Here is a 112,380-nt window from a genome sequence, read left to right as displayed (position 1 = left end):
TCTGGAGCGGCAAGGACATCAACCTGCGCAAGAGCGTGCCGTTCATCGTGGTGATCGCGGTGGTGCTCGGCTTCGCGCTGGTGTCGACCTACCCGGCCGGCGTGCTGTTTGCGCTGTTCCTGCTGTACGCCGCTTCGGGCTACGTGATTCTCGCCTGGCGCTGGCTGCGGCGTCGCCGTGCCAACGCCGCGGCGCAGGAAAACAAACCACCCAGCGAGGAATAAGCCTCAGGCCTGCGGCGGGCGCTGACGCGACGGCGCGGTGTTGCGGGCGTACATGATGACGCTGAGGAACAAGGCGGCCGACAGCAGCGCTTCGATCATCGCCAGCACGCCGCCCAAGCCCGGATCCCACGCGCGCATCACGCCCTCGGTGAAATACAGCAGCACCAGCATCGACAGCCACTGGTAGGTGTACCGGCGCCCCTTCAGCACCCCGAACACCGCCGCGAGCAGCGGCAACACCTTGAGCATCATCCACGAGCCACCGGGACGCAGCGGCGCGAGCCAGGCCTCCCAAACCACGCACAACACGATCAAGGCAATCAGCAGGACGCTGGAAATCAGGTTCAGGCTTCGAGGAGTCATGATTCTCAGGAAAGTTTGACGGCCAGTTCGGCCACGCGACGACCCAGCGCCACAGCCAGTCGCTTCTCTTCGTCGGTCAGGCGCGAACTGCCGTCCGACCCGGCCACATGGCTGGCACCGTATGGCGTGCCGCCACTGCGCGTGGAATGAAGATCGGATTCGCTGTACGGAATGCCCACCACCACCGCGCCGTGGTGCAGCAGTGGCAGCATCATGGTGAGCAAGGTGGCTTCCTGGCCGCCGTGCAGGCTGCCGGAAGATGTGAATACCGCAGCCGGCTTGCCCTGCAGCGCCCCGTTCACCCAAGCTCCCGCCAAGCCGTCGATGAAGTACTTCATCGGCGCGGCCATGTTGCCGAAACGCGTCGGGCTACCCATCACGATGCCGGCGCACTCTTCAAGGTCCGCTGGCTCGACATAAGGCGGCCCCTCGGCCGGCACCTCGTCTTCCACCGCCTCACTCACGGCCGACACCTTGGGCACCGTTCGCACGCGCGCAGCCACACCCGGAACCGCCTGCACACCACGAGCGACTTCTTCGGCCAGCGCACGCACGGAACCGCGGTGGCTGTAATACAGGACGAGAATTTCCTTCATCGGCGGACCATCCACTGCAACGGGCGCAATTATACGACAGCCCCCGCCCGCTCCGACCTCGAAAAGCCCGACCGACCTTGCTTGCCGCGAGCTAATCGGCTATATTCACGCGTTTTCCGAATTCACCTGCAGGAAATTCCCATGGTCGTCATTCGTCTTGCCCGTGGTGGCGCCAAGAAGCGCCCCTTTTTCAATATCGTCGCTGCCGACAAGCGTGACCGTCGTGACGGCCGCTTCATCGAGCGCGTGGGTTACTACAACCCGGTCGCTTCCGGCAACGCCCAAAACCTCGTGATCAACGCCGAGCGCCTTGAGCACTGGATCCAGAACGGCGCCAAGGTTTCCGACACGGTTGCCCGCCTGGTCAAGCAGTCCGCCAAAGCGGCTGCCTGAGTCAGTCACGGCTGACTGACTCGCCATGATCGTACTGGGGCGCATTGTCGCCCCTTTCGGCATCAAGGGCTGGGTTCGTATCGCCCCTTTCGGAGATGACCCCGAAAGCTGGGGCGAAATGTCGCAGTGGTGGATCAGCCGCGACGACGGCGCAGCAGACGATGCTTGGCAGGCGGTGGAAATCACCGAATGTCGCGCACACGGCACCGGGCTCATCGCAGCACTGCGCGAAGTCCCCGACCGCAACGCCGCCGAGGCTGTTAAAGGCTGGTTCGTCGGCGCGCCGCGCGAAGCCCTGCCCGAGCCTGGCGACGAAGAGTATTACTGGGCCGATCTCATCGGCCTGTCCGTCCTCAACAAAGACGGCGAAGCGCTCGGCGAAGTGGCCGGGCTGATGAGCACCGGCGCGCATGACGTTCTGCGCGCGGTGGATGGTGACACCGAACGGCTGATTCCCTTCGTCGCGGCCTACGTGCTCGACGTCGACGCTGCAGCCCGCCGCATCACTGTCGATTGGCAGAAAGACTGGTAAGCGTGACCGGCACCACCCTGCTCCGACGTTTCGATGTCGTGACGCTGTTTCCCGAGATGTTCTCTGCCCTCACCGGCAGCGGCATCACGCGACGCGCACAGGATCGTGGCCTTTACGCACTGGGCTTTCACAGCCCGCGGGACTTTGCGAACGATGCTCACCGTACGGTGGACGACCGGCCTTACGGCGGTGGTCCCGGCATGGTGATGATGCCCGAGCCGCTGGAGCAATCCATCGCCGCAGCAAAGGCAGCCCAGATTCAAGCCACGGGCCACGTCGGCCGCGTGATCTATCTCTCCCCGCAAGGGAGCAGACTGAATCACGCCAAGGTGGTGGAACTGGCCGCGCAACCCGGCGCGATCTTGCTGTGTGGGCGCTATGAAGGTGTCGACCAGCGAGTCCTCGACCGCTGCGTGGATGAAGAGATATCGCTCGGAGACTTCGTGCTCTCGGGCGGCGAACTGGCAGCGATGGTGCTGCTGGACGCCATCATCCGGCAATTGCCGGGTGCTTTGAACGACGAGGATTCGGCTCAGGAAGACTCGTTCGTAGACGGACTGCTCGACTGTCCGCACTACACGCGACCGGAAGTGCATGACGGTCAGCGAGTGCCGGACGTGCTGCTGTCAGGCAACCACGCCGCCATCCGGCGCTGGCGCCTGAAGCAATCGCTGGGGCGGACCTGGCTGCTGCGCCCCGATTTGCTGGAGGCGCGCACACTAAGCCGCGAAGAATCGAAACTGCTTGATGAATTCAGGCAGGAACACGGGAGCAAGGGCTGACGCCTGAGCAACCACCGAGAAGGGTCTGAAACGGCCCGGTAAAAAGCGCCCGCATCAGGTCACACTGCTCTGCCGGCAAGCGCCCTTCGGGGCCACACAACAAACGGAGTTGAACCATGGATCTGATCCAGAAACTCGAGCAAGAAGAAATCGCTCGCCTGACCGAAGGCAAAACCATCCCGGCTTTCGGCCCGGGTGACACCCTGATCGTTCAGGTGAAGGTCAAGGAAGGCACGCGCGAGCGTCTGCAGGCTTACGAAGGCGTTGTCATTTCCAAGCGCAATCGTGGCCTCAACTCGAACTTCATCGTGCGCAAGATTTCGTCGGGTGAAGGCGTGGAGCGTACGTTCCAGACCTACTCGCCGCTGATCGCCAGCATCGAAGTGAAGCGCCGCGGTGACGTCCGTCGCGCCAAGCTGTACTACCTGCGTCAGCGTTCGGGCAAGTCGGCACGTATCAAAGAGAAGCTGAACTACAAGGGCGCCTGATCGCCACTGCTTCAGGCACCTTAGGGCGCCTCGGACAGAAAAAAAGGACTTCCCTCGGGAAGTCCTTTTTGTTTGCTACGCCGCCTGTGAAAGCAACACCCTTCTACCTCAAAGCTGCGATGTGCCCTTACCAGCCTGCGGAACCGCCCCGCAGCTGACAGGCGCCCTCAGAGGCGCGCTCAGCGCCTCTCCACGCGAAACAGCATGATGCCCGCAGCGAACAGGAAGACGCCCGGTGGCGTGATCGCCGCCAGCACCGGCGGCCAAGCGTTGATCATGCCCAGATTGCCGAACAAGCCGTTGAGCATGTAGAAGCCCACACCCAGCATCACACCGAGGAAGACCTTGACGCTGACCGCGCTCATGCGGTCATGGCCCAGCGCGAACGGCAGCGCCAGCGCCATCATCACCAGCGAAGCAAACGGATAGGTCAGCTTGCGCCACATCGAGATCTCGAAGCGGCGCGTGTCCTGGCGGTTGTCCTGCAGGTGGGAAATGTACGTGAACAAAGTGCGCAAGGCCATGCGGTCGGGCGACACCAGCAGCACGCTCAGCACATCCGGCGTGAGTTGCGACGGCCACACCATCGACTCTTGCTGCGAGAGTTGCACGCTGTCGCCAAGCAGGCGGGTTTGCGTGACTTCGCTGAGCGTCCATGAGCCGCTGGCGCCGTCATAGCGACCGCTCTGCGCAAGGGTTACGGACTGCAGCTCGCGCTCGCCGTCGAAGTCGTAGATGCGCACGCCGTGAATCGAGCCATCCGGGAAGATCGTCGCCACGTTAACGAAGTCATCCTGATCCTTGACCCACAGACCGGACTCGAGTTGATTCGACACGGCCGAACCAGTGGCAGCCAGGCGCCATTGCTGCGCGGCGCGCTCGGATGGCGGCGCAATGAATTCGCCGAAGATGAAAGCCGCCACGACGAACACCGAGCCGATGGCTGCAAGCGTGCGCAGCATGCTGCCGGTGGACATGCCCGAAGCACGCATTACGGTGATTTCGGAGTGTCGCGCCAGCGTCGTCAGCGCGTACAAGGTACCGATCAGCACGACCACCGGCAGCAACTCATAGACGCGCCCCGGCAGCAGCAGCACGACATACACGGCCGCCTCGACCACGCCGTATCCGCCGCGACCGATGTCTTCGAGCTCATTCACGAAATCGAAGAACAGGAACAAACCGAGAAAAGCGGCCAGCAGGATGCCCGTTCCGGCGAATATCTCGCGGGCGAGGTGACGGGTGAGGATCGACAACTTCATGCCCTCGCCCTCCAGAACGGCGACAGCGAGAGGCGCTTGTAGAACAGCAAGGCGAGCATGCCGAGCATGATCAGGTGAGGCAGCAGTGTGGCCAACCAGAAACTGAGCTTGCCTTGCGCCACCCAGGCATCTCCGATGCTGATGGCGTTGCTGTACACGAGGTAGGCCAGCACGGCCACGATGAGATTCATGCCCCGCCCTGCACGCGGATTGACGAACGACAACGGAATCGCCAGGAAAGCCAGCAGCAGGGCCGCCAACGGCGCGTTGATGCGAGACGACAACTCACCCAGGGTGCGCGGCGTGCGCTCCTGCAGCAGCTCGATGGTGGGCGTGGTGCGCATGCGCGCGGTCGGTGCTGCCATGCGACGCTGGTCGATCAGCACGCGATAGGCTTCGAACTCCATCACCTGATAATCAGCCGCCCCCGGCGCGCCGTCGTAGCGCTTGCCGTTTTCCAGCACCAGAAAGCGGTCACCGTTGGCATCGGATTCGATCTGCCCCTCTTCCGACACGATGATGCTGGCGCGGCCGTCCTGCATTGAGCTGACGAACACGTTGCGCAGCTTGCCGCCTTCCGCGCCGCCGCTCTCAACGAAAAACACCCGCTGCCCCCCCGGAGACTCGCGAAACACGCCGGGCATCACCCGGGTGGTGTCATCACGATTCTCCAGGCTGGCGCGGAATTCCTCGCTCTTCTGGTCCGCCCAGGGCGTGATGAACAGGGTCAGCGCCGCGATCACCACCGACATCGGCACGGCAAAGCGCATCACCGGCGCAATGAAGGCTGTCAGCGGCAGGCCTGACGAAAACCACACCACCATTTCGCTGTCGCGGTAATAGCGCGACATCGTGATCAGCACCGACACGAACAGCGTCAGCGAGAGAATGACCGGCAAACGGGCGAGCGAACCGAAGGCAATCAGCCCCATGACGGCGTCGGCCGGCACCCGCCCACCCGCCGCCTGCCCGAGCATGCGGATCAGGACGACACTGGTGAGAATCGCGAACAGGGCCACGAACAGGGCCACCGCCGTAGTGCGAAACTCTTTCAGGATGGCGTTACGGAAGATCATCGTGCCGGGCGCTCACTCAATCGAAGCCATGAGCACCGCCCGATGCGGCGAAACGTGACGACATCACCCGCAGCAGGGGATTTCGCGGACATGCCGGTTTTGACGGCCTCGCACTGCGCAGCCATAATCAGCCGCATCATCAACGAGGAATGCTCAAGGAGAACAGCGGTGGAATTTACCATAAAGACCGGCAACCCGGCGAAGCTCACCAGCGGTGCAATCGTGGTGGGGCGATATGCCGATCGGGACATGCCGGACACCGCGTACGCCACATTGGACAAGGCCTCCGGCGGCAAGCTCGAAGTGCTCGCCGCCCGTGGCGACCTCGAAGAGCGCGCCGGCTCGCTGCTGATGGTGCCTGGCATCGACGGCTGCAGTGCGGCGCGCATTCTCATCGTGAGCCTCGGCAAGCAAGACGACTTCAACGACAAGGCCTGGCGCGACGCCGTTGCGGCGGCCGCCAAATGGCTGTCCAACGGGCCGGCCGGCGACGCTCTGGTCACTCTGGCCGATGAGCTGCCGAAGGGCCGCGACCTCGGCTGGGGCTTGCTCAACGCTGCGCGCATCCTGGGCGATGCAACCTACCGCTACGACACCACACGCAGCAAGTCCGGCAACGAGCGCACGCGCGGCGCCAGCAAAGTCACCATGCTGACCGCACACAAGGTAAGCGCCGCCATGAAGACGGCGCTCGCCCAGGGCGCAGCGATTGCCGAAGGCATGGCGCTCACACGCGAACTGGGCAACCTGCCAGCCAACATCTGCACGCCGACGCATCTGGCCGAAACGGCCCAGGCGCTGGGCCACGAGTTCAAGTTCAAGGTCGATGTGCTAGAGCGCAAGGACATGGAGAAGCTCGGCATGAATTCGCTGCTGTCGGTCGCGCGCGGCTCGCATCAGCCCCCGAAATTCATCGTCATGCACTACAAGGGCGGCAAGGCCAAGGACAAGCCGGTGGTGCTGGTCGGCAAGGGCATCACCTTCGACACCGGCGGCATTTCGCTCAAGCCGGCAGCCGAAATGGACGAGATGAAGTACGACATGTGCGGCGCTGCCAGCGTCATCGGCACCTTCAAGGCGCTGGCGCGCATGGAGCTGCCGATCAACGTCGTCGGCATCGTGCCCACCACCGAGAACATGCCTGGCGGTGGCGCCACCAAGCCGGGCGACGTGGTGACGTCGATGAGCGGCCAGACCATCGAGATTCTCAACACCGACGCCGAAGGCCGTCTGGTGCTGTGCGACGCCCTCACCTACGCCGAGCGTTTCAAACCGGCTGCGGTGGTGGATGTGGCCACCCTCACCGGCGCGGTCATCATCGCACTCGGCAAGATCCCCAGCGGCCTGATGGCCAACGATGACGATCTGGCCGACGAACTGCTGAATTGCGGTCAGCGCGCGGGCGACCGCGCGTGGCGCCTGCCGATCTGGGACGAGTACCAGGATCTGCTCAAGAGCAACTTCGCCGACATGGGCAACATCGGCGGCCGCGGCGCCGGCTCGATCACCGCCGCCTGCTTCCTCGCGCGCTACACCAAGAGCTACAAGTGGGCGCACCTCGACATCGCGGGCACGGCCTGGGTGTCAGGTGAGGCGAAGGGCGCCACCGGCCGGCCCGTGCCCTTGCTGACCGAATTCCTCATCGGTCGCGCCAAGGGCTGAGGGGGGCGGATGACACGGGTCCAGTTCTATCACAACACTGAAGACCCGCTGGCGCTGGCCTGCGAGCTCATCGCGCGTGCGCAGCAGGGCGGCCGCAAGATTGCCCTGCGCCTGCCCGACGCTGCCAGCGCACGCCGCGCTGACCAACTGCTGTGGAGTTTCGACCCGCTGGCCTTCGTACCGCACGTGGCGGCCGGCAGCCCGCTTGCCGCCGAGACGCCGGTGATACTTTCCGATGCAGGCACGCCGACCGAATGGCCGCACGCCGATCTGCTGTTCAATCTGGCCTCAGACGTGCCACCGGGCTATGCGGACTTCCGCATGCTGGTTGAGATCATCGGCAAGGACGAAGCGCTGCGTGCGCCCGCCCGCAGCCGCTGGATGACCTACAAGCAGCAAGGGCACGAGTTGCAGGCCTTTGACTCCGAACTGCGCAAGGCCCTGTGATGGCAGACGATTTCGATGACGACCGCGACCTGCGTGAAGCCGACGCGCTGCTGCGCAAGGCCGATGCACTGTTGTCGCGCGGCCGGGTAGCCAGTGAGGTCGCTGCGCCCGCCGTCGGCCTGAGCTTCGAGGACGACGACCTGCCGCTTGTCACCGAAATCATCTCCGAGACGGCCCTGCCCCCTCGCAGCGCAGCGGCCGAAGCGCCTGCCGCCGCGTCACCAAGCGCTGCCCCGCAGCAGCCTCACGGCGAAGTGCAGATCGCTGAGCAGCTCATCGACCTCGACACCATGCTGCAACGCGAGATCGAAACCTGGCTCGGGCGTGAACTGCCGGAAATCGTCGGGCGCGAGCTCGATGCCCTGCGTTCGCGCATTCGCGCCGAAGTGCTTGGGCAATTGCGCGCCACGCTGCTGCCGAAGCTCTCCGAGGAAATCGCGCAGCGCTTGACCCGCAAGACGCAGATCACCCGTCCCGGCCCTTGAAGGTCGCTGCGTGCGATGCACGCAATGCCACCCAGCCCTCTTCCTTGAACAGAAACTGACGGCGCTTGAGCTGCTCCAGATCATGGCCGGCGCCCATGCCGGCCGTCAGTCGCGGGCGCATCTTTTCGAGATCGATCAGGGCCACGACGAATTCACGCTCGCCGTCACGACGTGCCATCACATGCTTGTCGTACAGGCTGCTGTGTTGCAGGCGGGCTCCATGCAGCTTGCCGAGCATGCTGCCGGTGGCCACGGCAAGCCATGAACGGGCATCACCATCGAGATCCTGCCAGCCCGTGAGGTCACGAAACCCGGTGAGCTCCTCGGTGACCAGCACCGCCTCGACACCCTCGGAAGTCCGCCGCACGGCATGAAACACCGGCGCGGGGGCGGTGATGCCCAGATCGCGCAGACGGTGCAGGTAATGCCACTCGCGGCTGGCGGTGGGCCAGCCCAGCGGATGCGACCAGGTGCGGCAGAGGTGGTTGAGCTGGCGTTTGACGCACAGCGTGCGGCCATCCACCTGCGCCCGCATCATGCCGCTCCACCCGTTGCGACGGTGGTTGGGCTCTTCGACCCAGGCGCCATCAATGTTCCACCAACGCTCGAACTCCGCTTCACTCATTCCCTGCCCCGCTTCTTGGATGGGGCGATGCTAGCAGAGCCGGCGCTTCATCGGCAGAGCGTCATCCAGCCGACACGGGGGTCCGTTATAATCGGAACTTTTTTCCGGCTCCCGACCCATCATGGAACTCGCCAAAAGCTTCGAACCCACCGCGATTGAATCCCGCTGGTATCCTGAGTGGGAGTCCCGCGGTTATTTCGACGCCGGGCTCGACACCTCGAAGTCCAATTCCTTCTGCATTCTGCTGCCGCCGCCCAACGTCACCGGCACGCTGCACATGGGGCATGGCTTCAACCAGACGCTGATGGACAGCCTCACGCGCTATCACCGCATGCGTGGCGACAACACGCTGTGGCAGCCGGGCACCGACCACGCCGGCATCGCCACGCAGATCGTCGTCGAGCGCCAGCTCGATGCGCAGGGCATCAGCCGTCACGACCTCGGCCGCGAGAAGTTTCTCGAGAAGGTCTGGGAGTGGAAGGAATACTCCGGCGGCACCATCACGCGTCAGATGCGCCGCCTTGGCACCAGCCCGGACTGGAAGCGCGAGCGCTTCACGATGGACGAAGGCCTGTCGAAGACCGTCACCGAAACCTTCGTGCGCCTGTACAACGAGGGCCTGATCTACCGTGGCAAGCGTCTCGTTAACTGGGATCCGGTGCTGGGCACCGCGGTGTCCGACCTCGAAGTGGTATCGGAAGAAGAAGACGGCAAGCTGTACCACATCCTCTACCCCTTCTCCGACGGCCTGATCGACGGGCTCGCCGGCCTGACGGTGGCCACCACCCGCCCCGAGACCATGCTGGGCGACGTGGCGGTGATGGTGCACCCGGAAGACGAGCGCTACGCCCACCTCATCGGCAAGACCGTGCGCCTGCCGATCGCGGGCCGCGACATCCCGATCATCGGGGACGACTACGTTGATCGCGAATTCGGCACCGGCTGTGTGAAGGTCACGCCGGCGCACGACTTCAACGATTATGCCGTGGGACAGCGCCACAAACTCGACATGATCGTCATCCTGACACTGGGCGCCGCCATTCCCGCTCAGGCCGAGGTGTTCGACACGCAGGGCCAGCCGAAGGGCACGCTGGCGATGCCCGCCGGCATCGCCGGGCTTGACCGCGTGCCGGCGCGCGAGAAGGTGGTGGCTGATCTGGAAGCTGCCGGCGCGCTGATCGAGGTCAAGGCCCACAAGCTGATGGTGCCGCGCGGCGACCGCACCAACGTGGTCATCGAGCCGATGCTCACCGATCAGTGGTTCGTCGCCATGAGCAAACCCGGTACGGACGGCAAGAGCATCACCCAGAAGGCGCTCGACGTGGTCGCCTCGGGGGAGATCAAGTTCTATCCCGAAAACTGGGTGAACACCTACAACCAGTGGCTCAACAACATCCAGGACTGGTGCATTTCGCGTCAGCTGTGGTGGGGTCACCAGATTCCGGCCTGGTACGCGCTCGAAGGCGACACGCGCCGCGTGTGGGTGGCGCACGACCTCGACGAGGCCGCCGCACTGGCTGAGCGAGACGGCTACCGCGGCGAGCTGGCACGCGACGAAGACGTGCTCGACACGTGGTACTCATCGGCGCTGTGGCCGTTCTCGACGCTGGACTGGACGCCCGAATGGCCCGCCAAGTCCAACGACGCGCTGGACCTTTACCTGCCTTCGACGGTGCTGGTCACCGGCTTCGACATCATCTTCTTCTGGGTGGCGCGCATGGTCATGATGACCACGCACATCACCGGCAAGATTCCGTTCAAGCACGTGTACGTGCACGGCCTGATCCGCGACGCGGAAGGCCAGAAGATGTCGAAATCCAAAGGCAACGTGCTCGACCCCATCGACCTGATCGACGGCATCTCGCTAGACGACCTGGTGGCCAAGCGCACCACCGGCCTGATGAACCCCAAACAGGCGGCCAGCATCGAGAAGAAAACGCGCAAGGAATTCCCCGACGGCATCCAAGCCTTCGGCACCGATGCGCTGCGCTTCACCTACGCCAGCCTAGCCAGCCCGGGCCGCGACATCAAGTTCGACCTGTCGCGCTGCGAGGGCTATCGCAACTTCTGCAACAAGCTGTGGAACGCCACGCGCTTCGTGCTGATGAACTGCGAAGGGCAGGATTGCGGCTTCGACCCGCACACCGCCGAGCAATGCGTGCCGGGCGGCTACCTCGACTTCTCCTTCGTCGACCGATGGATCGTCTCGCAACTGCAGCGCACGGAAGCTGAAGTCGAAAAGCATTTCGCCGAATACCGCTTCGACCTCGCCGCCAAAGCGGTGTACGAGTTCGTATGGGACGAGTACTGCGACTGGTATCTGGAACTGGCCAAAGCACAGATCCAGCAGGGAGACGAAGCACAGCAGCGCGCCACGCGCCGCACCCTGCTGCGCGTGCTCGAAACCGTGCTGCGTCTGGCCCACCCGCTGATCCCGTTCATCACCGAAGAGCTGTGGCAGACGGTCGCCCCGATGGCCGGTCGCAAGAAGACCGACAGCATCATGCAGGCGCCCTACCCGGTCGCCGACGCTGCGCGCATCGATGAAGAGTGCGAGGCACGCATGACGGCGTTGAAGGCCATGATCAACGCCTGCCGTAACCTGCGTGGCGAGATGAACGTGTCGCCGGCACAGAAGCTGCCGCTGATCATCGCCGGCAAAGCTGCATCCGCAGAAGACTTCGTGCCCTACCTGTCGGCGCTGGCGCGCCTCTCAGAAGTCGAGCTGACCACCGACATCCCGGCGGACGCACTGGCGCCGGTGGCCGTGGTCGGCGAGCACCGCCTGATGCTCAAGGTGGAGATCGACATCGCCGCCGAACGCGAGCGCCTTGGTAAGGAGATCACCCGCATCGAGGGCGAGATCGCCAAAGCCAACGGCAAACTCGGCAACGCCAGCTTCGTCGAGCGCGCACCGGCGGCCGTGGTGGCGCAGGAACGTGAGCGCCTGGCCGGCTTCGAGGCAACGCTGAATCAGTTGCGCCCGCAACTCGAACGACTCGACGCACGCTGAAACGACGCCACAAAGCCCCGGACGCACCTTTGAGGTGCTGCCGGGGCTTTGTTTTTGTGATCGAGGCGCTTTCAACTGGCAGAGATAAAAATGCCTTTCTTTTCTGAAGTTATGCGGACTTGATCCGTTAACAGAACAAATGCCGGATATCACGGCCGGATGAACCCAAAAATGTGGAGAACGTCATGTCCTTGTCCGTGCGAACACGACTCATCGCGCTAGCCGTGGTTGCCTGTGTTGGCCTCATCGTGGTCGGCCTGCTGGGCGTCATGCAACTGCGCAATTTCAACCAAACCATGGAAAGCGGCCTCGGGCAGGTACGCAGCGGCGTCAGCGCACTGGTCGCAGTCGGCCGCGCCGATTCGGCCTTCAAGACACAGGTACAGGAGTGGAAGAACATCCTGATCCGAGGCAACGATCAGGCTCTCTTCGAGCGCTACGTCAAAGGCTTCGAAAAGCAGGAGGCCATCGTGCGCGAGAACCTTGCGCTGGTTGAGCCGTATCTGCGGGCAACCGATCCGGCATCGGCAACGGTCGCAAAACTGCTTGGCGACCACACGACGCTCGGCGAGCGCTACCGCACCGCGCTGCGCGACTTCGACGTACTCGACCCCGAAGCCGGCAAGAAGGTCGACGTAGCAGTACGCGGCATGGACCGCGATTTCAGCCAAGGTCTTGATCAGCTCGTCGATGCGATCCAGCAAGCCGAAGCTGCGCGAATGGAAACGCAAGTTGCATCCTCTGAAATTGCGTATCTATCTTCACGAAACGGCATTCTTGGCACGCTGCTGGTCGGGGCCATAATCGTCGGGCTCTTGGCCTGGGTGATCATCCGTCGCATCGACCGCGCGCTGAGCAACTTTGCCGGCACCATGGCATCGGTTTGCCGCGATTGGGACCTTCGATTGCGCGCAGACACGCGCGGGGGAGACGAGATCGCCGCCATCGCACAAGGCCTCAACGCCATGCTGGAGCAATTCCAGAACCTCGTGCGCGAAATCAATCAGCACGCTGCACAGGTTCAGCAGACCAGCGCCGAAGTCGCTTCGGCCGTGGCGCAGATCAACGAGCATGTCGGGACGCTGAATGACTCCACATCCACGTCGGCTGCATCTGTAGAAGAGCTGACGGTCAGCATCAATCATGTGCGCGACAACGCCGAGCAAACCTTGCGCATTTCCGAGACCTCGGCCCATGCAGCCAGCGAGGGTGGTCAAGTCGTGCGACGCACCGCCGATGGCATGGTGCAGACAGCGGACTCAGTACGCGCCGCGGCCGAAGCGGTAAAGCGTCTCGGCCAGCAATCCGACGCCATCGGCGGGATCGTCAGGGTCATCCACGAGGTGGCCGAACAGACCAACCTGCTGGCCCTCAATGCGGCCATCGAAGCGGCACGCGCCGGCGAACAGGGTCGCGGCTTTGCCGTCGTGGCGGACGAGGTCCGCAAGCTGGCCGAGCGCTCAGCGCAAGCCGCAAGAGAGATCACCGACAACATCGGCGCCATGCAACATTCAGCCGTAGCCGCCGTCAGTGACATGGATCATGTGGTCGACAAGGTGGCCGATGACTCCGAACTTGCGCGTGCCGCCGGCGAGGCGATAGACCGTATCGAACACGGGTCTCGCCAGGTGGTCAGCGTTGCGCAAGAAATTGCCAACGCACTGCGCGAACAAGCTCAGGCCAGTGACACGCTGGCCAGCCAGATCGAAGCGATTGCCCGCTCCAGTGACGAAAATGCCGCTGCCCTGACGGAAACGTCGTCGGCCGTGAAAACACTCGAGACCATGGCGAGCCGCATGCACCTGGCAGTGGCCCGCTTCTCGTGCTGAGCTAAGCCCTGAAAAAAGGCCATCCCGCGGGATGGCCTTTTTGCTGTTCTGCACTGCAGCTTACTTGCGGCGCAGGAAAAACTCGAACTCGCGTTCGGGCGTTTCGTTCTGGCCCAGCAACTCGTTGCCGGTCTGACGTGCAAACGCCTGGAAATCCTTCACCGAACCGGGGTCAGTCGCCAGCACGCGGACTGTTTGACCGCTTTCGACTTCAGCGAGGGCCTTCTTGGCGCGCAGGATGGGCAACGGACAGTTCAGACCGCGCGCATCTACATCCTTGTGAAACTCCATTCCGTCGTACTCCTCTCTGCGGGACGGCGCAGTATAAACGCAGGCCGGCACGAGGAAAACCTGTCAACGATCACGCCGTTCGGCGCGGCGCACGGCATCTTCCGCCTTGATTTCACGCATGCGTGCGTCGATGGCCGATTGCTCGTAGAAATCCTTGCTGTCTGCGCGCCGTGCCAACTCGAGCTGCTCGATGGCCGCCGGCAATGCCCCACGCAGCACATACACCTCGGCCAGCGCGCGGTGATAGGCGGTGCGATTGCCGGCGCGCTCTTCGGTGCGCGCCAGGCGCTCCCACAAGCGCGGATCGGTGCGATCGTTCGAGACCGCCGTGCGGGCCAACTCGACCGCCCGCTGAGTATGGCCGGCGGCAAATTCGGCGTCGATGCGCGCGTAGCGCAGGGCACGGCTCTGCGGATGGCGCAACACCGCCGGCTCGAGCACTTCGAGGGCGCCCCGGGCATCGCGTGCTGCCAGCTTCAACTCGGCAGTGAGCAGCGTCACGAAGCTGGTGTCGCGCCCCTCTTCGCTGATTTCGGCGAGTGTGCTGATAGCCGCATCGATGCGATTGGCGCGCATCTGAGCACGCGCCAGACCGTACCTAGACACGTCATCGGGGCGCTCTGCCACGCGAGCCTCGAACTCGCGTACGGCTTCCGCCGGGGACGAGGCAATGGCGCGCAGCTTGGCCTTCACGAAAGCGAAGTCAGGCGAATCGACGACTTGTCGGTAACGCATCTGCGCCACGCGGTTCTCCATGTCGGCAAAACGCTCTTGCGTCATGGGGTGGGTGCGCAGGTAGCCCGGCAGGTTGCTTTCATACACGCGCGTGGCCCGCTGCAGACGGGTGAAGAAAACCGGCATGCCGCGCGGATCGAAACCGGCGCGCTCGAGCAACTGCAGTCCCATGCGGTCGGCCTCGCGCTCAAAGGCACGCGAATAGCCCAATTGCTGTTGAATGGCGCCCGCCTGACCCGACACGATGGCCGCTTCGGCCATTTGCGGGCTGCTGCTGGCCGCCAAAGCGCCCAGCAACAAGGACCCCAGCACCAGCGCCATCGAACGCCCCTGTGTGCCGAACAGCTGTGCGATGTGACGCTGCGTGACGTGGGCGATCTCGTGCCCCATCACCGAGGCGAATTCCGACTCGGTCTCGGCGGTCAGCAACAGCCCGGTATGGATGCCGATGTAGCCACCGGGCAGAGCGAACGCGTTGATCTGCGGGTTGTTGATGACGAAGAACTCGAACGGGCGGTCGGGCTGATAGCTCACCTCGACCATGCGCCGACCGATCGAACCGACGTAATCCTCGACTTCTACGTCGTCGAGATAGGCCGCGTCCTGCCAGCGGATGTCGCGCATGATGGACTCGCCGATGCGCTGCTCGTCATAGGCGGAAAGATCGGCAGAGCCGACATCCCCCAGATCAGGGAGATCAAAGGCATGCGCTGGCGAGGCCGCGAGCACGCCAGCCAGCAGGAGGGCGGAAAGTCGTTTCATCACGGATGCTATGATAGCGCCCCGCACACTTCGTTCCGGCACTGCACGCGCATGACTCAGCAACTTACCCATTTCGACAGCGAAGGTCAGGCCCACATGGTGGATGTTGGCGGCAAGGATGAAACGCGTCGCGTTGCCATTGCCACCGGCGCCATCAGCATGCTGCCTGCCACATTCGAAATGGTGCGCGACGGCACCGCCAAGAAGGGCGACGTGCTGGGCATCGCGCGCATCGCCGCCATCCAGGGCAGCAAGCGCACCAGCGAACTGATTCCGCTGTGCCATCCGATTCCGCTCACCCGCGTGTCGGTCGAGTTCGACCTCACCTCGCAGGCTGACACGGTGATCGTCACCGTCACCGCCGAAACCGTCGGCCGCACCGGCGTCGAGATGGAAGCACTCACGGCCGCCAGCGTTGCCCTGCTCACCATTTACGACATGTGCAAGGCGGTAGACCGCGGCATGACGATGAGCGGCATACGCCTGCTGGAAAAACTGGGTGGCAAATCAGGGCACTGGATCGCCTGATACTCGCACTCGCAGAGAAGTCGTAGCAAACCCGTAGCATCAGCGCCCCGCTCAATCGGGGGCGCATCTCTTGCCATCACGTCTTGCACGTGCCTCGGCAGCCGAATCATTGACGACAGGAGGGGGCCTCGTGGACCCGACGGACGACAACGCAAACGGCGACGGTAGTGCTCTGAAGCGCCCCCGCATCCTCATCAACCCACCGGTGTTCATCCTCTCCGGCCTGATCGTTCTGCTGTTCGTCGGGTTCACGGTACTCGTGCCGGACACGGCAGAAGCCGTGTTCGGTTCGGTGCGCGACTGGACGATCGACTCTGCCGGCTGGCTGTACGTGCTGGCCGTGGCTGGTTTTCTGGTGTTCGTCGTGGCACTCGCCACGTCGTCTCTGGGCACCATCAAGCTCGGCCGCGACCATACGGCGCCGGACTACAGCTACACCTCGTGGTTCGCGATGCTGTTCTCGGCCGGCATGGGCATCGGCCTGATGTTCTTCGGGGTGGCCGAACCGATCATGCACTACGCCACCCCACCGGTGGGCGACGCCGAAACGGTAGAGGCGGCGCGGCAAGCCATGCGCATCACCTTCTTCCATTGGGGCATTCATGCCTGGGCGATCTACGCCGTGGTGGCCTTGTCGCTGGCGTACTTCGCCTTCCGCCATGATCTGCCGCTGACGATCCGATCTGCGCTTTACCCGCTGATCGGTGACCGCATCTACGGCCCGATCGGCCATGCGGTGGACATCTTCGCGGTGGTCGGCACCATCTTCGGGGTGGCCACCTCGCTGGGCTTCGGTGTCATCCAGGTGAATGCCGGCTTGAATTACCTGTTCGACGTCCCCGTCGCCACGACCACTCAGGTGGTGTTGATCGCCATCATCACGGCCATCGCAACGCTTTCCGTGGGGCTTGGCCTGGACGGCGGCATCCGGCGTGTGTCCGAACTGAACATGGTGTTGGCGGCAGCGCTGGTGATTTTCGTTCTTATCGCCGGGCCGACGGTGTTCCTGCTGCAGACCTTCGTGCAGAACACCGGCATGTACCTGTCCAATCTGTTCAGCATGACCTTCAACCTTTACGCTTATCAGCCCACCGGCTGGATCGGCGGCTGGACGCTGTTCTATTGGGCATGGTGGATTGCATGGTCGCCGTTCGTGGGCATGTTCATCGCGCGTGTCTCGCGCGGGCGCACCATCCGCGAGTTCGTCGTCGGCGTGCTGTTCGTTCCGGTCGGCTTCACCTTCATCTGGATGACGGTGTTCGGCAACACGGCGCTGCACATGGTGATGGTGGATGGCTTGAGCAGTCTCACCCAGGCCGTCGCAGCGGACACCTCCGTGGCGCTGTTCCAGTTCTTCGAGAACATGCCGTTCGCATCGATCACGTCATTGATCGCCACCACACTGGTCATCACCTTTTTCGTGACATCCTCCGACTCCGGTTCGTTGGTCGTCGACATGCTGACCAACGGCGGGCACGACAACTCGCCCCTTTGGCAGCGCGTGTTCTGGGCGGTGATCGAGGGTGTGGTGGCGGCCGCATTGCTGCTGGCCGGCGGGCTGGGGGCCCTGCAGACCGCAACGATTGCGGCGGCCCTGCCGTTCACGCTGGTGATGATTCTGATCTGCATCGGCCTGCTGCGCGCGCTGCGCACCGATCACGTCAAGCGCCTGCGCCTGCGAGATGCGCGCATTCGCTCGGTGGGCGGGGACGCCACGCGTGAATGGAAGCAGCGTCTGCGTACCCTGGTGCATCAGCCACGACGCAACGAGGTGCGCAGCTTCATGGCAGGCATCGCCCACCCCGCCCTGCTGGAGGTCGCCGAGGAGCTGCGCAGCCATGGCATCGACGCACATGTCGCAGAGGAGGAAGGCCCGCCGGTCAAACGTACCTGGGTGGAAGTGCGCCATGGTGAAGAGATCGATTTCTTCTACTCGATCCACCTCACCGCCTACGACCCGCCCAGCTTCGTGATGAACGACATCCGCCCGGAACGGCAAGCCAAGCTGCGCTACTTCCGAGCCGAGGTGCATTTGCGCGAGGGCGGACAGGACTACGACGTGATGGGCTGGCGCAAGGAGGACATCATCAGCGATGTGCTCGACCAGTACGAGCGCCACATGCACTTTCTTGACGCCGTTCGCTAAGAGGGCCGGATGAAACACGCACGACACTTCTTTCTGGCGGCCACCGGCGGCTTAGCACTCTCCTCTGCCGCAGCAGAGACCGAACCCGGCTGGGAATGGGACGCCTACGCCTCGCTGCGCACCCAGTTCGAACACGTGACGCCGGGCAACCGCGACTTCATGAGCCGCTACACCGGCATGCGCGACGCCTATTCGCGCTTCGGCGGCCGGCTGGGCTACCGGCTGGACGGCGGCACGCGACTGTTTGCCGAAATCGAGGTGCCCTTCGACTCGGCCAACTTCCGCCTGCGCGACCCGTATGACCAGGGCGGCTTCGGGCGTGACGAGGCCGAGCCGCTGCGCATTGCCCGCTTCGTTGCCGAAGGCAGCTTGGGCAGCCTTTCGCTGGGGCAGCAGTGGATGCCGTACTACAACGCCATCGCGGCGCCGTTGGATTGGTTCAGCAGCTACTACAGTGGCTTCGCCACCTACACCACGCCACGCGTACGCAACACCGTGGCATGGAGCAGCCCGCGCGTGAGCGGCTTCGGCGTAGCCGGCTCGTGGTCGGCGCCGCACGGCAACAAGCAATCCACCGCGCGCATCGACGACCGCCGCATCCAGGCCACCGCAAGCTGGGAGGGCGGCCCTTGGACGTTGGCTGTGGGCATGGACGACCGGGGCAATCCCGACGGCTATCGCGACCGGCTGTATGGTCTTTCGACGACATGGACGCAGAACGCTTGGTACTTCGCCTTCAAATACGAGCGGACGGACACCAACGCACCGGCCTCCTTCTACGGTGACGACCAACAAGCCGTCAATTTGCTGGGCGCCTACACCGCCGGACGCAACACCTGGAAGCTGATGCTGGCACGCGTGGAGGGCTACGGTGAGAACACGATTCACGTTGGCGTAGACCACCGCATGAGCGATCAACTCACGCTCTTCGCCGAGTTCTACCGCGAAGGCGCCACTTCCGGCATCACCGCTCGCAGGGAGGGGCTTGATCGCTACGATGCGGCCACCCGCGGTGGCCGCGCGGTTGTAGCCGGTGTGCGTTACGACTTCTGATCCACCGGTGTCACGGCCAGACCGTCGGCATCGGTGGCAATCATGTCATCGTGTTCGGTCATCTTCCACGGCAGCACGCCCGGCGAGATATGCAGGAAGTGCAGATACTTCTCGAACTGGTCGAGGATGTCATCGATGAGCTCCTGCGTCGTGCTGCCGTACATCTCGTAAGCCAGACCGCCGCTGCGCAGAAAGACCTCTGCGCGGTAATACTGCTCGTCACTTGGGTCGTGCATGCGGTGAGCGTAGGCAAACTGCGGCTTGGGATAGGCGCGCATACGTATCTCGTAGATGTAATCGATATCGGATTCCTTCACCACCTCGATGTAGGCGCGCTGGTTGGCCGCGTCATGACACACCTCGGCCGGCCAGCCACGCTCGCGCAGCTCGGCGCCGACGATCTGCATCGCCTCATAAGCCCGCCCTGACACAAAGCCTTCGACCTCGGCCCGCGAGGGGAAACTGATCAACTCCGACAAGCGCCTTTTCCAGCCACCCGGCCCACTGTGGCGGGCACCCTGCATGTGGGCTTGCTGGCTCACCGCACGGTGACCTTCGATCGCCAGCGCACGCCACATGCCGACCGCGGCGATCAACATGATGATGGCGAACGGCAAGGCACTGGCGATGCTCATGGTCTGCAGCGCCGACAACCCCCCGGCCATCAACAGCGCCGCGGCCAACACACCCTGCAGCGAAGCCCAGAACACGCGCTGCCACACTGGCGAGCGCGCCGCGCCGCCCGATGCCAGCGCATCAATGACCAGCGCACCCGAATCTGACGACGTGATGAAGAACGTCATGATCAGCATCACCGTGATGAACGATACGATGGCGGTCAGCGGCAGCAACTCGAACAGTTTGAACAGCGCGATCGCGTTGTCAGCCTGCACCTCGTCGATCAAGGTGGTGTAACCCTCGACCATGATCAGATGCAGCGCGGTGTCACCGAAGATCGAAAACCACAGGAAGGTGAACATCGTCGGCACGAACATCACGCCCACCACGAATTCGCGAATGGTGCGGCCGCGGCTGATGCGCGCGATGAACAGGCCCACGAACGGCGCCCAGGAAATCGTCCAGCCGAAGATGAACAGCGTCCAGTTGCCGATCCAGTCCGAGCGTGAATACGCCTGCAGGTTGAAGGTGCGCTCGATGATGTTGTTCAGATAGCTGCCTGTGTTCTGCAAGAAGGCCTCAAGGATGAAGATGCTCGGCCCGACGGCAAACACGAACACCATCAACCCGCAGGCAAGCACCATATTGAGCAGCGACAAGCGCTTGATGCCCTTGTCTAGGCCGGCCGCCACCGAAAGCACCGTCAGCACGGTGATGACCGCGATCGAGATGATCTGCACCGTGGTGCTGACCGGAATGAACGGCCAGAGATAGTTCATGCCGGCATTGATCTGCGCCACCGACAGCCCCAACGTGGTGGCGATGCCGAACAGCGTGCCGAGAATGGCGAAAACGTCGACGGTGTGGCCAATAGGGCCATGCACGCGCTCGCCGATCAGCGGATACAAGGCCGAGCGCATCGACAACGGCAGACCGTGGCGGAAAGCGAAATACGCCAGCACCAGCCCGGTCAGGCCGTAAATGGCCCAGATGTGAAAGCCCCAGTGAAAGAAGGCGATCTGCATCGCCTGCTTGGCCGAATCGACCGTCTGCGCGGCGCCGGCGGGGGGTGAAGCATAGTGCAGCACAGGCTCCGCCACACCGAAGAACAACAAGGCAATGCCGTAGCCAGCGGAAAACAACATCGCGAACCAGGCCGGGAAGCTGTACTGCGGCTCGCTGTGATCCGGGCCGAGCCGGATGTTGCCCCATTTGGAAATCGCCACGCCGCTGATGAAGACCAGAAACAACGCCACCGACAGCATGTAAAACCAACCGAAGCTGCGGGTGATCCAGCCCAGCGTGGCGCTGAATGCCTCGCCGGCCAGCTCGGGGTCGCTCATGGTGCCGATCACCAGCAGCGCCGCCACCACCACAGCCGGCAGAAAAACCGGCATCAACAGGGTCGAGTTCTTCAGCAGCGCCCCACCGTTTTCACGAGTTTTCATGCTCCTTCTCCGGGGCGCCGGCCCCTGGGCAACGCGACCCATGGTAAGCGCTAGACGGCCCACGGCCAAACCCGGTGTCCTGAGCGGGCGCGCGGTTTGAGGAATTCTTGACCTTTGCACGACAGGTGCTTGATGCCGTGCGCCATAGGCTTGACGCGTTGAAATCTCGACGGAAGAGCCATGCCGGACACCAGCACACAGGTCAACCTGCCGTTCTCGGACAAGTACAGCCACGAGCACTCACTCAACTACTTTCACAAACACCAGGACGGCCTCTCCCGCCGTCTGTCGAGCTGGCGTGACATGCAGGTCGCGCGCAAGGCGCTGCGCATTGCCGGCGAGCCCAGACTGGTACTTGATCTGCCCTGCGGTGCCGGCCGCTTCTGGCCGATGCTGGCCGAACACCCGGAGCGCGAGATCATCGGCGCAGACAACTCGCCCGGCATGCTGGAGGTGGCTCGCGCGATGCAGCCGCCGCATCTTGTCGAACGCATCCAGACCATGCAGACCTCGGCCTTTGCCATCGATCTGCCCGACCGCTCGGTCGACAGCGTGTTCTGCATGCGCCTGCTGCACCACATCGGCGAAGCCGAGCACCGCATGACGATGCTGCGCGAAATGCATCGCGTCACCCGCGACAGCGTCATCCTTTCGATGTGGGTAGACGGCAACTACAAGGCCTGGCGCCGCAAGAAGCTCGAAGAACGCCGCGCGCGCAGCGGCAAGGAGTGCTTCCAGAACCGCTTCGTGATTCCGGCCGTCACCGCGGAGGCCGAGTTCGCGCAGGCCGGTTTCGATGTTCAGGCCCGTCTCGACTTCCTTCCCGGCTATGCCATGTGGCGCACCTATGTGCTGCAAAAAAGGGCCACATGAACACCCTGACCATAAATACCCCGCCCGATACCCAACGCCGGGCTAGCTCATGGCGTTTCTTTGCCTGGGCCGGGCCGTACGCACCCATCCTGGCGCTCTACGTGATCGGGCTCGTCATCCTGTCAAGCTCGCGCATCGCGCTGATGCTGTGGCAGCACGAACGCGTCGCCGAGGCCGGCATCTGGCCCACCATGCTGATCCAGGGTGTGCGCACCGACATCATCCAACTCGGGCTGCTGGCCGCCATACCGCTGCTGGTGTTGCCGCTGCTGTCGTTGCAGCGCACGTGGCGCATCTGGCAGATCTTCAGCCGTGGCTGGGTAATTGGCGCCATCGCGCTGCTGGTGTTCCTTGAAGTCGCGACGCCGCCCTTCATTCAGGAATACGGCGTTCGCCCCAACCGCTTCCTGCTCGAATACCTGAAGTACCCGCGCGAAGTGGCCTCCATGCTGTGGGGCGGCTACAAGCTGGAGGTCTTCGCCGGCCTGCTCGTCACCGGGCTACTGACGTGGATCACCAGCCGGCTGCTGGCTCCGTGGAGCCGCCAGACGCCGCACTGGCCGTGGTGGGCGGTGCTGCTGGTGTGGCCCATCGTGGTGTTCCTGGTGGCCCTGGGCATCCGCTCCACCCTTGACCATCGTCCGGCCAACCCGGCGCTGTTCGCGCTCACGCCCGACACCATGGTCAACAGCCTGATTCTCAACTCGGGCTGGTCGGTGGCCTACGAGGCCTATCGCATGAAGGACGAAGCGCGCTCAAGCGAGATCTACGGTGAAATGGACAGCGGTGAAATCGTCTCCATCGTGCGCGAGGCGGCCGACAGTTTCGGCGGCCCGCCACGGCAATGGCTGTCGGACGAGATTCCCACGCTCAACGCGCTGGTACCGTCACGTCAGCGCGACAAGCCGCTCAACCTCGTCATCGTGTTGCAGGAGAGCCTTGGCGCCACCTTCGTTGAATCGCTCGGCGGCGTGCCGGTCACGCCCGAACTGGAAAAGCTCAAGCACGAGGGCTGGTGGTTCGAGCAGCTCTACGCCACCGGCACGCGTTCGATCCGCGGCATCGAAGCCGTCACCACCGGCTTTCTGCCGACGCCGGCACAGGCCGTGGTCAAACTCTCGCTGGCGCAGCAGAAATTCTACTCGCTGGCCGAAACGCTGCGCCGCCAGGGCTTTCACACCGAATTCATCTACGGTGGTGAGTCGCACTTCGACAACATGCGCAGCTTCTTCAAGGGCAACGGCTTCCTGTCGATGGTCGATCAGAACGACTACGTGAACCCGGTGTTCAAGGGCAGTTGGGGCGTGTCGGACGAAGACCTGTTCAACAAGGCACACGAGCGTTTCAGCGCGCATCACGAGAATGGCAAGCCCTTTTTCGGGCTGGTGTTCACCTCGTCGAATCACTCGCCCTTCGAGTTCCCCGACGGGCGCATCGAGTTGTATGACGCAGAGAAAGGCACTGACAACAACGCCGTGAAGTACGCCGACTACGCGATGGGCCGCTTCTTCGAGCAGGCCAAAGCCAGTCCGTACTGGAAGGACACGCTGTTTCTGGTGGTGGCCGACCACGACATTCGCGTGCGGGGCAACGCACTGATTCCGGTCGAGCGCTTTCACATTCCGGGGCTGATCCTCGGGGCCGACATCGAGCCGCGCCGCCTCAAGACAGTGGCCAGCCAGATCGACCTCGGGCCGACCGTGCTGTCACTGATGGGCATCACCACCGAGCAGCCGATGCTCGGGCGTGATCTGTCGTCCGAGCCCGAAGGCCACCCCGGCCGCGCCATGATGCAGTACGAGCAGAACTTCGGCTTCATGCAAGGGCACGAGGTGACGGTGCTGCGCGCCGACAAGGCTCCGGCGGTCGCGCAGTACGACCCGGTTGCCAAACAGCTCGGCGCCTCGCACGACGTCGGCGAAGACGACCCGCGCGCCAAGCATGCGCTGGCGCACTCGCTGCTGCCCTCGTGGCTGTATCGCGAGCAGCGCTACCGCTTGCCGGAAGAAGCCGCGAACTGATTCACCCGGCGGACGGTCCATCGGCGAACGCCAACCGGACCGTCCGCATGCCCTCCCGCCGCACCGCCCTGCTCCCCGCTCTGTTCGCCTGCAGCACCGCCTTTGCGAACGAGGCCACCCGCCTGCCCGAAGTGGTCGTGACCGGCACCCCGGATGAGCAGGACAGTTTCGACGCACCGCTGGCCATCGACCGCATCGACGTCCAGCGCCACTTGCGCGGCCGGCCCGGCATCGACGTCTCCGAGGTGCTCACCCGCGTGCCGGGCCTGCATGTCGCCAACCGCCACAACTACGCGCAGGATCTTCAGCTGTCGATTCGCGGTTTCGGCGCACGCTCGGCCTTTGGCGTGCGCGGCGTCAAGCTGGTGGCCGACGGCATCCCTGCCACCAACCCCGACGGCCAGGGCCAGCTCGCCACCTTCGACCTGGAAAGCGCCGAGCGCATCGAAGTGCTGCGCGGGCCGTTCGCCACGCTGTACGGCAATCATTCCGGCGGTGTTGTGCAGCTTTTCTCGGCTCCGGGTGACGGCGCTCCGTCCGTCGGCGCCGGCTTCACGGCGGGCAGTTGGGGCACCACGCGCACGCGCATCAGCGCCGACGGCGAGCGCGACGGCTTCGCCTGGCGCACCAACGCCTCGCGCTTCGATTCCGACGGCTTCCGCCGCTACAGCGCCGTGCAGCGTGACCAGGCCTTTGCGCGGCTGGACTTCACCGGCGACCCCGACGACCGCACAATCACGCTGACCGCCAGCAGCCTGCGCCAGCCCTTCACCGAAGACCCGCAAGGTCTTTCGTGGGACACCTACCGGCGCGACCCACGCACGGTGGAAAGCCCGGCGCGCGACTTCCGCACCCGCAAATCCATCGACCACACCCAGGCCGGGCTGCGCATGGAGCAACGCTTCGGCGCCGACACCCTCATGGTCCAAGGCTATGCCGGGCGCCGCTCGGTGGTGCAGTTTCTTTCCATCCCGATCGCCGCGCAGGCTGACGCGCGCAGCGCTGGCGGCGTGGTCGATTTCGACCGCGATTTCCACGGCGCCGGGGTGCGCTGGAGCCGCCGCAGCGGGTTGGCCGGCGGAGAGTTGACGGTATCGAGCGGGCTGGACTTCGACCGCTCGGTGGACGACCGACGCGGCTTCGAGAACTTCATCGGCGGCACCACCGGCGTAAGGGGCGATTTGCGCCGCGACGAGCGCAACATCGTGACCAGCACCGACCCCTACGTACAGGCAGTGTGGGAGCGCGGGGACTGGCAGTGGTCTGCCGGCGTGCGGCACAGCACGGTGAAGTTTCGCGTCGAGGACGATTACATCGTCGGCGCCAACGGCGACGACAGCGGCAGCGTCACCTACCGCCGCGCCACACCGGCCGTGGCCGTGCTGTGGAAGGCGCACCCGGCGCTCAATGTGTACGCCAGCGCCGGCACCGGCTTCGAGACGCCGACGCTCGGCGAGTTGTCGTATTCGGGCGCCGGCGGGGGCTTCAACTTCGATCTCGAGCCGGCCATCAGCCGACAGTTCGAAGTCGGCGCAAAAGCCCTGCTCGGCGCCTCAACACGCGTCAATGCGGCGCTGTTTGCGGTGCGCACACGTAATGAAGTGGTCGTAGCCGAATCCGCTGGCGGGCGCACCAGCTATGTCAACGCTGCACGCACACGCCGGCACGGGCTTGAACTGGCACTGGAGTCGGAACTTGCGCCGCGATTCGATCTGAGCGGCGCGCTTACTTGGATGCAGGCCGAATACGCCAGCAGCTTCAGCGCAGGCGGTGCAAACGTGCCGTCGGGCAACCGTTTGCCGGGCGTGCCGCGCCTGACAGCCTCCATGGAACTGGCCTGGGAGGCGCGACCGGGCGTCACGCTGTCGGCCGAGGCCCTGCATCGCGGCGACATGGCGGTGGATGATCGGAACACCGGCCGCAAGGCGCCGGCACACACCCTGCTCAACCTTGCCTTGGCCTCGGAGCAACAGCGCGGACCGTGGACCTTCGAACAGATGCTGCGACTCGACAACGTGTTCGACCGGCACTATGTCTCATCGGTGATCGTCGGCCAGGCGCAGGGGCGCTATTACGAGCCGGGGCCGACGCGCAACTGGTTTGCCGGGGCGAGCCTGCGTTACGGCTTCTGAAGCTTGTTCGCGACCAAGGGCAGATCAAAGCGGTGCCAGTTCGGCACGCCGCCGGAGAACGCAAACGGCACCTCGCCCTCAATCAGCGGACGCAGGTAGGCAAGCGCCGCGGGCGTGACGTGCATGCCATCTTCCCGGATGTAGTCGGCCGGCACCAGCCGCTCGCGGTTGCCGACATCGTGCGCAGCCACCGGCACCACGTCCCAGCGATACGGTTTGTCCGAGGTTCGGCGAATGGCCGGCATCATGCCGTCCCGCCCGGCCAGCGCATAGTCCACCGCAGCCACACCCACGGCACGCGCCTGCGCCACATCCACTGCCGAAACCAGATGCCCGGCCGCGCGCTGAAGATAATCGGGAATCGACCAGTGCTGCTTGAAGCCGAACTCCGAGCTGATCAGCCGCCCGATGGTCTGGCCTGCCCCACCCAGCTGAACGTAGCCCTTGTTGTCGACATGCTGCTCCATCACGCGCGAACCGTCCGACCACGAAACGCCCTCGGACACCGTCACCGCGCAGTAACCGATGCGCGCGACGGTGCGCTCGACCTCGGCGAGCAAACGCGCGCGATCCACCGGCGCCTCGGGCATCAGGATGATGTGCGGCGGGTCGTCCGCGCCACGCCGTGCCAGTGCCGTAGCCGCAGCCAGCCAACCGGCATTGCGGCCCATCACCTCCATCACGAAGGCGCGGCCCACCCGGCTCGCCATGGCACGCAGGTCCATGCCGGCTTCGAGCATCGACGTGGCGACATACTTCGCCGCCGAGCCGAAGCCGGGGCAGCAATCCGTGCCGACGATGTCGTTATCCACCGTTTTCGGCAGACCCACGGTCGTCAGCGGAAAGCCGCGGCGCCTGGCCTCGCGCGAGATCTGCGCCACGGTGTGCATCGACCCGTTGCCACCGTTGTAGAGCAGCCAGCCGATGTCGTGTGCGGCCAGCACCTCGAACAGGCGGTCGTACTGCGCCGGATCATCCTCGGGCTCGGGCAGATCGAGCCGGCACGACCCAAACGCGCCGCCGGGCGTGCGCCCGAGTTGCTCGACCTGCCCCGCCGTCAGCCCGCTGGTGTCGTACAAGGCCTCTTCGAGCAGCCCGACCAGCCCGTGCCGGGCGGCCAGCACACGGCCCACTTGCCCGCTCAGACGCGCCGCGGAGATGGCCCCGGCGGCACTGGCGTTGATGACGGCGGTGACACCACCGGACTGGGCGTACAACAGATTCTTCATCGGAGGATCATCAGCAAAGAAAACGGCAGGGCAACAGCACCCTGCCGATCAGGATAACGGCCATAGGCGCGCCACGCGCGCTGCTGGCCGCAAGAGGCTTATTTCAGCGCGTCGAAAGCGCGCCTGGTGATCTCGTCCACCGCGCCGATGCCGGCGATCTTGCGCACCTTGGGCGCAGCCGGGTCACCGGATGCCTGCCACGTGCTGTAGTACTCGACCAAGGGCTTGGTCTGCGCGTGATAGACCTCGAGGCGCTTCTTGACGGTTTCCTCGCGGTCGTCGTCACGCTGGATCAGGTCTTCGCCGGTGGCGTCGTCCTTGCCCTCGACCTTCGGCGGGTTGTATTTGACGTGATAGGTGCGACCCGACGCCGGGTGCACGCGGCGGCCGCTCATGCGCTCGACGATCTCGGCGTCATCCACTTCGATGACCAGCACGAAATCCAGCGCCACCTTGGCTTCCTTCATGGCGTCGGCCTGCGGGATGGTGCGCGGGAAACCGTCGAACATGTAGCCGTTGGTGCAGTCGTTATGCATCAGGCGATCCTGCACGAGGCCGATGATGATGTCGTCCGACACCAGACCACCCGAATCCATGACCTTCTTGGCCTCCAGCCCCAGCGGCGTGCCTTCGCGCACTGCGGCGCGCAGCATGTCGCCGGTGGAAATCTGCGGAATGCCGAAGCGTTCCTTGATGTAGCCAGCCTGCGTGCCTTTGCCGGCGCCCGGCGGTCCGAGAAGAATCAGTCGCATACAACCTCCAGTGTTGCGCGGTCCGCCTCTTGCGGCCGCCTTGTAGTGTCGCGGGCCGCTGAATGCGGCCCGCAGATCATTGTTCCTGCGCGAAAACCGCGCGTACCCGCAGCAGATCTTCGGGCGTATCGACGCCGGCAGCCGGCGCCTCGCTCACCACGCGCACCGCGATGCGGTGCCCGTGCCACATTGCGCGCAGCTGCTCGAGCGCTTCCCACTGCTCCAGCGGCGACGGTGCGAGCTGCGCATAACGCCGCAGAAAACCGGCGCGGTAGGCGTAGATGCCGACGTGACGCAACACCGGCACACCGGCCGGCAGCGCGTCGCGGGTGCGCGCAAGATCGTCACGTGCCCACGGAATCGGCGCGCGCGAAAAATACAGTGCATGACCCTGCGCATCGCACACGACCTTGACCACGTTCGGGTTGAAGAAGCTTTCGACATCGTGAATCGCATGGGCCGCCGTCGAGATCGAGGCCTCGGGTGACTCGGCCAGGGCCTGCGCCACCAGTCGGATCAACGCCGGGTCGATCAAGGGCTCGTCACCCTGCACATTGACGATGATGTCCTCGTCGGCCCAGCCACGCTGCTCGACCACCTCGGCGAGGCGGTCGGTGCCGCTGGCGTGGTCGGCACGCGTCATCACCGCCTGCGCACCGGCGGCCTGCACGCTGGCCAGCACCTGCGCGTCGTCGGTGGCCACCAGCACTTCATCGGCGCCCGAGGCAATGCCGCGCTCGAGCACGCGCACGATCATCGGCTTGCCACAGATGTCGGCCAAGGGCTTGCCCGGCAGACGCGTCGACGCGAAGCGTGCCGGAATGACCACGCGGAAAGCGGTCATGCGCCGCGCTTCCTCACGGCGTCGACCTCTTCGGCGGTCATCGCGCGCGCTTCGTCTTCGAGCATCACCGGAATGCCGTCACGGATGGGGAAGGCCAGTCGGTCGGCCTTGCACACGAGTTCTTGCTCCTCGCGCAGAATGTCCAGCGGCCCCTTGCACAGCGGGCACACGAGGATGTCAAGCAGGCGGGATTCCATGCGTCAGCTTCTCCACGATGCGTTGCGACGCGGTCGCGTCGATGCTTGCGCGAACCGGCAACACCCAAGTGTCGGCCGGCGCGAATGCCGCGCATTTTACCGCATCCTTGGCGGTGAGGATTTTCGGCGCAGCTTCGGCAAACGCCAGATCGCTCGCGACATAGGCGTGATGATCGGGAAAGGCGTGCGGAATCACCTGCAGACCGGCCTCGGCCAATTGCTCGAAGAAGCGCTGTGGGCGCCCGATGCCGGCCACCGCATGCACGCGCTGCCCGGAAAGCGCGGCCAGCGGACGACGCTCCGAACCATCGATACGTTCGAGCATTTCGCCCAGCAGGCGCATGTTGGCCACCGGCGCGTCGCCGGCTGCCGCACGCAAGCTCGGCGGCAACTCGCCATGCGCGATCACCAGATCAGCTTCGGCCAACCGCTCGACGCCTTCGCGCAACGGCCCGGCGGGCAGACGCCAGCCGTTGCCCATGACCTGCGCATCGACCACGATGATCTCGATGTCGCGCTGCAGCGCGTAATGCTGCAGGCCGTCATCGCTGACCAGCACATCGACTTCCGGGTGCGCCGCCAGCAACGCGCGACCCGCTGCGGGACGATCGCGCCCCACCGCCAGCGGGCAGCCGGTGAGTCGCGCCAGCAGCACCGGCTCGTCGCCGAACACGGCGGCGTCACCGTCCGGCGGCACCACGCTCACCGATGCAACGGTGCCGCCATAGCCGCGGCTGACGATGCCGGGGCGAAAGCCCGCCGCACGCAAGACATCCACCAGCCACGCCACCACAGGGGTCTTGCCGCTGCCGCCCACCGCGATGTTGCCGACGACGATGACCGGCACCGGCAGGCGTTCGCTGCGCAGCGTGCCGACGCGATAAAGCACGCGCCGGCTTGCGGCCAGCGAGCGGAACAACAAGGAAAGCGGTTGGAGCAGCACAGCAACGGCCCCACGACCACTCCAGTGGCGCGGCGGGCGGGCGCTCATGAGCGCGTTGAAGACGCGCTCGGGCTCACTGCTCGGGCGTCTGGATGGCGAAGGTGATCTGCGGCAGGCCGGCACGCTGGGCAGCCTGCATGACGTCCACCACACTCTGGTGCGACGAGCGGGCGTCGGCGTTGATGACTACGATGGGATTCTGCTCACCGGCCGGCACCGCCTGACCCAGCGCACGCGCAATCGACACCACGTCGCGCCCGCCCACGGCCCGGCCGTCCACCAGCACGTTGCCGTCAGGGCTGATCGCCACGGTGATTTCCTGCGGTCGCACTTCTGCAGGCTCGCCATCGCCCGTCGGCAGGGTGATCTGCATGCCCGATACGCGCGTGAACGTGGTCGTCACCATCAGAAAGATGATGATCACCAGCACCACGTCGATCAGCGGGATGAGGCTGACCTCGGGTTGTTCATGCTGCACGCCGCGCTGGAAATTCATGGTGTCGCTCCGTCAGCGTGCGCGTTCGCCGTGCACGACTTCCACGAGACGAATGGCCTGCTGCTCCATCTCGATCACGAAGGTATCGACCAGCGCACGGAAATGCCGCCAGAAAATCGTCGCGGGGATGGCAATGATGAGACCGAAGCCGGTCGTGTTGAGCGCGATCGAAATGCCCTGCGCAAGCTGCTGCGGATTGGCGCCGCTGGTGCCCTGCGAGGCGAAGATGTCGATCATGCCGATGATGGTGCCGAACAGGCCGAGCAGCGGGCTGACCGCGGCGATTGTACCCAGCGTGGTCATGTAGCGGCCGAGGTCATGCGCGACGGCGCGGCCGGTTTCTTCGATGGCCTCCTTCATGATCTCGCGCGAGCTGTTCACATTGCGCAGCCCCGCCGCCAACACGCGTCCGAGCGGCGAATGCGCCGCCACCCGGTCCGCCATGCCGACACTGGCACCATTGCGGGCCAGATCGTCGAGCACCTTGTCGAGCAGATCGGGCGGCACCACCTTGGCGCGACGCAGGGTGATGGAACGCTCGATGATGAGCGCCACCGCAATGATGGACGTGAACAACAGCGGCCAGATCGGCCAGCCGGATGCCTCGATGATCGCGATCACGCGCGCATGCTCCCGAATCGGAAAGCGGCCACTCTAGCGCCCGGCCCCATGAACGGCAAGGGCATAGGTCTCATGCCCCGACCGGAGCGCGGCGCCATTGCCACCAGTTGAAGCCCATCACCAGCACCATCGTCGCGAAGCCGAGCACCTCGACGGTGAAGTTGGGCCAGAAGATCGCCACCAGCGCCGGCACGATCACGGTGCGAGAGAGCATGTCCATCGGCGCAAACAGATAGCCCTCCAGCGCCGCCGCGAAAGCAGCCAGTGCGGTGAAGGCGATGATCACGTTCCACACGATGATCTGCCACGGCCCGCCCATGATGATTTCGGGGTTGAACACCATGAAGCACGGAATCAGGTACAGCCCCTTGGCGAACTTCCAGGCCTGCACGCTGGTGGCCATCGGCTTGCCTCCCGCGATGGCCGCGCCGGCAAACGCTGCCAGCGCCACCGGCGGCGTCACGTTGGAATCCTGCGAATACCAGAACACCACCAGATGCGCGATCAGCAGCGGGATGCCGAACTCGCTGGTGAGCGCCGGCCCGACCAGCACGATCAGCACGATGTAGGCCGCCGTCACCGGCAGCCCCATGCCCAGAATCAGACTGGCGATGATGACCATCAGCAGCGCCAACACGATGTTGCCACCCGAAAACGCCATCATCATCGACGAGAACTTGAGCCCCAGCCCGGTCAGCCCGACCACACCGACAATGATGCCGGCAACCGCGCAGGCCATGCTCACCGCCACGGCATTGCGCGCGCCCAGGGACAGGGCATGGATCAACACCTGGCCGCCCCGCACGACCATGCCGGCAAACGCTGCGGAGGAAATGCCCTGCCCTCGCCGCGCGCGATCGGCAAAGAACCACACCAACTGACGCACTGCGGCAACCACGGCTACCGAAACCACGGCGTAAAAACCCACCCGCATCGGCGAAGTATGCAGGGCCAACAGGTAGATCAGCACTGCCAGCGGCACCAGGAAGTGCCAGCCATCACGCATCACCTGACGCACCGAAGGCAGTTCGGAGGCTGCCATGCCCTTCATGCCCTGCTTGATGGCGATGAGGTGCACGAACAGATACACCGTGGCGAAATACATGATCGCCGGCAGGATGCTGACCTTGACGATCTCGATATACGGCACGCGGGTGTACTCGGCCATCAGAAAGGCGCCCGCCCCCATCAGCGGCGGCATGATCTGCCCGCCGGTGCTGGCCGCAGCCTCGACGCCGCCGGCCTGCTCGCGCGTGTAGCCCAGCCGCTTCATCAGCGGAATCGTGAAAGCCCCCGTGGTGACCACGTTGGCAATCGAGCTGCCCGAGATCGACCCCATGCCGGCCGATGCGATCACCGCCGCCTTGGCCGGGCCGCCGCGCTGGCGCCCCGTCGCGGCGTACGCCAGATCGATGAAGAAGCGCCCCGCACCGGTCACCTCCAGAAAGGCGCCGAACAGCACGAAGACGAAGATGAAGGTGGCCGCCACCCCCAACGGCAGACCGAAGAGGCCCTCCTGCCCGAGGTACAGCTGACCGATGACGCGGTCGAGGTTGTAACCCCGGTGCGCCAGGATGCCCGGCAGCCATTCGCCCAGCCACGGCAACTCCCCCCGCGGCCCGGCAAACGCGTAAAGCACAGCAACGATGCCGATGACTGTCAGCCCCAGCCCGACGGCGCGGCGACTGGCCTCGAGCACCGTCACCACCGCCACGCAGCCCACCACGATGTCGGTGGTGTTCCAGAAACCCGCGCGGTTGATGATCGCGTCGAGGTTGAGCGTGATGTAGGCCCCCGTGAGCACTGCGCAGGCGAAAAAAACCACGTCGATCAGCCCGCCCAGAACCCCGCGCGGACTCAGGTCGCGCCGACCGGAAGCGGGAAACATCAGAAAGGCCAGCATCATGATGGCAGCAAGGTGAATGCTGCGCTGGTAGAACAAGCCCAGCGTCTGAATACCCGCGGTGTAAAGCTGGAACAGCGACAACGCCACTGCAACGATGGTGATCAACCACAGCAGCGGCCGCGGCTGAGCCAAGCCACCGGCAAAATTCTTGAGGGCCGACTGCGGCTCTTCATTCATCTGAAATACTCCACCTGATCCGATGCCGGGGCCTGCATGTACAACACCACTTTACGGCCGGCATGGGTCGCACTCAGCGAGTGCACGCGCCCGCCGACGTCAATACGGTGATCAACCGCCTTGGACCCCACCCGCAAAGCCAGCCGGTTGTCGGGCAAAGCCTGATCGATCTGTTCGATTCGGTAGCCGCCAGCGCCATCCGAGCGCTGCACGCCTCGCCCCTGAATGTGCCCGAGGCCGGCCGCGAAATCCGGCTGATGGCTGTCGGTCAGCACCAGCTCGGGCGGACGCCATGCAAAACAATCGCGCACGGTGAAACCCGCCACCGAATGATTCCACAACAGACACCAGCGCTGCCCTGGCGCCAGCGGAAAACGGGCAACCGGCTGGCCGGCATCGTCGTCCACTTGAAGCACGGCGGGCCCCGCCTGAGCGAGGCCCGCGCTGAACAACACCAGGGCGCAGACATGTTTCAGCACCGCGCCCTGCCCTTTACGGCTTGAGGTTATCCGGAACCTTGTGGCCAGCGGCCTCGTAGTAACGGATGGCGCCGGGGTGCAGCGGGATCGGCGAAGAGCCCAGGCTGAACTCGATCGTCGTATCGTTGGCTGCCGGGTGGATGGCGATCAGGTCATCAATGCGCTCGAAGATCTCCTTGGTGACTGCGTTGGCCAGTTCGTCCGGCATGTCGGCGCTGACCACCAGCACGTTGGGGATGCCGATGGTGGCTACGTCGTCCACCTTGTCATAGGTGCCTTTGCGCAGCGTGTAGGCAGCGAACACCGGCTCGACCTTGCGGGCATTGGCGATTTCATCCGGCGTCAGCGACAGCAGCTTGATGTCGCGCGTGGCCGCGAGGTTGAGGATGGAGCTGGTCGGCGGACCGACACTCCAGAAACCCACGTCGATCTGGCCGTCACGCAGGGCATCAGCGGTTTCATTGAAGTTCAGACGCTGGACGTTCATGTCCTCGTACTGGATGCCGTTGGCTTCGAGCAGGGCCTTGGCATTGACCTCCGTGCCACTGCCGGGCGCGCCCACCGACACTCGCTTGCCCTTGAGGTCTTGCAGCGACTTGATGTCGGAGTTGCCCAGCGTGACGATCTGGACTGCGTTCGGATACACCGCCGCGATGGCACGCACCGGCAGCTTGCGACCATCGAACCGCCCCGTACCGTGGTATGCCTGATAGGCGGTGTCGGCCAGCGAGAACGCAATATCAGAATCCCCACGGGCGATCAGCCCCATGTTTTCAACCGAAGCCCCCGTCACCTCTGCAACCGCCTTGTAGCCGGGAATGTGCTTGTTGATCAGCTCGGCAATGCCGCCGCCAAGCGGGTAATACACCCCGCCGGTGCCCCCGGTAGCGATCGAAAGCTGGTTTTGTGCCGCGGCAAGCGGCGCAACCAGCGCGAGCGCCGAAGCGCAGAGTAAGCGTCCGAATTTCATGGGTGGTTCTCCTCTCAGGTGGGGATGTGGCTCATCCCGTCTATGCGTCTTCCCTCTCCCGTAGCCCGCCTGCACCGCTGCGCGATGACGCCGTCGGGCACTCGGGAACCGTAGCATACGCACAGCGCAGCCAAATCAGTGATATCCGCAGATCATTTGCATACCCCCGGCGATATCCACAAAAGCTGTGGACAACTATGTGGAGTACCTGCGGACGAATTGAAAAATCCCGCTTCGATCAAGCCTTTGGCTACTTCGCCTCAAGTTTGCGCAAACATTCTTTCCCCATGAAAAACAAATACTTAATTTTATTCCATTGTTCCAAAAGGTTTTTTTGCCCGCTTGACGCCTCCGTCGCGGTGCGCGCAGCCCGCTAGAATGCCGCCATGCCCGAGTTTGACGACCCTCTTGCCGCCCTCAGCGACACGCCCCTGAGCGTCAGCGCCCTCAACCGCCTCGCCCGCGGCATCCTCGAACGCGGCCTGCCGCTGATGCGTGTGGCCGGCGAGGTGTCCAATCTCGCCCGCCCGGGCTCCGGCCACCTGTACTTCACACTGAAAGACGAGAACGCCCAGGTGCGCTGCACGATGTGGCGTACGCGCGCCCAGACCCTGCCCTTTCGCCTCGAAAACGGCATGCGCGTGGAGGCACGAGCTGCAGTCACGCTGTATGAGCCGCGCGGTGACTTTCAGCTATCGGTAGAGGGGCTTCGGGCCGACGGCACCGGCAATCTGTTCGAGGCCTTTCTCAAACTCAAGCACAAGCTGGAAACCGAGGGGCTGTTCGACGCCGCGCTCAAACGCACACTGCCGCGCTACCCGCGGCGTATCGGGGTTGTCACGTCACCTGCGGCCGCCGCCTGGCAGGATGTGCTGGCTGCACTCGCACGCCGAGCGCCCGGCATCGAGGTCGTGCTGTATCCGGCGCAGGTGCAAGGCGAGGCCGCGCCAGCTCAATTGACGCAGGCCGTCGAGACGGCGTCACGCCGCGCCACGAGCGACGGCATCGAGGCACTGTTGCTGGTGCGCGGCGGCGGCAGCATCGAAGATTTGTGGGCCTTCAACAGCGAAGCACTGGCACGCAGCATCCGGCAGTGCGCCGTGCCGGTCATCAGCGGCGTCGGCCACGAGACCGATTTCACCATCGCCGACTTTGCGGCCGACCTACGCGCCACCACGCCGACAATGGCGGCCGAGCTGGTCAGCGCGGGCTATCACGCTGCCGCGAGCGAGATCGAATCACTGCAGCGCGCACTGCAGCGACAGCTCGACAGCCGTCTGGAAACCGCAGCCCAACGGCTCGACCGCAGCGCCTTGCGGCTGGTACATCCGCGCGAGCGGCTCGCGCGTGCGGGCGAACATTTGGAACGGCTTGCACAGTCACTGGGCGGCGCATTGCGCCATCGCGTCGAGCGCGAGCACGCCCGCACGGCCTCGCTCGAACTGCGCCTGCGCGTCGCGCGGCCGCGCCTGAGCGATATCGAACGCCAGCACCACCGGCTTGCCGAGCGCCTGCACGACGCCGCCACGCGCATTCTCACACCCCGTTACGATCGACTTGACGCCCTGGCGGCACAGCTCGAATCGCTCTCGCCCGCATCCACACTGGCGCGCGGCTTCAGCATCACGCGCGACGCCCAAGGCCGCATCGTGCGCTCTGCCTCGGCTGTAGCGCAGGGCGAAACCGTATCGATCGAAGTAGCCGACGGGCACCTTCACGCCGAGGTACTCGACGCCGGGCCCGACGCGCCATCGACACCGCCCGGCGCGGGATTGTCTTGACGCCGTTTTCCCCACTAGAATGGTCGGGTTTTCGTCCCGACGAAATCCTTCAGGAACAACCACAGGAGAGACTCATGGAACACACGCTTCCGCCCCTTCCGTACGCCAAGAATGCACTCGCTCCGCACGTCTCGGAAGAGACGCTGGAGTTTCACTACGGCAAGCACCATCAGACCTACGTGACCAACCTGAACAAGCTGATCGAAGGCACCGAATACGCCAACCTCGAACTCGAAGCCATCATCAAGAAGGCTCCGGCCGGCGGCGTCTACAACAACTCCGCGCAGATCTGGAACCACACCTTCTTCTGGAACAGCATGAAGCCGAACGGCGGCGGCGAGCCGACCGGTGCTCTGGCTGACGCCATCAAGGCCAAGTGGGGCTCCTTCGAAGACTTCAAGAAAGCCTTCGCTGCTTCGGCCGCCGGCAACTTCGGTTCGGGCTGGACGTGGCTGGTCAAGAAGGCCGACGGTTCGGTCGACATCGTCAACATGGGCGCCGCCGGCACCCCGCTGACCACCGCCGACAAAGCGCTGCTCTGTATCGACGTGTGGGAACACGCCTACTACATCGACTACCGCAACAAGCGCCCGGATTTCATCTCGGCCTTCCTGAACCACCTCGCCAACTGGGATTTCGCTGCGCAGAACTTCGCCAGCTGATCACCCACGCGATCAGGACGAATGGCCCCGCAAGGGGCCATTTTCATTTTCCCATGCTCGATATCCTGTATCAGGACGACCACCTCGTTGCCGTGCACAAGCCTTCGGGGCTGCTGGTGCATCGCTCGATGCTCGATCGCCACGAAACACGCTTTGCCCTGCAGATGGTGCGCGACCAGACCGGGCGCCACGTGCACACCGTGCACCGTCTCGACAAGGGCACGTCTGGGGTGCTGCTGTTCGCCTTCCAGCGCGAAACCGCTGCAGCCCTGGCCAGTGCTTTCGAGCTGCGTGACGTGGACAAGCGCTATCTCGCCATCGTGCGAGGCCACCCACCCGAATCGGGCACCATCGATCACCCGCTGCAGCGCAAGGACGAAGAAGCCGGCTCGGAGCGCAGCGACGGCCCGGTGCAGGAAGCGGTGACACGCTTCACCCGCCTCGAATGCTTCGAGCTGCCGGTATGCGTCGACCGCTATCCGACCAGCCGCTACGCCCTGCTCGAACTTCGCCCGGAGACCGGCCGGCGCCATCAGTTGCGCCGTCACATGAAACACATTTCTCACCCCATCATCGGCGACACCACATGGGGCAAAGGCCGTCACAACCGCATGCTGGCCGAGCGCTACGGCATCGCCCGCCAGCTGTTGGCGTGCGTCGGCCTGAGCTTCCGGCATCCGGCGAGCGGGCAGCTCGTCTCGATTGAATGCCCCCTCGACGCCGATTTCCTACACATCTTGAGCGGACTGCGCAGCGACTCGCCCCTATGAGCTGTCATGGAATCGCGGCACAATGACCGTCCGATCCATTGCAGACCCATCGATTCATGAATCCGCTGCTCCAGATCAAAGAACACGGCCAGCAAGCCTGGCTCGATAACCTGTCGCGCACCCTGCTCAACGACGGCCATCTGGCCCGCTTGATCATGGACGACGGTCTTTCCGGCGTGACGACCAACCCGGCGATCTTCCACAAGGCCATCTCGGATGGCCGTTATTACGAAGACGATCTCGAGCGGCTGCGTTCGCAGCCGCTGTCGGCTGAAGAACGTTATGAGCAGCTCGTCATCCCGGATGTGCAACGCGCATGCGACCTGCTGCTGCCGACCTGGCGTGAGACCAATGGCAACGCCGGCTACGTGAGCCTGGAGGTGTCGCCGTCGCTTGCGCACGACGCCGACGGCACCCTGGCTGCGGGCGAGCGGCTCCACGCCGCTGTGGCACGCCCGAATCTGTTGATCAAGGTGCCGGCCACGCGAGCCGGGCTGGAAGCCATCGAAAACCTGGTTGCGCGCGGCATCAGTGTCAATGTCACGCTGATGTTCTCGCTCGACCATGTGGACGAAGTGGCTGCGGCCTACGAAAGCGGCATTCGCCGCTTCATCGCCATCGGAGGCGACCCGCGTGGCGTGATGTCGGTGGCAAGTCTGTTCCTGTCGCGCGTAGATGCGCGCGTCGACAAACGCCTGGAAATCCTGGGCGGCGAGGCCCTCAAGCTGCGTGGCCGCACCGCCGTGTCGCTCGCCAAGATGGCGTATCAACGCTATCGCGAACGCTTCCACGGTGCCGGCTTTGCCGATTGCATCGCACACGGGGCTCGTCCGCAATACATGCTGTGGGCCAGCACGAGCACCAAGAACCCCGAATACCACGATCTGCTCTACGTCGAGCCGCTTATCGGACCGGAAACGGTCAATACCCTGCCCGACGCCACCTTGGCCGCTCTGCGCGACCACGGCCGCGTGGCCAACAATCTGGAGCAGGACATCGACGCAGCAGAAGCCCACTTCCGCGCGCTCTCGGCAAACGGCATCGAAATGACCGAAGTCGGTGAAGAGCTGCAGGAAGAAGGCTTGCGCCAGTTCGACGTCGCCTTTGCTGAACTGCTAAAGCTGACGGCCTGACACGCTCTCGCCGGCAGCGCGAAATGCAGAACGGGGCCTTTGAGGCCCCGTTCTGCATTTCCAGCACCGGATCAGTTCGGATCGGTGGGCGCCGCCAACTGTTTGACCGCTTTCGAAGGCTGTTGGGCCACCAGCAACTTACGCGACACGCCGCGCTGCTCCCCGGCGCTGCCCAACAACTCCTTCATGTCGAGGATCAGCACGATCTGGCCGTTGGCCAAGGTCGTGACACCGGCCACGCCTTTCGGACGGAAATCGTCGAGCGACTTGATCACTGCGTCTTCACGCCCTGCAAAGGTGTCGACCGCCAGGATGAAAGACAACTCTGCCGTATGCATCAGCACGCCGTACTGAGGCGAGCTCTTCAGCGGCCAGCCGAGCAGCCCAGCCAGCGGCAACACGGGCAGCACTTCACCCCGAATGACCATCGTGGCACGGCCACCAACTTCGCGGATGTCATCGCCCGCGATCGGCAGTATCTCGCGCACCATCGACAGCGGCACGGCAAACGGCTGCTCGCCCAGGCGCACCAGCAAGACCGGCAGGATGGCCAGCGTCAGCGGCAGACTGATGACGAAGGTGGTGCCTTTGGCCGGCTGCGACGTGATGTCAATGCTGCCGTTGAGCTTCTGGATGTTGGTACGCACCACGTCCATGCCGACACCGCGGCCGGAAACGTCGGTAAGCGCCGAGGCCGTCGAGAAACCGGGCAGGAAGACCAGGTTGTAGCTCTGGCGCTCGTCCATCGAATTGGCTTCTTCGTCGGTGATCAGCCCTTTCTCGAGGGCTTTGGCGCGCAGGCGCTCGGCGCTCATGCCCCGTCCGTCGTCGGCCACGACGATGACGATGTGGTCACCTTCTTGGCGCGCCTCGAGACGCACGATGGATTTGGCCGGCTTGCCGTTGGCACGACGTTCGGCCGGATCCTCCACGCCATGATCAACCGCGTTTCGGATCAAGTGGATGATGGGATCGCCCAGATCCTCGATCATGGTCTTGTCGATTTCGGTCTCTTCCCCGACCAACTCGAGTTCGACATCCTTGCCGAGGTTACGAGCAAGGTCGCGGGCGATGCGCGGGTACTTCTGGAACAGACGCCCGATCGGCTGCATGCGGGTCTTCATGACCGCGTTCTGCAGGTCGGAAACCAGCAGATCGAGCTGGCTCACCGCCAGATCGAGCGCATGCAGCGTTTCATTGTCGGTACGCCCGCTGAGAATGTCGCTGCGCAAGGCATTCAGCCGGTTCTTGGTCAAACCGATTTCGCCCGACAGGTTGAGCACCTGGTCGAGGCGCGCGGTATCCACGCGAATCGACGTATCGCGCTGCCGCTCGGCCTCGCGCCGGCCTGCGGGGGCCCCGCCGCTCGGGCGGTCGCCAGCCCGTCGGCCTTGCGCCGCCTTGATGACTTCGTCCGCAGGCTCCTGCTCCTCCGACACCGTCACTGCGTGCTCACCGCCGGTCGCTGCAGCGTGGAGCAGCTCCCAGTCAGGCTCGCCGGAGGCTGATTTTTCTGCCGTGGGCGCTTTCACGGGCTGTGGTGCCGACGGGGCTTTCGCGCTGAGCTTGTCGTCGATGGCTAGGCTCAGACGCTCCATCAGCGCAGGATCGGCCGCCGCCGGCTGCACGCTCTGCCCGAGTTGGCCGAACATGTCTCGAATGGTGCCGGTCGCCTCGAGAATCGCGTCCATGATCTCGGGGTTGAGTTCGATCTCGCCGTTGCGCAGCTTGTCGAACAGGTTCTCGGTCAAATGACACAAGGCCACCAACTCGGTGGCATTGAGAAACCCCGCGCCGCCTTTGATGGTGTGAAAGCCCCGAAAAATGTCATTGAGCAGGCCTTTGTCGTCGGGCGCACGCTCCAGATCCACCAGCTTGTTGTCGACGCCCGACAGCAGGTCGCCTGCCTCGACCAGAAAGTCCTGCAACAGGTCTTCCATTCCCGCGAAGTCACTCATGATCTTCTCGCTTCATCTGGGCGCTCAAGCACTTCAGTGCCCAGCGCGTTGCCTGGTTTGACGACATCAGAATCCAAGGCTGTCGAGCAGATCATCGACCTGCTCCTGGGTGTTGACCACATCGCTGCGCGTCTTGTCGATGACCGGGCCGTTCTTGAGGCCTTCCTGACCGGCCGAGCGCTTGTCTTCCGGCATGGTCTCGATCAGCAGCTGAAGCAACTGCGTCTCCAGCGCCTGCGCCAGATCGACCACTTTCTTGATGACCTGACCGGTGAGATCCTGGAAATCCTGCGCCATCATGATTTCCATTAACTGCGCATTGGTCGCCTCACTGGTGCTGCGCACGTCACCCAGGAAACTGCGCGTCTCGCCGGCCAGCGCCTTGAAGTCGTCGACCGACAGTTCATTCGCGAACAACTGATTCCAGCGCTGTTCGAGCAGCTCGGCATCGCTCTGCATCTTGTCCTGCAGCGGCTTGACCAGGTCGGTGGCGTTGAGCACGCGCGACGCCGCCTGCTCGGTCATGTGGGCAATGTAGCTCAGGCGTTGGCGGGCATCGGGAATGCCTTGCACGGCATCCGTCAGGGATTCACTGTCCAGGCCGAGCGCATGCAGCGTGTCGTGCACCTGCCGTGTCATCTGCCCGATGCGGTTGAACACGGCCGGCTCGGCAGAGGCCTCATCAGCGCTCGCAGCCGTCACGCCGACAACGTCTTTGACGCTGCTCTCGAAGGTTGCGGACACCTCGTCGAACAGGGCCTGCAGGCTTTCGTCATCACCGCCAGCGCTTGCCGCTGCTGCGGGCTTGGCCGGGGCAGCCGGCTCTTCGGCATGCACTTCGGTGGCAATGCTGTCGAACAAGGCCTGCAGATCGTCGCTGTCGCCGCTGTCGTCGGTTTTGTGTTTCTTGGTCATTCTTTCCGGCTCCCCTACCGTGTGCTTCAAGCCCGCCTGCAAAGCAGGCTCACTGGCCCATCCGCTCGAAGATCTTCTGCAGCTTCTCGGACATGGTGGCCGCAGTGAATGGCTTGACGATGTAGCCGCTGGCGCCCGCCTGGGCCGCTGCGATGATGTTTTCCTTCTTGGCCTCGGCCGTGATCATCAGCACCGGAAGGTGCTTCAGCGCAGGGCTTTTGCGAATGCTCTGCAGCAACGTCAGCCCATCCATGTTGGGCATGTTCCAGTCCGTGACGACGAAATCGAAACCGCCGCCTTCGAGCTTCTGCAAGGCCACCTGCCCGTCTTCGGCTTCATCCACATTGGTGTAGCCAAGCTCCTTGAGCAGGTTGCGCACGATGCGTCGCATGGTTGAAAAATCGTCCACGACGAGGAACTTCATCTTGGGGTCAGACATTCATTTCTCCGTTAACTCGGCTGGCCACGGCGCTCAATGCCCTCTGACAAGCAGGGGGCGCAAGGTATCGGCCAGCGCGTCCGCATCGAATTTTGCCACGTAGCTATCCACCCCGACCTGCTTGCCCATCGCACGATTGGCCTGCGACGACAGCGAAGAGTGCATGACTACGGGAATCCCCTCGAAACGGTTGTCGGTCTTGATGCGGCGCGTCAGCACGTAACCGTCCATCTCCGGCATCTCGGCGTCGACGAGAATCACATCGACCTCGTCGCCCACATGGCGGCCCACCTGCTGCGCATGAGCGGCCATGTTGTCCAGACGATTCCACGCTTCGAGACCGTTCACCGCGTGCTTGTGTTTAACCCCGAGCTTGTCGAGCACTTCGGTGATCTTGCGGCGCGCAACGGCCGAATCGTCCACGAAGAAGACGTTGCGCTCATGACCACCGTGAATCGGCGCGATGGCGCCGACCACCGCCTCACCGAAGGTATTGGCGAGCACGGTCTCGACATCGACGATCGACACCAGTGGGCCACCCGGCAGCTCGGTGATGGCCGTGATGTAACTGTTGGTCGAACTGGACATGTTGTCAGGAGCGCGCACGCGATCCCACTCGACCCGCACGATGCGATCCACCTCGCTGACCAGAAAGCCCAGCGTGCGCTTGCTGTACTCGGTCACCATCATCGAGCCACCCAGCTCACCACCCGGCTCGGCCAGCCCCATGATCTTGGCGAGCGAGAGCACCGGGATGACGTTGCCTCGCAGCGAGATCAGCCCCTCGACGCCCGGCGGCATGTTCGGAGCCGGCGTGATGAATGGCGTGGCCGAGACTTCACGCACTTTAAAGACGTTGATGCCGAAGGTTTCGCCAGTGCCGAGCGAAAACAGCAGGATCTCCATGCGGTTGGAGCCAGCCAGACTGGTGCGGGCATCCACGCTGTCGAGCAGGCCGCTTGCCACGGAAGTGTTCTCAGACATGATCGCTCCTCATTTCAGCCCGGGACGATTCTCGGCAATCATTCGCCGTAGCGTCGCAGCGAGCCGCTGGGGCTCGAATTTGGAAACGTACTCGTCGACCCCGACCGATTTACCCAGCGTCTGGTTCGAATTTCCCGAAAGGGATGAATGCATGACAACCGGGATGCCCGCGAAGCGGCTGTCGGATTTGATGGTCTTGGTGAGGATGTAGCCATCCATCTCGGGCATTTCGACGTCGGTCAGGATCACGCTGACCAGATCGCGCACGCTGCGCCCGGAAGACTGGGCGTGAGCTGCGATTTTCTGCAGCTCCTCGACCGCGCGGCGGCCGTTAATGGCGCTGATGTACTGGATACCGAGCACATTCAGCGTGCGCTCGATCTGCCCCCGGGCCACCGCCGAATCGTCTGCGAAAACCACCAGACGCGTGTCGTCGACCGGCTCAATGCCATTGAACAGGATGGCTTCGTCGTAATGCGCCGTCTCGGACAGCACCTTCTCGACGTCGAGCATCATCACTAGGCGGTTATCGGGCAATTCAGTGATGGCCGTGACCAGCCCGCCCATCTTCGCAGTAAGCATTTCCGGGGGCACGCGCATCTGCGACCAATCGAGCCGCAGGATGGTATCCACCGCCTCGACCAGAAAGCCCTGCGTATGACCGTTGTATTCGGTGACGATCATGATGCCGCGCGGCGTCTCAGTGCTGATTCCGACGTATTTGGCGAGATCGACGACCGGCACCAGCATGCCGCGCAGGCTGACCATACCCTCGACACAATCCGGCATTTCGGGCGCTGCGGTGATCTCAGGCGTGCGCATGACTTCACGCACCTTGAAGACGTTGATACCGAACGTCTCCTTGCGCCCCGTGCGCGAATCATGGCCCAGAGTGAACAGCAGGATCTCGAGCTTGTTCGTGCCGGCCAGACGCGTGCGCGCCTCGATATTGCTGAACAGGTTTGACATTTCACTCTCCGCGCAAAGCGGCCTCATTCGACGGTGCGGCGGCCCTGCATGCCATGCAGGCAAGGCCCCGACCAGGTATCTGACTACTTAACGGATGGCTGGTCCGTTTTCTTTAGGGCTTTGTCCACTCCACAGCAAACCGGCCTGCCGCACGGTGTGCGATGCGATATCCGCCAGTGGCAGCACCTCATGCGCAGCCCCCAGCGACACCGCCTCACGCGGCATGCCGTACACCACGCACGAGGCCTCGTCCTGCGCAATCGTCCAGGCTCCGGAGCGATGCATCTGCAGCAGGCCGTCGGCACCATCCTTGCCCATGCCGGTAAGCAACACGCCGATGGCCGACCCGCCCAACTCACGCGCAGCCGAACGGAACAGCACGTCGACCGAGGGGCGATGGCGATTCACCGGGTCGCTGCGCTCCAGCACGCACACCAGGCGACCACCCGACGAACGCACGGACAGATGCGAGTGCCCCGGGGCGATGTAAGCCGTACCGCGGCACACGCGCTCGCCATCCTCGGCCTCTTTGACGTGCATGGCGCAGACACTGTCGAGCCGGCGCGCAAACGTGCCGGTGAACATCTCGGGCATGTGCTGCACGATGAGTACGGGCAGCATGTCGGCCGGGAAACCTTGCAGAACGACCTTGACGGCCTCGGTCCCGCCGGTGGAGGCCCCGATGCACACGTGGGTGCGGGGATGAAAACGCGCAGACGGCATGTCACGCCACCGGCGTATACACGGTTCGCCCGACCAGCTTGAACAGGTCGGCTGCGTGCTGAAAGCTCTCGGAATGCCCCGCGTACAGCGAACCTTCAAGGCCGAGCAGCGGCGCGAAGCGTTTGAGAATGGCGTACTGCGTGGGCTTGTCGAAATAAATCATGACGTTGCGACAGAAGATGGCGTCCAGCGGCCCCCGCACCCCCCAGTTCGCCTCCAGCAGGTTGATGGGCCGGAACGTCACCAAACGCTGCAGCTCGGGTTTGATGCGAACGCAGCCATTGGGCTCGCGAATGAAGTACTGCTGCAGGCGCGAGGGCGACATGCGTGCCACGCGCTCTTCCTCATAGACGCCGCGGCGAGCCGTCTCGAGCACTTCGGTGTTCACGTCACTGGCAAGAATGCTCACCTTCGGGCTCAGCGTCTTGAAGGCCTCGCAGGCCGCGATGGCCAGTGAATAGGGCTCTTCGCCGGTGGAAGCCGCACAACACCAGATGCTGATCTGACGCGACGGCCCGATGGCGCGCATCTGCTCGATCAGGATGTCGAAGTGATGCGCTTCACGAAAGAACGATGTGAGGTTGGTGGTCAGCGAATTGACGAAAGCCTCCCACTCCTTGCGGTCACGCTCGAGGCGCGAAAGGTAGCCCGCGAAGGTGGTTTCGCCGCAAATGCGCAAACGGCGGGTCAGGCGGCTATACACCATGTCCTGCTTGGCGGGCGACAGCGCGATGCCGACATGCTCGTGAATCAACTTGCGGATGCGCTCGAAATCATCGGGCGAAAAGGCGAATTCGCGAGACCCGGACCCGGGCACATGCGCAGAGGACGTCCGCGCTGAAAACGGCTGCGTCACTTCAGCACCCGAACCGCCCCGCCGCTCTCCGATACTCATGCTCGCTTCCTTGGTGCTACTGGGATCAAGATCACATTGCCCGTTGAATGTCGTCGAGCATTTCGCCCGGCACCGGTTCCGAACCCACGTCGACGCCGGGGCGCTGCTGTGTGCCGAGCACGGCGTCCTCGGTGCGTTTGTTCATCACGACAATCGCGATCCGTCGGTTCGAAGGATCAAGCGGGTCGTCTGCATTGAAGTGAATCGTGTCGGCCTGCCCCACCACTCTCAACACCTTGGCCGGGTCGAGCCCCCCCATCACCATTTCGCGGCGCGATGCATTGGCGCGGTTGGCAGACAGTTCCCAGTTCGAGAAGCCGCGATCGCCGCCGGCGAAAGGCTTGGAATCGGTATGCCCGGAAAGACTCAGACGGTTCGGCAAATCATTGAGGGCCCGGCCGATGGCGCGCAGCAATTCGCGCGTGTGTGGGCGCAATTCGGCGCTCGACAGATCGAACATCGGGCGATTCTGCTCATCCACAAGCTGGATACGCAGCCCCTCTGCGGTGATGTCGATGAGGATCTGATGACGGAATGCACGCAGGTTGGGGTTCGCTTCGATCAGTGCCTCGATGCGCCCTTTCATGTTGAGCAGCCGCGCGCGCTCGCGCGCTTCCTCCTCTTCCGACGGCATCTCGCGCGATTCGCGCGGCATGGTGGCATCGAGCGGAATCTGGCGGCGCTGCGGCTCGACATCCCCGCGCCGCACCTCGCCGATGGAACGGGTCAGATCCTGACCACCGCCGGGAATGATGCTCGAACTGTTGCCAGCCCCGGTGCCGCCTTGCTGCGAGACCACCGAAGGGTTCTGGAAGAACTCCGATATCCCTTTCAGATCCTCTTCCGCCGTGGAGCCCAACAGCCACAGCAGCAGGAAGAACGCCATCATCGCCGTCACGAAGTCGGCATAAGCGATTTTCCAGGCACCCCCGTGATGTCCGCCGTGGCCTTTATTGACCTTGCGGACGATGATCGGCTGCTGGGTATCGTCGCTCATGGCTCAACCCGCAGCGAAAACATCAGGGAATCCGTGCCTGCGCACCGCATAGTCATTATTTCTTGCGGTTCTTGATGTCTTCCTCGAGCTCAAGGAAGCTCGGGCGGTCGGTCGAATACAGCACCTTGCGGCCGAACTCCACCGCCACCTGAGGTGCATAACCATTCATGCTGGCAAGCAACACCACCTTGATGCACTGATAAATCTTCGCGCCGTCTTCGGCGCGCTGGGTCAGTTGCGAGGCGATCGGCTGCACGAATCCATATGAGAGCAGGATCCCGAGAAAGGTGCCGACCAACGCGCCACCCAGCATCTTGCCGAGCACTGCAGGCGGCTCACCCACCGAGCCCATGACGTTGACCACCCCCATCACCGCCACGACGATACCGAACGCCGGCAGGGCATCACCCACCTTCGACATGACATCGGCAGGCGCCAACGCCTCATGGTGGTGGGTTTCGATTTCGACATCCATCAGGGCTTCGATCTCGAAGGCATTGAGGTTGCCGCCCACCATCATGCGCAGGTAATCGGTGAGGAAATCGACCGCATGGTGATCGGCCATCACATCGGGGTATTTAGAGAACAGGCTGCTGCTGTCCGGGTTCTCGATGTCCGCCTCGATGGCCATCAGGCCTTCCTTGCGCACCTTGGCGAGAATTTCGTACATCAACGCCAGCAGGTTCATGTACAGCGTCTTGTTGTAACGCTGACCTTTAAGCACCGTAGGCAAAGCCTTGAGCGTGGCCTTCATGATGCGACCCGAGTTGCCGCCCACGAAACCACCGATCATCAGCCCGATGATCGCGACATACTCAAGCGGCACCCACAAGGCCATCAGGCTGCCGTGAACGGCGTATGTGCCTATCGACGACAGCAGGACGATTACATATCCGACAAGTAGGAGCACCAGTACACCTCGACCGCGATGATCTCAAGCAAGCCCAGGCTCATGCGTCGAGCCGGAACGGTATCTTAAAGTAACGGTAGGTCCCTGGGAAACTTGACCAAAAAGCCGCACAAAAAAATGCCGCCTGACGGCGGCCTGTCTTCCAAAAGGCATCCTGCGCTCAATCTGCCAACACGGCACGACCACGTACGGCGCGAGCGTTCACGCTGACCTTGCCCTGACGCTTGCCCTTGCCGGCGCGCGACGGCATGTTGCACAGCCCGCACGTGTAATCGTGCACCGGGTCGTATGCATGCGCGACGAACTTTCCGCCGCAGCAGGTGCATACCGCTGACTGCAGCATGTCGGCATCGAAGAAACGCACCAGCGTCCAGGCGCGGGTGATACTCAGAACGGGTTCGAGCGAGGCGGCATCGATGTGATCCAGGTACAGGTGGTACGCCTTGATCACGGCGTCGAGCGAGCTGAGGCCGGGACGTTGCGCGAAATACCCGTGGAACGCCATGAACAGCGAGCCATGCACGTTCGGTTGCCAAGCCATGAACCAGTCGGTCGAGAACGGCAGCATGCCCTTGGGAGGCGACATGCCACGCACTTCCTTGTAGATCTTGAGCAGGCGCTCGCGGCTCAGACTGGTTTCGGCCTCGAGCATCTGCATGCGGGCACCCAGGCTCACCATCTCGACAGCGCGGCGAACGTCGTCAGCCTCGGCAATCACGCTCTTGTTCTTCATTTCCGCTTCCTCAAGACAACTCTTCCGGCGGTTTGCCTGCTGCAACGATGGCGGCATGAATGCTCGAACTCGCGGCATCGCGCCCCTCGCCCGCAAGCAAACCCGTGAGCAGCACATCATCGAAACGAAGCGCGGCCAACACCATCTGACAACTTGCCATGCGCACCAAGCGTGCGGCCGACAGACCCGACAGCACGTCGGCCACCGCATCGCCGATGCCGAGACGGAACATCGCGGTCTCGCGATCTTCCTTCAACATCTTCTGGGCAAGCATGAGATGCGCGAGATTGAGTTCCCGGATCTCTTCCTGGTAGTCGCTTCGCTTCAAGTCCGTAGGCACGTGTAATGCGTATGGCTTGAACTTAAATAGATTTCTTACAAAACACAACCCGATACAACTCGGCCTGACAAAAAAACCACATGCATTGAATGGTCAGGCCGACCTTTTTCACGCTTGCTGTACGGCATGGATGGCATTGCGCCCACCCTGCTTCGATATGTAGGCGCCCTGGTCCGCCAATTTGATCAACGCTGCGGCGCCATCAACGTCCGCCCGCGCCTCTGCCGCCCCGATACTGACGCTCAGCGGGGTGAGCACGCCGGCAAAGTCCAGTGGCGCTTCCCGCACCGCACGTCGAGCTCGCTCCGCTCCGGCCACGACCGATGCCAGATCGGCACCCGGACAAATCACCAGAAATTCGTCCCCGCCGATACGGCAGATCACGTCCTGCACCCGCAGCGCCTTGCGTAGCGTATGCGCAACATGTGTCAAAGCCGCATCACCGGCGTCGTGCCCGAAGCGGTCGTTGATTTCCTTGAGGTAATCCACGTCGACCGCCAGGCATGAAAGAGGCCGACCGTTGCGATCGGCCACCGCCCACTCCTGCTGCAAGCGGTCAATCGCGTACCGACGATTGCGAAAACCCGTCAACGGGTCGGTCAGCGCCATGTCGTGCAAACGACGATTGGAGATCGCGAGCTGCGCGGCAAACCCGTGCAATTCAAGGCGGTCGTGCTCCAGCTCGCGCTGCAGGCGCACCTCACGCAAGCCTGCACGCAAACGTGCTTGCAGCAGCCGAGACGCAGCATCCATCGGCACGGCATCGTCACCACCCGCCTCGAGCAACAGAATCATGGCCTCGTCGCTGCGATCAGCAATGCGCAGCAGCAAATGCATGACCCGCCCGGCGCTGGTGCGGCGCAAGGCAGCGACGAGTTCGAGCAGATCAGCAGAGGCACTCACGCAACCGAGCACCATCATGTGTGGTTGCAGTTCGAGCGCGAAATCGAGCGCGTCCGCGATATCGCCACTCTCGACTACTGCACACTCTTCCTCGGCGAGAAGCTCCGCCACTTGATTTCTTTGCCTGGCGTCCTGGTCGACCACCAACACCAACGGCCTGTCTGGCATTTCGGGCACGGCGAGCCGTTCGCGCTTGCGTGCCGAGGGCTGCGACAGCGCCGGGCGTACATCGACCAGCGGGGCGGCCTCCGGAGGGCTCACTTCGGGGAAGGTACGCGAAACACCTGGCTGCAACTCCAACAGATCGAGCCATTCGCACCACAGCACAAACATGCGAGTGGCGTCGGCCAGCATCTCGTCGCGCTGAATGCCGTGCGCCTCGCCGTTGAGCTGCAGCTGTTCCAGCAGATGACGCCGTTGCGAATCGTCGGCCATGCAGAAATGCTCGAAGCCTTTGGCCAACAACGCCGACTCCAGCAACCGTGACCGACGACTGCCCGGCTCGAAGCCAGCCTGATCGGGGCAGTCCATGAAGCGCACGATCAGGGCAAATATGCTCGGCACACCCCAGTGCTCGACCATTTCCGCGCCGAGCTCCCCATGACTGATGGCGAACGCGCCTTTTTCGGCCTGCAACAAGCTGGAAACGCGTTCGTCGGCCGACTGAAGCAGCGCGGCATACTCTTCCGGGTATACGGTTGCCAAGGCCAGCTCACCCACGCGAATCAGCAAACCCAGGCTGAAAGCCTCGTCACTGCCCAATGCACGCGTGTGCCCGACGACAGCTTGCATGCCGAGAGCCATCGCCACCGATGAAGCCCAATAACGGTTGTAATCGAACGCCCGGCACTGCCCCTCACGGTGCTCGGACAGCAGCGAGAACCCGGTCGCCAAGGCGCGCACGGCAGGCACGCCCAGCACCATCAGCGCCTCCGCCACCGACATGACCGGACGCCTCCCGGCGTGCAGCATGCCATTGGCCGCTTTCAGCACACGCCCCACGAAGGCCGGATCACCACTGATTGCGCGGGCCAGCTCGGGGATGGAGACCTCGTCCTGACCGGTGAGTTGAATCACTCGAGTGGCTACACCACGAGGAGACGGCAAGCGCCCCGAGGCATGCAGCAACTCGAACGCGGTCTTGCCATCCTCAGCACCTACTAGATTTTCACCGGACTCCATACCTTCCAACCCCCGCGACTGCTGCATGTACCACGTACGACCACGTATGGTCAGATTATCCTAAGCACTGAGTCCTGCGCGCAAATACCGCTTGCGACGGGCTAAAATCGATGCCGACTGCACGAAACCGGAACACGATGAATTTTTGCTCTCACTGCGGCGCTAACGTCGACCTGCGCATCCCGCCCGGCGACAACGCCCCCAGACACGTATGCGGCGATTGCGGCACGATTCACTACCTCAACCCCAAGCTGGTCGTAGGCACGGTGACCGAGTGGGAAGATCGCGTGTTGCTTTGCCGACGCGCCATCGAACCGCGTCACGGCTACTGGACGCTTCCCGGCGGCTTCATGGAAAACGGCGAAAGCACGCTCGAAGGAGCGGTGCGCGAGACACGCGAGGAGGCGTGCGCCGAGGTTGAAGTGCATGGTTTGTTCACGCTGCTGAACATTCCCCACATCAATCAGGTGCACCTCATCTACCGCGCACGCCTGCTCGTGCCGGAATTTGCGCCGGGAGAAGAGTCGCTCGACGTGGCGCTGTTCGCGGAACATGAAATCCCCTGGAACGAGTTGGCCTTCCGCACCAACGAAGTAACACTGCGCCACTATTTCGAAGACCGCCGCGCAGGCCGCTTCGAACTGCATTGCAGCGACCTGAGGCCGAGCGGCGGCTGACGTTCAGGCCTGCACCAGACCTGCACGCAGCAAACGCTCGAAATCCGCTGCCGGCAAGGCAGGCGCAAACAGGAAACCCTGCATCTGCGCACACCCCGCACGCAGCAGCACGTCGAGCTGTTCTTCGGTTTCGACCCCCTCGGCAATCACGCGCAGACGCAGATTACGCGCCAACCCGATGATGGCATCGACAATCGCCGCGTCGTCGGCATCGACGACTACATCACGCACGAAGCTCTGATCGATCTTCAAGGCATCGATCGGCAAGCGCTTGAGGTAGGAGAGCGACGAATAGCCGGTGCCGAAATCATCGATCGCCACGCGCACGCCCATGCGACGCACTTCGTCCAGCACCGCGATGTTGCGCTCGGCAGCATCCAGCATGAGGCGCTCGGTCAGCTCCAGTTCAAGGCTCTCCGGGGGGATGCCGTATTGGGCGATCACCTCCTGCAAGGACTGCACGAAGCGCGGCAAGCGAAACTGATGTGCCGAGATGTTCACCGCCACGGTGAGGGGCGGCAGGCCGGCATCGAGCCATTCACGCACTTGCGCACAGGCCTGCTGCAACACCCAGTGTCCTATCGGCAGGATCAAGCCGCTCTCCTCCGCAACCGGAATGAAACGCCCCGGCGACACCAACGTGCCGTCCTGATCACGCCAGCGCAACAAAGCTTCGGCACCGACAATGCGGCGTGTGGCACCGTCGAACTGGGGCTGGTAGTAGAGCTCGAAGGCGTCGGCCTCCAGCGCGTTGCGCAAGGCACTTTCGAGCAACATGCACTCGAACGCACGGTCGTTCATATCACTGCGGAAGTAATGGTAGGCATTCCGGCCACTTTCCTTGCTGTGGTACATCGCCGAATCGGCATTGCGCATCAGCGTCGAAATATCACTGCCATCCTCGGGGTACAGGCTGATGCCCACGCTGGCGGTGACCAGCAACTCGCGCCCGGCCAGCTGACACGGTTCGGCCAGCGCAGCGAGCACTTTCTCGGCGACTCGGGCGGCATCCTGAGGATCTGCGATCTGCGAAAGCAGCAGGGTGAACTCATCCCCGCCGGGGCGGCTGACGGTGTCGCTCTCCCGCACGCAGCCGGCAATGCGGCGCGCCACCACCGCCAGCAATTGATCACCCACATGGTGACCCAGCGTGTCATTGATGTTCTTGAAGCGATCCAGGTCGATGAACATCAACGCAAAGCGCGTTTCGTCACGCCTACTCCGCGCCAGCACCTGATTGGCCCGGTCGTTGAACAGCACGCGGTTGGGCAGACCGGTCAATGAATCGTGCTCGGCCAGATGGCGGATGCGCTCTTCGTTGAGCTTCTGTTCGCTGATGTCTTCGATCAGCATCACCGGCCCCTTCTCGGGGTGCTTCGGATCGAGCAGACGCACATAAACGTTCGCCCAGAACCATTGCCCGCGCCCGTCGACGAAGCGCTGCTCGAAGCGCAGCACGCGCTCACCGGTCATGCCTTCGTCGATCCGCTCGCACAAATCGACGAAGGCAGCATGATCTTCGCAGTGTCGCTCCAGCGTACGCCCGACCGCGCTGTCGGCGTGCGTGCCGAACATGCGCTCGAACGCCGGATTGATCAGCAGCACACGATGCTCGCGCAGCATGAGGATGGCGATCGGGCTGGCGTCGAGGACGGACTGCAACTCTTCAGCGCGCCCGACGCTCTCGGCCCGCGAACGCGACAACTCGTCGAACAGGCGATAGAAATCCCCCGCCACTTCGCCGACCTCGTCGTTACCGACCGGCAAGGCATGCACCCGTGAGGGATCGCTGCGCAGCGCCACCACGTTGTCACGCAACACGAACAGCGGCCGCAGGAAGCCGCGCATCACGAACCACACAACCAGCCCCACCAGCACTGAAGCGCCGAGCAGCAGCAACATGGCGATGCGGTGGGTGCGCGAGATTGGCGCGAACGCCTCTTCCACCGGCAGCACCACACCGGCCACCCAATCAAGTGGCGCGACGGTGCGGAAGCTCATCTGCATCTGACGCCCGGAGGCGTCTACACCCTGTGCCGTACCCTGCCACCCGGCCAAGGCCTGGTCATACACTGGCATAGCGCCCGGTTCGGCGTAACTGACGAGCATCAGACGAGAGTTGTCGCCGATGATGGTGGTGCGCTCGCGCGTGGTCAGCACGAATTGACCGTACTGCTCGGAATAGCTGCGATTGACCCCGCCGAGAAAGGCCGGACTGAGGATGTCCAATGTGCCCGAAACGATGGCGATCAGATTGCCCAGCGAATCGAACACCGGCACCGACATGGCCAGCAGGGGCTGGCCGGTCACCACGCCCACGAACGGCCGTGACACGACCGGAGCGCCGGTCTCGACGACTCGCTTCAAATGCTCAAGGGAGGAAACATCGGCACCGATGCGGCCCTGACGCGCCGGATTGTCGGCCAGCACCTTGAGCGACGGGCTGACCACGATCAGCGCCTCGAACAAGGCCAGCGCACCCTGATTGTCGTGCAGGTAATTACGCAGGCGGTCGGGGTGATGAACGTGCTGGAAATTGATGCCCGAGCCGATGCGCTTGAGCATGTCGAGACTGACCTCGACCCGCCCGGAAACCTCGGCGGCAAAACGCGAGACAACGGCGTATTGCTGCTCGGCAATGGTCTTCTGCAGCGAGTGGCGCACCAGATAATCCTGGATGGCCACACCTGCACCGAACACCACCAGCAACAAGCCGGCCACGGCGAGCGAAGATTTGGTTTTCAGATTCACCGACTTGGCCCACCACGAAGACCCGTTTGCCTAGGTTTATAAAACCCGGCAAACCGTCGCACATCGGTGATAACCGCAAGCAACGACACTCAGTTGCGCGTGTTGCGGTCGTGCTGCGACAGCAGCGGCAAGGCGCGCTGCAGGTAGTACCCCATCGACCACAAGGTCAATGCCGCGGCGACGTAGATCAGCACGTCACCAAGTAGCTCCACCGGCAGGCCGAAGAGGGGCTCGTGATACAGCAGCAGCGGAATGGCCGTCATCTGGGCGGCCGTCTTGAACTTCCCGACGGTTGCCACCGCCACGCTGGCCGACTGGCCGATGCGGGCCATCCATTCGCGCAACGCGGAGATGGTGATCTCGCGCCCGATGATGATCACCGCCACCACGGCATCCACGCGCCCCAACTGCACCAGCAGGATCAGCGCAGCGGCCACCATCAGTTTGTCGGCCACCGGGTCAAGGAAGGCGCCGAACACCGAGGTCTGGCCCAGCGTGCGCGCAAGATAACCGTCGAACCAGTCGGTGATTGCCGCCACCACGAACAGCACCGTGGCGATCAGATTCATCTGCATGTCGGTCAGCCAGCTCGCAGGCAGATAGAACACGCCGACGAACAGCGGGATCACCGCTATTCGCATCAAGGTCAACGTGTTGGGGATGTTCAATTGCATTGGGAGCCGTCGGGGTCGGGGAAACTTCAGCGCAACGCGGAGTATATCTGCTCAGCCAGCTTGCGGCTGACACCGTCGACGCGGCACAGATCTTCCACCGTGGCCGCACGCACGCCATCGAGCCCACCGAAAGCCTCGATCAGTTTGCGCCGCCGCGTCGGGCCGACCCCCGGAATATCGTCCAGCCGCGAGCCGACACGCGCCTTGGCGCGGCGTGCGCGATGACCGGTGATGGCGAAGCGGTGCGCCTCGTCGCGGATTTCCTGAATCAGGTGCAGCGCCGGGGCATCGGCACGCAGATTGAGCGGGCCGCGGCCATCGGAAAAAATCAGCGTTTCCAGGCCAGGCTTGCGCCCCTCCCCTTTAGCGACGCCGACCATCGCCACCGATTCCAGCCCGATGTCGGCCAGCACACCGAAGGCGGCACTGACCTGCCCCTTGCCGCCGTCGATGAGGATCAGATCGGGCATGACGCCGTCGCCCTCGACGATCTTGCCGTAACGCCGCTCCAGCACCTGGCGCATCGCCGCAAAGTCGTCCCCGCCGGTGATGCCGGCGATGTTGTAGCGGCGGTACTCGGAATTCTTCATCGCACCATCGACACACACCACGCACGAAGCCACCGTGGCCTCGCCCATGGTGTGGCTGATGTCGAAGCATTCGATGCGCGCCGGCGGCTCGGGCAAGGCCAGAGCCTCGCGCAAAGCTTCCAGACGGGCGCCGACACGGCCGGCATCCTGCAGCCGCACGCGAATCGCCAGTCCGGCGTTCGAACGCGCCATGTCGATCCAGGCCTTCTCCGCGGCCGAGCGCGGAGCTACCACGCCGGCAGGTTTGTCGCTGACTTCGCTCAAGGCTGCGCGCACGCCCTCGACGCCCTGCACCACCACGATGCGCGTCGGCATCGGGTGCTCGCGATAATGCTGCTCGACGAAAGCCACCAGCGCATCATCCGCGCCGCAGCCGACCGCGCTGCTGGGGAACAGCGGGCGATCGCCCAGGTGACGGCCGCCGCGCACCATGGCGAGGTTGAGACACACCAGCCCGGCCTCCTCTACGGCCACGAGGATATCCACGTCTTCGTCCCGCCCGCTGTCTACGAACTGGCGATGCAGCACCGCCTGCAGGGCGCGAATCTGATCGCGACAGGCGGCTGCTTCTTCATAGGCCAGCCGCTCGGCCGCGGCACTCATGCGCGCGCCGAGGTCGTCGATGACTTCATTGGCGCGGCCATCCAGAAAGCGCGCCGCGAGCTTCACGTCGTTGGCATAGTCCTCGGCACTGATCAGATCGACGCACGGCGCGGTGCAACGCTTGATCTGGTGCAGCAGACAGGGGCGCGAGCGGTTCTGGAACACCGCGTTTTCGCAGGTGCGCAGACGGAAAATCTTCTGCAGCAGATGAATGCTCTCGCGCGCCGCGCCGCCGTTCGGAAACGGCCCGAAGTAGCGCGCGCCCTTGGCAAAGCCACCGCGGTGGTAGGCCAACCGCGGAAATGCATCGCCGGTGAGGCTGATGTAGGGGTAGCTCTTGTCGTCGCGGAACAGGATGTTGTAGCGCGGGGCGAGCTTCTTGATGAGGTTGTTTTCGAGGATCAGCGCCTCGGCCTCGGAACGCGTCGGCGTGATGTCCACACGCACGATCTGCGCCACCATCATGGCAATGCGCGGGCTAGGCTGCGTGCGCTGAAAGTAATTGGCGACGCGCTTCTTGAGGTTCTTGGCCTTGCCGACGTAAAGCACCTTCTCGTCAACGCCGATCATGCGATAGACGCCCGGCTCATCCGGAACCGTCTTCAGAAAGGCGCGCGCGTTGAAGGGAGCCGTTTCACTCACGACGGCAATCAGCCCGCCTTGGGAGCCAACGCAGCCAGCGTGGCACGGGCCGCGTGATACGGCTCGGCCAGCTCCAGCGCCAGGGCATCGGCAAAACGCGGTTGCGCTGCCAGCGCAGCGATGCGTGCCGAGGTCGCGGGCGACACCTCGGGCTGCCAGCGGGCCAGCAGATCGTCCGCCAGATCAGGGCGGTTGCACACCAGCACCATGTCGCAGCCAGCGCCGAATGCCGCACTGGCGCGCGCCACGATATCGCCCACCACGGTCGCGCCTTCCATCGTCAGGTCGTCACTGAAGATGACGCCGTCGAAACCGAGCTTGCCGCGCAGCACTTCGCCCAGCCAGAACGGCGAGAAGCCCGCCGGTTGCGGGTCGATGTTGCGGAAGATCACGTGCGCCGGCATCACGCCCGACAGCTGGCGACCCAAGCGGTGACGATAGGGGGCGATGTCTTCGGCCCACACCTCGTCGAAACTCCGCTCATCCACCGGAATCTCGACATGGGAATCGGCCTCGACAAAGCCGTGCCCCGGAAAATGCTTGCCGACGCAGCCCATGCCGGCGTCGCGCATGCCGGCAATCAGCGCGGATGCCAGCGACGCCACCGCTTGCGGATCGCGGTGGAAGGCGCGGTCGCCAATCACCCGGCTGCCGCCGTAATCGAGATCCAGCACCGGTGTGAAGCTCAGATCAACGCCGTGCGCGAGCAACTCGGCCGCCAGCACGAAGCCGGCTGCGCGCGCGGCATCGAGTGCCGCGACGTGATCCTCGTCCCACTTGGCGCCAAGCGTGCGCATGGCCGGCAGATGCGTAAACCCGTTGGTGCGGAAGCGCTGCACGCGGCCGCCTTCGTGGTCCACGGCCACGATCAAGGCCGGATCGCGCACGGCGTGAATCTCGGCGGTGAGCGCAGAAAGCGTTTCGGCGTCACGGAAATTGCGCGCGAACAGGATCACGCCCCCCACCAGCGGATGACGCAGGCGCTCACGTTCGGCGTCGGTCAACTCGCAACCGGCCACATCCACGAACACCGGGCCACGAGGAAGTCTGCTCACGGGATGACTCATGCGTTCAACCTTGGCGCTCGAGCACGACGAAGGCCACGACGTAGTCGGTCTCGTCGGTCAGGGTCAGATGTGCGGACAAGCCCTCGCTCTGCATGTGGGCGGCCAGTTCAGGCGAATAACGAAAGAACGGCTTACCGCGCGCGTCGTGATCGACGATCACCGCATGCAGCGTCGCCGGCGCCGCCACGCCCGTACCGAGCGCCTTGCCGAAGGCTTCCTTGGCGGCAAAGCGTTTGGCCAGAAAACGCTCCGGGTCGTTGCGCCGCGCAAATGCGGCACGCTCGTCAGGCGCCAGAATGCGATTGGCAAAACGCTCGCCGTACTTTCCGAGCACCGCGCCCATGCGCGGGATGCGAACGATGTCCGCGCCGATACCGTGGATCATCGTGCGCCCTCCTCGCCCAGTGCGGCGGCCTCGCGCATCAAACGCTTCATTTCGCGCACCGCCTCGCGCAAGCCGACGAACACCGAACGGCTGACAATGGCGTGACCGATGTGCAACTCACGCACGCCTGCCAGGCGCGCCACGGGCTGCACGTTGTAATAGTTCAGCGCGTGGCCGGCATTGAAACGCATGCCCAGCGCGCGGACGGTTTCGCCCGCGACACGCAGTTTTTCGAGCTCGGCCAGCACCGCCGGCGCATCCGCATCGCGGCCGGCATCATGGAAGGTGTGCGCATACGGCCCGGTATGCACCTCACACACCTTGGCGCCGATGCGCGCAGCCGCATCGATCTGTTCGGGAATGGCGTCGATGAACACACTGGTGACGATGCCCGCCTCGGCCAACCGCGCCACCACATCACGCAGGCGCGCCTCGTCGGCAAGCACATCCAGCCCGCCCTCGGTGGTCACTTCCTGACGCCCCTCCGGCACCAGCATGGCCATGTGCGGTTTGAGTTCGCAGGCGAAGCCGACCATCGCGTCGGTGGCAGCCATCTCGAGATTGAGCTTGATCTGGGTGAGTTCAGCCAGACGGCGCACGTCTGCGTCCTGGATGTGACGCCGATCCTCGCGCAGATGCACCGTGATGCCATCGGCACCGCCAAGATGGGCTTCGACCGCTGCCCACTGCGGGTCGGGCTCCCAGGTGCGGCGCGCCTGACGCAAGGTCGCCACGTGGTCGATATTGACGCCGAGTTCGATCACAGCTCCTGCAACTCCTTGAATACGCGGCGCGACTGCAGGGCGCGTCCGCCGAGATGATGGTTGATCAGCATACGCAGCAACGCCTTGCCTTCGCTCAGGGTCTGCGCATCGCTGAAATCGTCGTCCGCCAGCGCCAGCAGGCTGCGGCCGCTGATTTCCAGCCCTTGCGTGCCTGGCAAGGCCGGCACGGGACCACGTTCGATTATATAGAGGTAGCGCTGATCGCCCCTGATCGGTGCCCCGCCATCGGCCTCATGCTCGAGCGCCACACCGTAGCCCAGCTCGCGCAGCAAGGCCAGTTCAAAGCGGCGCAGCACCGGCGCCGGCGCAGCCTTGGCAGACAGCGCCGCAACGGCTTCGACGTAGGCACCGAACAAACCGGGGTGAGGGTCTTCACGAGCAGACAGATGCACTACAAGCTCGTTGAGATAGTAGCCGCACAACAAGGCGTGACCGCCAAGCAAGGGCTGAAAGCCGTGCCACTCGGCACGAATCAAGGTCTTCACCTCGCCCGCGCCGGACCAATCCGCCGTCAGAGGCTGAAAGCCCATCAACACGCTGCGCAGGGCTGAATGCGGGCGCCGGGCACCCTTGGCCACCACCGCCACGCGACCATGATCACGCGACAGCAATTCAACGACGAGGCTGGTCTCACGCCATGGCCGCGTGTGCAGAACGTAGGCCGGCTGCTGATCGACGCGCTGCTTCGGACTCACGGCGTATCCCGCCGCTCACTCGTAACCGAGACTCTTGAGGGCGCGCTCGTCGTCGGCCCAGCCGCTCTTCACCTTGACCCACACTTCGAGATAGACGCGGCCGTCGAACAGCTTCTCGAGCTCGACGCGCGCCTCGCTGGAAATGCGCTTGAGCTGCTCGCCGCCCTTGCCGATGACCATGCCCTTGTGGCTGTCGCGATCCACCACGATGGCGGCGAAGATGCGACGCAGGTTGCCCTCGGTCTCGAACTTCTCGATCTCGACGGCGATACCGTACGGCAATTCGTCGCCGAGCAGGCGGAACAGCTTTTCACGCAAGAATTCGGAAGCCAGAAAGCGCTCGCTGCGGTCGGTAATGTCGTCTTCCTCGAAAACCGGCGCCCCTTCCGGCAGCAGCTTCTGGGCCGTGGAAACAAGGCTGTCGACGTTCTTGCCACGTTCGGCCGAGAGCGGAACGATGGCGGTGAAGTCGCGCAGCTCGCTCATCTGCTGAATGAAGGGCAGCAAGCGCGCCTTGTCGTTGAGGCGGTCGATCTTGTTGATGATCAGCAAGACCTGCGCATCGTCCGGCAGCAGCTCGAGCACCTTGCGGTCATCATCGCCGAAGCGCCCGGCCTCGATCACGAAGAACACCGCATCGACGTCGGCCAGCGCCTGCGTGACGCTGCGGTTCATCGTGCGGTTGAGGGCATTGCGGTGGCGCGTCTGGAAACCCGGGGTATCGACGAAGATGAACTGCGCGTGCTCGTCGGTGCGGATGCCGGTGACGCGGTGGCGCGTGGTCTGCGCCTTGCGCGACACGATGCTGATCTTCTGCCCGATGAGTTGGTTCAGCAGGGTGGACTTGCCGACGTTGGGTCGCCCGACGATGGCAATGAAGCCCGTGCGAAACGGCTCGTTATCTGAATGGGTATCGCTCATCGTTCTCTCAGGGCGGCCAGCGCGCGCTCGGCAGCCTGTTGTTCCGCTGCTCGCCGGCTGCTGCCTCGGCCGGTGGCCGAGACATTCAGTGCCTGGATGGTGCAACTCACCTCGAATTCCTGCAGATGGGCTTCGCCGAGCACGCGGGTGGTTTCATAAACGGGCAGTGCCAGCTTGCGCGCCTGCAGGTGTTCCTGCAAGGCGGTTTTCGGGTCTTTGAGGGCGGTGGCTGGGTCGATTGCCGCGATTGCAGGGGCGTAGAGACGGTCGATTACCGTGCGGGCCACTTCAAACCCGGCATCCAGAAAAACCGCCGCAAAGATCGCTTCGAGCGCGTCAGCCAGAATCGACGGCCGGCGAAACCCGCCGCTTTTCATCTCACCCTCGCCCAGGCGCAGCGCCTCGCCAAGGTCGAGTTCCAGCGCCACCCGATGCAAGCCCTCCTGACGCACCAGCGATGCACGCAAACGCGACAGCTCACCCTCACGCAGTTCGCCGAAACGCGCGCACAGGGCCACTGCGATCACGCAGTTCAGCACGCTGTCGCCGAGGAACTCCAGACGCTCGTTGTTGGGCTGACCGAAACTGCGATGGGTCAGCGCCTGCTCGAGCAACGCCGGGCTTGAAAACGTGTGCCCCAGCTTGCGCTGGAGCTTTTGCAACTCCGGGCGCACTCAGCGCCCCGAGGACACGGAGAACTCGAACAGCAGGCTTACGTTGCCGGCAATCGGCACCTTTCGTTCGTAAGCGGTTTCAATCACCGCATTGGGGCCGGAGCCAGCAATGCGCAGATCAGCGCCGGTGATGCTCACAATATCGTCGGTGTAGGCGAAGCGGTCGAAAGCGCGCCGCGCATCGGTGGCCGTGGCGCCACCGACCATATCTGCGGACAACTGCCCGACCACCCGCTTGATGGCCAGATACTCGTTAAACACCGGCACGCTGCGCAGGGCGATGAAAAGCACGAAGGCCAGCAGGCCGCCGACGATGATCGTGCCAATCAGCGACAGACCGCGCTGGGAGCGAGCGGTGGAAAGGGAATGCCTCGACATCAATGAAACCCTCCTATGCGCTTCATGTCGCCGAAATTGAACCAGATGAAGAAGGCTCGACCGACGATGTTCTCGTCGGGCACGAAGCCCCACACGCGGCTGTCGCTGCTGGCGTCACGGTTATCACCCATCACGAAGTAATGGCCGGCCGGCACGGTGCAGCGCACTCCGGCCGTAGTATAGGTACAGTGATCGCGATACGGAAAATCCATGACATGCGAGATATGCGCCGGCACGTCGCGCTCGATCAGCACCGCATGCGCAGTATCTCCGAGAGTTTCTTCAAACATCGGAGAAAACAGCATGCGCTCGGGGTGCAGGTAATCACCGCTCTGCGTCATGCTGACGGCCTCACCATTGATGGTCAGGCGCTTGTCGATGTATTCCACACGGTCACCCGGCAACCCCACCACGCGCTTGATGTAATCCAGCGAAGGATCGCGCGGGTAGCGGAAGACCATCACATCGCCACGCTCCGGGTCATTGAGCGACAGCACCTTCTTGTTGATGACCGGCAGGCGGATGCCGTAGGTGAATTTGTTCACCAGAATGAAATCGCCGATCAGCAGGGTCGGGATCATCGAGCCCGAGGGGATCTTGAACGGCTCGACGATGAACGAGCGCAGCGTGAAAACGATGAGGATGACCGGGAAGAAGCTCGCCCCGTATTCCACCCACACCGGGTTCGGGTCGCCCTTGTTGCGGCGCTTGCGCGCGTAGAAGCGATCCACCGCCCACAACAGGCCGGACAACACGAGCAACGCAAAAAGGATCAATGCGAAATTCACGGCAACTCCATCAGCGGCTGGAACGGGTGCGAACGCCGGAGCGCTCTCATTTGCCTTCGTCGGTGCGCAGCACGGCGAGGAAGGCCTCTTGCGGGATTTCCACGTTGCCCACCTGTTTCATGCGCTTCTTGCCTTCCTTCTGCTTCTCGAGCAGCTTCTTTTTGCGCGTGATGTCGCCGCCGTAGCACTTGGCGAGCACGTTCTTGCGCAGGGCCTTGATGGTCTCGCGCGCAATGATGTTCGAGCCGATGGCTGCCTGCACCGCGACATCGAACATCTGGCGCGGGATCAGGCCACGCAGCTTGGTGGCCAGCTCCCGGCCGCGATATTGCGCACTGGCGCGGTGCACGATGACCGACAAGGCATCGACCTTCTCGCCACCCACCATAAGGTCGAGCTTGACCAGGTCGGCGGGGCGATACTCCTTGAACTCGTAGTCGAGCGAGGCATAACCACGCGAGACCGACTTCAGACGATCAAAGAAATCCATCACCACTTCGTTCATCGGCATGTCGTAGATCAACTGCACCTGACGGCCGAGATAGCGCATGTCTACCTGCATGCCGCGCTTCTGGTTGCACAGCGTGATCACCGGGCCGACGTATTCCTGCGGCAGGAAGATGGTGGCGGTGATGATGGGTTCGCGAATCTCGGCGTACTTGCCGGTTTCAGGCAGCTTCGAGGGGTTCTCGATGTGGAGGATCTCGCCGCTGTTCATCACCACCTCGTACACCACCGTCGGAGCGGTGGTGATGAGATCCATGTCGAACTCGCGTTCGAGACGCTCCTGCACGATGTCCATGTGCAGCAGGCCGAGGAAACCGCAGCGGAAGCCGAAGCCCAGCGCCTGCGAAACCTCCGGCTCGTATTGCAACGCCGCGTCGTTCAGCTTGAGCTTCTCGAGGGAGTCGCGCAGCTGGTCGTACTCCGAGGACTCCACCGGATACAGCCCGGCGAACACCTGCGGCTTGATTTCCTTGAACCCAGGCAAGGGCTTGGGCGCCGGACGTTGGGCGTTGGTGATGGTGTCCCCCACCTTCGCCGCTGCGAGTTCCTTGATACCGGCGATGACGAAGCCCACCTCACCCGCCGACAGCTTCTCGCGCGCCACCGAGCGCGGCGTGAACACACCCACTTGATCACACGGATACTGCGCGCCGTTGGACATCAGCAGGATGCGGTCTTTCGGCCGCAGTTCGCCGTCGATGACGCGCACCAGCATCACCACGCCCACGTAGTTGTCGAACCACGAATCGATGATCAGCGCCTTCAGCGGCGCTTCGGGGTCGCCCACCGGCGGCGGCATGCGCGCGATCACGGCCTCAAGCACCTCTTCGATGCCGACGCCGGTCTTGGCGGAGCACAGAATGGCCTCAGAAGCATCGACGCCGATGACATCCTCGATCTCGCCGCGAGCGTTCTCGGGGTCGGCTGCCGGCAGATCGATCTTGTTCAGCACCGGAACCACCTCGACGCCCAGCTCGATCGCGGTGTAGCAGTTCGCGACGGTCTGCGCCTCGACGCCCTGCGAGGCATCGACCACCAGCAATGCGCCTTCGCACGCCGACAGCGAACGACTGACTTCGTACGAGAAGTCGACGTGCCCCGGTGTATCGATGAGGTTCAGGTTGTAGATCTGCCCATCCTTGGCGCGGTAATGCAGCGCTGCGGTTTGGGCCTTGATGGTGATACCGCGCTCACGTTCGAGGTCCATGGAGTCCAGGACCTGCTCTTCCATTTCGCGGTCGGACAAACCTCCGCAAAATTGGATGAGGCGATCAGCCAGCGTGGATTTGCCGTGATCGATGTGGGCGATGATCGAGAAGTTGCGAATATGCTGCATGAGTCAACAAAAAAGGGTGCCAAACGACACCCGTAGCGGTTGGACGACCAGACGCCTGATTCTAGCCGAAATCACGTGCATGAGCACGGATTGCAGCCTCATCGAGATGGTAATGGCACAGTTCGTGCCCACTGGCCAACACCACCGGCACCAATTCGTCCCACTTTGCTTCCAGCGCCGGATCGGCATCGACATCCAGCACTTCGACCGCCCACCCCAATTCGGCGGCCAGCGGTTCAAGCTCTGCAAGCAGATCGTGACACAGATGACACCATTCACGACTCAGCACGGTGAATCGGCGCGAAACGCTCACTTGCCCGCCCGCAGACTGACAAACGAGGTTCCCGAGGCACGTTCGACCAACAAGGTGAGCACCTGCCCCTCACTCAGCTTCGCAACGATCTGCTGAAACTGGACCACGGAATCCAGCGGCGTCTGGCGCCCGCCGGCCACCACCGCGAGAATGACATCGCCGGGCCGCAACTCGGAGCGCGCAGCCGGCCCTTGAACACGGTCCACCAGCAATCCGTGAGGCACATCGTCGTCACGCCGCTGCGCTTCGGTCGGCTCGGACAGCACCAACCCGAGTCGGTCGTGCGGGGTCGGCTCCGCGGCTGGTTTGGCGACCGGATTTGGGTCAACCCACTCTCCCACCGTCAAACGCAGATCCACCGGCTTGCCGTCGCGATACAAGCTCACCGCCACGGAACTGCCAGGACGGCGCTCCGCAACGATCAGCGGCAGACTTGTGGAACCCTGCACCGCACGCCCGTCAAAACGCACGATCACGTCGCCAAGCTTGATTCCCGCTCGGTCCGCCGGGCTGCCCGGCTCGACCCCGCTCACCAGCGCTCCGTCGGCCGAAGGCAGGGCAAAACTCTCGGCCAGGGCACGCGTCACTTCTTGCACGGCGACACCGATGCGTCCCCGGCGTACGCGCCCTTCCTTGCGCAACTGGCTGAAGATATCCATCGCGACATCGATGGGAATGGCAAACGACAGCCCCATGAAGCCGCCAGTTTCACTGTAGATTTGGGAATTGACGCCGATCACCTCACCGCGCAGATTGAACAGCGGCCCGCCGGAGTTACCCGGGTTGATGGCGACATCGGTCTGAATGAAGGGCACGAAGTTTTCGTCAGGCAGCGCTCGCCCCTTGGCGCTCACGATGCCGGCGGTGACCGAATGCTCGAAGCCGAATGGCGAACCGATCGCCAGCACCCACTCACCGACCTTGAGACGATTCGGGTTACCCAGACGCGCGATGGGCAGGCCCTTCGCTTCAATGCGAATCACGGCGATATCGCTGCGCGGATCGGCCCCCACCACGGTTGCGTTGAACTCGCGCTTGTCCACCAGCCGGACGATGATCTCCTCGGCGCCGGCAATTACGTGCGCGTTGGTCAGGATGTAACCGTCCTGGCTGATGATGAAACCGGAGCCGAGCGAACGATCATCCTCGCTGCTATCGGGCTCGTCCGGGAGCTCCGGCATGAAGCGCCGCAGCAGCTCTTTCCAGTCGTCGGCTTCCTCCGCGCCGGGAATCGTGGGCAGCTTCGCCAGTGGCGCCACAGGAGTCTGAGTGGTGCTGATATTCACCACCGCCGCGCCCTGGGATTCGACGATCGCTGTGAAATCAGGGAGATTCGCTGCAAAGGTGGCGCTCGAACCGGGCAGAACCCAGACCACCAACAAACAGGCACACAGGCCATCACGCAAAAACTTCATCGAATCTCGCCGAAATCATGGGCGCACACCGCCGCCGGGCGTGCCATTTCGATACGCAGCGCGCCGCGCCAACGGCGACTGCGATGCAGAACACGGTTGAGCATGACGGCCAGAGCCAGCCCCGTGACGGCCCCGCCCACGGCATACAGATCAGCAGCGGCACCCGGAGCAAGCCACTGCCCGACCGCAGCTCCCACAATCAGCAGAACAGCCCCAAGCCCATAACTGATCATGGCGCTGCGCAGCGAAGCACCGTCACGCATCTGCAACGCGACCTCGTCACCGATGGCCACACCAAGTGTGTCAGGAAGAGAAAACTCGGAAGCCGGCGGCCGAACGGCGTACGCCAACTTGATCGACCGGCAACCGCCGGGCTCGTCACAACGGCCGCATCCTTCCTGACGGTCGATGACTTTCACGCGCGCATGGCCGTCTGCCACATCGACCACCACGGCACGCGCCTCGATCATTTCGCCTGCATCTCCAAGGCGTCGCCTAGGCGCTGCAATGCCTGCATGGGCACTTCGCCCAAAGCAGTCAGCAAATGCCCGGAGACCTCACGGCGATATACGTTGATGGCGCCGTTCTCGACCGGTCCGGTAGCGCCGCTACCTTCGTGAGCGACCGGCTCGATGAACACCGAGATCGAAGCAAGCCCATCGCTATACACCATGTGGAGCACATCACGCTGCTCCGGCCCAAGCGGCCGGCGCATTACGGTTTCGAGCGCATACCCTGGCAGAGGTTCGGACAACGACCAGCCACTGTTGCCGGCATCCACCGCAGAGCCATGCGCGGACACCACGTTCCAACCCGCGTCCTTGCGGAAGGTCGGGCGGGACGTGTCAGCCGTCACTTCGTCACCGATGCGCACCGAGCTGAACATGAACTGCTCGATGGTGGCGCCAGACTCATCCACCATGCGGGCCTTGAGGAGCAAACCGCTCTCGAGGTCGGCCCACAACATGTGACCGAAGCGCAGATCATCACGCGGCTCGAGCACTACCATCTGCGCCTCGACGCCTGCCACGCGGGACACGCGACCGGTACGTACTTCATAGTTTTCGGTAACGCGGCTCAGCGCCGTCGGCAAACGCGCCGGGAACGAACGCTGACTGCCGGAACGATCGGCAATCACAGTCTTGCGCTCGGGGAACACGCACCACACTTCGTTGTTGTTGCGAATCACCTGGCGCGGGCTGCCGTCGAGCACCTCGAGACGCTCGTACTCACCCGTCGAATCCACGACGTGCGTGATGCGCGAAGTCTCTGCAATCGGGCCCGACTGATAGATGAAGGTGCCCGAGTAGTTGAGCTCGCTGGCAGCCGAGGAGATGCGCGCAAGCCACGACAGCGGATCATTGGCCTCGCGTGCGAGAACAGGTTGCGTGACCGTCAGCGCGATGGTCAGCGCAGCGGCAAAACCCTTCATCAACGCTGCTCTCCGGGCCTGTCGGAAACGGTTCGTACATAATGCACGACACCCGGAATCGGTCCGCCGCTCATGGCCTGGTGTGCAAACATGTAATGACGATGAGCGTCATCAACCGCCGTGCTTGCACCCACCGACTGCACCGCAGCCAGTTGGGCCGCTGCAGGCGCCGTGGCAACTACGCCGCCTGCAGGCAGGCCGTCAGTGCTCGCCGGATACATGGTGAAAGCCACCAACCCGACCGCCACCACTCCCATGACCGAGGCCGCAACCGCCATCACCGGACGTCCGATGAAAGGCAAGGACGACTTGCGCGCAACCGGAGCCAGCAGCGTGGGCTCGGCGTCGAGCTGGGCCATCACGCGCGAGACGAAGCCCGGGCTATGGTCATGCTCGCCGCGCAAGGCATCGCCAACCAGGCAATATGCTTCCCACTGCCCACGCAATTCCGCATCCTGACGCAGCGCGTCGAACAGAGGCGCGGACTGCGCCGGTTCAACGTCACCATCGAGCAGTGAAGAGAGTCTTTCCTTCATGAGTACCACCTACCAACGTTTGTCGGGAGCCGTATCGAGCAGGGGACGCAGCCTTTCGGCAATCGCCTCGCGCGCACGGAAGATGCGCGAACGCACCGTACCGATCGGGCAATCCATGATGCCCGCGATTTCCTCGTAGCTCAGCCCTTCGATTTCGCGCAGCATGATTGCCGTGCGAAGCTCTTCGGGCAGAACCGCCATGGCCTCTTCGACCGTTTCGCCAATCTGCTTGGTCATCAACAGCCGCTCGGGCGTATTGATGTCTCGCAGTTGATCGCCATCCTCGAAAGTCTCGGCATCGGTCGAGTCGAAACTGGTCGACGTAGGAGCACGTCGACCTTGAGAAACGAGAAAGTTCTTCGCGGTGTTGATCCCGATGCGGTACAGCCACGTGTAAAAAGCACTCTCGCCACGAAACGAACCCAGCGCGCGGTAGGCCTTGATGAAGGTTTCCTGCGCAACATCCTCCACTTCGGCCGGATCACGAATCAGGCGCGACAACAGCCGATGCAGCTTGCGCTGGTATTTGGATACCAGCAGGCCGAATGCCTGCTTGTCGCCGCGCTGAACGCGTTCGACAAGAACCTGATCAATTTCGCGATCACTCATGCGCGGGTCGTCATTCCGGGAATCGGGGCAAAAAACCCCGGCAGTATAACGACGCGCCATGGGGACGGCAAAACCGAAGCTCTTTGCAAAGACATGGGCCCCTTCGAATAGTTCATGTATGTGTAAGGTCTTTCGGCAAAAAAGGCACGCGCCCTAATTAAGCTCACGTCGTGATATGCTCGACTCGCACTCTCGCCCCTTCGCGAAAGCCTATTCCGTGCTCAAAAACTACGACGTCCTTATCCTCGGCAGCGGCACCGCAGGCCAATCCTTGGCCCTGCGTCTGGCCGACCGCCTGCATGTTGCGCTGATCACCAAGCGCGCCCTGTCGGACAGCGCCAGCGCTTGGGCTCAGGGCGGCATCGCCGCCGTGCTCGACGCAACCGACAGTGTCGAGTCTCACGTCGAAGACACTTTCATCGCAGGCGCCGGACTGTGCGACGAAGCCGCCACGCGCTTCGTTGTCGAGAACAGCCGCGGCGCCATCGAGTGGCTGATCGAGCGTGGCGTTCCGTTCACTCGTGAAGAAGGCTCGGCACTGGGCTACCACCTAACGCGCGAGGGCGGCCACTCGCAACGCCGCATTATCCATGCTGCGGACGCGACTGGCGCAGCCGTTCAGAAAACATTGTCTGAACAGGTGCGCGAACACCACAACATCGATGTACTGGAACACCACATCGGGCTCGACCTGCTCACGGGCGACAAGCTCGGGCGCAAGGATGCCGGCTGCCTGGGCGCCTACGTGCTGGACATCAAGACCGGGCGCGTCATCACCATCGGAGCGCGGCACACGGTGCTCGCCACCGGCGGTGCCGGCAAGGTGTATCTGTACACCACCAACCCCGACGTAGCTACCGGCGACGGCATTGCCATGGCCTGGCGCGCGGGCTGCCGTGTGGCCAACATGGAATTCATTCAATTCCATCCAACCTGCCTCTACCACCCGCGGGCAAAGTCATTTCTGATTACCGAAGCCGTGCGCGGCGAAGGTGGTCTCCTGCGCCTGCCCGACGGCACGCGCTTCATGCCCGAGCACGACGATCGTGCCGAGCTTGCTCCGCGCGACGTGGTCGCGCGCGCCATCGACTTCGAAATGAAGAAGCGCGGCCTCGACTGCGTGTATCTCGACATCAGCCACAAGCCCGAGGCTTGGCTGCGCGAGCACTTCCCGAATATCTACGCACGCTGCCTGGAACTGGGCATCGACATGGCGAAAGAGCCGATTCCTGTCGTACCCGCCGCGCACTATACCTGCGGCGGCGTCGTCACCGACCTGTCCGCCCGCACGGATCTGCCGGGGCTGTATTGCGTGGGTGAAAGCTCATATACCGGGCTGCATGGCGCCAACCGGCTCGCAAGCAACTCCCTGCTCGAATGCGTGGTATTCGCCGAAGCAGCGGCTCGCGACATCCTCGCGACCCCCCGCCCCTTACCCGACAATCTGCCAGTGTGGGACGAAAGCCGAGTGACCGACGCAGATGAAGAAGTCGTGATTTCGCATAACTGGGACGAACTGCGCCGCTTCATGTGGGACTACGTGGGCATCGTACGCACCACCAAACGCCTGCAGCGCGCACAGCATCGCATTCGCTTGCTCGCGCGTGAAATTCACGATTACTACTCAAACTTCCGCGTCAGCAACGATTTGATCGAGCTGCGAAATCTGGTGGTAACCGCCGACTTGATCGTGAATTGCGCGCTGCGCCGCAAGGAGAGCCGCGGCCTGCATTTCTCGCGGGATTACCCGGCCACCCGCAAGCGCGGACGCCCCACCATTCTCAAGCCTCGTCGCTGAGCGGCTCGGGACGCGATGCCGTTTTGTGGCGCAACCATACACCCAGGGTTCGCCAGTCTTCTGTCGAACACTCCGCCCGCCAGAGCATCAATGCCCTACGCCGGCCTGAGCTGAGTTCGCGCCACTCCAACCATCTCAACCAGACAAAGTCGGCCATTCGCCCACACGGGCGCGCCTCGCCCCCCTCGCCTTCGGGGAATCGCAACAGCCCATCGTCGCCCAACTCGATGAGCCCGGGCACGTTTCGGCTGCAGGCTCGCGCGCACGCCGCAAAGCTCAGCAAGACCAGCACGCCACCCACTACCGGCCAGACCACCCCGGGGAGTTGCGCAAACGAAATCGCCGCGATCAGATGGATCGCGGCGACAAGCCCCAGACTGCGGGAAGACGGTGAAACGACGATGGTTCGCGGGTAGCGCATCGCCAGGCACCTCTTACATTTTGCGGAAGACCAGAGTGCCGTTGGTGCCGCCAAAACCGAAGTTGTTCTTCAGCGCAACGTCGATCTTCATGTCACGTGCGGTATTCGCGCAGTAATCCAGATCGCACTCCGGATCCTGCTCGAAAATGTTGATGGTCGGCGGAGAAATCTGGTTGTGCACGGCCAGCACCGTGAAGACCGACTCCAGACCGCCTGCGCCACCCAGCAAGTGACCCGTCATGGATTTGGTCGAATTCACTACCAGCTTCTTGGCGACATCAGCACCGACCGCCAGTTTGACGGCTTCGGTTTCGTTCTTGTCACCCAGTGGCGTGGACGTGCCATGAGCGTTCAGATAATTGACCTGATCGGGATTCACGCCGGCATTCTTCATGGCATTGACCATGCTGCGACGGGGCCCGTCGGTATCCGGTGCGGTCATGTGGAACGCATCACCGCTCATGCCGAAGCCTGACAGTTCGGCGTAAATGCGCGCGCCACGCGCCTTGGCGTGCTCGTACTCTTCGAGCACCAGCACCCCGGCGCCCTCGCCCATCACGAAACCATCGCGCCCTTTGTCCCACGGACGGCTGGCAGTCGCCGGGTCGTCATTGCGTGTGGACAGCGCCTTGGCTGCCGCAAACCCACCGATCGCCAGCGAGGTGATGGTGGACTCGGCGCCGCCGCACACCATCACGTCAGCATCACCGTACTCGATCATGCGCGCCGACGTGCCGATGGCGTGCAGACCGGTGGTGCAGGCCGTGACGACGGCGATGTTCGGCCCGCGCAGGCCGAGCATGATGGACATGTGACCGGAGATCATGTTGATGATCGTGCCCGGAATGAAGAACGGCGAAATCTTGCGATGCCCACCGTTCAGGTAATCATTGTGTGTGTCTTCAATCATCGGCAGACCGCCGATGCCCGAGCCGATATTCACACCGATGCGATCGGTGTTGGCCTCGGTGACCTCCAGCCCGGAATCACGGAAGGCCTGAAGGCCTGCCGCGATACCGTAATGGATGAAGGTATCCATGCGCCGGGCTTCTTTCGGTGACAGGTATGCCCCCACGTCGAAGCCTTTCACCTCTCCGGCAATCTGCACCGGAAAGGCGGATGCATCGAAGCGCGTGATCGCGCCAACACCGGAGCGACCATTGACAAGATTTTCCCAAGCTTCAGGAACCGTATTGCCGACCGGGGAAATGCACCCCAAGCCGGTCACGACAACTCTGCGACGGGTCAATGTTCGCTCCGAATGTGGATTACTTCTTCAGGTGAGCGTTGACGTAGTCAATCGCCTGCTGAACGTTGGTGATCTTCTCGGCTTCCTCGTCGGGAATTTCGCACTCGAACTCCTCTTCCAGCGCCATCACCAGCTCGACCGTGTCGAGCGAATCCGCGCCGAGATCGTCAACAAACGAAGAATCGTTCTTGATCTCAGATTCGTTGACGCCAAGCTGCTCGGCAACGATTTTCTTGACGCGCTGTTCGATGTTCTCCATGGAGAGACTCCTTCCCTGATATGTAGAGATATTTGTGAAACTGAAACCGCGACATTCTACCAAAAACGCCGTCGGTCGCTATCGTGACAGCCACTCAGGCCATGTACATGCCACCGTTCACGTGCAAGGTGGTGCCGGTAACATAACTTGCTGCAGGTGAAGCGAGGAAGGCCACCGCAGCAGCGATCTCCTCCGGCTGCCCAAGGCGACCCAGCGCAATCTGGCCTTGCAGGCTTTCGCGCGCCGAATCAGGCAATGCCTTGGTCATGTCCGTATCGATGAAACCTGGCGCCACACAGTTGACCGTGATGCCGCGACTTCCGAGCTCACGCGCCAACGCGCGGCTCATTCCCGCCACACCAGCCTTGGCTGCAGCGTAGTTGACTTGCCCGGGGTTGCCGGCACTGCCGACCACCGACGTGATGTTGATGATGCGGCCGGTGCGGGCCTTCATCATGCCGCGCATCACCAGTTTCGACATGCGATACACCGCATCGAGGTTGGTGGAGATGACGGAAGACCATTCATCATCCTTCATGCGCATGGCGAGGTTGTCGCGGGTGATGCCGGCATTGTTCACCAGAATGGCAACCGTGCCGAATTCCTTCTCGATCTCGCCGACCAGCGCTTCGCACGCAGCCGCGTCGGTGACGTTGAGCGTGCGCCCACCGCCTTGAACGCCTGCCGTGGCCAGCCCGGCAGAAATGTCGGCAGCACCGGCGTCAGACGTTGCCGTGCCGATCACGGTGGCGCCGAGCGCGCCGAGTTCGAGGGCGATCGCACGACCGATGCCGCGCGATGCGCCGGTCACGAGGGCAACCTGCCCTTCAAGTGGCTTGCTCATGGTAATTACCTCGCCGCTGCGACCGCCTCGGAGAGGCTGGCCGCATCGTGAATGGAAGCACACGGCACATCGCCGGCGCTGCGCTTGCTCATGCCGGCCAGAACCTTGCCCGGCCCGGATTCGAAGATATGCGAGACGCCGCGCGCGGCGATGGCCTCGATGGTTTCGATCCAGCGCACCGGCGAGTAGGCCTGACGAATCAGCGCGTCGCGGATACGCTCGGGATCAGCCTCGACAGCCACATCCACGTTGTTCACCACGGCAATCGTTGGAGCGGAAATTTTCACCGTCTGCAGGCGCTCGGCCAAGCGCTCGGCAGCCGGGCGCATCATCGCGCAGTGGAACGGCGCGCTCACCGGCAACGGCACGGCACGTTTGGCGCCACGCTCCTTGGCCAGAGCCATGGCACGCTCGACAGCTGCGGTGGCACCGGCGATCACGACCTGACCCGGCGCGTTGAGGTTAGCGGCAGACACCACTTCACCCTGCGCGACCTCGGCACACACTTCGTTGATGATGGCGGGGTCCAGACCCAGAAGCGCCGCCATGGCGCCTTCACCGGCCGGCACCGCCTCTTGCATGGCCTGGGCACGGAAACGGACCAGCGGCACCGCATCGGCAAACGCCAACGCACCAGCTGCCACCAGCGCCGAATATTCACCCAGGCTATGGCCGGCCACCATGGACGGCTGCGGGCCACCAGCTGCGAGCCAGGCGCGATACACCGCGACACCGGCCGTCAACATCAAAGGCTGGGTATTCACGGTCAGCGCCAGGCGCTCGGCCGGCCCCTCTTCCACCATGGACCACAGGTCTTCACCCAGCGCTTCGGAAGCTTCGGCAAAGGTTTCGCGGATCACGGCATCGTCGCCGTAGGCGGCCATCATGCCGACCGACTGCGAACCCTGCCCCGGAAATACAAGTGCTACGGACATGCAGAAAACTCCTTCAGAAGCGGAACAGCACCGCACCCCAGGTGAAGCCGCCACCCACGCCTTCGAGCAGCACACGCTGACCACGGCGAATGCGACCGTCGCGCACAGCCACATCCAGCGCAAGCGGAATGGAGGCAGCGGAGGTGTTGCCATGACGATCCACCGTCACCACGACGTTGTCCATGGTGCGCTTCAGTCGCTTGGCGGTCGCCTGCATGATGCGGATGTTGGCCTGATGCGGAATCAGCCAGTCGATATCTTCGAGCTGCAGGTCAGCCGCGTCGATGACTTCCTGAGCCACATCACCCAGCACGCGAACGGCAAGCTTGAAGACAGCCTGGCCGTCCATGCGCAGGTACGGGTCGCCGATCACACCGCCGGCGGCCACGGTACCCGGGGCACACAGAATGGGAGAATGACTGCCGTCGGCATGCAGCGCAGTCGCCAGCACACCCGGCTCATCGGAGGCTTCGAGCACGATCGCGCCAGCCCCGTCACCGAACAGCACGCAGGTGCCGCGATCATTCCAGTCGATGATGCGCGAGAACACCTCGGCACCGACCACCAACGCGCGCCGGTTGCTACCGGAGCGAATGAATTTCTCGGCAATCGTCATGCCGTACACGAAGCCGCTGCACACGGCCTGCACATCGAACACCGCACAGCCGTTGGTGATGCCCAGCTTGGCTTGCAGCAGCGCGGCAGTACTCGGAAAAATACAGTCGGGGGTGGAAGTAGCGACGATCACCAGATCGATGTCATTGGGCTCGACGCCGGCAGCCTCCATCGCACGACGGCACGCCTCGGCGGCCAGATCGCTGGTGACCATCCCTTCTTCAGCCAGATGGCGCGCACGGATACCGGTGCGCTCGACGATCCACTCGTCGGAAGTGTCGATGCCGCGCTCGACCAGATTTTGGTTGGTGACCGGATCGCCCGGTACGTAACTGCCGGTTCCCGCAATGCGCGCGAATGTCATGCCTGGTTAACTCCGTCCACAGCGGCCATGCGGTCGCCGATTCTCTCGATGAGGCGATTCGCGGCCGCCTCGGCTGCTCGGTAAATCGCCTGCTCGTAGGCAAAGGCGTCGGCCGAGCCATGGCTCTTCACCACCACGCCGCGCAGCCCGAGCAGAACCGCACCATTGTAGACACGGTGATCCACACGTCGCTTGAAACGCTTCAGTACCGGCAGAGCCACCAGCGCAGCAAGCTTGGAAAAAACGCTTCGGCTGAATTCTTCACGCAGGAAACTCGCCAGCATCTGCGCGAGCCCTTCGGAAGTCTTCAATGCCACATTGCCGACAAAGCCGTCGCACACCACGACGTCGCTCTTGCCCTTGTAGATATCATCGCCTTCGACATTGCCGACGAAATTGAGCCCGCTGTTGCGTAGCAACTCGCCCGCCTGCTTGACGATCTCGTTACCCTTGATGACTTCTTCGCCGATGTTGAGCAGACCAACGCGCGGGCGCTCGATGTGCTCGATGGCCGCAACCAGCGAAGCGCCCATCACGCCGAACTGCAGCAGATGCTCTGCCGAGCAATCCACGTTGGCGCCCAGATCGAGCACGTAGCACTTGCCCTTCATCGTCGGCAGGGCCGTTGCGATGGCCGGACGGTCAATATCGGGAAGCGTCTTCAGGACGAAGCGCGAAATGGCCATCAGCGCACCGGTGTTACCGGCCGAGACAGCAGCATCAGCACGCCCCGCCTTCACAAGCTCGACCGCCACACGCATGGACGAGTCTTTCTTGTTCTTCATGGCGCTGACCGGCGACTCATCCATGCCCACGACCTCGGTCGCGATCTGCGTGGAAAGACGATCGGCGAATTCCGCACCGAGCTCCAGCGCGGCCGCGTCCAACGCCTCGGGGCGCCCCACCAGAATGGCTCTGGCTCGCGGATAGCTGCGAAGGAATGCGCGGGTAGCCGGCACCGTTACGACCGGTCCGTGGTCACCACCCATGCAATCTATTGCGACGGTAACATCCATGCGTTTCTCTCGGACATCCCGAAGGTGAACAAGAAAACGGCGCAGCCGCACCAGGCGCTGCGCCGTTCAATTCTGGCGTTGTTACTCGCCCTTGGTCTTGACGACCTTGCGACCGCGGTAAAAACCGTTCGGGCTGATGTGGTGACGCAGGTGCACTTCACCAGTGGTCGACTCGACCGCCAGCGGCGGGGTCGTCAGGGAGTCGTGAGCACGATGCATGCCGCGCTTGGACGGGGACTTTTTGTTCTGTTGGACGGCCATGAAAAATACTCCTGATAACTTTCTATGCGTTTACTGCACCCTGCCCGACCCGCGCAAGGATGCGAGAACGTCGAACGGCGATTTTTTTCCATCCCCGCCCTGAGGGCGCGGCGGCTCGCAACTTTCATGCACCGGAGCAATCGGAAGCGCGAGCAGCACTTCTTCCTCGATCAGCGCGATCACATCCAGATCGGGCTGCGCTTCGATGGTGTCGTATTCGTCGTTTTCGAGATCATCATCACCGATCGGGGAGCCAGGGCGAACGAGCCTCAGCACCGACACATGATCGAAATCGAACTCCAGCCCGGTCAGACAGCGCTGGCAGCGCAAGACTGGACGCCCCCGGACTTCGAGACGAAGAAACGGCTTGCCGTCCACGCCACACACTCCGGTCAGCGACCATTCCAACTCGCCCGCGGTTTCCGCAAGCGCATCGGACAGGCGCTGAAGATCGGCTAGCGCAACCCGGCCTGAAAGGCTCCGCACATCACGTGCAAAGCGAAACGGATCGGGGAGCACACAACGTCGCGACATAAGAGCGCGATGATATCATTTCGGGCTTCACTGTCAAAGAGCATTTCTGCAGCCGATGAGACTCGTCCTTGCCTCGACTTCCGCTTACCGCCGCATGCTGCTCGAGCGCCTGCTCGTTCCGTTCGAAACGGCCAAGCCCGAAGTAGATGAAACCCCCCTGCCCGACGAAACCCCGGCGGCTACGGCAAACCGCCTGGCGCTCGAAAAAGCATTGACCGTGGCCGAACGCATGGGCGATGCACTGGTGATCGGCAGCGACCAGGTAGCGCACATCGGCAACGAGGTCTTCGGCAAACCGGGCACCGTCGAGCGCGCCCACGCGCAACTGCGCCGCATGAGCGGCAACACCGTGATCTTTCACACCGCACTTGCTGTAGTGAATACGCGCAGCGGCGAGCAACTCATCGACAGCGTACCGACTGAAGTGCGCTTTCGCACGCTCAGCGAGGGTGAAATCGTTCGCTACGTTGAAAAAGAGATGCCGCTCGACTGCGCAGGCAGCGCCAAATCCGAAGGACTCGGCATCACGCTACTGGAAGCCCTTTCGGGAGACGACCCGACCGCATTGGTCGGGCTGCCGCTGATCGCACTGTCGCGCATGCTGCGCAGCCAGGGCATCGAACTCCCCTAAGCGTTCTCTCGCAACCAGGCAGTCAGCGCCGCCGTGGAGCCCATCAGCGCCAGCGGCGCTGCGCCGAGCAGCACTTCACGCGGATGGGCACCGAACTCCACTGCCACCGCATCTACGCCGGCATTGCGTGCCATCAGCAGATCGTGCGTGGTGTCGCCGATCATCAGCGTGGAAGACGGCGCCACACCAAGCTCCTCCATCAGCTCTTCCAGCATCTGCGGATGCGGCTTTGAAAAACACTCATCCGCGCAACGCGTCGCCTGAAAAAAGGGGCCGAGCCCGCTATTCACCAACGCGCGGTCGAGCCCCTTGCGACTCTTGCCGGTGGCCACCCCCAGCATGCGTCCGGAACCCGCCAATTCTTCGATCAACTCGAAAGACCCCGGAAACAGCGTCAATTCGTGATCCGTGGAAAGATAGTGATGGCGGTAACGCTCGACCATATCCGGATAGGCCTCGGGCGTCAGATCGGGCACCGCATACGCCAGCGCCTCTTGCAGCCCCAGGCCGATCACGTGACGCGCACGCAGATCGGACGGCTCCATCAAACCAAGATCGCGCGCAGAAGCCTGAATGGCACGAGCGATGGCGCCAGCCGAATCCAGCAAGGTGCCGTCCCAGTCGAAGACGATCAACTCATATCGACTCATCGACGCGCACCCCCTTCAAGACGATCCAGATAATCCTGCAGCTCCGGCGGCAACGGCGCCTCCAGATTCATCACTTCACCCGTCAGCGGGTGCGCGAACCTGAGCTTGGCGGCATGCAGGAACATGCGCTTCAACCCCTCACCCTCAAGCGATTTGTTGAGTGCGAAATCACCGTATTTGTCGTCACCGGCCAGCGGAAAGCCCAAGTGCGTGAGATGGACGCGAATCTGGTGCGTTCGCCCGGTCTTGAGCTCCACCTCCAGCAAGCTGAAACGGCCATAGCCGCGCACCAGCCGCACGATGGAGTGCGATGGCTTGCCCTCGTCCGAAACGCGCACGCGCCGCTCGCCATCAGCCTGCAGATATTTGAACAACGGCAGCTTCACGTGCTGCAGGCGATTGATCCACTCGCCGGCCACCAAGGTGAAATAGCGCTTCTGGATGCTGCCGTTGCGCTGCATGTCGTGCAGCGCCTTGAGCGCGGAGCGCTTCTTGGCGATGATCAGCAAACCGGAGGTTTCACGGTCGAGGCGATGCGCCAACTCCAACATGCGCGCATCGGGACGCTGCGCACGCAGTTGCTCGATCACACCGTAGCTGATGCCGCTGCCGCCATGCACTGCCTTGCCGGAAGGCTTGTTGACCACCACCAGCGCATCGTCTTCGTACACCACCGGCAAAGCCGCCCCGGCCGGAACCGGTGCCGCGCTCTCGCGCTGGGCGATGCGTATCGGCGGAATGCGCACCTCGTCGCCCTCCTCCAACCGATACGTCGGGCCGATACGGCCGCCGTTCACACGCACTTCGCCGCTGCGCAGAATGCGATAGACGTGGCTCTTCGGCACACCCTTGCACACCCGCAACAGGTAGTTGTCGATGCGCTGCCCGGCGTCGCCGTCATCAATGCGCACCCGCGCCACCGCAGGTGCTGCGCCTTCAGCCACTCTCTCTCCCGTCATTTCGTGCCGCGCTGCAGCACGCTCGTGCGCAGCCGCGCAAGCCTTCATAAGATTTTTGCGTTGCGGCTTGCTCATGAAATATACTCTGTGCTGGTTTTGCCGGTAATGACCGGATTTCTCCGGCACCCGAAGGTGCAGAAGCCGATCCGGAAATGAGCCCACGAGCGAGCTCCCGACAAACCCACGCAAGGCTTGCCTCGCGCGCAACAAAAGCGGCGATGGTAACCCAGACGATGAACCTCGATCCACAGGATCGAGACCTTGGACCCAGTTGCGTTAAGCACATGCAGGATCAAGAGTTCCGGCCAACGTGCGGGAACTCCGGAAAACGACCAGCCCGACCCATCAACGCCACAGAATCCCGGATGAAAGCAGTCTCTACAATCTGCTCCTGAACCCGTAAGCGCGATGGTGCGCGCCGTTCGTCCTGCCCGTGTGACAACGCGGGAGTACGAAACACATGAAGCGCATGCTTTTCAATGCGACGCAGGCTGAGGAACTCCGCGTCGCGATTGTCGATGGTCAGAAACTGATCGACCTCGACATCGAATCAGCCGCCAAAGAAGAACGTAAGAGCAACATCTACAAGGCGGTCATCACCCGCATCGAACCGAGTCTCGAAGCTGCTTTCGTTGACTACGGTTCCGATCGTCACGGCTTTCTGCCGTTCAAGGAAATCTCCCGCAGCTACTTCTCCAGCAATGGCGATGCAGGCAAAGCCCGCATCCAGGACGTGCTTTCGGTTGGCCAGGAACTCATCGTTCAGGTCGAGAAAGACGAGCGCGGCAACAAGGGCGCGGCCCTCACCACCTACATCTCGCTGGCTGGCCGTTATCTTGTCCTGATGCCGAACAACCCGCGCGGCGGCGGTGTTTCGCGCCGCGTCGAGGGTGACGAGCGCGCTGAACTGCGTGAAGTCATGGACCAGCTCGAAGCCCCTGCCGGCATGAGCCTGATCGCGCGCACCGCCGCCATCGGCCGCTCCGCCGAAGAACTGCAGTGGGATCTGAACTACCTGCTGCAACTGTGGCAGGCCATCGATGGTGCTGCGACCTCGCAGAACGGCGCTTTCCTGATCTATCAGGAAGGCAGCCTGGTGATTCGCGCCATCCGTGACTACTTCCAGCCCGACATCGGCGAACTGCTGATCGACACCGACGAAGTCTATGAGCAGGCGCGCCAGTTCATGGCCCACGTCATGCCCGACAACGTCGGCAAGGTGAAGCGCTACAGCGACGACGTGCCGCTGTTCTCACGATTCCAGATCGAGCACCAGATCGAATCGGCCTACGCCCGTCAGGTCAATCTGCCGAGCGGTGGCGCGGTGGTCATCGACCACACCGAAGCGCTGGTGTCCATCGACGTGAACTCGGGCCGTGCCACCAAGGGCTCGGACATCGAGGAAACCGCGCTGCGCACCAACCTCGAAGCCTCCGACGAAATCGCCCGTCAGCTGCGCCTGCGTGACCTCGGCGGTCTGGTGGTGATCGACTTCATCGACATGGAGTCGCAGAAGAACCAGCGCGAGGTGGAAAACCGCCTGCGTGACGCACTGCATCACGACCGTGCCCGTGTCCAGACCGGCAAGATCAGCCGCTTCGGCCTGCTCGAGCTGTCGCGCCAGCGTCTGCGCCCGGCCCTGTCCGAGACCAGCTACGTGCCTTGCCCGCGCTGCAACGGCACCGGCCACATCCGCGGCACCGAGTCGTCCGCGCTGCACATCCTGCGCATCCTCGAAGAAGAGGCCATGAAGGAGAACACTGGCGCCGTGCACATCCAGGTGCCGGTCGACGTGGCCACCTTCCTGCTCAACGAGAAGCGCTCGGACATCGCGCGCGTCGAGCTGCGTCACCGTATCCAGATCATCATCGTGCCGAACCGGCACCTTGAGACCCCGCATCACGAGATCATCCGCCTGCGCCATGATCAGCTGAACGCCGAGGACATCGCGCTGGCCAGCTACCAAATGGTCAACAAGCCGGTCGAAGAGGATCAGCGCGCAGCGGGCGCCGATGCCAGCAAGCCGGCTCGCCCGGAAGCTGCGGTCAAAGGCATTGCCCCCGGCCAGCCCGCTCCGTCGGCGGCCGCGCCTGCGCCGGCCCCGGCTGCTGTCGATGACGGCAAAGGCCTGATCTCGCGCTTCTTTGGCTGGCTGCGCCGCAGCGATGCGCCCGAACCTGCCGCAGCTGCACCGGCCGCCAAGCCGGCAGCCGACAAGCCGCGCCGCAGTCAGGAGAAGTCCGCACGCAACGAGCGTAACGGCGAAGGACGAGGCGAAGGTCGCCGCAACGGCCGCAACAGCCGTCGTGACGGCCCGCGCGAGGAGCGTGCTGAGCGCCCCGAAGAGGCTCAGAACACCCGCGGTCGCCAGAGTCGCAAGCAGGACAGCGCCGAACGCGACGCCCCGGCCGAGCGCGAGAGCACGGAAGGTCAGAGCGCCGGTCGCAGTCGCCGCGGTCGCGGCCAGCGCAACGAACCGCGCAAGGAAGAAGCCATTGTCGAGGCAGCCGTAGCCGCCGCTGTGGCCGAGACCGCGGTCGAAGCCACTACGCTTGCTGAAGCCCCCGCCACCGAAAACGGCGAGAACGGCGAAGGCGGCACCACGCGCCGCCGCCGTCGTCGCGGCCGTCGCGGCCGTGGCGGTGCAGACCGTCAGGACGCTGCCCTCAACGGCGCCGAGAACGACGGTTTCGAGTCCGAAGGCGAAAGTGAAGCGCTGATCGACGCCGCGTCGAGCGAAGCCACGCCCGCTCAGGATGCCTCGATCAAGCCCGTTGAAGTCGTCCCGGTGGCGGCCGATATCACCGAAGAAGCCGCTCCGAACGCTCCCGTTCAAGCTGCACCGGCCGCAAGCTCCGAACCGGAAGTGGTTGAAGCCGCTCCGCTGGTGGCAGACATCAAGGCCGAGGCCGCCGCTCCGGTTAGCACGGAGACGACTGCCGAAGCAATGCCGGCAGAGGAAACTCCGGCTGTCGAAAAGCAGGCTGCCGCGCCCACCGAAGAAGTCAAAGCTGCCGAGCCGGTCGCAGTCGAGATCACACCGGCCGAAGTCGTAGTTGCAGAAGCCGTAGTGGAAGAGGCTCCCGCTACAGAGCCGGCCCCCGAAACGCCGGCAAGAGCTGCGCGCGCGCGCGCTCCGATTTCACTGGTCGCGCCGCTTGAGCAGGTCGGACTGCAGCTGGTAGAAACCAAGGCAGGCAGCCAGCCGGCCCCGCAACCACAAGCCGAGGTCCGCCTGGGCCGCACGCCGCGCCGTCCCAAGCCGGTTGTGGAAGAGCCCTTGCAGCAAGTCGAAACGGGCGACAAGTAAGCAAGCCGCAGCAGCAAGTAAAAAGGCCGCCCTTCCGGGCGGCCTTTTTTTATTCACAGGGGCGTGCGCTCGTCAGAACCCCGCCACCGCGCCATCGCTGCGCGGGTCAAAAGCGCCTTCCATCATGCCGTTGGAGTGGCGCACGAGCGCACCGGCATGCCCAACTGTCTCGTCGAAGTCACCGATCACCTCGACCACATGGCGGCGTGAGCGCAAGTCGTCCACCACGCGCGCAGGGAAGCGGGATTCCACCTTGAGCGACTCGGACATGCTGCCCCAGGTGCGCCCGAGCAACCAACGCGGGGCGCTGACGGCCTGTTGAAGCCCCATGCCCATTTGCACGTAGCGGCTGAATACCGTGGCCTGCGTCTGCGGCTGGCCATCACCGCCCATCGTGCCGTAGACCATGGTGCGCCCGTCATCGAGCAAGGCCAGCGCCGGGTTCAGCGTATGGAAAGGTTTGCGGCCCGGCTCCAGAGCGTTGAGCGAAGAAGGATCAAGCGAGAAGCTGCAGCCACGGTTCTGCCAGGTAATGCCGCTTTCGGGCAGCACCACGCCGCTGCCGAACTCGTGGTAGATACTCTGGATGAACGATACGGCACGCCCTTCGCCATCAATCACCCCCATCCAGATGGTGTCACCCGGTTCGGTTGCGCCGCCCCACGCCAGCGCGCGGTTGCGATCAACCTTGCCGGCCAACTCATCCAGTCGGTCCGCCTCCAGCAGCGACTGCGCCTCGATCTTCATGTAGGCGGGGTCGGTCACGTAACGGTCACGCACGGTGAACGCCTGTTTGGTGGCTTCCACCGAGAGGTGAATGTAGTCGGCCGACATCGAGTCGACTGCGTCGACCCCGAGACGGTCGAGCACACCCAGAATGGCCAGCGAGATCACCCCCTGTGTGGGCGGCGTCATGTTGTAGATGCGCCCTTTGGAGTGCTTGAGCTCGACGGGCGTTCGCAGTTCGGCACGATGGCGCACGAGGTCCCCGGCGCTCACCGGGCTGCCGAGCTTCTGCAGGTCAGCGGCGATGCTTTGCGCCAACTCGCCTTCGTAGAAATCACGCAGGCCGGCATTGGCCAGTCGCTCCAGCGTGGCAGCAAGACGCGGCTGCTTGAACACGGCCCCGACCGCCGGCGCGCTGCCCTCAATCAAATACGTCTCAGCGAAGCCGGGCTGTACATGCAACTCCGAAAACTTGGCTGTGGTGCAGGCGGCCTGACTGTGGGTGACCGGAATACCCTCTCGCGCATAGCGGATGGCGTCTTCGAGCAGTCTCGGCAGGCTCAGCTTGCCGCCCCACTCGCGGCTGACCTGAAAGGCCAGATCCCAGCCGGAGATGGTGCCGGCAACGGTGTTGGCGGCCAGCGGGCCGCGCATCGGAATCGCCGACATACCTTTGCTGGCGTAAAAAGCACGATCCGCCTTTTGCGCAGCCGCGCCGCAGGAATCAATGGCGCGGGGAGCCTTGCCAGGCTCGGAAAACACCCAGAAGCTGTCGCCACCGATGCCGTTCATGTGCGGATACACCACCGCGATGGTGGCGGCGGCGGCGATCATCGCCTCCAATGCATTGCCGCCCTCGCGCATCACCGCCGAAGCGGACTGCGCGGCCAGGGCATGCGAAGCAACCGCGATGCCGCGCGTGGCGCGGACCGGATTGATCATCTCAATGTCTCCTCATTGCTGCTGTTGTTGTCACGACCAAGCCGAAGCCAAAACGCGGCCGCACGATACCGGAAAACCGCGCCGCTCGCGCCGGCCTCGGCAACGAGCCAAGCCGGTGACGTCGGGTACATGGCGCTTCTCACCTGCGGGCTACGTATCCCCGCTCAGCCTCGATTGTTCTCGGCCATTGCAAGCTCCATACCAGCGTTAGGCTCCGAGAATCACGGACTGGCGAATGCACGAACCGCCACCCCTGGCACATAAGTAGCGCCGGCCGACCATGGCGCGTAAATCCAAACGCCCGGTCTTTTCCGAAGCATGCTGCACGGGAGCAAAAATTGACATGTCAGCTTGCAAATTGCCATGCAAGTTTATGATCAAACAGGGATCAGTCAAGCAAATCGACGCCCGCCCAGAAGATGAGCGGGCATCACGATTCGCAACCTGAATGGTGTGAAGAGTCGTTGGAATACTCGAGCGCCATACAGCATCCAACTCTTCAAAACGCCTGCAAATCGATTTTTATGTTCAGAATCAATGCACTTTAATCGTGCATCAACCGGGGAAACGCACAACAATCATGCGCAACAGGGAAAGAATGGCTTGAGCTTCGGACTCGCCACGCGCTTGGTCTTCGCGACGAGCCATCGCCTGAGATGGGTCGAAACTGACATATCAGAAATGGAGTCAGAGCAAGGCACGCATTGTGCGGTAAGTGTATTGCTCGACGTAATCCACGAGTCGATCAGAGGCTTCACGCCCACCCGCCTCATCTTTGCGGCTGATGGAGGCTGCGATTTCAGCATGCAAACTGGCGACCATGGTGAGGTCGCCCACCTGCCGGAAGTACAGATACCAGAAGCGGCGCGTCTGCGCTTGCAGCGGCCGCATGGCAGCCGCCGCGTAATCGTTGCGTGCGGTTTCTGACACCAACGCGTTGAACTCGGCGTCTGTCGGCAAAAAGATGGATTCATCTTCCGTGGAGGCGGCCTCGCCGAAGCGCACGGCAAGCTCCCCGAATCTGCGGCACACCGCAGGCTCGGCCAGGCGCGCAGAGCGCGCAACGAGAATGCGCTCGAGCTCCCGGCGAACCTCAATCAACTTGAAATGCTCGGCAATGTCGATCTCCGACACCACGGCGCCCGAGCGCGGCAAGACCTTGATGGTGCGTTCATAAGCCAGACGTTGGAGCGCCTCACGCACCGGTGTGCGGCCGATTCCCAGTTGGGCGCTGATCGACTTTTCCGAGATGCGGCTGCCCGGCGGCAGCGTCAGCGTGACGATCATCTCTTCGATCTGCCGGTACGCGTATTGCGCCTGGGTTTCGGAGTCGCGCGGGGCCTGCTGCAGGCCCGAGTCGTTACGGGAGGATCGAGCCATGGACGTGGGCGCTGACAAGACGAGTAAATAATCTGGTGAAAATACGCTGCGCCAGCATGCCGGTCAACGCAGCGGAGCGCCGCCCTGAGACTGCGTCTCAAGGTATTCGAGCAAGCCACGAACGCCCGCTTCGCACAGATCGATGACCTCGTCGAAGCCGTCCGGCCCACCGTAGTACGGATCGGGCACGTCGCGCGGCGCACCGCCCGCGGCATGCGACGTAAACAACGCAATGCGCTGACGCAGCGACGGCGGACAGCGCCGCTGCATTTGCTCGAAGTGACTCTGATCCATCGCCAGCAACAGGTCGAAGCGCGAAAAATCGGCATCGTCGAGCTTGCGTGCGCGCTGACTGCTCAGATCGTAGCCACGCCGTGCCGCCACCTTGCAGGTGCGCGGATCGGGCGCCTCGCCAACGTGGTAACCGTGGGTGCCGGCCGACTCGAATTCCACCCGCTCGCCCAGGCCCGCTTCTGCGAACATCCGCCGCGCCACACCTTCGGCCGTAGGCGAACGGCAGATGTTGCCCGTGCATACGAACAGCACGCGCAGCGGGCGATCCATCGGCAATTCCATGGTCTCAAGCTCCGTCATGACCGTCTGCACCAAAGGCACGCTGGCGCAGCTTGAACAACTCATCGCGCATTGCCGCCGCTTGCTCGAACTCCAGATTGCGCGCGTGCTCCTGCATGGCTTTCTCGAGCTTCTTGATTTCCTTCGCCAGCGCTTTCTCGTCGAGCAAGGCGTAGTCGATGCGCGCACTGTCGGCCACGCGCGAGGCTTTCACGTCGTCGTCTTCACTCGAATACACGCCATCGATGATGTCCTTGATGCGCTTGGACACGGTGCGCGGCACGATGCCGTTCGCCTCGTTGAAGGCGATCTGCTTGTTGCGGCGGCGCTCGGTTTCATCCATGGCCGCCTTCATCGAGCGCGTGATGCGGTCGGCGTACAGAATGGCCGTGCCATGCAGGTGGCGCGCGGCGCGGCCGATGGTCTGGATGAGCGAACGCTCGGAGCGCAGAAAGCCCTCCTTGTCGGCATCCAGAATCGCCACCAGCGACACTTCAGGGATATCCAGGCCCTCGCGCAGCAGGTTGATGCCGACCAGCACGTCGAACTCGCCGAGCCGGAGGTCACGGATGATCTCCACGCGCTCGACGGTGTCGATGTCCGAGTGCAGGTAGCGCACGCGAATGCCGTTCTCGGCCAGATACTCGGTCAGATCCTCGGCAATGCGCTTGGTCAGCACCGTGACCAGTACGCGTTCCTGCACCGCCACGCGGCGTTTGATCTCGGACAACAGATCATCCACCTGCGTGATGGCCGGGCGCACTTCAATGATCGGGTCCACCAGCCCGGTTGGCCGCACTACCTGCTCCACCACCTGGCCCTGATGCTCGGCCTCGTACTGTGCGGGCGTGGCCGAAACGAAGACGGTTTGGGGCATCAGCCCCTCGAACTCTTCGAATTTGAGCGGCCGGTTGTCTAGCGCCGACGGCAGGCGGAAGCCGTATTCGACGAGGTTTTCCTTGCGCGAGCGGTCACCCTTGTACATGGCGCCGATCTGCGGGATTGCCACGTGCGATTCATCGGCGAACAGCAAGGCGTCGGCTGGCAGGTAGTCGATCAGTGTCGGCGGTGCCGCACCCGCCCCCCGGCCGGAAAGGTGGCGCGAGTAGTTTTCGATGCCCTTGCAGAAGCCCATCTCGCCGAGCATTTCGAGGTCGAACTGGGTGCGCTGCTCGATACGCTGCGCCTCCACCAGCTTGCCCGAACGGTAAAACTGCTCACGCCGCTCCTTGAGCTCTTCCTTGATGCTCTCGATGGCCTTGAGCACGGTGGTGCGCGGCGTCACGTAATGGCTCGACGGGTACACCGTGAAGCGCGCCAGCTTGTGCTTGAGGTGGCCCGTGAGCGGGTCAAATAGCGTGAGGTGCTCGACTTCGTCGTCGAACATCTCGACACGCACCGCCAGTTCGGCGTTCTCCGCGGGGAAGACATCGATCACGTCACCACGCACGCGGAAGCAGCCACGCTGAAAATCCACATCGTTGCGCGTGTACTGCATGGCCACCAGACGCTCGATGAGGTCGCGATGGGCCATGCGTTCACCTTCGCGCAAGTGCAACACCATGGCGTGGTAATCCGACGGATCACCGATACCGTAAATGCACGACACCGTTGCCACGATCACCACGTCGCGTCGCTCGAGCAGGCTCTTGGTCGCCGACAGGCGCATCTGCTCGATGTGCTCGTTGATCGACGAATCCTTCTCGATGAACAAGTCGCGCGAAGGCACGTAGGCTTCGGGCTGGTAATAGTCGTAGTAGCTGACGAAATATTCGACGGCGTTCTCCGGCAGGAATTCGCGGAATTCCGCGTACAACTGGGCCGCCAGAGTCTTGTTCGGCGCCAGCACCAGCGCAGGCCGACCACAGCGCGCGATGACGTTGGCCATGGTGTAGGTCTTGCCCGAGCCGGTGACCCCCAGAAGGGTCTGATACATCAGCCCGTCGCCAATGCCCTCGACGAGCTTTTCGATGGCCGCAGGCTGATCGCCTGCCGGGGGAAACGGCTGATGCAGCCGGAAAGGGCTGCCTTCGAAGGTGACGACGCTTGCGGTGCCCGCCGGACTTGTCATGGTAGACTCTCGCTCCTGTGCGTGGACCGAAAACCGGCAATTCAACACGGCATTGCCGGCCGGCCCCGACCGCCAATTATTTCGCAAATCGCCGCTCAAAGCACGGCCTGATCTTCCCGGACATGCGTCACGGGCTTCCGTCTTGCGGCACAACACTCGAAGGGAATGGACATGTCAGCATCGATCTTCGCCAACGTCGAAATGGCTCCGCGCGACCCCATCCTGGGGCTCACCGAGGCCTTCAACGCCGATCAGCGCAGCGAAAAAGTAAACCTGGGCGTCGGCGTGTATCAGGACGACAACGGCAAGATTCCGCTGCTGGCCTGCGTCAAAGCGGCCGAGAAAGCCCGCGTCGAAGCCGGTCTGCCGCGCGGCTACCAGCCCATCGAAGGCGCTGCAGCCTACAACGGCGCCGTCCAGAACCTGCTGTTCGGTGACAAGGCCGAGGCCGTCACCTCCGGCCGCGTGGCCACCTTCGAAACCCTGGGCGGCACCGGTGCGCTCAAGGTCGGCGGCGACTACCTCAAGCAACTGCTGCCCGGCGCCACCATGTACATCTCCGACCCGAGCTGGGAGAACCACCGTCAGGTGTTCGAATCCATCGGCTTCAAGGTCGAAACCTATCCGTATTACGAGCCGAGCACCCGTGGCGTGAACTTCCCCGCCATGAAAGAGAAGCTCGCCAGCCTGCCGGCCGGCTCCATCGTGCTGCTGCACGCCTGCTGCCACAACCCGACCGGCGCCGACATCACCGAAGCCCAATGGGGTGAAGTGGTCGAAGCCTGCCGCGCGCAGAAGCTCGTGCCGTTCCTCGACATCGCCTATCAGGGCTTCGGCGACGGCCCGGAAGCCGACACCGCCGCCGTGCGCATGTTCGCCGACAGCGGCATGCAGTTCGTCGTGGCCAGCTCGTTCTCGAAGAACTTCTCGCTGTACGGCGAGCGCGTTGGCGCGCTGTCCATCGTCACCGAGAGCAAGGAAGAGGCCGCCCGCGTCGTCTCGCAGGTCAAGCGCGTGATCCGCACCAACTACTCCAACCCCCCGACTCACGGCGGCATCGTCGCTGCAGCCGTGCTCAACTCGCCGGAATTGCGCAAGCAGTGGGAAGAAGAGCTGGCCGGCATGCGCGACCGCATCCGCGACATGCGCAGTGCCTTGGTCGAGAAGCTCAAGGCGGCCGGCGTGCAGCAGGATTTCTCCTTCGTGATCGCCCAGCGCGGCATGTTCTCCTACACCGGCCTGACCGCCGACCAGGTGGATCGCCTGCGTGAAGAGTTCGGCATCTACGCCGTCAAGTCGGGCCGCATCTGCCTGGCCGCGCTGAACTCGCGCAACATCGACTACGTCGCCAAAGCCATCGCCGCCGTGGTGAAGTAAGCCTGACATCGTCTTGACGATGCGCCGCGCGTTCCCTACAATGCGCGGCTCTGTTCCCTGATAGCTCAGTTGGTAGAGCGACGGACTGTTAATCCGCAGGTCCCTGGTTCGAGTCCAGGTCGGGGAGCCACAGAACACCTGCTTCGGGCACACGCCGGAAGCCGCAGTAAAAGTTGAAGCAGCACAATTCCCTGATAGCTCAGTTGGTAGAGCGACGGACTGTTAATCCGCAGGTCCCTGGTTCGAGTCCAGGTCGGGGAGCCAGATCAAGCAAAAGGCCGATCCACAAGGATCGGCCTTTTGCTTTTCAGCGGGCAACCGCCCGGTTGCGCCCTCAGTGAAACTGCTCCTCCTCCGTGGAACCGGTCAGCGCCGTCACGCTGGACTTGCCTCCCTGGATCACCGTGGTCACGTCGTCGAAGTAGCCGGTGCCGACCTCCTGCTGGTGCGACACGAAGCTGTAGCCGCGATCACGCGCGGCAAACTCGGGCTCCTGCACTTTCTCGACGTAGGCCGTCATGCCGCGCTGCGCGTAGTCGTGCGCAAGATCGAAGGCGTTGAACCACATTGAGTGGATGCCGGCCAACGTGATGAACTGGTACTTGTAGCCCATCGCACCCAGTTCGCGCTGGAATCTGGCGATGGTGGCGTCGTCGAGATTCTTCTTCCAGTTGAACGACGGCGAGCAGTTGTAGGCCAGCATCTTGCCCGGATGCACGCGATGCACAGCCTCGGCGAAACGCCGGGCAAAGTCGAGATCCGGCGTGCCGGTCTCGCACCACACCATGTCGGCGTACTCGGCATACGCCACGGCGCGCGACACCGCCTGATCAAAGCCTTTGTAGCTGCGATAGAAGCCTTCCGGCGTGCGTTCGCCGGTAACAAAGGGCTTGTCGTTCTCGTCGTGGTCGCTGGTCAGCAGGTCGGCCGCTTCGGCGTCGGTGCGGGCAATCACCAGCGTCGGCACGCCCATCACGTCGGCCGCCAGTCGCGCGGCAATGAGCTTCTGGTTGGCCTCGTTGGTCGGCAGCAGCACCTTGCCCCCAAGATGCCCGCACTTCTTGACCGACGAGAGTTGATCCTCCCAGTGCACACCGGCCGCACCGGCGCGAATCATGGCCTTCATCAACTCGAAGGCATTGAGCACGCCACCGAAGCCCGCTTCGGCATCGGCGACGATGGGTGCAAAGTAGTCGATGTAGCCGTCATCACCTGGCCCCACCCCTTTGCTCCACTGAATCTGGTCGGCGCGCTGGAAGGTGTTGTTGATGGCCTGCACCACCTGCGGCACGGAATTCACTGGATACAGCGACTGGTCCGGGTACATCGCGCCGTAGGTGTTGTTATCGGCAGCCACCTGCCAACCCGACAGGTAGATGGCTTTGACGCCGGCCTTCACCTGCTGCATGGCCTGACCGCCCGTGAGAGAGCCCAGGCAATTTACATAAGGGGTTTCGGTGACGAGTTTCCAGAGCTTTTCGGCCCCCACCCGCGCCAGCGTGCTCTCGGGCTGGATCGATCCGCGCAGGCGCACCACGTCCTCGGCCGAATACGGCCGCCGAATGCCTTGCCAGCGCGGGTTGGTTGCCCAGTCGTGCTCCAGGGCTGCGATTTGCTGCTGTCGATGAGGTGTCATGGCGCTCTCCTTCGGGGTCGTGAATCGATCCGGCAGGCTGTCGCGCCACGAACATCATGCGTAACGGCCCTGCCCCACCGCCGAACCGAGCGGCGTGTGAGAGGAAGTATAGGTTTCACACCGCAACGCAACAACAACTCTTATATAAGACATAAGATTTTTATTGTCGTTTAATTTCAATTAATTATTGACTTAATTTTTTATCGTGAAACGCAATTCGAGCGGACGAAATAGTTTTATCCCGCAGCGCCGCACTTTCGCCGATGTACACCCCCTTTCAACGCCAGTCGCGCCGCCTCTCGCTCGCGGCGATTGCCATCCCTGCCGTCACCCGCCCCTCTGGCATTCAGTCGAACGGCCTAAAATCCCATGCAAAAGAGCTAAAGTAAGCGCAGTGGCATCCGCTATTCAGGGTAACGCCCTCAACCACCTCGCCGTCGGGAGCAGACAATGTTCATCACCTCGCGCCGTCACCAGCAAGCCCTCGCCTCACAGCGCGAAGCGCTGGAACGACAGGTCGCACAGCACTGCAATGATCTCGACGCCATCCGGCAGAATCTGGCCTACATCGAGTTCACGCCGGACGGCCACATACTCGATGCCAACAGTCTGCTGCTCGCCACCGTGGGCTATTCACTCGACGATATCCGCGGCCGCCATCACCGCATGTTCTGCGAACCGGAATACGCCGCGAGCCCCGAATACGCAGCTTTCTGGCACGACCTTGCGCACGGCCAGCCCAAGCAAAGCACCTTCAAGCGCCTCACCAAAGGCGGTGCAACCATCTGGCTGGAAGCCTCGTACTTTCCGGTGAAGGATGGCGATGGCTCCATCACCAAGGTAATCAAGATCGCCTCCGACGTCACCCGCAACCACTTCGAGCTGCTCGACAAGACAGCCATGTTCACTGCGCTGAACAACTCTCTGGCGGTGATTGAATTCAAACCCGACGGCACCATCATCACTGCCAACGACAACTTCCTGCAGGCGGTCGGCTATCAACTGGAACAGATTCAGGGCAAACACCACGCCATGTTCTGCACCGAGGCCTTCTATCGCGAAAACCCGGACTTCTGGAGTCATCTGGCCAAGGGTCAGTTCATGTCCGGCCGCTTCGAGCGGCGCGATTCGGCGGGCAAGCGCGTGTGGCTGGAGGCCACGTACAACCCCATCGTCGATGAAGATGGCGAGGTCTACAAGGTGATCAAGTTCGCCTCGAACATCACCGACCGCGTGAATGCCAAATTTGAGGCCGCTGCGGCAGCCACTGAAACCTCACGCCGCAGCTCGCAGATTGCGCACGATGCCAAGGAAGAACTCAGCGAAGTGGTTTCCATCTCGGATGAAATCACCCGCCGCGTTGGCGAAGCCACCACCGTCAGTGCGCGCCTCAACGAACAGATTGCAGGCATCAACGAAATCGTCACCACCATCAAGACCATCGCCGATCAAACCAACCTGTTGTCGCTCAATGCCGCCATCGAGGCTGCACGTGCAGGCGAAAGCGGTCGCGGCTTTGCCGTGGTGGCCGACGAAGTGCGCAAGCTTGCCTCGAAAACCACCGAGGCCACCGCCGAAATCAGCACGGTGGCACGCGAGAACACCGAACTGACACGCCAGATCACGCAGCAGATTCACAGCATTGCCGAAATTTCATCAAGCAGTCAGCACAAGGTGCAGACCGTGCAGCGCGACATTGCCGGGGTCGATGACAGCGTGGCCCACCTGCTGGGCGTGGTCGCCCGCCTCGAAGAGTAAGCGGGCTTACTCCACCGCGGTCGTGACGATGCGTATCGGCTCGGTCAGCGTGCGGTGCACCGGGCACTTGTCGGCGATCTCCAGCAAGCGCTGACGCTCGTCCGCGCTGAGCCCCCCCACGAGACGCACCTCGCGGGTGATCTCGGTGATCTGCCCGCTCTTGTCTTCACACTCCTCGCAGTCTTGCGCATGCACGCGCCGTTGGCGTACGAGCACCGTCACCTCTTCCAGCGCAAGCTTCTTGCGGCGTGCGTACATGCGCACGGTCATGGCCGTGCAGGCGCCCAGCCCGGCCAACAGATAGTCATAGGGCGACGGCCCTTGATCGGCTCCGCCCATGGATTCGGGCTCATCGGCGACCTGCGTGTGACGCCCCGCGCGCACGGTGCTGAGAAAGCCTGCCGCGTCCGATTGCGACACGAGCACCTCACCTGCTTCAAGCGCTTCGGGCTTTTCGGCTTCGTCACGCGCAGGCAGATAGCGCTCGGCCCACACGGCAATCACGCGCGCCGCGTACGCCGCGTCTTCACGCTTGCGCAGCAGATGGTCGGCCGAATCCAGCGAAACGAAACTCTTGGGGTGCCGCGCCGCCTCGTAAATGCGCCGCGCCTGATCCACATCCACCACTTCGTCGCGCGGCGCGTGCATCACCAGCAAGGCTCTGCCCAAGTGCGAAACCCGGTCACGAATGCGGGTGGATTCGAGGTCATCGAGGAACTCGCTCGTGATGGTGAAGGGGCGACCGCCCAGGTCCACTTCCAACGCGCCCTGCTCGCGAATGGCCGTCTCGTGGTCCTTGAACAAGTGCTTCACATGCACCGGCTCAGCCGGCGCACCGATGGTCACCACCGCTTTCACCTCGGCAATGTGTGCCGCCGCGGCAAGCACGGCTGCTCCGCCCAGGCTGTGACCCACGAGCACGGTGGGCGCCGCATAGTGCTCACGCAAATGATCGGCTGCGCATATCAAGTCCGCCACATTGGAGCTGAAACTGGTGTTGGCGAACTCGCCTTCGCTCATGCCCAGGCCGGTGAAGTCGAAGCGCAGCACTGCCAGCCCGCTCTCAACCAGACCGGCGCTGATGCGCGACGCCGCGAAGATGTCCTTGCCGCAGGTGAAGCAGTGCGCAAACAGCACCCACGCGCGCGGCTCACCGGCAGGCAGATCAAGCCGTGCCGCCAGCTGGCTGCCATCGTGGCCGGGAAAGTCGAGTTTCAGTGAGTTCATGTCTGCTCCTTCGGAAATCGCCCCTTGGGGAAGCATAGTCGCCAACGACCTGCCCCCGCATCATGTGTGGCCCGTCACCCCACTGGCAACGCCCCGCGATCCACCACCCTGCGCATGACGAAGCTCGAGTGCACTCCGGTGACACCCTCGATGCGGGTGACGCGGTTGAGCAGCAAGTTCTGATAGTCGTCCATGTCGGTGACCACCGCCTTCAACTGATAGTCGGCCTGTTGGCCGGTGATCAGCAGGCACTCAACGATGTTGGGAATCTCTGCAATGCGCGCCTCGAAGTTGGCGAAGCGCTCGGGCGTGTGCTTGTCCATGCTGATGTGGATCAGCGCCATGAGCGACAAGCCCAGAGCCTTGGGGTCGAGCACGGCACGGTAGCCGGTGATCAAGCCGGATTCCTCCAGCGCACGCACGCGGCGCAGGCACGGCGAAGGCGACAGGCCAATGCGGTCGGCGAGGTCCTGGTTGCTGATGCGGCCATCGCTCTGCAGTACTTCGAGAATGGCGCGGTCGTAACGGTCAAGATTCATGCTTATGCGGTCTGAAAACGTCCAATAGGCAATTTATACGCCAAAATCCGTTAATTACGCAACAATCTGCCAACACACAAACTTCATGCGACGGAATTAGCAAGCTAATGCCTGGCCCACAAGCGTAGACTTCTTCCATCGAAGTGACGGCCATGCCCGCGGCAGATCGAGACCCGACACACCGCGCACCGCCACCCGGCCACAAGCCGGAGGCGACAGGCAGAGCGAAGCGCCACCCGCGCTTTTGCCCCCTGCCCGGCTGACCGGCACTGTCCTTGAACAGCACAAGCGAGCGCACACATGTTGAGAGATCCGTCCACCAAGTACCACGCCTACCCGCCGGTCAACCTCCCCGACCGCACGTGGCCCAACAAGACGATCACCAAACCGCCGATCTGGATGAGCACCGATCTGCGCGATGGTAACCAAGCCCTCTTCGAGCCGATGAATGGCGAGAAGAAGCTGCGCATGTTCAAGATGCTGTGCGAGATCGGCCTGAAGGAGATCGAAGTGGCTTTCCCCTCCGCCTCGCAGACCGAATTCGATTTCGTGCGCAAGCTCATCGAAGAAGGCCACATTCCCGAAGACGTGACCATCGAGGGTCTCACGCAGGCACGCGAGCCGTTGATCCGTCGCACCATCGAATCGCTTGCCGGCGCACGCCGCGCCATCGTGCATGTGTACAACGCCACGTCGGATCAATTCCGCGAGGTGGTCTTCGGCTTCACCCGCGAAGAGGTGAAGGGCATGGCCGTGAGCGCGGTGAACCTCATCAAGGAGCTCACCGCGCAGCACCCGGAAACCGAGTGGGTGTTGCAGTACAGCCCCGAAACCTTCAGCGACACCGAGCTCGAGTTCGCCAAGGAAGTGGTCGATGCGGTGACGGCGGCCTGGGGTGCCACGCCGGACAACAAGGTCATCATCAACCTGCCCGCCTCGGTGGAAGTGGCCACGCCCAACATCTACGCCGACAAGGTCGAGTGGATGCACCGCAACCTCGCCCGCCGCGACAGCGTGATCCTCAGCCTGCACCCGCACAACGACCGCGGCACCGCCGTGGCCGCGGCCGAGTTGGGCATCATGGCCGGCGCCGACCGCGTGGAAGGCTGCCTCTTCGGCAATGGCGAGCGCACCGGCAACGTCGACCTCGTCACGTTGGCGATGAACCTCTACACCCAGGGCATCTGGCCGGAACTCGACTTCTCCGACATCAACACCATCGCCCGCACCGCCGAGCACTGCACGCAGTTGCCGGTGCACCCGCGCCACCCGTGGGTCGGTGATCTGGTCTACACCGCGTTTTCCGGCTCGCACCAGGACGCCATCAAGAAAGGCTTCGCCAAGCAGAAGCCCGACGCCAAGTGGAACGTGCCCTACATGCCGATGGACCCGGCGGATGTCGGCCGCAGCTATGACTCGGTAATCCGCGTGAACAGCCAGTCCGGCAAGGGCGGCATCGCCTTCCTGCTGGAAGCCGAGTACGGCATGGTCATGCCGCGTCGCTTGCAGGTGGAGTTCTCTGCCGAAGTGCAGCGCGTGACCGACTCCGAGGGCGGTGAGATGACGGCAGGTTCGATCTGGAAGCTGTTCCAGCAGACCTACCTCGACAGCGCGAGCCCGCTGCGTTACGTCGAGCACCACCTGTTCGAACAGGGCAAGGCACAGGGCATCCGCGTCACGGTGGAGAAGGACGGAGTCACCCACATCCTCACCGGCGAAGGCAACGGCCCCATCGATGCCGCCGTGCATGCGCTGCACGCCCACGGCATCAGCGTGGATGTGCGCAGCTTCGAAGAGCGCTCGATGCCGTCGGTGGGTGACGGCAGCCACGCCCAGGCCTGCGCCTTCATTGAGGTGACCGCAGCCGGCGTTGCCGGCGACCGCTACGGTGTAGGCATCGACCCCAACATCGTCACGGCCTCGATCAAGGCGCTGATCAGCGGCGTCAATCGCGTCAGCGGGCACGCCGTGCAGGCCAAGGCCGCCTGACCGATCTCGGCGAAAAAGCAAAAGGGCGACGGTGCAGACCGTCGCCCTTTTTCATTGGGCCACGCGGGCCAGCCCTGCGGCCAGCGCGCGGGCTTCACGCTCCAGCGCTTCGTCCGGGCCGGATACCTGAGCCGCCACGGTGAGGCCCTCGCCCAGCAGGAAAAGCTGCAACGCGGCGGACTCCGGCGCCTGCAGCCCGGCGTCGCGGCACACACCGATGAGGTAGTCACGCAGCAACGCCTTGTGCTCGGCCGAGATGGCATGGGCAGCGTCCGACGCCGCCGGAAACTCGGCCGCGGCATTGATGAACGCGCAACCGTGAAAGCCCGGTTCGCGCGTCCACTCGATGATGAACTCCACGTAGGCGCCCGCGCGCTCAGGCACCGCCTCGGCCTCGATGCGCGCGCGCATCTTGGCAAAGAAGCGCTCGTCGCGATAGCGCAGCGCAGCCTGCACAAGGTCCTCCTTGGTCTCGAAATAGCGGTACAGCGTGCGCTTGGTGACGTTGCTTTCACGGCTCAACTGATCGACACCAGTGGCGTGAAAGCCCTGACGGTAGAACAAGTCAAAGGCGCTCTGGACGAGATCTTCACGTTTTTTCATGGCTTGAGTATGGCGTTGAAAAAAACAAAAGTAAACCGATCGGTTGACTTAGTATACCGATCGGTTTACTTTTGGCTCGTGGCTGCGCCGGGAACCGCCCGCCCCTCACTTCAGGAGATCGTCATGACCAAGCTTTCATCCACCGCCCCGTCGGCTACGCCGCCCGTCATCAGCCTGCCGCCGGCCCCGCCGATACGTTTCGTCCTTGCTTCGACCTTTGGCGCAATTCTGGCCATCGCACTGACCGGCTGGCTCACGCAGGCTTCCGGTTACGTATGGCAAATGGCGCCTTTCGGTGCCACCTGCGTGCTGGCCTTCGGTCTACCGGACAGCCCGCTGGCGCAGCCACGTCACATTGTGGGCGGGCATGTCGTGGCCACCATCATCGGGCTGCTGGCGCTGTGGTTGATTGGCGATGGCTGGCTGAGCATGGCCGTGGCCACCGGGCTGGCGCTGGGGGCAATGCAGGTGCTGCGCGTCATCCACCCACCGGCCGGCGCCAACCCGATGGTGGTCATCGCCAGCCAAGCCACGCCCGACTTCCTGCTCACGCCCGTACTGGCCGGCTCGGTGGCGATCGTACTGGTGGCACTGCTGGTGAATAACCTGCGCAAGAAAAACAGCTATCCGCGTTACTGGTGAGCCGCAAGGACAGGCGTCGGACCAGTCGGCCTTCCAGCCGCCTGCCGGCGCCTTGAACAGGCGTCTCAGGCGGCCGGCAAGCTGAGGCGCGCACGCAGGCCGCCACTCGCCGATGCATCCAGCAAAACCTCGCCGCCATACAGTCGCGCCAGATCGCGCACGATGGCCAGCCCCAAGCCTGAACCCGGCAATTGCTCATCCGCTCGCACACCACGTTGCAGCACCGTCTGGCGCACCTCGGCGGGCAAACCCGGTCCGTCGTCTTCAATGTTGATGCACAGGCTGTGCCCTTCCTGCACCACACTCGCCGACACCGTGCTGCGCGCCCACTTGCAGGCGTTATCCAGCAGATTGCCGAGCATCTCTTGCAAATCCTGCTCCTCGCCTGCAAAACACAGGTGCGGCGGGCACTCGCTCAAGCTCAGGGCCCGCTGCTGTTCGGCATGCACGCGGCTCATCACACGCAGCAGCCCTTCCAGCACCGGTCGCACCTCTACCCTGCGGCCGGGTACACGCACGGCTGCAGCAGCGCGCGCGCGCGCGAGGTGGTGATCGATGTGGCGGTTTGCCAGGCGGGTCTGCTCAACCACGGTCTTGGCCAGCGCACCTTCATCCCCCCCGGCAGAATTGCGCAGTATCGCGAGAGGAGTTTTCAGCGCGTGGGCGAGGTTTCCGGCCTGCGTCCGCGCACGCGCGACGACTTCGGCGTTGTTGGCCAGTACGCCATTGAACTCCTCCACCAGAGGTTGGATTTCGCTCGGATACACGCCGTCGATGCGCGGCGCGAGGCCATCGTGCACACGCGCCAGTTCGGCACGCAGCCGCCCCATGGGCTTGAGCGCAATGCGCAGTTGCACCAGCGTGGCTAGGATCAGCCCCAGCGACAGAATCACCAGCGACAGCGTGAGCAAGCCGTTGAAGCGGCTCACCGGCTCGACCACGAACGACTCGTTGCCGGCGACAAGCACGCGTACTGGACGATCCGGCGCGCTCACCGGGCGCATAGTCTGCTCCAGTACCAGCACCCGCTCACCGTCCGGAGCCGTGGCCGCGTACAAATGCAAGCCGCCGCCCGTCGGCGCGTCAGCGGGCACCGCCAGCACGCCGTCCCACAGAGAACGCGAGCGCAACGCACCCACGCGCTCCAGTTCACCGCGCTCATCGAGTTGGTCGAGCTGCCAGTACAGCCCGGAATACGGCCGCAGCAGGCGCGGATCGCTAAGCGGCGCGCGCAGCGCAAGTTCGCCATCCGCACCGACTATGAGCGCTGCCGCCAACTGATCGAGGTGCGTGCCAAGCTCCGTCTGGAACTGGCGCTGCACATGCTGACTGAACAGCGACGACAGCCCCCAGCCCGCCACCAGCACGGCCAACACGACCCAGCACGCGGTGCCGAGCAGCAGCCGCAGCCACAGGGAGCCCCGCCAGCGCGCCAGCAAAACCTTCATCACGCAGAGGGCTCCGCGCTGCCCACCAGGCGGTAACCCAGACCGCGCACGGTTTCGATGCTGCCGGCGGGCAGCTTCTTGCGCAGACGGGTGACGAACACCTCAATGGTGTTGGAATCACGCTCGTAGTCCTGCGCATACAGGTGTTCAGTCAGCTCACTGCGCGAGATCACCTGTTCAGGGCGGTGCATCAGGTAGGACAGCAGGCGGAACTCGTGGCTGGTCAGTGCCACCCCGACCCCACTCACGGTCACTTCGCCGCGTGCGGTGTCGAGCACCAGCGGGCCGAGTTCGATGATCGAGCTGGCGTGCCCCGCCGAGCGCCGGATGAGCGCACGCAGACGGGCCAACAGCTCTTGCATGTTGAACGGCTTGGTCAGGTAATCATCGGCGCCGGCGTCGATGCCCGTCACCTTCTCATGCCAGCCATCGCGCGCGGTCAGGATCAGCACCGGCACGCGCATATCCGCCGCGCGCCATTTGCGCAGTACGGTGAGGCCGTCCATGCGCGGCAGCCCGAGATCGAGCACTACGGCGTCGTAGCGTTCAACCTCGCCTAGGTAATGACCATCCACGCCATCGGCCGCGCAATCGACGGCATAACCGGCCCCGTGCAGGGCCTCACGCAATTGTGCCGCCAGCGCCGGCTCATCCTCCACCACCAGCAGTCGCATCAGCGTTTCCCCTTGCGGCCCTTGACCTTCAGCACCGACGCCTCGCGCGCGTCGAGTTCAAGCTCGAGCATGCCGCCGTCGCGGCTGAGTAACTTGATCTCGTAGATCCACATGCCGTCCTCACGCTCCAGCTCGACTTCCAGCACCTCGCCGGGGTACTCCACCGCGACGCGGTCCAGCACTACGCGCAGCGGCAGGATCTCGCCCGCCTCCAGTGCGCGGCGCGCGCGTTCATGGTCGTCATCGTCGGCATGCAGAAGAGGTGCCGGCAGCAAGGCCATGGCAAGCACCACACAGGCGCCCCTGCACACGTTCGCTACGGAAAAATTCTTCACGCCCTTCCCTCTTTCGCTGGTTCATCCAGTGCGCTTTTAACCCGCCAGACATGAACGACACGTGAACACGCCATTCAGGATCGATTCAGTCAGCCGAATCCAGAATGCGTCCCAGGGTCGGATCAGCGGCCTGAATTCAACATGACTGAGGAGTAGACCATGAAAAACAACAGCCTTCTTGCCGCCATCGTGATGAGTGCCAGCTTCGTGGCCGCGGGCAGTGCCCTGGCCCAGGCGCCGCAACCCAATGCCGAACGCCCTGCCGCAAGCGCCGGCAGCGAATGGCTGGGCGCACAGGACATCGTGCAGCGACTGGAAGCGGCGGGCTACCGCAACTTCGAGGAAGTGGAGCGCAAATCCACCGGCTACCGCGTCAAGGCCACGGATTCCAACGGACAGCGCGTGAAACTCCACGTCGATCCGCTCACCGGCAAGGTCATGAACGACCAGTGGCTGGATGCACAGGCAATCCTCAGCCGCCTGGCCGAAGCCGGCTACAGCAATTTCACCGAGGTCGAGCGTGAATCCGACGGCTACGAGGTCAAGGCCACCGACGCGCAGGGCCGGCACGTGGAACTGGACGTGCATCCGATCACCGGCGAGGTCGTGAAAATCGAGGTCAAGCACGGCAAGCAGCGCTGAGGCATCAGGGCATCGGCCAAGCCAACGCCGGCCGATGCCCTGCCGCTGATTTGTCACAATCCTCACACACGGGAAACTCGTGCAGCGGATTGCGCTCGCAACTGAATGATCGACGTACTCGTGAAACTGCTGAACTGGTTCTTCAACACCTTCGAACGCCGCTGGGGCCTGCATATGGGTCGCAAGCCCGCGCCGCGCGGGAAAAGCTGCCCGGCATGCGGCGGTGAGGGCATTCTGGCGGACAGCGGGGACGTGTGCCCGGGCTGTCAGGGCAGCGGAAGGGTCGACACCTGAAACGCCATCAGGTGGTCACAGGGTGACATCGCCCGCCGGCAGCTCGACATCCACACCCAACCCGCCCAGCGGCGAGGCGCCGAAGCGCAGGTTGCCGCCATGCAGTTCGACCACGCGCAACGCAATCGACAACCCCAGCCCGGCGCCGCCGCCTTCGTCCAAGCGGCAGAAGCGCTCCGTCAAGCGCGCGCGATCAGTCTCCGGCACGCCTGCGCCATCATCTTCCACGCTGAGCCGCAAGATGCCGTCGCCCCGCTCCAGGCTCACCCGGATACGCCCACCCTTGGGCGCATGACGAATGGCGTTGCCGACCAGATTGCGCACCAGCGTGCCGATGCCGGCGGCGTCACACGGCAGGCGCAAGCCGGCCTGCTCGTCGGCGATGTAATCAAGCTCCTGATGGCGCGCGAGCGCGAGCGGCGTGAGCTCGGCCAGCTCCTCACGCACCACCACACCCAGATCATGTTCCGTGCGCGCCATGCCGGCGGCGCCGGGCTCCAGACGAGCCAGCGTTAGCAACTGCTCGACCACACGGGTGGCACGCTCGACCCCGCCGCCGAGGGCGCGCAGTGAGTGGGCGCGATCTTCGGGGTCCGCCGCATCCACCGCGTTCTGCGCCTGAATGCGCAGCACCGCGAGCGGCGTGCGCAACTCGTGCGCAGCATCGGCGAGAAAGCGCTTTTCGCGTTCGAGCACCGTATCGACCTGAGCCAGCAGACGATTGAGCGCAGCAATCACGGGCTCGAGCTCGGCCGGTAGCGGGGCCATCGACATCGGCGCAAGGTTGTCGGCATCGCGCGAGCGGATGGTGCTGACCATGCGCTGCAGTGGCGCCAAGCCCCACCCCACCGCCAGCCACACCAGCAGCGCGATCAGCGGCAGGCCGATCAAGTCGGGCACCAGCCCGCGCAGCGTGATGCTGCCGACCATTTCACCGCGCACGTCGTCACGCTCCCCGACGATCACCCAACGCGTGCCGATTTCGTCGGGCAGCACGAACACCCGCCAGCCATGCCGGCCACCGAGCTCGACATTGCGGTACCCCCCGAGCTGGCCACCCAGTTCGTTCAACGCCTGTCCGACCGGCATGCCGTCAGGCCGGCCGGCCTGCTGCAACAGGCTGGTCAGCAGGCCCGCCGGCGCGCTGGCCGATTCAAGTAGTGTCGCACCCTCACCATCGACCAACTGGAACATCAGGCGCCGCTCGTAATGGTGGCCGGGGCGGCCCTCCCGGGCGCTGCTTGCGGCATCGTCGAGCACGCGTTGGAGCACGGCGCGCTCGCCCCCATCAACATCGTGCGTGACCAGGCCCAGCACCAGCCGGGCACTCTGCGCCAACTGCGCGTCGAACAACTCTTCGATCTCGTGGCGCGCATCGCGATAGCCCTTGTAGGCCAGCAGCGTCATCGAGACGCCCAACAGGGTGAGCACCAGCACCAGCGTGCGCGAACGGATGGAGCGCATCAGGCCTTGTCCACCAGATAGCCGATGCCGCGCACGGTGCGAATCAGGTCGCTGGAAAACTTGCGCCGCAGGTGATGCACATGGACTTCCAGCGCATTGCTTTCGACGTCTTCATCCCAGCCGTACAGCACCTGCTGCAGCTTGTCGCGCGTGAATACGCGGCCGGGCTGGCTGAGCAGTTCGTGCAGCAGCAGGAATTCCTTGGGGGTCAGCGACACCGGCGTGTCGTCCAGGGTAACCGCCTGGGAGGCCGGATCGAGCGAGATGTTGCGATACACCAGCGCCGGCTGCGGGCGGTTGAAACTGCGCCGCAACAATGCGCGCAGCCGAGCCTTGAGCTCGGCCACGTCGAAGGGCTTGACGAGGTAGTCGTCCGCCCCGGCGTCCAGCCCGGCAATGCGGTCGGAAGTCGCATCGCGTGCGGTGAGCACCAGCACCGGCAGCGGGTTGCCCGCCGCACGCAGCGCGCGCAGCACCTCCAGCCCATCCATGCGCGGCAGGCCGAGGTCGAGAATGGCGATGTCGAAGCTCTCGGTAGAGAGCGCATGCAAGGCACTGCGGCCGTCCTGCAACCAATCGACGGCGTAGCGCTCGGGTTTGAGGGCAACGCGTATGCCCTCGCCCAGATCCTGATCATCCTCGACCAGCAGTACCCGCATCCCCTCTCCCCGGCTCGTGGCGTGTTGAAACGCCGCGTCAGTTCAACTGCTGATTCACCTTCGCCAGCAGCGCGGTGATCTCGGCGCGGCGGCCGTCGTCGGCCACTTCACGCCCCGGCCGCGCGGCAGCGGCCTGCGCGCGCAGCAAGGCCACGCGCGATTCATCATAGCGCTTCTCGCGGAACAGCAAATCGCCATAGAAATAGTTGGGGTCGATGCCATCGGGGTTGAGTTCCAGCGCCTTCTTCAGCAAGGCTTCGGCGCGCTTGTCGTCGCGAAAGGCAATCGGCCAGCCGGGTACCTGGTAATACAGCGAGCCGAGGCTGGTATAGGCCGAGCCGTCCAGCGCCGACGGGTCGAGCTCAAGCGCGGCTTCGAGGTTGGCACGCGCCTGTTTAACCAGATCGAGCGCCCCCAGACCACCCTTCTCACGTGCCCAACTGGCCTGGATGATGCCGTGCCAGATCAACAGCTCGGCCGAGGCCGGAGCATCGGCCAGCGCCTCACGCGCCTCGGCATCCAAGCGCTCGAAGGCAGCCTCGCGCTCACCCTGCGGCGTGCGGTAGTTGATGGCCGCCCAGCTCTGCTGCAGATACTCCAGGCGCTGCGTGCCGCGCTCATCGAGCGCGAAGGCCGACAGATTCCACAGGCAGGCAGTCACCAGCAGCACGTTTCGGATGGTCTTTTTCATGGGGAAGTCCTTTCGATCGAAGGGTCACGGGCAAAACGCAGGATGGTCGGCAAGCGGCGCCGCAGGGCTTGATCGACGCAGCGCGGCAGCAAGCCGTTGAGCCGCACGAACAAACGCTCGGGCCAACCGATGTAGGTTTCTTCGCGGCCACTGCGCAGTGCGGCATGAACTACTGCGGCAACTCGCTCGGGCGGGTCCATGGCCACTTCGAGATCACGGTTCATGGCCACCAGACGGTCGGGGTTCATGGACGTCTGCGTTGCGCGCGGCGCCACGTAGAGCACGCGGATGCGCGTGTCGGCAAGCTCGCGACGCAGCGCCTCGGACAGACCGCGCAGCGCGAACTTGCTGGCGCAGTAGCCCACGAAACCGGGGTGGCCGATGGAGCCGAGGGTGGATCCGACATTCAGGATCACCGCTTCGTCAGCCTCGCGCAGCAAGGGCAGCAGGCGCCGCGTGAGCTGCAGCACGGTGGTCACGTTGGTGTCGATCAGGGCCGCCAGGGTGGCATCGTCCTGTTCGTCGAGCAGCCCGAAACCGCCCGCCCCGGCGCATTGCACCAGCCCGTCCAGACCACCCCACAGGCGCGCCGCAGCCAGCACGGCATCGCGCCCCTGTGCCGTGGTGAGGTCGGCGCACACGGCACGCACCCGCCCCGGCGCCAGTTCAACCAGTTCGTCGAGCGGCGCCTGCCGCCGGCCGACCACCAGCAAGCGCGCGCCCTCCGCCGCCAGACGCACGGCCAGTTCGCGCCCGATGCCGCCGCTGGCTCCGGTGATGACGAAGCGCTTGTTGTCGATGTCCATGGCGCTCTCTCAGGCCGCCAGGGCGACTTTGGCGCGCGGCAACTGGCGCAGCATGTCGCCGTACAGGCGATACACCACACGCGCCGTGTGCACCACCGCTTCACGGTCGTCCGGGTGATAGAGCTTGTCCATCAGCGCGCGGAAGCCCTGTAGATGCTCGATGTCCAGCGCACCGTGCGAGCGCAGGTAGGTGAAGGCCTCGTCCGGCAGGCCCAGACGCTGCTGCACCACGTCGGCCACGCTGCTGGCCAGTTGCACGCTGGTGCCTTCGAGCACCAGCACCATGCCGAACACGCTGACCGGGCTGACGCGCGCGATGCGGTCATGCACGTAGCTCACCAGCAGCTCGATGGGCATCGACGGCTCACCCTCGCGCACCTGGCGCACGTCGGCCCCGCAGGCGCGCAGATCATCGAGAATCCACTGTTCGTGGCCGGCCTCTTCTTCGATGTAATCCACCACCGGCATGCGCAGCCAATCGAGGCGGTCGGGCAAACGTGCGCCGCAGGCCATCAGCAGCGGCACGGTGTGACGCACGTGGTGATAGGCGTTGGCCAGGAAGGCGATGTAGCTGTCGCGCGTGATGCGCCCTTCGGCCAGGTCGTTGAGGATCGGCGCATCGAACAGGTAGTCGCGTTCGGCGGTGGTGCGCTCGATCAGGCTGTCATGGAAGTTCATGTCGGTTCTCCTTGCAGGACGGGGGATTGGAAGGACGCGATCACCTCGCGGTAGCGCTCGGCAAGCACGTCCCGGCGCAGGCGACCGTTGTCGGTCGCCAGACCATTGGCTGGCGTGAAGAAGTCCGGCGCGCGCAGCCAGCGATGCACACGCATGTAGTCGGGCAACTCGCGATTGACGGCTGCCACGACAAGTTCGATTTCGTGGTCGGATACGTCCGGGCGGCGCGGCACGAGCAGCGCGAAGTTCTGCGGCAGGGCCTCTCCGTACAACCAAGCCTGCGCGATCGGCGCCTGCCCGGTCAGCTCGGCCTCGACCCACTCGGGCGACACGTTGCGCCCCCAGCCCGTGATGAACAGATGCTTCTTGCGGCCGTTCAACTTCACTCGGCCGGCAGCGTCGATGGCGCCCAGATCACCGGTGGCCAGCCATTCACCTTCCAGCGGCGCTTCACCCAGATAACCCAGCATGTGCGGGCCACGTACCAGCAGCTCGCCATCGTCGGCCACGCGCACTTCACAGTGCGGCAGAGGCTGCCCCACCGTGCCGATCGAGCCGACGCGGCTGGCAGACGGCGTGCTCAGGCACACCACCGAAGCGCATTCCGACAAGCCATACCCCTCGAACACCGGCAGGCCGACGGCACCGGCACGCTGCAGCAAGGCCGGCGCGGCATGGGCACCGCCCACCGCCACGAAGCGCAGCGAATCCGGCCCGTGCGCACCGTTCTCGAGCGCCGTCACCACCTCCTTGAGCATTTGCGGGGTGAGGATGATGCTGCTCGGGCTGCGACTGCGCAGCCGTTCGAGCAGGCACACGGCGTCGAGCCGGCTCGACCCGCTGATGCCGAGTTCGGCCAGCGGTGCCAGATCGACTTCGATTCCGGTCAGCAACGGGGCGTACAGGCCGGCGATGTTCTCGAGCAGCACCGACAGCGGCAGCACCGACATGTGGCGGGTCACCCGTGCCTCGGTGGTGGCAACGCGCAGGCTGTCGGCCACCGCAAGCTGGGTATCGATATCCAGACATACGCCTTTGGGACGCCCGGTGGTGCCCGAAGTGAAGGTGATCTTGGCCGTGCCGGGATGTACGGACGGCGCATCGCACGGCGGGCGCAGCGCAATGCGCCCGTCGTCCGAATGGAAGCCGGCCGGCTCAAGCGCCGAGACGTCGCGCCCGATCACGCAATCCACCCCCGCCGCATTGAGCACGTGACGTTTCTGCTGGGGCGAAAAAAACGCTGGCAAGGGCACGGACACCAAGCCGGCGTGCAGCAGCGCCAAGTCCCACAAAGCCCAGTCCAGCCCGTTGTCGAGCGCCACCGCAACACGCCGGCATCCGAGCCGGCGCAGGCGAGCGGAGCGCACGATGACGAGTTCCATCACTTCACCGCCGTCCAGGCGCATGTCGCCCTCGCGCAGCACCGTCTTGTTGCGGCGCCGGGCAATCGCGGCAAACAGAGTCTCAAGCCGTGAGGACATGATTTCCCTCCTGCATGGCGTTTGCCGGGCCACGACGCAGCAAGGAGGCACAGCCCTCCTCGATGCGCCCCGCCATCACGCACGGGCGGTGCGCGTAGTAACTGCCCCAATCGGCCGCTTCAGCGCCAAGTCGCCCGGGGTCGGCTTCGGTCAGCCGCAGCGGCGCAAGGCCAAGGCGATGGAAGGAGTTGCGCAGCAAGTCCGTGCCGGTGAATACCACCCAGTCATAGCCTGCTGCGGCCAATCGGGCGGTCAGCGGCACCAGCAAGGCGCGCACCCCCGATGTTCCGGCCACCGCGAGATTACCGACCTCGATGATGCGACTACGCTCGACCGCCTGGCCATGCGCGGCAGCCAGCACCTGCTCGATCGGCTGATCAAGGTAGCGCTCAAGGAACAAAGGGCCTGAATCGGCCGGACACAAACCGACGACCGCACGCAGATTGGCATCGACGTCGACCAGCCCGTGCAACTCCGGCATGAAACGCGAGACGTGCGCGCCGAAGCGGTCGGCAAAACGCCGCGCCACGAAGCGCTCGAACGGCTTGCGCAGCATCGAACCGCGGCGCGACACGATCCAGCAGGCGGCGTCCGCCTGGCTGGCGTCGGGTAGGAATCGGGAAGGGCACATGGGCTTCACTCCGTTGAACACGGAACCGATTCTCGAAGCCGATTCTTAGGGAAATCTTAAGACTGGCGAATATGCAAACAAAAAGGCCCGGGGATCACTCCACCGGGCCCGAACGCCGCCCTGCACGGGCGGCGGGAGGGGACAGCCGCTTACTTCTTGCCGTAGAACACGTAATCGGCTTCGTACTTCACGGTCATTTCCTTGCCAGCCGAACCCTTGTCGCAGGTTGCCGACGGGGCCACACCACCCTTGGTGTTCAGGCGCTGGATGTAGGTCGTGCCTTCAAGCACGCCCGAGCCCATCGCCGGCTGAGTCTGCACCAGTTGCAGCGGGATGTTGCCACTGCCGTTGGGCGCAACGGCCAACTGCTTGCCGGTCACCTTCGAGCCGTCATTGGCTTCCCAGGTCGGGCCACCGTAGTACTTGCCGATGACCTTGTCGTCCTTGTCATACAGCTTGGCATCGGGTGCACCGAACACCCAGCCGTAGGCGCCAGCCTGATCGGCTTTCTCTTTGCAGATGTAGGTGATTTCACCCTTGCCCACTGACCACAGAGTCATCTCGGCGCCGGCAGGGGCGCGAACCGGCTCAGGCAGGGCTGCGTTGTCGACCATGGCGAAGGCAGACGTGGCGGAAACAACCAGCGAAGCGGAAACAATCGAGCGGATAACGGACATGTGACTCTCCTTGCAAGTGGATGAGACGAAAAATGAACGGTCCCGCACAGCGGGTACCTGTCTTGCATTACGCAGCCGGACCCCGAATGGATGCATGCCGGATGCGTGGAACTTGTAACAAGGCATCTCGCCGCATCCGGCTCGGCATTGGCTGCGTAGTACGGAAGAGAAGCCGTGAAGACGGCAACAAGACGGTCGCCTAACGGCGCGCCTGGCTCTAAGATGGCGGATTGAGGACATGACGGCGGACAGCACCCGGTGCATTCGGACTCCGACGACGGACAACACGACGGCGAGACTCACCCCGCCGACGAAGCCGCGGACGCGTTCCACGCTGCCATGGATGAAGGCGCTCGCACCGAGCGGCTGCAAGCGCTTGATGAAACCGCGCTGTGTGCCCTGCTCGCCCGCATCGTCGAACGTGACGAAGACGCCCTCGCCAGCTTGTACGATGCTCTGCTGGGCCGCATCCACGGCCTGGCGCTGCGCATCGTGCGCCGCCCGGAGCTTGCCGAAGAAGTGGCCGAAGACGTCTTCTGGCAGGTCTGGCGTCAGGCGCCGCGTTTCGACCCCTCGCGTGGAAGCGCCATGGCATGGATAACCACCATGGCCCGCTCCCGCGCGCTCGATGCACTGCGCCGCAGCGCGTCGCCGGAAGTGCACGACGACGAGGCTCTGAGCGCCACGGCCGACGAGGACGGCGGCGAATCGCCTTTCGATGCCCTGGTGGCCATCCACGAGCACGCCCAGTTGCACTGTGCGCTGGCCGCGCTGGATGCACAGCCACGCCAATTGCTGGCATTGGCGTTCTTCCGTGGCCTCTCGCACGAGGAAATTGCGCTGCACACCGATTTGCCGCTGGGTACGGTGAAATCGCAAATCAGGCGCAGCCTGCAGACCTTGCGCCGCACCATGGACGAAGGCATGCGGTACGGGGGTATTCAATGAGCGACGATCGCGAGCAGCAAGAGCTGATCGATCTCTTCGCCCCCGCCCTGCGTGAAACGCCGCCCGCGGCAGCGCGCCAGGCCGTGCTGCGCCAGCGCCTGATGGCGCGCGTGGCCGCCAGCGTCAGCGCCCATGCCGGGCAGCGCACCGTGCGTACACACCACGGCAGCTGGCGCACGATCAAGTCGGGCGTGCGCGCCAAGACATTGCTCGACGGCGTGCACGGCACCTCGGTGCTGATCGAACTGGCGCCGGGCGCCAGCTTGCCGCCGCACCGCCACCGCCATCTCGAGGAAGGCATCGTGCTGCAAGGCTCGATGCAGATGGGCGAGCTCGACCTCGGCCCCGGCGATTACCACGTCTCCGCACCGGGCAGCCGCCACGCCACCATCACATCGCGTGACGGATGCCTGACGTATCTGCGCGGCAGTTCGCTGGGCAGCACCGTCGGCGTGGTGATGGAGTTGCTGGGCGGCCTGTGGCCCGGCGATGGTGAACCGCCCATCACCATCACCATCGATGCCGGCCGGTGGCAGCCCATCGCCGAGGGCGTCGAAGAGAAACGCCTGTGGCACGACGACGAGCGCGTTTCACGCTTCATCCGCCTTGCCCCGGGCGCTCGCCTGCCGGCGATTCACTGCACCCGCGACACCGAATTCCAGCTGGTGTCAGGTGAGGTGTTTTGCGGCGACATCCTGCTGTGCAAGCAGGATTTTCACGTGCTGGACGCCGGCTCCAAGCTCGAAGAACTGACAAGCGACGTCGGTGGCGTGCTGTTCATCCACGGGCGCTTCGACTGAGCGCTACGAGCGGGCCTTTCAGGGCTGCAGATCGAACAACGCCTTGCACGACTCCGGCTCGAAAGGCACCGAGCAGTGATCGTGCGCGATCTTCCATTCATCCCCCACGCGCCGGTAGCAGGCCGTGCCGCGCATCCAGCTCGAATGCGTGGTGCCGTCAGGCAAGGTCGCGCCGCAATGCATCAGAAAGCGGGCGAAGGCGATATCGCCCCCACCCGTTTCCACATGCACATCTTGCACGCGGAACACCATGTCGCCGGGGCACTGCGCCATGCAAGACGCCCAATGCGCCCGCCATGCATCCAGCCCGCGGATCTGCAGCGGGCCGATGGCGTCGAACGACACCACGTCCTGCACGTACAGCGAAGTAACGCGCGCCACGTCGCGATGCAGCGCGGCATCCACCCAGGTGTCGATCACGGCACGGATGGCCGCTTCATCGTTACGGGTATTCATGTTCGTCTCCTCGAAGGATCGGCAGGGCGAAATGCCCGGCCTGCACACCCTAGTCGAACAACGGCCAAGCATTTCGACAGGCTCAGCGAAGTTCGGCCAGACGCCGCTCGATGTGCCTGCGCTCGGGCTCGGTGCGCGCCAAGGCCAGCGCGCTGTGCCACGCCGCCACCGCCTCGGCATAACGACCGAGGCGGCTGTTGAGTTCGGCGCGCGCGACGTGCAGCGGGTGATAGTCCGCCAGATCGCCGCGCTCATTAATCGCCTCGACCAAAGCCAAGCCGGCTTCCGGGTCATCACGCATGGCCACCGCCACGGCGCGATTAAGCTCCACCACCGGTGAAGGCTCCGCCCGCAAAAGCACGTCGTACAGACCGACGATCTGCGCCCAGTCGGTGTCTGTTGCGCACGGCGCCTCGACGTGAACGGCGGAGATGGCAGCCTGCAGGCAGTAGGGGCCGAAGCGACGGGACGACAGCGCTGCCTCGACCAGCGCGCAGCCCTCGGCGATCAGTGCCGCATCCCAACGGCTGCGGTCTTGCGCGTCGAGCAGCACCAGATCGCCGCAGGCGTCGGTGCGCGCGTCACGACGGGATTCGTGCAGCAGCATCAACGCCAGCAGCCCCACGGCTTCGGGCTCGGGCAGCAGGCCGCACAACAGCCGGCCGAGGCGGATGGCCTCCGCAGACAGATCGGCGCGCGTCAGCGCCTCGCCTGACGACGGCGCATAGCCCTCGTTGAACACCAGGTAGATCACGCGCAGCACGCTGGCGAGGCGCTCCGGCAACTCCTGCGCCTCGGGCACGCGATACGGGATTCGCGCATCGCGAATCTTGCTTTTGGCACGCACGATGCGCTGCGCCAGCGTGGGCGCCGGCACCAGGAAGGCACGCGCGATCTCTTCGGTGGTGAGCCCGCACACCTCGCGCAGCGTCAGCGCGATCTGCGCCTCGGGCGCCAGCGCCGGGTGACAGCAGGTGAAGATCAGGCGCAGCGGGTCGTCGTCAAGCAACTCCGGCTCGGGCGGATCAAGGCTGGCCGGGTCGGCCTCGGCGTCTGGGTCTTCCAGCGCCTCGAAGCGCCGCGCACGGCGCAGCCCGTCGATGGCGCGGAAACGCCCGGTGGAAACCAGCCACGCCGCCGGATTGGCGGGGATACCGTCACGTGGCCATTGCTCCAGGGCAGCGCGAAAGGCCTCGTGCAAGGCCTCTTCGGCCACGTCGAAGTCACCCAACAGACGGATCAACGTGGCCAGCACGCGCCGCGATTCGGAGCGATACACCCTTTCGACCTGCGCACGGGCGCGCGTGGCGACGTCCC

The 112,380-nt window shown here is 63.7% G+C and carries 112 protein-coding genes and 2 tRNA genes (2 of these 114 running past the window's edge); 34 read left to right on the top strand and 80 right to left on the bottom strand.

Features of this window, described 5'->3' with window-relative positions; translation table 11 throughout:
• A protein-coding gene (gene pssA / locus AC6H0W_RS07615; protein WP_497576562.1) for a CDP-diacylglycerol--serine O-phosphatidyltransferase crosses the window boundary here: on the top strand, window positions 1-224 show its 3' portion. It extends 589 nt beyond the left edge of the window; 224 of the gene's 813 nt are visible here — the last part of the coding sequence; the start codon falls outside the window, past its left edge; its stop codon occupies window positions 222-224.
• A gap of 3 nt (window positions 225-227) precedes the next feature.
• Here pssA and AC6H0W_RS07610 read toward each other — a convergent pair whose 3' ends face one another.
• Window positions 228-587, bottom strand: a complete 360-nt coding sequence (locus AC6H0W_RS07610) for a DUF2069 domain-containing protein (protein ID WP_497576561.1) — start codon at window positions 585-587, stop codon at window positions 228-230.
• Between the two features lie 5 nt (window positions 588-592).
• A complete protein-coding gene (gene wrbA, locus AC6H0W_RS07605; protein WP_497576560.1) occupies window positions 593-1,183 on the bottom strand; it encodes an NAD(P)H:quinone oxidoreductase in 591 nt (196 codons plus the stop codon).
• 141 nt (window positions 1,184-1,324) lie between these two features.
• Here wrbA and rpsP point away from each other — a divergent pair, with 141 nt between their 5' ends.
• The 4 genes from rpsP (at window position 1,325) to rplS (ending at window position 3,378) form a co-directional block, all read left to right on the top strand.
• A complete protein-coding gene (gene rpsP, locus AC6H0W_RS07600; RefSeq protein ID WP_497576559.1) occupies window positions 1,325-1,576 on the top strand; it encodes a 30S ribosomal protein S16 in 252 nt (83 codons plus the stop codon).
• 25 nt (window positions 1,577-1,601) lie between these two features.
• Window positions 1,602-2,108: a ribosome maturation factor RimM gene (gene rimM / locus AC6H0W_RS07595; protein ID WP_497576558.1), complete on the top strand. Its 507-nt coding sequence runs from the start codon at window positions 1,602-1,604 to the stop codon at window positions 2,106-2,108.
• 2 nt (window positions 2,109-2,110) lie between these two features.
• Entirely contained in the window at window positions 2,111-2,890 is a 780-nt protein-coding gene (trmD, locus tag AC6H0W_RS07590) for a tRNA (guanosine(37)-N1)-methyltransferase TrmD (protein ID WP_497576557.1), read from the top strand.
• A gap of 116 nt (window positions 2,891-3,006) precedes the next feature.
• On the top strand, window positions 3,007-3,378 hold the full coding sequence (gene rplS, locus AC6H0W_RS07585; protein WP_497576556.1) for a 50S ribosomal protein L19: 372 nt from the start codon (window positions 3,007-3,009) through the stop codon (window positions 3,376-3,378).
• 179 nt (window positions 3,379-3,557) lie between these two features.
• On the opposite strand, the gene lptG is transcribed toward rplS, so the two are convergent.
• Both lptG and lptF read right to left on the bottom strand, forming a co-directional pair.
• Window positions 3,558-4,640 (bottom strand): LPS export ABC transporter permease LptG, encoded by a 1,083-nt coding sequence (gene lptG, locus AC6H0W_RS07580; protein WP_497576555.1) that lies wholly within the window; start codon window positions 4,638-4,640, stop codon window positions 3,558-3,560.
• Window positions 4,637-5,716, bottom strand: coding sequence for an LPS export ABC transporter permease LptF (lptF, locus tag AC6H0W_RS07575; RefSeq protein ID WP_497576554.1), 1,080 nt, complete (start codon window positions 5,714-5,716; stop codon window positions 4,637-4,639). The genes lptG and lptF overlap by 4 nt, the downstream gene beginning before the upstream one ends.
• Before the next feature lie 168 nt (window positions 5,717-5,884).
• Here lptF and AC6H0W_RS07570 point away from each other — a divergent pair, with 168 nt between their 5' ends.
• The 3 genes from AC6H0W_RS07570 to AC6H0W_RS07560 are packed head-to-tail and all read left to right on the top strand — an operon-like array spanning window position 5,885 to window position 8,310.
• Window positions 5,885-7,378, top strand: a complete 1,494-nt coding sequence (locus AC6H0W_RS07570) for a leucyl aminopeptidase (protein ID WP_497576553.1) — start codon at window positions 5,885-5,887, stop codon at window positions 7,376-7,378.
• 9 nt (window positions 7,379-7,387) lie between these two features.
• The gene (locus tag AC6H0W_RS07565; protein WP_497576552.1) at window positions 7,388-7,825 is read left to right on the top strand and encodes a DNA polymerase III subunit chi; all 438 of its coding nucleotides are present in this window, start codon (window positions 7,388-7,390) and stop codon (window positions 7,823-7,825) included.
• Complete coding sequence (locus tag AC6H0W_RS07560; RefSeq protein WP_497576551.1) at window positions 7,825-8,310, top strand: hypothetical protein; 486 nt, start codon at window positions 7,825-7,827, stop codon at window positions 8,308-8,310. The genes AC6H0W_RS07565 and AC6H0W_RS07560 overlap by 1 nt, the downstream gene beginning before the upstream one ends.
• On the opposite strand, the gene AC6H0W_RS07555 is transcribed toward AC6H0W_RS07560, so the two are convergent.
• Window positions 8,291-8,935, bottom strand: coding sequence for a lipopolysaccharide kinase InaA family protein (locus AC6H0W_RS07555; protein WP_497576550.1), 645 nt, complete (start codon window positions 8,933-8,935; stop codon window positions 8,291-8,293). The two genes, AC6H0W_RS07560 and AC6H0W_RS07555, sit on opposite strands and share 20 nt — an antisense overlap.
• A gap of 121 nt (window positions 8,936-9,056) precedes the next feature.
• Here AC6H0W_RS07555 and AC6H0W_RS07550 point away from each other — a divergent pair, with 121 nt between their 5' ends.
• Window positions 9,057-11,948, top strand: a complete 2,892-nt coding sequence (locus AC6H0W_RS07550) for a valine--tRNA ligase (RefSeq protein WP_497576549.1) — start codon at window positions 9,057-9,059, stop codon at window positions 11,946-11,948.
• Between the two features lie 185 nt (window positions 11,949-12,133).
• Window positions 12,134-13,777 carry a methyl-accepting chemotaxis protein gene (locus AC6H0W_RS07545; protein ID WP_497576548.1) on the top strand — a complete coding sequence of 548 codons (1,644 nt, stop codon included), beginning with the start codon at window positions 12,134-12,136 and terminating at the stop codon, window positions 13,775-13,777.
• A 60-nt stretch (window positions 13,778-13,837) separates the two neighbouring features.
• Here the strand turns inward: AC6H0W_RS07545 and AC6H0W_RS07540 are convergent, their stop codons facing one another.
• A complete protein-coding gene (locus tag AC6H0W_RS07540) occupies window positions 13,838-14,068 on the bottom strand; it encodes a sulfurtransferase TusA family protein (protein ID WP_497576547.1) in 231 nt (76 codons plus the stop codon).
• A 63-nt stretch (window positions 14,069-14,131) separates the two neighbouring features.
• Window positions 14,132-15,565, bottom strand: coding sequence for a M48 family metalloprotease (locus tag AC6H0W_RS07535; protein WP_497576546.1), 1,434 nt, complete (start codon window positions 15,563-15,565; stop codon window positions 14,132-14,134).
• A 51-nt stretch (window positions 15,566-15,616) separates the two neighbouring features.
• Here AC6H0W_RS07535 and moaC point away from each other — a divergent pair, with 51 nt between their 5' ends.
• From moaC to AC6H0W_RS07520, 3 genes are all read left to right on the top strand, one after another.
• On the top strand, window positions 15,617-16,093 hold the full coding sequence (gene moaC / locus AC6H0W_RS07530) for a cyclic pyranopterin monophosphate synthase MoaC (protein WP_497576545.1): 477 nt from the start codon (window positions 15,617-15,619) through the stop codon (window positions 16,091-16,093).
• A 130-nt stretch (window positions 16,094-16,223) separates the two neighbouring features.
• Entirely contained in the window at window positions 16,224-18,239 is a 2,016-nt protein-coding gene (locus tag AC6H0W_RS07525) for a BCCT family transporter (protein ID WP_497576544.1), read from the top strand.
• A 9-nt stretch (window positions 18,240-18,248) separates the two neighbouring features.
• Window positions 18,249-19,292, top strand: coding sequence for a porin (locus AC6H0W_RS07520; RefSeq protein WP_497576543.1), 1,044 nt, complete (start codon window positions 18,249-18,251; stop codon window positions 19,290-19,292).
• On the opposite strand, the gene AC6H0W_RS07515 is transcribed toward AC6H0W_RS07520, so the two are convergent.
• Window positions 19,280-21,358: a BCCT family transporter gene (locus AC6H0W_RS07515; protein ID WP_497576542.1), complete on the bottom strand. Its 2,079-nt coding sequence runs from the start codon at window positions 21,356-21,358 to the stop codon at window positions 19,280-19,282. The genes AC6H0W_RS07520 and AC6H0W_RS07515 overlap by 13 nt on opposite strands.
• A gap of 180 nt (window positions 21,359-21,538) precedes the next feature.
• Here AC6H0W_RS07515 and AC6H0W_RS07510 point away from each other — a divergent pair, with 180 nt between their 5' ends.
• Genes AC6H0W_RS07510 through AC6H0W_RS07500 form a run of 3 tightly spaced genes read left to right on the top strand, consistent with a single transcriptional unit; the run spans window position 21,539 to window position 26,384 of the window.
• Window positions 21,539-22,231 carry a class I SAM-dependent methyltransferase gene (locus AC6H0W_RS07510; protein ID WP_497576541.1) on the top strand — a complete coding sequence of 231 codons (693 nt, stop codon included), beginning with the start codon at window positions 21,539-21,541 and terminating at the stop codon, window positions 22,229-22,231.
• Window positions 22,228-24,252, top strand: a complete 2,025-nt coding sequence (locus AC6H0W_RS07505) for an LTA synthase family protein (protein WP_497576540.1) — start codon at window positions 22,228-22,230, stop codon at window positions 24,250-24,252. Before AC6H0W_RS07510 ends, AC6H0W_RS07505 begins: the two co-directional genes overlap by 4 nt.
• A 47-nt stretch (window positions 24,253-24,299) precedes the next feature.
• Window positions 24,300-26,384: a TonB-dependent receptor family protein gene (locus tag AC6H0W_RS07500; protein WP_497576539.1), complete on the top strand. Its 2,085-nt coding sequence runs from the start codon at window positions 24,300-24,302 to the stop codon at window positions 26,382-26,384.
• Here AC6H0W_RS07500 and AC6H0W_RS07495 read toward each other — a convergent pair.
• The 10 genes from AC6H0W_RS07495 to AC6H0W_RS07450 all read right to left on the bottom strand — a co-directional run bounded on the left by AC6H0W_RS07495 (window position 26,372) and on the right by AC6H0W_RS07450 (window position 34,998).
• Window positions 26,372-27,613, bottom strand: coding sequence for a 6-phosphofructokinase (locus AC6H0W_RS07495; protein WP_497576538.1), 1,242 nt, complete (start codon window positions 27,611-27,613; stop codon window positions 26,372-26,374). The genes AC6H0W_RS07500 and AC6H0W_RS07495 overlap by 13 nt on opposite strands.
• A 98-nt stretch (window positions 27,614-27,711) precedes the next feature.
• Window positions 27,712-28,365 carry an adenylate kinase gene (gene adk, locus AC6H0W_RS07490; protein WP_497576537.1) on the bottom strand — a complete coding sequence of 218 codons (654 nt, stop codon included), beginning with the start codon at window positions 28,363-28,365 and terminating at the stop codon, window positions 27,712-27,714.
• 76 nt (window positions 28,366-28,441) lie between these two features.
• Window positions 28,442-29,209: a 3-deoxy-manno-octulosonate cytidylyltransferase gene (kdsB, locus tag AC6H0W_RS07485; protein WP_497576536.1), complete on the bottom strand. Its 768-nt coding sequence runs from the start codon at window positions 29,207-29,209 to the stop codon at window positions 28,442-28,444.
• Window positions 29,206-29,406 carry a Trm112 family protein gene (locus AC6H0W_RS07480; RefSeq protein WP_497576535.1) on the bottom strand — a complete coding sequence of 67 codons (201 nt, stop codon included), beginning with the start codon at window positions 29,404-29,406 and terminating at the stop codon, window positions 29,206-29,208. The genes kdsB and AC6H0W_RS07480 overlap by 4 nt, the downstream gene beginning before the upstream one ends.
• Window positions 29,387-30,397 carry a tetraacyldisaccharide 4'-kinase gene (gene lpxK / locus AC6H0W_RS07475; RefSeq protein ID WP_497576534.1) on the bottom strand — a complete coding sequence of 337 codons (1,011 nt, stop codon included), beginning with the start codon at window positions 30,395-30,397 and terminating at the stop codon, window positions 29,387-29,389. The genes AC6H0W_RS07480 and lpxK overlap by 20 nt, the downstream gene beginning before the upstream one ends.
• 25 nt (window positions 30,398-30,422) lie before the next feature.
• Window positions 30,423-30,845, bottom strand: a complete 423-nt coding sequence (locus AC6H0W_RS07470; protein WP_497576533.1) for an ExbD/TolR family protein — start codon at window positions 30,843-30,845, stop codon at window positions 30,423-30,425.
• Between the two features lie 12 nt (window positions 30,846-30,857).
• A complete protein-coding gene (locus AC6H0W_RS07465; RefSeq protein ID WP_497576532.1) occupies window positions 30,858-31,466 on the bottom strand; it encodes a MotA/TolQ/ExbB proton channel family protein in 609 nt (202 codons plus the stop codon).
• Between the two features lie 70 nt (window positions 31,467-31,536).
• The gene (locus AC6H0W_RS07460; RefSeq protein ID WP_497576531.1) at window positions 31,537-33,549 is read right to left on the bottom strand and encodes a TRAP transporter permease; all 2,013 of its coding nucleotides are present in this window, start codon (window positions 33,547-33,549) and stop codon (window positions 31,537-31,539) included.
• Window positions 33,546-34,028: a DUF1850 domain-containing protein gene (locus tag AC6H0W_RS07455; RefSeq protein WP_497576530.1), complete on the bottom strand. Its 483-nt coding sequence runs from the start codon at window positions 34,026-34,028 to the stop codon at window positions 33,546-33,548. The genes AC6H0W_RS07460 and AC6H0W_RS07455 overlap by 4 nt, the downstream gene beginning before the upstream one ends.
• Window positions 34,029-34,041: 13 nt before the next feature.
• Window positions 34,042-34,998 (bottom strand): TAXI family TRAP transporter solute-binding subunit, encoded by a 957-nt coding sequence (locus AC6H0W_RS07450; RefSeq protein ID WP_497576529.1) that lies wholly within the window; start codon window positions 34,996-34,998, stop codon window positions 34,042-34,044.
• A 386-nt stretch (window positions 34,999-35,384) separates the two neighbouring features.
• Between AC6H0W_RS07450 and xseA the strand changes: the two genes are divergently transcribed.
• The 4 genes from xseA to tal all read left to right on the top strand — a co-directional run bounded on the left by xseA (window position 35,385) and on the right by tal (window position 39,344).
• The gene (xseA, locus tag AC6H0W_RS07445) at window positions 35,385-36,779 is read left to right on the top strand and encodes an exodeoxyribonuclease VII large subunit (RefSeq protein ID WP_497576528.1); all 1,395 of its coding nucleotides are present in this window, start codon (window positions 35,385-35,387) and stop codon (window positions 36,777-36,779) included.
• Between the two features lie 74 nt (window positions 36,780-36,853).
• Entirely contained in the window at window positions 36,854-37,441 is a 588-nt protein-coding gene (locus tag AC6H0W_RS07440) for a superoxide dismutase (RefSeq protein WP_497576527.1), read from the top strand.
• Window positions 37,442-37,494: 53 nt separating this feature from the next.
• Window positions 37,495-38,211, top strand: a complete 717-nt coding sequence (locus AC6H0W_RS07435) for a pseudouridine synthase (RefSeq protein WP_497576526.1) — start codon at window positions 37,495-37,497, stop codon at window positions 38,209-38,211.
• A 56-nt stretch (window positions 38,212-38,267) separates the two neighbouring features.
• Entirely contained in the window at window positions 38,268-39,344 is a 1,077-nt protein-coding gene (gene tal, locus AC6H0W_RS07430) for a transaldolase (RefSeq protein ID WP_497576525.1), read from the top strand.
• 71 nt (window positions 39,345-39,415) lie between these two features.
• Here tal and AC6H0W_RS07425 read toward each other — a convergent pair whose 3' ends face one another.
• From AC6H0W_RS07425 to AC6H0W_RS07370, 12 genes are all read right to left on the bottom strand, one after another.
• Window positions 39,416-41,302, bottom strand: a complete 1,887-nt coding sequence (locus AC6H0W_RS07425) for a chemotaxis protein CheA (protein WP_497576524.1) — start codon at window positions 41,300-41,302, stop codon at window positions 39,416-39,418.
• Between the two features lie 66 nt (window positions 41,303-41,368).
• Entirely contained in the window at window positions 41,369-42,217 is an 849-nt protein-coding gene (gene cheZ / locus AC6H0W_RS07420; RefSeq protein WP_497576523.1) for a protein phosphatase CheZ, read from the bottom strand.
• Window positions 42,218-42,266: 49 nt separating this feature from the next.
• A complete protein-coding gene (gene cheY, locus AC6H0W_RS07415; protein ID WP_497576522.1) occupies window positions 42,267-42,656 on the bottom strand; it encodes a chemotaxis response regulator CheY in 390 nt (129 codons plus the stop codon).
• 33 nt (window positions 42,657-42,689) lie between these two features.
• On the bottom strand, window positions 42,690-43,640 hold the full coding sequence (locus tag AC6H0W_RS07410; RefSeq protein ID WP_497576521.1) for a chemotaxis protein: 951 nt from the start codon (window positions 43,638-43,640) through the stop codon (window positions 42,690-42,692).
• Between the two features lie 9 nt (window positions 43,641-43,649).
• Window positions 43,650-44,609 carry a chemotaxis protein gene (locus AC6H0W_RS07405; RefSeq protein ID WP_497576520.1) on the bottom strand — a complete coding sequence of 320 codons (960 nt, stop codon included), beginning with the start codon at window positions 44,607-44,609 and terminating at the stop codon, window positions 43,650-43,652.
• An 87-nt stretch (window positions 44,610-44,696) separates the two neighbouring features.
• Window positions 44,697-45,332 (bottom strand): CheB methylesterase domain-containing protein, encoded by a 636-nt coding sequence (locus AC6H0W_RS07400; protein ID WP_497576519.1) that lies wholly within the window; start codon window positions 45,330-45,332, stop codon window positions 44,697-44,699.
• Window position 45,333: 1 nt separating this feature from the next.
• Window positions 45,334-46,227, bottom strand: a complete 894-nt coding sequence (locus tag AC6H0W_RS07395) for a CheR family methyltransferase (protein WP_497576518.1) — start codon at window positions 46,225-46,227, stop codon at window positions 45,334-45,336.
• A 31-nt stretch (window positions 46,228-46,258) separates the two neighbouring features.
• Window positions 46,259-47,224, bottom strand: a complete 966-nt coding sequence (motB, locus tag AC6H0W_RS07390) for a flagellar motor protein MotB (protein WP_497576517.1) — start codon at window positions 47,222-47,224, stop codon at window positions 46,259-46,261.
• A gap of 55 nt (window positions 47,225-47,279) precedes the next feature.
• A complete protein-coding gene (gene motA / locus AC6H0W_RS07385; RefSeq protein ID WP_497576516.1) occupies window positions 47,280-48,134 on the bottom strand; it encodes a flagellar motor stator protein MotA in 855 nt (284 codons plus the stop codon).
• A gap of 160 nt (window positions 48,135-48,294) precedes the next feature.
• Complete coding sequence (gene flhC / locus AC6H0W_RS07380) at window positions 48,295-48,867, bottom strand: flagellar transcriptional regulator FlhC (protein WP_497576515.1); 573 nt, start codon at window positions 48,865-48,867, stop codon at window positions 48,295-48,297.
• Window positions 48,868-48,877: 10 nt separating this feature from the next.
• Window positions 48,878-49,195, bottom strand: a complete 318-nt coding sequence (gene flhD, locus AC6H0W_RS07375) for a flagellar transcriptional regulator FlhD (protein ID WP_497576763.1) — start codon at window positions 49,193-49,195, stop codon at window positions 48,878-48,880.
• A 120-nt stretch (window positions 49,196-49,315) separates the two neighbouring features.
• A complete protein-coding gene (locus AC6H0W_RS07370; RefSeq protein WP_497576514.1) occupies window positions 49,316-51,292 on the bottom strand; it encodes a sensor domain-containing diguanylate cyclase in 1,977 nt (658 codons plus the stop codon).
• A gap of 137 nt (window positions 51,293-51,429) precedes the next feature.
• Here AC6H0W_RS07370 and AC6H0W_RS07365 point away from each other — a divergent pair, with 137 nt between their 5' ends.
• On the top strand, window positions 51,430-51,969 hold the full coding sequence (locus AC6H0W_RS07365; protein WP_497576513.1) for an NUDIX hydrolase: 540 nt from the start codon (window positions 51,430-51,432) through the stop codon (window positions 51,967-51,969).
• Between the two features lie 3 nt (window positions 51,970-51,972).
• On the opposite strand, the gene AC6H0W_RS07360 is transcribed toward AC6H0W_RS07365, so the two are convergent.
• From AC6H0W_RS07360 to rpoE, 18 genes are all read right to left on the bottom strand, one after another.
• Complete coding sequence (locus AC6H0W_RS07360; protein ID WP_497576512.1) at window positions 51,973-54,720, bottom strand: bifunctional diguanylate cyclase/phosphodiesterase; 2,748 nt, start codon at window positions 54,718-54,720, stop codon at window positions 51,973-51,975.
• Between the two features lie 89 nt (window positions 54,721-54,809).
• On the bottom strand, window positions 54,810-55,394 hold the full coding sequence (gene pgsA / locus AC6H0W_RS07355; RefSeq protein ID WP_497576511.1) for a CDP-diacylglycerol--glycerol-3-phosphate 3-phosphatidyltransferase: 585 nt from the start codon (window positions 55,392-55,394) through the stop codon (window positions 54,810-54,812).
• Between the two features lie 26 nt (window positions 55,395-55,420).
• The gene (gene uvrC / locus AC6H0W_RS07350; protein ID WP_497576510.1) at window positions 55,421-57,229 is read right to left on the bottom strand and encodes an excinuclease ABC subunit UvrC; all 1,809 of its coding nucleotides are present in this window, start codon (window positions 57,227-57,229) and stop codon (window positions 55,421-55,423) included.
• Window positions 57,230-57,237: 8 nt separating this feature from the next.
• Window positions 57,238-58,296 (bottom strand): beta-N-acetylhexosaminidase, encoded by a 1,059-nt coding sequence (nagZ, locus tag AC6H0W_RS07345; protein ID WP_497576509.1) that lies wholly within the window; start codon window positions 58,294-58,296, stop codon window positions 57,238-57,240.
• Between the two features lie 4 nt (window positions 58,297-58,300).
• Complete coding sequence (gene acpS / locus AC6H0W_RS07340; protein WP_497576508.1) at window positions 58,301-58,681, bottom strand: holo-ACP synthase; 381 nt, start codon at window positions 58,679-58,681, stop codon at window positions 58,301-58,303.
• On the bottom strand, window positions 58,678-59,445 hold the full coding sequence (locus AC6H0W_RS07335) for a pyridoxine 5'-phosphate synthase (RefSeq protein ID WP_497576507.1): 768 nt from the start codon (window positions 59,443-59,445) through the stop codon (window positions 58,678-58,680). The genes acpS and AC6H0W_RS07335 overlap by 4 nt, the downstream gene beginning before the upstream one ends.
• Window positions 59,442-60,161, bottom strand: coding sequence for a DNA repair protein RecO (gene recO / locus AC6H0W_RS07330; RefSeq protein WP_497576506.1), 720 nt, complete (start codon window positions 60,159-60,161; stop codon window positions 59,442-59,444). The genes AC6H0W_RS07335 and recO overlap by 4 nt, the downstream gene beginning before the upstream one ends.
• Before the next feature lie 15 nt (window positions 60,162-60,176).
• On the bottom strand, window positions 60,177-61,082 hold the full coding sequence (era, locus tag AC6H0W_RS07325) for a GTPase Era (RefSeq protein ID WP_497576505.1): 906 nt from the start codon (window positions 61,080-61,082) through the stop codon (window positions 60,177-60,179).
• Window positions 61,079-61,744 (bottom strand): ribonuclease III, encoded by a 666-nt coding sequence (gene rnc / locus AC6H0W_RS07320; RefSeq protein ID WP_497576504.1) that lies wholly within the window; start codon window positions 61,742-61,744, stop codon window positions 61,079-61,081. The genes era and rnc overlap by 4 nt, the downstream gene beginning before the upstream one ends.
• Window positions 61,745-61,756: 12 nt before the next feature.
• Window positions 61,757-62,134: a DUF4845 domain-containing protein gene (locus tag AC6H0W_RS07315; RefSeq protein ID WP_497576503.1), complete on the bottom strand. Its 378-nt coding sequence runs from the start codon at window positions 62,132-62,134 to the stop codon at window positions 61,757-61,759.
• A complete protein-coding gene (gene lepB, locus AC6H0W_RS07310) occupies window positions 62,134-62,922 on the bottom strand; it encodes a signal peptidase I (protein ID WP_497576502.1) in 789 nt (262 codons plus the stop codon). Before lepB ends, AC6H0W_RS07315 begins: the two co-directional genes overlap by 1 nt.
• 46 nt (window positions 62,923-62,968) lie before the next feature.
• Entirely contained in the window at window positions 62,969-64,765 is a 1,797-nt protein-coding gene (gene lepA / locus AC6H0W_RS07305; RefSeq protein ID WP_497576501.1) for a translation elongation factor 4, read from the bottom strand.
• A gap of 61 nt (window positions 64,766-64,826) precedes the next feature.
• Window positions 64,827-65,078 (bottom strand): glutaredoxin family protein, encoded by a 252-nt coding sequence (locus tag AC6H0W_RS07300; RefSeq protein WP_497576500.1) that lies wholly within the window; start codon window positions 65,076-65,078, stop codon window positions 64,827-64,829.
• Window positions 65,075-66,493: a Do family serine endopeptidase gene (locus tag AC6H0W_RS07295; RefSeq protein ID WP_497576499.1), complete on the bottom strand. Its 1,419-nt coding sequence runs from the start codon at window positions 66,491-66,493 to the stop codon at window positions 65,075-65,077. Before AC6H0W_RS07295 ends, AC6H0W_RS07300 begins: the two co-directional genes overlap by 4 nt.
• Window positions 66,490-66,963 carry a SoxR reducing system RseC family protein gene (locus AC6H0W_RS07290; RefSeq protein WP_497576498.1) on the bottom strand — a complete coding sequence of 158 codons (474 nt, stop codon included), beginning with the start codon at window positions 66,961-66,963 and terminating at the stop codon, window positions 66,490-66,492. The genes AC6H0W_RS07295 and AC6H0W_RS07290 overlap by 4 nt, the downstream gene beginning before the upstream one ends.
• The gene (locus tag AC6H0W_RS07285; RefSeq protein WP_497576497.1) at window positions 66,960-67,925 is read right to left on the bottom strand and encodes a MucB/RseB C-terminal domain-containing protein; all 966 of its coding nucleotides are present in this window, start codon (window positions 67,923-67,925) and stop codon (window positions 66,960-66,962) included. The genes AC6H0W_RS07290 and AC6H0W_RS07285 overlap by 4 nt, the downstream gene beginning before the upstream one ends.
• The gene (locus AC6H0W_RS07280) at window positions 67,925-68,461 is read right to left on the bottom strand and encodes a sigma-E factor negative regulatory protein (protein WP_497576496.1); all 537 of its coding nucleotides are present in this window, start codon (window positions 68,459-68,461) and stop codon (window positions 67,925-67,927) included. The genes AC6H0W_RS07285 and AC6H0W_RS07280 overlap by 1 nt, the downstream gene beginning before the upstream one ends.
• Before the next feature lie 9 nt (window positions 68,462-68,470).
• Window positions 68,471-69,070: an RNA polymerase sigma factor RpoE gene (rpoE, locus tag AC6H0W_RS07275; RefSeq protein WP_497576495.1), complete on the bottom strand. Its 600-nt coding sequence runs from the start codon at window positions 69,068-69,070 to the stop codon at window positions 68,471-68,473.
• 217 nt (window positions 69,071-69,287) lie between these two features.
• On the opposite strand from rpoE, the gene nadB reads away from it, so the two are divergent.
• Window positions 69,288-70,868: an L-aspartate oxidase gene (gene nadB / locus AC6H0W_RS07270; protein ID WP_497576494.1), complete on the top strand. Its 1,581-nt coding sequence runs from the start codon at window positions 69,288-69,290 to the stop codon at window positions 70,866-70,868.
• On the opposite strand, the gene AC6H0W_RS07265 is transcribed toward nadB, so the two are convergent.
• From AC6H0W_RS07265 to AC6H0W_RS07225, 9 genes are all read right to left on the bottom strand, one after another.
• Window positions 70,852-71,289 (bottom strand): protein YgfX, encoded by a 438-nt coding sequence (locus AC6H0W_RS07265; protein ID WP_497576493.1) that lies wholly within the window; start codon window positions 71,287-71,289, stop codon window positions 70,852-70,854. The genes nadB and AC6H0W_RS07265 overlap by 17 nt on opposite strands.
• A 13-nt stretch (window positions 71,290-71,302) precedes the next feature.
• Entirely contained in the window at window positions 71,303-72,538 is a 1,236-nt protein-coding gene (gene fabF, locus AC6H0W_RS07260) for a beta-ketoacyl-ACP synthase II (protein ID WP_497576492.1), read from the bottom strand.
• 19 nt (window positions 72,539-72,557) lie between these two features.
• Window positions 72,558-72,797, bottom strand: a complete 240-nt coding sequence (acpP, locus tag AC6H0W_RS07255) for an acyl carrier protein (RefSeq protein ID WP_096446875.1) — start codon at window positions 72,795-72,797, stop codon at window positions 72,558-72,560.
• 94 nt (window positions 72,798-72,891) lie between these two features.
• Window positions 72,892-73,641, bottom strand: a complete 750-nt coding sequence (fabG, locus tag AC6H0W_RS07250; protein ID WP_497576491.1) for a 3-oxoacyl-ACP reductase FabG — start codon at window positions 73,639-73,641, stop codon at window positions 72,892-72,894.
• Between the two features lie 5 nt (window positions 73,642-73,646).
• Entirely contained in the window at window positions 73,647-74,576 is a 930-nt protein-coding gene (gene fabD / locus AC6H0W_RS07245; RefSeq protein ID WP_497576490.1) for an ACP S-malonyltransferase, read from the bottom strand.
• 13 nt (window positions 74,577-74,589) lie between these two features.
• On the bottom strand, window positions 74,590-75,555 hold the full coding sequence (locus AC6H0W_RS07240; RefSeq protein ID WP_497576489.1) for a beta-ketoacyl-ACP synthase III: 966 nt from the start codon (window positions 75,553-75,555) through the stop codon (window positions 74,590-74,592).
• Window positions 75,552-76,571 carry a phosphate acyltransferase PlsX gene (gene plsX, locus AC6H0W_RS07235; RefSeq protein ID WP_497576488.1) on the bottom strand — a complete coding sequence of 340 codons (1,020 nt, stop codon included), beginning with the start codon at window positions 76,569-76,571 and terminating at the stop codon, window positions 75,552-75,554. The genes AC6H0W_RS07240 and plsX overlap by 4 nt, the downstream gene beginning before the upstream one ends.
• An 81-nt stretch (window positions 76,572-76,652) precedes the next feature.
• The gene (rpmF, locus tag AC6H0W_RS07230) at window positions 76,653-76,832 is read right to left on the bottom strand and encodes a 50S ribosomal protein L32 (protein ID WP_497576487.1); all 180 of its coding nucleotides are present in this window, start codon (window positions 76,830-76,832) and stop codon (window positions 76,653-76,655) included.
• Between the two features lie 30 nt (window positions 76,833-76,862).
• Window positions 76,863-77,351 carry a YceD family protein gene (locus tag AC6H0W_RS07225; RefSeq protein WP_497576486.1) on the bottom strand — a complete coding sequence of 163 codons (489 nt, stop codon included), beginning with the start codon at window positions 77,349-77,351 and terminating at the stop codon, window positions 76,863-76,865.
• 70 nt (window positions 77,352-77,421) lie between these two features.
• Between AC6H0W_RS07225 and AC6H0W_RS07220 the strand changes: the two genes are divergently transcribed.
• Window positions 77,422-77,997: a Maf family protein gene (locus tag AC6H0W_RS07220; RefSeq protein ID WP_497576485.1), complete on the top strand. Its 576-nt coding sequence runs from the start codon at window positions 77,422-77,424 to the stop codon at window positions 77,995-77,997.
• Here AC6H0W_RS07220 and AC6H0W_RS07215 read toward each other — a convergent pair.
• Both AC6H0W_RS07215 and rluC read right to left on the bottom strand, forming a co-directional pair.
• The gene (locus tag AC6H0W_RS07215) at window positions 77,994-78,647 is read right to left on the bottom strand and encodes an HAD-IA family hydrolase (RefSeq protein WP_497576484.1); all 654 of its coding nucleotides are present in this window, start codon (window positions 78,645-78,647) and stop codon (window positions 77,994-77,996) included. The genes AC6H0W_RS07220 and AC6H0W_RS07215 overlap by 4 nt on opposite strands.
• Complete coding sequence (rluC, locus tag AC6H0W_RS07210; protein ID WP_497576483.1) at window positions 78,644-79,606, bottom strand: 23S rRNA pseudouridine(955/2504/2580) synthase RluC; 963 nt, start codon at window positions 79,604-79,606, stop codon at window positions 78,644-78,646. The genes AC6H0W_RS07215 and rluC overlap by 4 nt, the downstream gene beginning before the upstream one ends.
• A 460-nt stretch (window positions 79,607-80,066) precedes the next feature.
• Between rluC and AC6H0W_RS07205 the strand changes: the two genes are divergently transcribed.
• On the top strand, window positions 80,067-82,916 hold the full coding sequence (locus AC6H0W_RS07205; RefSeq protein WP_497576482.1) for an Rne/Rng family ribonuclease: 2,850 nt from the start codon (window positions 80,067-80,069) through the stop codon (window positions 82,914-82,916).
• A gap of 72 nt (window positions 82,917-82,988) precedes the next feature.
• Here AC6H0W_RS07205 and AC6H0W_RS07200 read toward each other — a convergent pair whose 3' ends face one another.
• From AC6H0W_RS07200 to uvrB, 4 genes are all read right to left on the bottom strand, one after another.
• Complete coding sequence (locus AC6H0W_RS07200) at window positions 82,989-84,584, bottom strand: gamma-glutamyltransferase family protein (protein WP_497576481.1); 1,596 nt, start codon at window positions 84,582-84,584, stop codon at window positions 82,989-82,991.
• A gap of 687 nt (window positions 84,585-85,271) precedes the next feature.
• Window positions 85,272-85,964, bottom strand: coding sequence for a GntR family transcriptional regulator (locus AC6H0W_RS07195; RefSeq protein ID WP_497576480.1), 693 nt, complete (start codon window positions 85,962-85,964; stop codon window positions 85,272-85,274).
• 63 nt (window positions 85,965-86,027) lie between these two features.
• Entirely contained in the window at window positions 86,028-86,558 is a 531-nt protein-coding gene (locus AC6H0W_RS07190; protein WP_497576479.1) for a low molecular weight protein-tyrosine-phosphatase, read from the bottom strand.
• The gene (gene uvrB, locus AC6H0W_RS07185; RefSeq protein ID WP_497576478.1) at window positions 86,545-88,608 is read right to left on the bottom strand and encodes an excinuclease ABC subunit UvrB; all 2,064 of its coding nucleotides are present in this window, start codon (window positions 88,606-88,608) and stop codon (window positions 86,545-86,547) included. Before uvrB ends, AC6H0W_RS07190 begins: the two co-directional genes overlap by 14 nt.
• Window positions 88,609-88,779: 171 nt before the next feature.
• Here uvrB and AC6H0W_RS07180 point away from each other — a divergent pair, with 171 nt between their 5' ends.
• The 3 genes from AC6H0W_RS07180 (at window position 88,780) to AC6H0W_RS07170 (ending at window position 90,249) form a co-directional block, all read left to right on the top strand.
• Window positions 88,780-89,985, top strand: a complete 1,206-nt coding sequence (locus AC6H0W_RS07180; protein ID WP_497576477.1) for an amino acid aminotransferase — start codon at window positions 88,780-88,782, stop codon at window positions 89,983-89,985.
• Window positions 89,986-90,039: 54 nt separating this feature from the next.
• Window positions 90,040-90,115 (top strand) — tRNA-Asn (locus AC6H0W_RS07175).
• Between the two features lie 58 nt (window positions 90,116-90,173).
• Window positions 90,174-90,249 (top strand) — tRNA-Asn (locus AC6H0W_RS07170).
• Between the two features lie 70 nt (window positions 90,250-90,319).
• On the opposite strand, the gene aceA is transcribed toward AC6H0W_RS07170, so the two are convergent.
• Window positions 90,320-91,621 (bottom strand): isocitrate lyase, encoded by a 1,302-nt coding sequence (gene aceA, locus AC6H0W_RS07165; protein ID WP_497576476.1) that lies wholly within the window; start codon window positions 91,619-91,621, stop codon window positions 90,320-90,322.
• 450 nt (window positions 91,622-92,071) lie between these two features.
• On the opposite strand from aceA, the gene AC6H0W_RS07160 reads away from it, so the two are divergent.
• Window positions 92,072-93,379 (top strand): methyl-accepting chemotaxis protein, encoded by a 1,308-nt coding sequence (locus tag AC6H0W_RS07160; RefSeq protein WP_497576474.1) that lies wholly within the window; start codon window positions 92,072-92,074, stop codon window positions 93,377-93,379.
• Window positions 93,380-93,385: 6 nt separating this feature from the next.
• Here the strand turns inward: AC6H0W_RS07160 and AC6H0W_RS07155 are convergent, their stop codons facing one another.
• Both AC6H0W_RS07155 and AC6H0W_RS07150 read right to left on the bottom strand, forming a co-directional pair.
• Window positions 93,386-94,606 (bottom strand): bifunctional alpha/beta hydrolase/OsmC family protein, encoded by a 1,221-nt coding sequence (locus tag AC6H0W_RS07155; RefSeq protein ID WP_497576473.1) that lies wholly within the window; start codon window positions 94,604-94,606, stop codon window positions 93,386-93,388.
• A 74-nt stretch (window positions 94,607-94,680) separates the two neighbouring features.
• Entirely contained in the window at window positions 94,681-95,145 is a 465-nt protein-coding gene (locus AC6H0W_RS07150) for an Lrp/AsnC family transcriptional regulator (protein WP_497576472.1), read from the bottom strand.
• A 300-nt stretch (window positions 95,146-95,445) separates the two neighbouring features.
• Between AC6H0W_RS07150 and leuA the strand changes: the two genes are divergently transcribed.
• Window positions 95,446-97,134 (top strand): 2-isopropylmalate synthase, encoded by a 1,689-nt coding sequence (leuA, locus tag AC6H0W_RS07145; RefSeq protein WP_497576471.1) that lies wholly within the window; start codon window positions 95,446-95,448, stop codon window positions 97,132-97,134.
• A gap of 51 nt (window positions 97,135-97,185) precedes the next feature.
• Here the strand turns inward: leuA and AC6H0W_RS07140 are convergent, their stop codons facing one another.
• Window positions 97,186-97,737 carry a TetR/AcrR family transcriptional regulator gene (locus AC6H0W_RS07140; RefSeq protein WP_497576470.1) on the bottom strand — a complete coding sequence of 184 codons (552 nt, stop codon included), beginning with the start codon at window positions 97,735-97,737 and terminating at the stop codon, window positions 97,186-97,188.
• Between the two features lie 123 nt (window positions 97,738-97,860).
• Between AC6H0W_RS07140 and AC6H0W_RS07135 the strand changes: the two genes are divergently transcribed.
• A complete protein-coding gene (locus AC6H0W_RS07135; protein ID WP_497576469.1) occupies window positions 97,861-98,379 on the top strand; it encodes an HPP family protein in 519 nt (172 codons plus the stop codon).
• 65 nt (window positions 98,380-98,444) lie between these two features.
• Here the strand turns inward: AC6H0W_RS07135 and AC6H0W_RS07130 are convergent, their stop codons facing one another.
• Genes AC6H0W_RS07130 through AC6H0W_RS07120 form a run of 3 tightly spaced genes read right to left on the bottom strand, consistent with a single transcriptional unit; the run spans window position 98,445 to window position 100,836 of the window.
• Window positions 98,445-99,827 carry a sensor histidine kinase gene (locus AC6H0W_RS07130; protein ID WP_497576762.1) on the bottom strand — a complete coding sequence of 461 codons (1,383 nt, stop codon included), beginning with the start codon at window positions 99,825-99,827 and terminating at the stop codon, window positions 98,445-98,447.
• Window positions 99,827-100,501: a response regulator transcription factor gene (locus tag AC6H0W_RS07125; protein ID WP_497576468.1), complete on the bottom strand. Its 675-nt coding sequence runs from the start codon at window positions 100,499-100,501 to the stop codon at window positions 99,827-99,829. The genes AC6H0W_RS07130 and AC6H0W_RS07125 overlap by 1 nt, the downstream gene beginning before the upstream one ends.
• Complete coding sequence (locus AC6H0W_RS07120) at window positions 100,501-100,836, bottom strand: PepSY domain-containing protein (RefSeq protein ID WP_497576467.1); 336 nt, start codon at window positions 100,834-100,836, stop codon at window positions 100,501-100,503. The genes AC6H0W_RS07125 and AC6H0W_RS07120 overlap by 1 nt, the downstream gene beginning before the upstream one ends.
• Before the next feature lie 159 nt (window positions 100,837-100,995).
• On the opposite strand from AC6H0W_RS07120, the gene AC6H0W_RS07115 reads away from it, so the two are divergent.
• Together AC6H0W_RS07115 and AC6H0W_RS07110 are read left to right on the top strand one after the other, a co-directional pair.
• On the top strand, window positions 100,996-101,478 hold the full coding sequence (locus AC6H0W_RS07115) for a PepSY domain-containing protein (protein ID WP_497576466.1): 483 nt from the start codon (window positions 100,996-100,998) through the stop codon (window positions 101,476-101,478).
• A gap of 105 nt (window positions 101,479-101,583) precedes the next feature.
• Complete coding sequence (locus AC6H0W_RS07110; protein WP_497576465.1) at window positions 101,584-101,772, top strand: hypothetical protein; 189 nt, start codon at window positions 101,584-101,586, stop codon at window positions 101,770-101,772.
• A 15-nt stretch (window positions 101,773-101,787) separates the two neighbouring features.
• Here AC6H0W_RS07110 and AC6H0W_RS07105 read toward each other — a convergent pair whose 3' ends face one another.
• The 8 genes from AC6H0W_RS07105 to AC6H0W_RS07070 all read right to left on the bottom strand — a co-directional run bounded on the left by AC6H0W_RS07105 (window position 101,788) and on the right by AC6H0W_RS07070 (window position 108,859).
• Window positions 101,788-103,236 (bottom strand): ATP-binding protein, encoded by a 1,449-nt coding sequence (locus AC6H0W_RS07105; protein ID WP_497576464.1) that lies wholly within the window; start codon window positions 103,234-103,236, stop codon window positions 101,788-101,790.
• A complete protein-coding gene (locus tag AC6H0W_RS07100) occupies window positions 103,236-103,895 on the bottom strand; it encodes a response regulator (protein WP_497576463.1) in 660 nt (219 codons plus the stop codon). The genes AC6H0W_RS07105 and AC6H0W_RS07100 overlap by 1 nt, the downstream gene beginning before the upstream one ends.
• A gap of 37 nt (window positions 103,896-103,932) precedes the next feature.
• Complete coding sequence (locus AC6H0W_RS07095; protein ID WP_497576462.1) at window positions 103,933-104,586, bottom strand: tetratricopeptide repeat protein; 654 nt, start codon at window positions 104,584-104,586, stop codon at window positions 103,933-103,935.
• A complete protein-coding gene (locus AC6H0W_RS07090; RefSeq protein ID WP_497576461.1) occupies window positions 104,583-105,392 on the bottom strand; it encodes an SDR family oxidoreductase in 810 nt (269 codons plus the stop codon). Before AC6H0W_RS07090 ends, AC6H0W_RS07095 begins: the two co-directional genes overlap by 4 nt.
• Before the next feature lie 9 nt (window positions 105,393-105,401).
• Window positions 105,402-106,070: an iron-containing redox enzyme family protein gene (locus AC6H0W_RS07085; RefSeq protein WP_497576460.1), complete on the bottom strand. Its 669-nt coding sequence runs from the start codon at window positions 106,068-106,070 to the stop codon at window positions 105,402-105,404.
• Window positions 106,067-107,551, bottom strand: coding sequence for an AMP-binding protein (locus tag AC6H0W_RS07080; protein ID WP_497576459.1), 1,485 nt, complete (start codon window positions 107,549-107,551; stop codon window positions 106,067-106,069). The genes AC6H0W_RS07085 and AC6H0W_RS07080 overlap by 4 nt, the downstream gene beginning before the upstream one ends.
• Complete coding sequence (locus tag AC6H0W_RS07075) at window positions 107,535-108,182, bottom strand: thermostable hemolysin (protein ID WP_497576458.1); 648 nt, start codon at window positions 108,180-108,182, stop codon at window positions 107,535-107,537. Before AC6H0W_RS07075 ends, AC6H0W_RS07080 begins: the two co-directional genes overlap by 17 nt.
• Before the next feature lie 149 nt (window positions 108,183-108,331).
• On the bottom strand, window positions 108,332-108,859 hold the full coding sequence (locus tag AC6H0W_RS07070; protein WP_497576457.1) for a DUF3455 domain-containing protein: 528 nt from the start codon (window positions 108,857-108,859) through the stop codon (window positions 108,332-108,334).
• A 258-nt stretch (window positions 108,860-109,117) separates the two neighbouring features.
• Between AC6H0W_RS07070 and AC6H0W_RS07065 the strand changes: the two genes are divergently transcribed.
• Window positions 109,118-109,807 (top strand): sigma-70 family RNA polymerase sigma factor, encoded by a 690-nt coding sequence (locus AC6H0W_RS07065; protein WP_497576456.1) that lies wholly within the window; start codon window positions 109,118-109,120, stop codon window positions 109,805-109,807.
• Window positions 109,804-110,607, top strand: coding sequence for a cupin domain-containing protein (locus AC6H0W_RS07060; protein WP_497576455.1), 804 nt, complete (start codon window positions 109,804-109,806; stop codon window positions 110,605-110,607). Before AC6H0W_RS07065 ends, AC6H0W_RS07060 begins: the two co-directional genes overlap by 4 nt.
• Before the next feature lie 18 nt (window positions 110,608-110,625).
• On the opposite strand, the gene AC6H0W_RS07055 is transcribed toward AC6H0W_RS07060, so the two are convergent.
• Both AC6H0W_RS07055 and AC6H0W_RS07050 read right to left on the bottom strand, forming a co-directional pair.
• On the bottom strand, window positions 110,626-111,063 hold the full coding sequence (locus AC6H0W_RS07055) for a YybH family protein (protein WP_497576454.1): 438 nt from the start codon (window positions 111,061-111,063) through the stop codon (window positions 110,626-110,628).
• An 82-nt stretch (window positions 111,064-111,145) separates the two neighbouring features.
• On the bottom strand, window positions 111,146-112,380 hold the 3' portion of the coding sequence (locus tag AC6H0W_RS07050; protein ID WP_497576453.1) for an RNA polymerase sigma factor. It continues 7 nt past the right edge of the window; only the last 1,235 of its 1,242 coding nucleotides appear in the window; its start codon lies beyond the right edge, outside the window; its stop codon occupies window positions 111,146-111,148.

Source organism: Pseudazoarcus sp. NS20 (genome assembly GCF_059703745.1).
The sequence above is the reverse complement of the archived record's forward strand: the minus strand, read 5'-3'. Positions and strand labels throughout refer to the sequence as shown.

What these genes read in the sequence shown, in the direction of transcription:
- AC6H0W_RS07610 (WP_497576561.1), bottom strand. Translation starts at nt 587, where the DNA reads ATGACTCCTCGAAGCCTGAACCTGATTTCCAGCGTCCTGCTGATTGCC.
- wrbA (WP_497576560.1), bottom strand. Translation starts at nt 1,183, where the DNA reads ATGAAGGAAATTCTCGTCCTGTATTACAGCCACCGCGGTTCCGTGCGT.
- rpsP (WP_497576559.1), top strand. Translation starts at nt 1,325, where the DNA reads ATGGTCGTCATTCGTCTTGCCCGTGGTGGCGCCAAGAAGCGCCCCTTT.
- rimM (WP_497576558.1), top strand. Translation starts at nt 1,602, where the DNA reads ATGATCGTACTGGGGCGCATTGTCGCCCCTTTCGGCATCAAGGGCTGG.
- rplS (WP_497576556.1), top strand. Translation starts at nt 3,007, where the DNA reads ATGGATCTGATCCAGAAACTCGAGCAAGAAGAAATCGCTCGCCTGACC.
- lptG (WP_497576555.1), bottom strand. Translation starts at nt 4,640, where the DNA reads ATGAAGTTGTCGATCCTCACCCGTCACCTCGCCCGCGAGATATTCGCC.
- lptF (WP_497576554.1), bottom strand. Translation starts at nt 5,716, where the DNA reads ATGATCTTCCGTAACGCCATCCTGAAAGAGTTTCGCACTACGGCGGTG.
- AC6H0W_RS07565 (WP_497576552.1), top strand. Translation starts at nt 7,388, where the DNA reads ATGACACGGGTCCAGTTCTATCACAACACTGAAGACCCGCTGGCGCTG.
- AC6H0W_RS07560 (WP_497576551.1), top strand. Translation starts at nt 7,825, where the DNA reads ATGGCAGACGATTTCGATGACGACCGCGACCTGCGTGAAGCCGACGCG.
- AC6H0W_RS07555 (WP_497576550.1), bottom strand. Translation starts at nt 8,935, where the DNA reads ATGAGTGAAGCGGAGTTCGAGCGTTGGTGGAACATTGATGGCGCCTGG.
- AC6H0W_RS07550 (WP_497576549.1), top strand. Translation starts at nt 9,057, where the DNA reads ATGGAACTCGCCAAAAGCTTCGAACCCACCGCGATTGAATCCCGCTGG.
- AC6H0W_RS07545 (WP_497576548.1), top strand. Translation starts at nt 12,134, where the DNA reads ATGTCCTTGTCCGTGCGAACACGACTCATCGCGCTAGCCGTGGTTGCC.
- AC6H0W_RS07540 (WP_497576547.1), bottom strand. Translation starts at nt 14,068, where the DNA reads ATGGAGTTTCACAAGGATGTAGATGCGCGCGGTCTGAACTGTCCGTTG.
- AC6H0W_RS07535 (WP_497576546.1), bottom strand. Translation starts at nt 15,565, where the DNA reads ATGAAACGACTTTCCGCCCTCCTGCTGGCTGGCGTGCTCGCGGCCTCG.
- moaC (WP_497576545.1), top strand. Translation starts at nt 15,617, where the DNA reads ATGACTCAGCAACTTACCCATTTCGACAGCGAAGGTCAGGCCCACATG.
- AC6H0W_RS07520 (WP_497576543.1), top strand. Translation starts at nt 18,249, where the DNA reads ATGAAACACGCACGACACTTCTTTCTGGCGGCCACCGGCGGCTTAGCA.
- AC6H0W_RS07515 (WP_497576542.1), bottom strand. Translation starts at nt 21,358, where the DNA reads ATGAAAACTCGTGAAAACGGTGGGGCGCTGCTGAAGAACTCGACCCTG.
- AC6H0W_RS07510 (WP_497576541.1), top strand. Translation starts at nt 21,539, where the DNA reads ATGCCGGACACCAGCACACAGGTCAACCTGCCGTTCTCGGACAAGTAC.
- AC6H0W_RS07505 (WP_497576540.1), top strand. Translation starts at nt 22,228, where the DNA reads ATGAACACCCTGACCATAAATACCCCGCCCGATACCCAACGCCGGGCT.
- AC6H0W_RS07500 (WP_497576539.1), top strand. Translation starts at nt 24,300, where the DNA reads ATGCCCTCCCGCCGCACCGCCCTGCTCCCCGCTCTGTTCGCCTGCAGC.
- AC6H0W_RS07495 (WP_497576538.1), bottom strand. Translation starts at nt 27,613, where the DNA reads ATGAAGAATCTGTTGTACGCCCAGTCCGGTGGTGTCACCGCCGTCATC.
- adk (WP_497576537.1), bottom strand. Translation starts at nt 28,365, where the DNA reads ATGCGACTGATTCTTCTCGGACCGCCGGGCGCCGGCAAAGGCACGCAG.
- kdsB (WP_497576536.1), bottom strand. Translation starts at nt 29,209, where the DNA reads ATGACCGCTTTCCGCGTGGTCATTCCGGCACGCTTCGCGTCGACGCGT.
- AC6H0W_RS07480 (WP_497576535.1), bottom strand. Translation starts at nt 29,406, where the DNA reads ATGGAATCCCGCCTGCTTGACATCCTCGTGTGCCCGCTGTGCAAGGGG.
- lpxK (WP_497576534.1), bottom strand. Translation starts at nt 30,397, where the DNA reads ATGAGCGCCCGCCCGCCGCGCCACTGGAGTGGTCGTGGGGCCGTTGCT.
- AC6H0W_RS07470 (WP_497576533.1), bottom strand. Translation starts at nt 30,845, where the DNA reads ATGAATTTCCAGCGCGGCGTGCAGCATGAACAACCCGAGGTCAGCCTC.
- AC6H0W_RS07460 (WP_497576531.1), bottom strand. Translation starts at nt 33,549, where the DNA reads ATGAATGAAGAGCCGCAGTCGGCCCTCAAGAATTTTGCCGGTGGCTTG.
- AC6H0W_RS07450 (WP_497576529.1), bottom strand. Translation starts at nt 34,998, where the DNA reads ATGAAATTCGGACGCTTACTCTGCGCTTCGGCGCTCGCGCTGGTTGCG.
- xseA (WP_497576528.1), top strand. Translation starts at nt 35,385, where the DNA reads ATGCCCGAGTTTGACGACCCTCTTGCCGCCCTCAGCGACACGCCCCTG.
- AC6H0W_RS07440 (WP_497576527.1), top strand. Translation starts at nt 36,854, where the DNA reads ATGGAACACACGCTTCCGCCCCTTCCGTACGCCAAGAATGCACTCGCT.
- AC6H0W_RS07435 (WP_497576526.1), top strand. Translation starts at nt 37,495, where the DNA reads ATGCTCGATATCCTGTATCAGGACGACCACCTCGTTGCCGTGCACAAG.
- tal (WP_497576525.1), top strand. Translation starts at nt 38,268, where the DNA reads ATGAATCCGCTGCTCCAGATCAAAGAACACGGCCAGCAAGCCTGGCTC.
- AC6H0W_RS07425 (WP_497576524.1), bottom strand. Translation starts at nt 41,302, where the DNA reads ATGAGTGACTTCGCGGGAATGGAAGACCTGTTGCAGGACTTTCTGGTC.
- cheZ (WP_497576523.1), bottom strand. Translation starts at nt 42,217, where the DNA reads ATGACCAAGAAACACAAAACCGACGACAGCGGCGACAGCGACGATCTG.
- cheY (WP_497576522.1), bottom strand. Translation starts at nt 42,656, where the DNA reads ATGTCTGACCCCAAGATGAAGTTCCTCGTCGTGGACGATTTTTCAACC.
- AC6H0W_RS07410 (WP_497576521.1), bottom strand. Translation starts at nt 43,640, where the DNA reads ATGTCTGAGAACACTTCCGTGGCAAGCGGCCTGCTCGACAGCGTGGAT.
- AC6H0W_RS07405 (WP_497576520.1), bottom strand. Translation starts at nt 44,609, where the DNA reads ATGTCAAACCTGTTCAGCAATATCGAGGCGCGCACGCGTCTGGCCGGC.
- AC6H0W_RS07400 (WP_497576519.1), bottom strand. Translation starts at nt 45,332, where the DNA reads ATGCCGTCTGCGCGTTTTCATCCCCGCACCCACGTGTGCATCGGGGCC.
- AC6H0W_RS07395 (WP_497576518.1), bottom strand. Translation starts at nt 46,227, where the DNA reads ATGAGTATCGGAGAGCGGCGGGGCGGTTCGGGTGCTGAAGTGACGCAG.
- motB (WP_497576517.1), bottom strand. Translation starts at nt 47,224, where the DNA reads ATGAGCGACGATACCCAGCAGCCGATCATCGTCCGCAAGGTCAATAAA.
- flhC (WP_497576515.1), bottom strand. Translation starts at nt 48,867, where the DNA reads ATGAAGAACAAGAGCGTGATTGCCGAGGCTGACGACGTTCGCCGCGCT.
- AC6H0W_RS07370 (WP_497576514.1), bottom strand. Translation starts at nt 51,292, where the DNA reads ATGGAGTCCGGTGAAAATCTAGTAGGTGCTGAGGATGGCAAGACCGCG.
- AC6H0W_RS07365 (WP_497576513.1), top strand. Translation starts at nt 51,430, where the DNA reads ATGAATTTTTGCTCTCACTGCGGCGCTAACGTCGACCTGCGCATCCCG.
- pgsA (WP_497576511.1), bottom strand. Translation starts at nt 55,394, where the DNA reads ATGCAATTGAACATCCCCAACACGTTGACCTTGATGCGAATAGCGGTG.
- nagZ (WP_497576509.1), bottom strand. Translation starts at nt 58,296, where the DNA reads ATGAGTCATCCCGTGAGCAGACTTCCTCGTGGCCCGGTGTTCGTGGAT.
- acpS (WP_497576508.1), bottom strand. Translation starts at nt 58,681, where the DNA reads ATGATCCACGGTATCGGCGCGGACATCGTTCGCATCCCGCGCATGGGC.
- era (WP_497576505.1), bottom strand. Translation starts at nt 61,082, where the DNA reads ATGAGCGATACCCATTCAGATAACGAGCCGTTTCGCACGGGCTTCATT.
- AC6H0W_RS07315 (WP_497576503.1), bottom strand. Translation starts at nt 62,134, where the DNA reads ATGTCGAGGCATTCCCTTTCCACCGCTCGCTCCCAGCGCGGTCTGTCG.
- lepA (WP_497576501.1), bottom strand. Translation starts at nt 64,765, where the DNA reads ATGCAGCATATTCGCAACTTCTCGATCATCGCCCACATCGATCACGGC.
- AC6H0W_RS07295 (WP_497576499.1), bottom strand. Translation starts at nt 66,493, where the DNA reads ATGAAGTTTTTGCGTGATGGCCTGTGTGCCTGTTTGTTGGTGGTCTGG.
- AC6H0W_RS07290 (WP_497576498.1), bottom strand. Translation starts at nt 66,963, where the DNA reads ATGATCGAGGCGCGTGCCGTGGTGGTCGATGTGGCAGACGGCCATGCG.
- AC6H0W_RS07285 (WP_497576497.1), bottom strand. Translation starts at nt 67,925, where the DNA reads ATGAAGGGTTTTGCCGCTGCGCTGACCATCGCGCTGACGGTCACGCAA.
- AC6H0W_RS07280 (WP_497576496.1), bottom strand. Translation starts at nt 68,461, where the DNA reads ATGAAGGAAAGACTCTCTTCACTGCTCGATGGTGACGTTGAACCGGCG.
- rpoE (WP_497576495.1), bottom strand. Translation starts at nt 69,070, where the DNA reads ATGAGTGATCGCGAAATTGATCAGGTTCTTGTCGAACGCGTTCAGCGC.
- AC6H0W_RS07265 (WP_497576493.1), bottom strand. Translation starts at nt 71,289, where the DNA reads ATGCGCTACCCGCGAACCATCGTCGTTTCACCGTCTTCCCGCAGTCTG.
- acpP (WP_096446875.1), bottom strand. Translation starts at nt 72,797, where the DNA reads ATGGAGAACATCGAACAGCGCGTCAAGAAAATCGTTGCCGAGCAGCTT.
- fabG (WP_497576491.1), bottom strand. Translation starts at nt 73,641, where the DNA reads ATGAGCAAGCCACTTGAAGGGCAGGTTGCCCTCGTGACCGGCGCATCG.
- fabD (WP_497576490.1), bottom strand. Translation starts at nt 74,576, where the DNA reads ATGTCCGTAGCACTTGTATTTCCGGGGCAGGGTTCGCAGTCGGTCGGC.
- AC6H0W_RS07240 (WP_497576489.1), bottom strand. Translation starts at nt 75,555, where the DNA reads ATGACATTCGCGCGCATTGCGGGAACCGGCAGTTACGTACCGGGCGAT.
- plsX (WP_497576488.1), bottom strand. Translation starts at nt 76,571, where the DNA reads ATGGATGTTACCGTCGCAATAGATTGCATGGGTGGTGACCACGGACCG.
- rpmF (WP_497576487.1), bottom strand. Translation starts at nt 76,832, where the DNA reads ATGGCCGTCCAACAGAACAAAAAGTCCCCGTCCAAGCGCGGCATGCAT.
- AC6H0W_RS07220 (WP_497576485.1), top strand. Translation starts at nt 77,422, where the DNA reads ATGAGACTCGTCCTTGCCTCGACTTCCGCTTACCGCCGCATGCTGCTC.
- AC6H0W_RS07215 (WP_497576484.1), bottom strand. Translation starts at nt 78,647, where the DNA reads ATGAGTCGATATGAGTTGATCGTCTTCGACTGGGACGGCACCTTGCTG.
- rluC (WP_497576483.1), bottom strand. Translation starts at nt 79,606, where the DNA reads ATGACGGGAGAGAGAGTGGCTGAAGGCGCAGCACCTGCGGTGGCGCGG.
- AC6H0W_RS07205 (WP_497576482.1), top strand. Translation starts at nt 80,067, where the DNA reads ATGAAGCGCATGCTTTTCAATGCGACGCAGGCTGAGGAACTCCGCGTC.
- AC6H0W_RS07200 (WP_497576481.1), bottom strand. Translation starts at nt 84,584, where the DNA reads ATGATCAATCCGGTCCGCGCCACGCGCGGCATCGCGGTTGCTTCGCAT.
- AC6H0W_RS07195 (WP_497576480.1), bottom strand. Translation starts at nt 85,964, where the DNA reads ATGGCTCGATCCTCCCGTAACGACTCGGGCCTGCAGCAGGCCCCGCGC.
- AC6H0W_RS07190 (WP_497576479.1), bottom strand. Translation starts at nt 86,558, where the DNA reads ATGACGGAGCTTGAGACCATGGAATTGCCGATGGATCGCCCGCTGCGC.
- uvrB (WP_497576478.1), bottom strand. Translation starts at nt 88,608, where the DNA reads ATGACAAGTCCGGCGGGCACCGCAAGCGTCGTCACCTTCGAAGGCAGC.
- AC6H0W_RS07180 (WP_497576477.1), top strand. Translation starts at nt 88,780, where the DNA reads ATGTCAGCATCGATCTTCGCCAACGTCGAAATGGCTCCGCGCGACCCC.
- aceA (WP_497576476.1), bottom strand. Translation starts at nt 91,621, where the DNA reads ATGACACCTCATCGACAGCAGCAAATCGCAGCCCTGGAGCACGACTGG.
- AC6H0W_RS07160 (WP_497576474.1), top strand. Translation starts at nt 92,072, where the DNA reads ATGTTCATCACCTCGCGCCGTCACCAGCAAGCCCTCGCCTCACAGCGC.
- AC6H0W_RS07155 (WP_497576473.1), bottom strand. Translation starts at nt 94,606, where the DNA reads ATGAACTCACTGAAACTCGACTTTCCCGGCCACGATGGCAGCCAGCTG.
- AC6H0W_RS07150 (WP_497576472.1), bottom strand. Translation starts at nt 95,145, where the DNA reads ATGAATCTTGACCGTTACGACCGCGCCATTCTCGAAGTACTGCAGAGC.
- leuA (WP_497576471.1), top strand. Translation starts at nt 95,446, where the DNA reads ATGTTGAGAGATCCGTCCACCAAGTACCACGCCTACCCGCCGGTCAAC.
- AC6H0W_RS07140 (WP_497576470.1), bottom strand. Translation starts at nt 97,737, where the DNA reads ATGAAAAAACGTGAAGATCTCGTCCAGAGCGCCTTTGACTTGTTCTAC.
- AC6H0W_RS07135 (WP_497576469.1), top strand. Translation starts at nt 97,861, where the DNA reads ATGACCAAGCTTTCATCCACCGCCCCGTCGGCTACGCCGCCCGTCATC.
- AC6H0W_RS07130 (WP_497576762.1), bottom strand. Translation starts at nt 99,827, where the DNA reads ATGAAGGTTTTGCTGGCGCGCTGGCGGGGCTCCCTGTGGCTGCGGCTG.
- AC6H0W_RS07125 (WP_497576468.1), bottom strand. Translation starts at nt 100,501, where the DNA reads ATGCGACTGCTGGTGGTGGAGGATGAGCCGGCGCTGGCGGCACAATTG.
- AC6H0W_RS07115 (WP_497576466.1), top strand. Translation starts at nt 100,996, where the DNA reads ATGAAAAACAACAGCCTTCTTGCCGCCATCGTGATGAGTGCCAGCTTC.
- AC6H0W_RS07110 (WP_497576465.1), top strand. Translation starts at nt 101,584, where the DNA reads ATGATCGACGTACTCGTGAAACTGCTGAACTGGTTCTTCAACACCTTC.
- AC6H0W_RS07105 (WP_497576464.1), bottom strand. Translation starts at nt 103,236, where the DNA reads ATGCGCTCCATCCGTTCGCGCACGCTGGTGCTGGTGCTCACCCTGTTG.
- AC6H0W_RS07100 (WP_497576463.1), bottom strand. Translation starts at nt 103,895, where the DNA reads ATGCGGGTACTGCTGGTCGAGGATGATCAGGATCTGGGCGAGGGCATA.
- AC6H0W_RS07095 (WP_497576462.1), bottom strand. Translation starts at nt 104,586, where the DNA reads ATGAAAAAGACCATCCGAAACGTGCTGCTGGTGACTGCCTGCCTGTGG.
- AC6H0W_RS07090 (WP_497576461.1), bottom strand. Translation starts at nt 105,392, where the DNA reads ATGGACATCGACAACAAGCGCTTCGTCATCACCGGAGCCAGCGGCGGC.
- AC6H0W_RS07085 (WP_497576460.1), bottom strand. Translation starts at nt 106,070, where the DNA reads ATGAACTTCCATGACAGCCTGATCGAGCGCACCACCGCCGAACGCGAC.
- AC6H0W_RS07080 (WP_497576459.1), bottom strand. Translation starts at nt 107,551, where the DNA reads ATGTCCTCACGGCTTGAGACTCTGTTTGCCGCGATTGCCCGGCGCCGC.
- AC6H0W_RS07075 (WP_497576458.1), bottom strand. Translation starts at nt 108,182, where the DNA reads ATGTGCCCTTCCCGATTCCTACCCGACGCCAGCCAGGCGGACGCCGCC.
- AC6H0W_RS07070 (WP_497576457.1), bottom strand. Translation starts at nt 108,859, where the DNA reads ATGTCCGTTATCCGCTCGATTGTTTCCGCTTCGCTGGTTGTTTCCGCC.
- AC6H0W_RS07060 (WP_497576455.1), top strand. Translation starts at nt 109,804, where the DNA reads ATGAGCGACGATCGCGAGCAGCAAGAGCTGATCGATCTCTTCGCCCCC.
- AC6H0W_RS07055 (WP_497576454.1), bottom strand. Translation starts at nt 111,063, where the DNA reads ATGAATACCCGTAACGATGAAGCGGCCATCCGTGCCGTGATCGACACC.